Annotated in this window: 104 protein-coding genes, 2 tRNA genes, 1 pseudogene and 1 riboswitch (2 of these 108 cut by a window edge); of the genes and pseudogenes, 77 read left to right on the forward strand and 30 right to left on the reverse strand. The window is 63.1% G+C overall.

Going from position 1 to position 112,499, the window contains the following annotated elements:
- Positions 1–399: the end of a glutamate--tRNA ligase gene (gene gltX, locus ACGYLO_RS07620; RefSeq protein ID WP_271688959.1), read on the forward strand. Its footprint begins 939 nt before the window's first position; only the last 399 of its 1,338 coding nucleotides appear in the window; its start codon lies beyond the left edge, outside the window; it ends in the stop codon at positions 397–399.
- A gap of 107 nt (positions 400–506) precedes the next feature.
- On the opposite strand, the gene ACGYLO_RS07625 is transcribed toward gltX, so the two are convergent.
- Positions 507–1,097: a gamma-glutamylcyclotransferase family protein gene (locus tag ACGYLO_RS07625; protein ID WP_271688960.1), complete on the reverse strand. Its 591-nt coding sequence runs from the start codon at positions 1,095–1,097 to the stop codon at positions 507–509.
- 101 nt (positions 1,098–1,198) lie between these two features.
- A riboswitch (glycine riboswitch) is annotated at positions 1,199–1,285 on the forward strand.
- 149 nt (positions 1,286–1,434) lie between these two features.
- On the opposite strand from ACGYLO_RS07625, the gene gcvT reads away from it, so the two are divergent.
- The 3 genes from gcvT (at position 1,435) to gcvP (ending at position 5,903) form a co-directional block, all read left to right on the forward strand.
- Positions 1,435–2,568: a glycine cleavage system aminomethyltransferase GcvT gene (gene gcvT / locus ACGYLO_RS07630; protein ID WP_271688962.1), complete on the forward strand. Its 1,134-nt coding sequence runs from the start codon at positions 1,435–1,437 to the stop codon at positions 2,566–2,568.
- Between the two features lie 21 nt (positions 2,569–2,589).
- Positions 2,590–2,949 carry a glycine cleavage system protein GcvH gene (gene gcvH, locus ACGYLO_RS07635; RefSeq protein WP_271688963.1) on the forward strand — a complete coding sequence of 120 codons (360 nt, stop codon included), beginning with the start codon at positions 2,590–2,592 and terminating at the stop codon, positions 2,947–2,949.
- A 107-nt stretch (positions 2,950–3,056) separates the two neighbouring features.
- The gene (gcvP, locus tag ACGYLO_RS07640; RefSeq protein ID WP_271688964.1) at positions 3,057–5,903 is read left to right on the forward strand and encodes an aminomethyl-transferring glycine dehydrogenase; all 2,847 of its coding nucleotides are present in this window, start codon (positions 3,057–3,059) and stop codon (positions 5,901–5,903) included.
- Positions 5,904–5,937: 34 nt separating this feature from the next.
- Here gcvP and ACGYLO_RS07645 read toward each other — a convergent pair whose 3' ends face one another.
- Positions 5,938–8,469: an ABC transporter permease gene (locus tag ACGYLO_RS07645; protein WP_271688965.1), complete on the reverse strand. Its 2,532-nt coding sequence runs from the start codon at positions 8,467–8,469 to the stop codon at positions 5,938–5,940.
- A complete protein-coding gene (locus ACGYLO_RS07650) occupies positions 8,466–9,134 on the reverse strand; it encodes an ABC transporter ATP-binding protein (protein WP_271688966.1) in 669 nt (222 codons plus the stop codon). The genes ACGYLO_RS07645 and ACGYLO_RS07650 overlap by 4 nt, the downstream gene beginning before the upstream one ends.
- A 50-nt stretch (positions 9,135–9,184) precedes the next feature.
- On the opposite strand from ACGYLO_RS07650, the gene ACGYLO_RS07655 reads away from it, so the two are divergent.
- Positions 9,185–9,841 carry an arylesterase gene (locus tag ACGYLO_RS07655; protein ID WP_271688967.1) on the forward strand — a complete coding sequence of 219 codons (657 nt, stop codon included), beginning with the start codon at positions 9,185–9,187 and terminating at the stop codon, positions 9,839–9,841.
- A 50-nt stretch (positions 9,842–9,891) separates the two neighbouring features.
- On the opposite strand, the gene ACGYLO_RS07660 is transcribed toward ACGYLO_RS07655, so the two are convergent.
- On the reverse strand, positions 9,892–10,098 hold the full coding sequence (locus ACGYLO_RS07660; RefSeq protein WP_209217039.1) for a cold-shock protein: 207 nt from the start codon (positions 10,096–10,098) through the stop codon (positions 9,892–9,894).
- A 331-nt stretch (positions 10,099–10,429) separates the two neighbouring features.
- Between ACGYLO_RS07660 and ACGYLO_RS07665 the strand changes: the two genes are divergently transcribed.
- Together ACGYLO_RS07665 and preA are read left to right on the forward strand one after the other, a co-directional pair.
- On the forward strand, positions 10,430–11,761 hold the full coding sequence (locus ACGYLO_RS07665) for an NAD(P)-dependent oxidoreductase (protein ID WP_271688968.1): 1,332 nt from the start codon (positions 10,430–10,432) through the stop codon (positions 11,759–11,761).
- A 25-nt stretch (positions 11,762–11,786) separates the two neighbouring features.
- Positions 11,787–13,100: an NAD-dependent dihydropyrimidine dehydrogenase subunit PreA gene (gene preA / locus ACGYLO_RS07670; RefSeq protein ID WP_271688969.1), complete on the forward strand. Its 1,314-nt coding sequence runs from the start codon at positions 11,787–11,789 to the stop codon at positions 13,098–13,100.
- A 24-nt stretch (positions 13,101–13,124) separates the two neighbouring features.
- Here the strand turns inward: preA and ACGYLO_RS07675 are convergent, their stop codons facing one another.
- Positions 13,125–13,337, reverse strand: a complete 213-nt coding sequence (locus ACGYLO_RS07675) for a hypothetical protein (protein WP_271688970.1) — start codon at positions 13,335–13,337, stop codon at positions 13,125–13,127.
- 99 nt (positions 13,338–13,436) lie between these two features.
- Entirely contained in the window at positions 13,437–14,075 is a 639-nt protein-coding gene (locus tag ACGYLO_RS07680) for a TetR family transcriptional regulator C-terminal domain-containing protein (RefSeq protein WP_271688972.1), read from the reverse strand.
- Between the two features lie 156 nt (positions 14,076–14,231).
- Between ACGYLO_RS07680 and ACGYLO_RS07685 the strand changes: the two genes are divergently transcribed.
- The 6 genes from ACGYLO_RS07685 to ACGYLO_RS07710 all read left to right on the forward strand — a co-directional run bounded on the left by ACGYLO_RS07685 (position 14,232) and on the right by ACGYLO_RS07710 (position 20,582).
- Positions 14,232–15,482, forward strand: a complete 1,251-nt coding sequence (locus ACGYLO_RS07685) for a Zn-dependent hydrolase (RefSeq protein WP_271688973.1) — start codon at positions 14,232–14,234, stop codon at positions 15,480–15,482.
- Between the two features lie 72 nt (positions 15,483–15,554).
- Positions 15,555–17,015 carry a dihydropyrimidinase gene (gene hydA, locus ACGYLO_RS07690; protein WP_271688974.1) on the forward strand — a complete coding sequence of 487 codons (1,461 nt, stop codon included), beginning with the start codon at positions 15,555–15,557 and terminating at the stop codon, positions 17,013–17,015.
- Between the two features lie 74 nt (positions 17,016–17,089).
- Positions 17,090–17,875, forward strand: coding sequence for an ABC transporter ATP-binding protein (locus ACGYLO_RS07695; protein ID WP_209217046.1), 786 nt, complete (start codon positions 17,090–17,092; stop codon positions 17,873–17,875).
- The gene (locus ACGYLO_RS07700; protein ID WP_209217047.1) at positions 17,875–18,735 is read left to right on the forward strand and encodes an ABC transporter permease; all 861 of its coding nucleotides are present in this window, start codon (positions 17,875–17,877) and stop codon (positions 18,733–18,735) included. The genes ACGYLO_RS07695 and ACGYLO_RS07700 overlap by 1 nt, the downstream gene beginning before the upstream one ends.
- Positions 18,735–19,574: an ABC transporter permease gene (locus tag ACGYLO_RS07705; RefSeq protein ID WP_271689920.1), complete on the forward strand. Its 840-nt coding sequence runs from the start codon at positions 18,735–18,737 to the stop codon at positions 19,572–19,574. The genes ACGYLO_RS07700 and ACGYLO_RS07705 overlap by 1 nt, the downstream gene beginning before the upstream one ends.
- A gap of 27 nt (positions 19,575–19,601) precedes the next feature.
- Complete coding sequence (locus ACGYLO_RS07710; RefSeq protein WP_271688977.1) at positions 19,602–20,582, forward strand: ABC transporter substrate-binding protein; 981 nt, start codon at positions 19,602–19,604, stop codon at positions 20,580–20,582.
- A gap of 243 nt (positions 20,583–20,825) precedes the next feature.
- Here the strand turns inward: ACGYLO_RS07710 and ACGYLO_RS07715 are convergent, their stop codons facing one another.
- Positions 20,826–21,377 carry a L,D-transpeptidase gene (locus ACGYLO_RS07715; protein WP_067265327.1) on the reverse strand — a complete coding sequence of 184 codons (552 nt, stop codon included), beginning with the start codon at positions 21,375–21,377 and terminating at the stop codon, positions 20,826–20,828.
- 141 nt (positions 21,378–21,518) lie between these two features.
- Entirely contained in the window at positions 21,519–21,725 is a 207-nt protein-coding gene (locus tag ACGYLO_RS07720; protein WP_067265226.1) for a cold-shock protein, read from the reverse strand.
- Between the two features lie 374 nt (positions 21,726–22,099).
- On the opposite strand from ACGYLO_RS07720, the gene ACGYLO_RS07725 reads away from it, so the two are divergent.
- Positions 22,100–23,077 carry a response regulator gene (locus ACGYLO_RS07725; protein ID WP_271688979.1) on the forward strand — a complete coding sequence of 326 codons (978 nt, stop codon included), beginning with the start codon at positions 22,100–22,102 and terminating at the stop codon, positions 23,075–23,077.
- A 287-nt stretch (positions 23,078–23,364) separates the two neighbouring features.
- Here ACGYLO_RS07725 and ettA read toward each other — a convergent pair whose 3' ends face one another.
- Positions 23,365–25,020 carry an energy-dependent translational throttle protein EttA gene (ettA, locus tag ACGYLO_RS07730; protein ID WP_271688980.1) on the reverse strand — a complete coding sequence of 552 codons (1,656 nt, stop codon included), beginning with the start codon at positions 25,018–25,020 and terminating at the stop codon, positions 23,365–23,367.
- A 353-nt stretch (positions 25,021–25,373) separates the two neighbouring features.
- On the opposite strand from ettA, the gene ACGYLO_RS07735 reads away from it, so the two are divergent.
- The 3 genes from ACGYLO_RS07735 (at position 25,374) to ACGYLO_RS07745 (ending at position 28,046) form a co-directional block, all read left to right on the forward strand.
- Positions 25,374–25,811, forward strand: a complete 438-nt coding sequence (locus tag ACGYLO_RS07735) for a universal stress protein (protein WP_168612985.1) — start codon at positions 25,374–25,376, stop codon at positions 25,809–25,811.
- A gap of 11 nt (positions 25,812–25,822) precedes the next feature.
- Positions 25,823–27,370, forward strand: a complete 1,548-nt coding sequence (locus tag ACGYLO_RS07740) for a sodium:alanine symporter family protein (RefSeq protein ID WP_271688981.1) — start codon at positions 25,823–25,825, stop codon at positions 27,368–27,370.
- Positions 27,371–27,452: 82 nt separating this feature from the next.
- A complete protein-coding gene (locus ACGYLO_RS07745; RefSeq protein ID WP_271689921.1) occupies positions 27,453–28,046 on the forward strand; it encodes a nicotinate-nucleotide adenylyltransferase in 594 nt (197 codons plus the stop codon).
- Here the strand turns inward: ACGYLO_RS07745 and ACGYLO_RS07750 are convergent.
- Positions 28,038–28,871 (reverse strand): DMT family transporter, encoded by an 834-nt coding sequence (locus tag ACGYLO_RS07750; RefSeq protein ID WP_271688982.1) that lies wholly within the window; start codon positions 28,869–28,871, stop codon positions 28,038–28,040. The two genes, ACGYLO_RS07745 and ACGYLO_RS07750, sit on opposite strands and share 9 nt — an antisense overlap.
- 100 nt (positions 28,872–28,971) lie before the next feature.
- Here ACGYLO_RS07750 and dacB point away from each other — a divergent pair, with 100 nt between their 5' ends.
- Positions 28,972–30,585 (forward strand): D-alanyl-D-alanine carboxypeptidase/D-alanyl-D-alanine-endopeptidase, encoded by a 1,614-nt coding sequence (gene dacB / locus ACGYLO_RS07755; protein ID WP_271688983.1) that lies wholly within the window; start codon positions 28,972–28,974, stop codon positions 30,583–30,585.
- A 7-nt stretch (positions 30,586–30,592) separates the two neighbouring features.
- On the opposite strand, the gene ACGYLO_RS07760 is transcribed toward dacB, so the two are convergent.
- Positions 30,593–31,015 (reverse strand): tellurite resistance TerB family protein, encoded by a 423-nt coding sequence (locus ACGYLO_RS07760; protein WP_067268129.1) that lies wholly within the window; start codon positions 31,013–31,015, stop codon positions 30,593–30,595.
- Between the two features lie 122 nt (positions 31,016–31,137).
- Between ACGYLO_RS07760 and ACGYLO_RS07765 the strand changes: the two genes are divergently transcribed.
- The 3 genes from ACGYLO_RS07765 (at position 31,138) to ACGYLO_RS07775 (ending at position 35,629) form a co-directional block, all read left to right on the forward strand.
- Positions 31,138–32,718, forward strand: coding sequence for a lysine--tRNA ligase (locus ACGYLO_RS07765; RefSeq protein ID WP_271688985.1), 1,581 nt, complete (start codon positions 31,138–31,140; stop codon positions 32,716–32,718).
- A 60-nt stretch (positions 32,719–32,778) separates the two neighbouring features.
- Positions 32,779–33,192 (forward strand): DUF4864 domain-containing protein, encoded by a 414-nt coding sequence (locus tag ACGYLO_RS07770; protein ID WP_271688986.1) that lies wholly within the window; start codon positions 32,779–32,781, stop codon positions 33,190–33,192.
- A gap of 148 nt (positions 33,193–33,340) precedes the next feature.
- Positions 33,341–35,629, forward strand: coding sequence for a glycosyl hydrolase family 28-related protein (locus ACGYLO_RS07775; protein WP_271688987.1), 2,289 nt, complete (start codon positions 33,341–33,343; stop codon positions 35,627–35,629).
- A 59-nt stretch (positions 35,630–35,688) separates the two neighbouring features.
- Here ACGYLO_RS07775 and ACGYLO_RS07780 read toward each other — a convergent pair whose 3' ends face one another.
- Entirely contained in the window at positions 35,689–36,360 is a 672-nt protein-coding gene (locus ACGYLO_RS07780; protein WP_271688988.1) for a hypothetical protein, read from the reverse strand.
- Between the two features lie 128 nt (positions 36,361–36,488).
- Complete coding sequence (locus ACGYLO_RS07785) at positions 36,489–36,674, reverse strand: PLDc N-terminal domain-containing protein (protein WP_067268122.1); 186 nt, start codon at positions 36,672–36,674, stop codon at positions 36,489–36,491.
- Positions 36,675–36,855: 181 nt separating this feature from the next.
- On the opposite strand from ACGYLO_RS07785, the gene ACGYLO_RS07790 reads away from it, so the two are divergent.
- Both ACGYLO_RS07790 and ACGYLO_RS07795 read left to right on the forward strand, forming a co-directional pair.
- Entirely contained in the window at positions 36,856–37,212 is a 357-nt protein-coding gene (locus ACGYLO_RS07790; protein WP_067268120.1) for a PRC-barrel domain-containing protein, read from the forward strand.
- Between the two features lie 232 nt (positions 37,213–37,444).
- Complete coding sequence (locus ACGYLO_RS07795) at positions 37,445–37,714, forward strand: GlsB/YeaQ/YmgE family stress response membrane protein (RefSeq protein WP_271688989.1); 270 nt, start codon at positions 37,445–37,447, stop codon at positions 37,712–37,714.
- A 60-nt stretch (positions 37,715–37,774) separates the two neighbouring features.
- Here ACGYLO_RS07795 and uvrB read toward each other — a convergent pair whose 3' ends face one another.
- Both uvrB and ACGYLO_RS07805 read right to left on the reverse strand, forming a co-directional pair.
- Positions 37,775–39,979, reverse strand: coding sequence for an excinuclease ABC subunit UvrB (gene uvrB, locus ACGYLO_RS07800; protein ID WP_271688990.1), 2,205 nt, complete (start codon positions 39,977–39,979; stop codon positions 37,775–37,777).
- 87 nt (positions 39,980–40,066) lie between these two features.
- Entirely contained in the window at positions 40,067–40,351 is a 285-nt protein-coding gene (locus tag ACGYLO_RS07805) for an antifreeze protein (RefSeq protein WP_271688991.1), read from the reverse strand.
- A gap of 141 nt (positions 40,352–40,492) precedes the next feature.
- Here ACGYLO_RS07805 and ACGYLO_RS07810 point away from each other — a divergent pair, with 141 nt between their 5' ends.
- Together ACGYLO_RS07810 and ACGYLO_RS07815 are read left to right on the forward strand one after the other, a co-directional pair.
- The gene (locus tag ACGYLO_RS07810; RefSeq protein WP_067268114.1) at positions 40,493–40,804 is read left to right on the forward strand and encodes an ETC complex I subunit; all 312 of its coding nucleotides are present in this window, start codon (positions 40,493–40,495) and stop codon (positions 40,802–40,804) included.
- 240 nt (positions 40,805–41,044) lie between these two features.
- Positions 41,045–42,499, forward strand: coding sequence for an alanine/glycine:cation symporter family protein (locus tag ACGYLO_RS07815; protein ID WP_394376372.1), 1,455 nt, complete (start codon positions 41,045–41,047; stop codon positions 42,497–42,499).
- 58 nt (positions 42,500–42,557) lie between these two features.
- On the opposite strand, the gene ACGYLO_RS07820 is transcribed toward ACGYLO_RS07815, so the two are convergent.
- Positions 42,558–43,940: an amidohydrolase family protein gene (locus ACGYLO_RS07820; protein ID WP_394376373.1), complete on the reverse strand. Its 1,383-nt coding sequence runs from the start codon at positions 43,938–43,940 to the stop codon at positions 42,558–42,560.
- On the reverse strand, positions 43,940–44,635 hold the full coding sequence (locus ACGYLO_RS07825) for a GntR family transcriptional regulator (protein ID WP_271688994.1): 696 nt from the start codon (positions 44,633–44,635) through the stop codon (positions 43,940–43,942). The genes ACGYLO_RS07820 and ACGYLO_RS07825 overlap by 1 nt, the downstream gene beginning before the upstream one ends.
- A gap of 200 nt (positions 44,636–44,835) precedes the next feature.
- Between ACGYLO_RS07825 and ACGYLO_RS07830 the strand changes: the two genes are divergently transcribed.
- The 9 genes from ACGYLO_RS07830 (at position 44,836) to ACGYLO_RS07870 (ending at position 54,458) form a co-directional block, all read left to right on the forward strand.
- Positions 44,836–46,401, forward strand: coding sequence for an ABC transporter substrate-binding protein (locus ACGYLO_RS07830; protein ID WP_271688995.1), 1,566 nt, complete (start codon positions 44,836–44,838; stop codon positions 46,399–46,401).
- 66 nt (positions 46,402–46,467) lie between these two features.
- A complete protein-coding gene (locus ACGYLO_RS07835) occupies positions 46,468–47,454 on the forward strand; it encodes an ABC transporter permease (protein ID WP_168613039.1) in 987 nt (328 codons plus the stop codon).
- 12 nt (positions 47,455–47,466) lie between these two features.
- Entirely contained in the window at positions 47,467–48,390 is a 924-nt protein-coding gene (locus ACGYLO_RS07840; RefSeq protein ID WP_168613040.1) for an ABC transporter permease, read from the forward strand.
- A 9-nt stretch (positions 48,391–48,399) separates the two neighbouring features.
- Complete coding sequence (locus ACGYLO_RS07845; RefSeq protein ID WP_271688996.1) at positions 48,400–49,365, forward strand: ABC transporter ATP-binding protein; 966 nt, start codon at positions 48,400–48,402, stop codon at positions 49,363–49,365.
- Positions 49,362–50,399 carry an ABC transporter ATP-binding protein gene (locus tag ACGYLO_RS07850; protein WP_271688997.1) on the forward strand — a complete coding sequence of 346 codons (1,038 nt, stop codon included), beginning with the start codon at positions 49,362–49,364 and terminating at the stop codon, positions 50,397–50,399. Before ACGYLO_RS07845 ends, ACGYLO_RS07850 begins: the two co-directional genes overlap by 4 nt.
- Positions 50,400–50,404: 5 nt before the next feature.
- Complete coding sequence (locus ACGYLO_RS07855; RefSeq protein WP_271688998.1) at positions 50,405–51,037, forward strand: flavin reductase family protein; 633 nt, start codon at positions 50,405–50,407, stop codon at positions 51,035–51,037.
- Positions 51,037–51,777, forward strand: a complete 741-nt coding sequence (locus tag ACGYLO_RS07860; RefSeq protein ID WP_209217105.1) for an aspartate/glutamate racemase family protein — start codon at positions 51,037–51,039, stop codon at positions 51,775–51,777. The genes ACGYLO_RS07855 and ACGYLO_RS07860 overlap by 1 nt, the downstream gene beginning before the upstream one ends.
- A gap of 12 nt (positions 51,778–51,789) precedes the next feature.
- On the forward strand, positions 51,790–52,995 hold the full coding sequence (locus tag ACGYLO_RS07865) for an amidohydrolase family protein (RefSeq protein WP_271688999.1): 1,206 nt from the start codon (positions 51,790–51,792) through the stop codon (positions 52,993–52,995).
- Positions 52,980–54,458, forward strand: coding sequence for a chlorohydrolase family protein (locus ACGYLO_RS07870; protein ID WP_271689000.1), 1,479 nt, complete (start codon positions 52,980–52,982; stop codon positions 54,456–54,458). Before ACGYLO_RS07865 ends, ACGYLO_RS07870 begins: the two co-directional genes overlap by 16 nt.
- 97 nt (positions 54,459–54,555) lie before the next feature.
- On the opposite strand, the gene ACGYLO_RS07875 is transcribed toward ACGYLO_RS07870, so the two are convergent.
- Positions 54,556–55,974 carry an amidase family protein gene (locus ACGYLO_RS07875; RefSeq protein WP_271689001.1) on the reverse strand — a complete coding sequence of 473 codons (1,419 nt, stop codon included), beginning with the start codon at positions 55,972–55,974 and terminating at the stop codon, positions 54,556–54,558.
- 146 nt (positions 55,975–56,120) lie between these two features.
- Complete coding sequence (locus ACGYLO_RS07880; protein ID WP_271689002.1) at positions 56,121–56,927, reverse strand: IclR family transcriptional regulator; 807 nt, start codon at positions 56,925–56,927, stop codon at positions 56,121–56,123.
- 147 nt (positions 56,928–57,074) lie between these two features.
- Between ACGYLO_RS07880 and ACGYLO_RS07885 the strand changes: the two genes are divergently transcribed.
- The 7 genes from ACGYLO_RS07885 to ACGYLO_RS07915 all read left to right on the forward strand — a co-directional run bounded on the left by ACGYLO_RS07885 (position 57,075) and on the right by ACGYLO_RS07915 (position 66,285).
- The gene (locus ACGYLO_RS07885; RefSeq protein ID WP_271689003.1) at positions 57,075–58,631 is read left to right on the forward strand and encodes a M81 family metallopeptidase; all 1,557 of its coding nucleotides are present in this window, start codon (positions 57,075–57,077) and stop codon (positions 58,629–58,631) included.
- A 33-nt stretch (positions 58,632–58,664) separates the two neighbouring features.
- A complete protein-coding gene (locus ACGYLO_RS07890) occupies positions 58,665–60,275 on the forward strand; it encodes an ABC transporter substrate-binding protein (protein ID WP_271689005.1) in 1,611 nt (536 codons plus the stop codon).
- A 112-nt stretch (positions 60,276–60,387) separates the two neighbouring features.
- Positions 60,388–61,329 carry an ABC transporter permease gene (locus ACGYLO_RS07895; RefSeq protein WP_067266948.1) on the forward strand — a complete coding sequence of 314 codons (942 nt, stop codon included), beginning with the start codon at positions 60,388–60,390 and terminating at the stop codon, positions 61,327–61,329.
- Position 61,330: 1 nt separating this feature from the next.
- A complete protein-coding gene (locus ACGYLO_RS07900; protein WP_271689006.1) occupies positions 61,331–62,218 on the forward strand; it encodes an ABC transporter permease in 888 nt (295 codons plus the stop codon).
- A gap of 3 nt (positions 62,219–62,221) precedes the next feature.
- Positions 62,222–63,907: an ABC transporter ATP-binding protein gene (locus ACGYLO_RS07905; RefSeq protein WP_271689007.1), complete on the forward strand. Its 1,686-nt coding sequence runs from the start codon at positions 62,222–62,224 to the stop codon at positions 63,905–63,907.
- Positions 63,904–65,076: a M20 aminoacylase family protein gene (locus ACGYLO_RS07910; RefSeq protein WP_271689008.1), complete on the forward strand. Its 1,173-nt coding sequence runs from the start codon at positions 63,904–63,906 to the stop codon at positions 65,074–65,076. The genes ACGYLO_RS07905 and ACGYLO_RS07910 overlap by 4 nt, the downstream gene beginning before the upstream one ends.
- A 69-nt stretch (positions 65,077–65,145) precedes the next feature.
- Entirely contained in the window at positions 65,146–66,285 is a 1,140-nt protein-coding gene (locus ACGYLO_RS07915) for a M20/M25/M40 family metallo-hydrolase (protein WP_271689009.1), read from the forward strand.
- A gap of 31 nt (positions 66,286–66,316) precedes the next feature.
- Here ACGYLO_RS07915 and ACGYLO_RS07920 read toward each other — a convergent pair whose 3' ends face one another.
- Complete coding sequence (locus ACGYLO_RS07920) at positions 66,317–67,210, reverse strand: AraC family transcriptional regulator (protein ID WP_271689010.1); 894 nt, start codon at positions 67,208–67,210, stop codon at positions 66,317–66,319.
- 154 nt (positions 67,211–67,364) lie between these two features.
- Between ACGYLO_RS07920 and ACGYLO_RS07925 the strand changes: the two genes are divergently transcribed.
- The 7 genes from ACGYLO_RS07925 (at position 67,365) to ACGYLO_RS07955 (ending at position 74,232) form a co-directional block, all read left to right on the forward strand.
- The gene (locus ACGYLO_RS07925; RefSeq protein ID WP_271689011.1) at positions 67,365–68,312 is read left to right on the forward strand and encodes an SDR family oxidoreductase; all 948 of its coding nucleotides are present in this window, start codon (positions 67,365–67,367) and stop codon (positions 68,310–68,312) included.
- A 234-nt stretch (positions 68,313–68,546) separates the two neighbouring features.
- Positions 68,547–69,677 (forward strand): TRAP transporter substrate-binding protein, encoded by a 1,131-nt coding sequence (locus ACGYLO_RS07930; RefSeq protein WP_067266961.1) that lies wholly within the window; start codon positions 68,547–68,549, stop codon positions 69,675–69,677.
- 75 nt (positions 69,678–69,752) lie between these two features.
- The gene (locus tag ACGYLO_RS07935; RefSeq protein ID WP_093928097.1) at positions 69,753–70,337 is read left to right on the forward strand and encodes a TRAP transporter small permease subunit; all 585 of its coding nucleotides are present in this window, start codon (positions 69,753–69,755) and stop codon (positions 70,335–70,337) included.
- Positions 70,334–71,752, forward strand: a complete 1,419-nt coding sequence (locus ACGYLO_RS07940) for a TRAP transporter large permease subunit (protein WP_067266963.1) — start codon at positions 70,334–70,336, stop codon at positions 71,750–71,752. Before ACGYLO_RS07935 ends, ACGYLO_RS07940 begins: the two co-directional genes overlap by 4 nt.
- Entirely contained in the window at positions 71,742–73,097 is a 1,356-nt protein-coding gene (locus tag ACGYLO_RS07945) for an amidase (protein WP_271689012.1), read from the forward strand. Before ACGYLO_RS07940 ends, ACGYLO_RS07945 begins: the two co-directional genes overlap by 11 nt.
- A 10-nt stretch (positions 73,098–73,107) precedes the next feature.
- Positions 73,108–73,269 carry a hypothetical protein gene (locus ACGYLO_RS07950; RefSeq protein ID WP_169306085.1) on the forward strand — a complete coding sequence of 54 codons (162 nt, stop codon included), beginning with the start codon at positions 73,108–73,110 and terminating at the stop codon, positions 73,267–73,269.
- 3 nt (positions 73,270–73,272) lie between these two features.
- A complete protein-coding gene (locus tag ACGYLO_RS07955; RefSeq protein ID WP_271689014.1) occupies positions 73,273–74,232 on the forward strand; it encodes a D-glycerate dehydrogenase in 960 nt (319 codons plus the stop codon).
- 13 nt (positions 74,233–74,245) lie between these two features.
- On the opposite strand, the gene ACGYLO_RS07960 is transcribed toward ACGYLO_RS07955, so the two are convergent.
- Both ACGYLO_RS07960 and ACGYLO_RS07965 read right to left on the reverse strand, forming a co-directional pair.
- Positions 74,246–75,181, reverse strand: coding sequence for a DMT family transporter (locus ACGYLO_RS07960; RefSeq protein ID WP_271689015.1), 936 nt, complete (start codon positions 75,179–75,181; stop codon positions 74,246–74,248).
- Positions 75,182–75,199: 18 nt separating this feature from the next.
- Complete coding sequence (locus ACGYLO_RS07965) at positions 75,200–75,733, reverse strand: TetR/AcrR family transcriptional regulator (RefSeq protein WP_271689016.1); 534 nt, start codon at positions 75,731–75,733, stop codon at positions 75,200–75,202.
- A gap of 88 nt (positions 75,734–75,821) precedes the next feature.
- Between ACGYLO_RS07965 and ACGYLO_RS07970 the strand changes: the two genes are divergently transcribed.
- The 12 genes from ACGYLO_RS07970 to ACGYLO_RS08025 all read left to right on the forward strand — a co-directional run bounded on the left by ACGYLO_RS07970 (position 75,822) and on the right by ACGYLO_RS08025 (position 90,248).
- Positions 75,822–76,892, forward strand: a complete 1,071-nt coding sequence (locus ACGYLO_RS07970) for an alcohol dehydrogenase family protein (protein ID WP_271689017.1) — start codon at positions 75,822–75,824, stop codon at positions 76,890–76,892.
- 197 nt (positions 76,893–77,089) lie between these two features.
- Positions 77,090–78,217: an ROK family transcriptional regulator gene (locus tag ACGYLO_RS07975; protein WP_271689922.1), complete on the forward strand. Its 1,128-nt coding sequence runs from the start codon at positions 77,090–77,092 to the stop codon at positions 78,215–78,217.
- Between the two features lie 3 nt (positions 78,218–78,220).
- Entirely contained in the window at positions 78,221–79,147 is a 927-nt protein-coding gene (locus ACGYLO_RS07980; protein WP_271689018.1) for a carbohydrate kinase, read from the forward strand.
- Between the two features lie 149 nt (positions 79,148–79,296).
- Positions 79,297–80,760 carry a glucose-6-phosphate dehydrogenase gene (zwf, locus tag ACGYLO_RS07985; protein ID WP_271689019.1) on the forward strand — a complete coding sequence of 488 codons (1,464 nt, stop codon included), beginning with the start codon at positions 79,297–79,299 and terminating at the stop codon, positions 80,758–80,760.
- A complete protein-coding gene (gene edd / locus ACGYLO_RS07990; protein WP_271689020.1) occupies positions 80,757–82,565 on the forward strand; it encodes a phosphogluconate dehydratase in 1,809 nt (602 codons plus the stop codon). Before zwf ends, edd begins: the two co-directional genes overlap by 4 nt.
- A 3-nt stretch (positions 82,566–82,568) precedes the next feature.
- The gene (gene eda / locus ACGYLO_RS07995) at positions 82,569–83,222 is read left to right on the forward strand and encodes a bifunctional 4-hydroxy-2-oxoglutarate aldolase/2-dehydro-3-deoxy-phosphogluconate aldolase (protein WP_271689021.1); all 654 of its coding nucleotides are present in this window, start codon (positions 82,569–82,571) and stop codon (positions 83,220–83,222) included.
- A gap of 148 nt (positions 83,223–83,370) precedes the next feature.
- A complete protein-coding gene (locus tag ACGYLO_RS08000) occupies positions 83,371–84,402 on the forward strand; it encodes a LacI family DNA-binding transcriptional regulator (protein WP_271689022.1) in 1,032 nt (343 codons plus the stop codon).
- 115 nt (positions 84,403–84,517) lie between these two features.
- Positions 84,518–85,822, forward strand: coding sequence for a sugar ABC transporter substrate-binding protein (locus ACGYLO_RS08005; protein WP_136720473.1), 1,305 nt, complete (start codon positions 84,518–84,520; stop codon positions 85,820–85,822).
- 118 nt (positions 85,823–85,940) lie between these two features.
- Positions 85,941–86,807, forward strand: a complete 867-nt coding sequence (locus ACGYLO_RS08010) for a carbohydrate ABC transporter permease (protein WP_136720472.1) — start codon at positions 85,941–85,943, stop codon at positions 86,805–86,807.
- A gap of 12 nt (positions 86,808–86,819) precedes the next feature.
- Positions 86,820–87,650: a carbohydrate ABC transporter permease gene (locus ACGYLO_RS08015; protein ID WP_136720471.1), complete on the forward strand. Its 831-nt coding sequence runs from the start codon at positions 86,820–86,822 to the stop codon at positions 87,648–87,650.
- Positions 87,651–87,665: 15 nt separating this feature from the next.
- On the forward strand, positions 87,666–88,670 hold the full coding sequence (locus ACGYLO_RS08020; RefSeq protein WP_271689023.1) for an ABC transporter ATP-binding protein: 1,005 nt from the start codon (positions 87,666–87,668) through the stop codon (positions 88,668–88,670).
- A gap of 72 nt (positions 88,671–88,742) precedes the next feature.
- Positions 88,743–90,248: a mannitol dehydrogenase family protein gene (locus tag ACGYLO_RS08025; RefSeq protein WP_394376374.1), complete on the forward strand. Its 1,506-nt coding sequence runs from the start codon at positions 88,743–88,745 to the stop codon at positions 90,246–90,248.
- A 3-nt stretch (positions 90,249–90,251) separates the two neighbouring features.
- Here ACGYLO_RS08025 and arsJ read toward each other — a convergent pair whose 3' ends face one another.
- The 3 genes and pseudogenes from arsJ to ACGYLO_RS08040 all read right to left on the reverse strand — a co-directional run bounded on the left by arsJ (position 90,252) and on the right by ACGYLO_RS08040 (position 93,348).
- Positions 90,252–91,514 carry an organoarsenical effux MFS transporter ArsJ gene (gene arsJ / locus ACGYLO_RS08030; RefSeq protein WP_271689025.1) on the reverse strand — a complete coding sequence of 421 codons (1,263 nt, stop codon included), beginning with the start codon at positions 91,512–91,514 and terminating at the stop codon, positions 90,252–90,254.
- Positions 91,511–92,509: an ArsJ-associated glyceraldehyde-3-phosphate dehydrogenase gene (locus ACGYLO_RS08035; protein ID WP_271689027.1), complete on the reverse strand. Its 999-nt coding sequence runs from the start codon at positions 92,507–92,509 to the stop codon at positions 91,511–91,513. The genes arsJ and ACGYLO_RS08035 overlap by 4 nt, the downstream gene beginning before the upstream one ends.
- Positions 92,506–93,348, reverse strand: a pseudogene (locus ACGYLO_RS08040) (helix-turn-helix domain-containing protein). Before ACGYLO_RS08040 ends, ACGYLO_RS08035 begins: the two are co-directional and overlap by 4 nt.
- Before the next feature lie 621 nt (positions 93,349–93,969).
- Between ACGYLO_RS08040 and ACGYLO_RS08045 the strand changes: the two are divergent.
- Both ACGYLO_RS08045 and ACGYLO_RS08050 read left to right on the forward strand, forming a co-directional pair.
- Positions 93,970–94,689, forward strand: a complete 720-nt coding sequence (locus tag ACGYLO_RS08045) for a LuxR family transcriptional regulator (RefSeq protein WP_271689028.1) — start codon at positions 93,970–93,972, stop codon at positions 94,687–94,689.
- Between the two features lie 66 nt (positions 94,690–94,755).
- Positions 94,756–95,463, forward strand: coding sequence for an SDR family oxidoreductase (locus ACGYLO_RS08050; RefSeq protein ID WP_271689029.1), 708 nt, complete (start codon positions 94,756–94,758; stop codon positions 95,461–95,463).
- Between the two features lie 15 nt (positions 95,464–95,478).
- Here ACGYLO_RS08050 and ACGYLO_RS08055 read toward each other — a convergent pair whose 3' ends face one another.
- Positions 95,479–97,284 (reverse strand): histidine kinase N-terminal 7TM domain-containing protein, encoded by a 1,806-nt coding sequence (locus ACGYLO_RS08055; protein ID WP_271689030.1) that lies wholly within the window; start codon positions 97,282–97,284, stop codon positions 95,479–95,481.
- Positions 97,285–97,721: 437 nt separating this feature from the next.
- On the opposite strand from ACGYLO_RS08055, the gene ACGYLO_RS08060 reads away from it, so the two are divergent.
- The 3 genes from ACGYLO_RS08060 (at position 97,722) to ACGYLO_RS08070 (ending at position 101,359) form a co-directional block, all read left to right on the forward strand.
- Entirely contained in the window at positions 97,722–99,221 is a 1,500-nt protein-coding gene (locus ACGYLO_RS08060; protein WP_271689031.1) for an MHYT domain-containing protein, read from the forward strand.
- A gap of 323 nt (positions 99,222–99,544) precedes the next feature.
- Positions 99,545–100,993: a sensor histidine kinase gene (locus ACGYLO_RS08065; protein WP_271689033.1), complete on the forward strand. Its 1,449-nt coding sequence runs from the start codon at positions 99,545–99,547 to the stop codon at positions 100,991–100,993.
- A 6-nt stretch (positions 100,994–100,999) separates the two neighbouring features.
- A complete protein-coding gene (locus ACGYLO_RS08070) occupies positions 101,000–101,359 on the forward strand; it encodes a response regulator (RefSeq protein WP_271689034.1) in 360 nt (119 codons plus the stop codon).
- 28 nt (positions 101,360–101,387) lie between these two features.
- Here ACGYLO_RS08070 and ACGYLO_RS08075 read toward each other — a convergent pair.
- Positions 101,388–101,464, reverse strand: a tRNA-Arg gene (locus ACGYLO_RS08075).
- 104 nt (positions 101,465–101,568) lie between these two features.
- Between ACGYLO_RS08075 and ACGYLO_RS08080 the strand changes: the two genes are divergently transcribed.
- Positions 101,569–102,090: a superoxide dismutase family protein gene (locus tag ACGYLO_RS08080; RefSeq protein ID WP_271689035.1), complete on the forward strand. Its 522-nt coding sequence runs from the start codon at positions 101,569–101,571 to the stop codon at positions 102,088–102,090.
- A gap of 130 nt (positions 102,091–102,220) precedes the next feature.
- Here the strand turns inward: ACGYLO_RS08080 and ACGYLO_RS08085 are convergent.
- Positions 102,221–102,295, reverse strand: a tRNA-Thr gene (locus tag ACGYLO_RS08085).
- Positions 102,296–102,380: 85 nt separating this feature from the next.
- Here ACGYLO_RS08085 and ACGYLO_RS08090 point away from each other — a divergent pair.
- The 7 genes from ACGYLO_RS08090 to ACGYLO_RS08120 all read left to right on the forward strand — a co-directional run bounded on the left by ACGYLO_RS08090 (position 102,381) and on the right by ACGYLO_RS08120 (position 107,125).
- A complete protein-coding gene (locus ACGYLO_RS08090) occupies positions 102,381–102,557 on the forward strand; it encodes a hypothetical protein (protein ID WP_168612795.1) in 177 nt (58 codons plus the stop codon).
- A 3-nt stretch (positions 102,558–102,560) separates the two neighbouring features.
- A complete protein-coding gene (gene murA / locus ACGYLO_RS08095; RefSeq protein WP_067266613.1) occupies positions 102,561–103,832 on the forward strand; it encodes a UDP-N-acetylglucosamine 1-carboxyvinyltransferase in 1,272 nt (423 codons plus the stop codon).
- Positions 103,829–104,299 (forward strand): DUF2948 family protein, encoded by a 471-nt coding sequence (locus tag ACGYLO_RS08100; RefSeq protein ID WP_067266611.1) that lies wholly within the window; start codon positions 103,829–103,831, stop codon positions 104,297–104,299. The genes murA and ACGYLO_RS08100 overlap by 4 nt, the downstream gene beginning before the upstream one ends.
- 30 nt (positions 104,300–104,329) lie before the next feature.
- Entirely contained in the window at positions 104,330–104,659 is a 330-nt protein-coding gene (locus ACGYLO_RS08105; RefSeq protein WP_271689037.1) for a hypothetical protein, read from the forward strand.
- 50 nt (positions 104,660–104,709) lie between these two features.
- On the forward strand, positions 104,710–106,011 hold the full coding sequence (hisD, locus tag ACGYLO_RS08110) for a histidinol dehydrogenase (RefSeq protein ID WP_271689038.1): 1,302 nt from the start codon (positions 104,710–104,712) through the stop codon (positions 106,009–106,011).
- Between the two features lie 148 nt (positions 106,012–106,159).
- Positions 106,160–106,663, forward strand: a complete 504-nt coding sequence (locus ACGYLO_RS08115) for a UPF0262 family protein (RefSeq protein WP_269451601.1) — start codon at positions 106,160–106,162, stop codon at positions 106,661–106,663.
- Positions 106,664–107,125 carry a low molecular weight phosphatase family protein gene (locus ACGYLO_RS08120; protein ID WP_271689039.1) on the forward strand — a complete coding sequence of 154 codons (462 nt, stop codon included), beginning with the start codon at positions 106,664–106,666 and terminating at the stop codon, positions 107,123–107,125.
- Positions 107,126–107,129: 4 nt separating this feature from the next.
- On the opposite strand, the gene ACGYLO_RS08125 is transcribed toward ACGYLO_RS08120, so the two are convergent.
- Positions 107,130–107,492 (reverse strand): hypothetical protein, encoded by a 363-nt coding sequence (locus ACGYLO_RS08125; RefSeq protein ID WP_271689040.1) that lies wholly within the window; start codon positions 107,490–107,492, stop codon positions 107,130–107,132.
- 214 nt (positions 107,493–107,706) lie between these two features.
- Here ACGYLO_RS08125 and lepA point away from each other — a divergent pair, with 214 nt between their 5' ends.
- Complete coding sequence (gene lepA, locus ACGYLO_RS08130) at positions 107,707–109,509, forward strand: translation elongation factor 4 (protein ID WP_067266602.1); 1,803 nt, start codon at positions 107,707–107,709, stop codon at positions 109,507–109,509.
- Between the two features lie 147 nt (positions 109,510–109,656).
- Here the strand turns inward: lepA and ACGYLO_RS08135 are convergent, their stop codons facing one another.
- Positions 109,657–110,124 (reverse strand): transposase, encoded by a 468-nt coding sequence (locus ACGYLO_RS08135; RefSeq protein WP_271689041.1) that lies wholly within the window; start codon positions 110,122–110,124, stop codon positions 109,657–109,659.
- Between the two features lie 147 nt (positions 110,125–110,271).
- On the opposite strand from ACGYLO_RS08135, the gene ACGYLO_RS08140 reads away from it, so the two are divergent.
- The 3 genes from ACGYLO_RS08140 to ACGYLO_RS08150 form a co-directional block, all read left to right on the forward strand.
- Positions 110,272–111,102: a 3-keto-5-aminohexanoate cleavage protein gene (locus ACGYLO_RS08140; protein ID WP_271689042.1), complete on the forward strand. Its 831-nt coding sequence runs from the start codon at positions 110,272–110,274 to the stop codon at positions 111,100–111,102.
- Between the two features lie 80 nt (positions 111,103–111,182).
- Positions 111,183–111,953: an MBL fold metallo-hydrolase gene (locus ACGYLO_RS08145; RefSeq protein WP_271689043.1), complete on the forward strand. Its 771-nt coding sequence runs from the start codon at positions 111,183–111,185 to the stop codon at positions 111,951–111,953.
- A gap of 267 nt (positions 111,954–112,220) precedes the next feature.
- Positions 112,221–112,499: the start of a C4-dicarboxylate TRAP transporter substrate-binding protein gene (locus tag ACGYLO_RS08150; protein WP_271689044.1), read on the forward strand. It continues 777 nt past the right edge of the window; the window shows 279 of its 1,056 coding nt (coding positions 1–279); the start codon lies at positions 112,221–112,223; the stop codon falls past the right edge of the window.

A 112,499-nucleotide genomic window follows, 5' to 3' on the forward strand; every position in this document is an offset into this window, starting at 1 on the left:
GGGCGCTACTTGCAGCAATTGCCGCTGGAAGCCGTGAAAGACGACATCACCGCCCTCGGCGTGCCCGAGGACAAGGCCGCGCAATTCTGGGCCGTGACGCGCGAGAATATCTCGACCCTGAAAGACCTCGGCCCCTGGTGGGCCATGTTCCGCGACGGGGCGGAGCCGGTGATCGCCGAGGAAGACCGCGAATTCGTGGCGCAGGCCATGCTGCTGCTGCCCGAAATGCCCTTCGATGAGACCACTTGGTCCAACTGGACCGCAGCGGTCAAGGAAGCCACGGGCCGCAAGGGGCGCGGGCTGTTCCGGCCTTTGCGTCTGGCGCTGACGGGGCAGGAGCATGGGCCGGAGATGGCGCAGGTGATGCCGCTGTTGCAGGTGGTGAAGGCGCGCGGCTGATTGGCGGGCTTGGGGGCTTGAGGCAGCCTCCCGGGGGCGCTGCCCCCGGACCCCCGAGGGTATTTGAGAAAGGATGAAGGAAGTTTTGGGGGGCGTGTTTTCGGCCCTTAGAAGTTCCTTGCGGCGAAGGTTGTTTCGGCGCGTTCTTTGATCTGCACTGACAGGCGATCCATGTGCTGGTCGACCACGGCGGTTTCGGCTTCCGTCAGTGTTTGGTGGCGCGGGTAGAGGGGGGCTGCGCGGTCGTCGAGGATGGGCGTGTCCCAACCGTCGGTCGTGTCGAAGAAACGTGCCGCGCCCTCGGTGCCGAATTCGCGCAGGAAGCCTTGGACCACCACATCGAGGTAGCTGAGCAGGATGACGTGATCGCCGTGGGTCACCGCGATGTCGGCGGGGATGGCGTAATGAGCGATGTCGGGGGCGGGGGTCAGGTCATGCACCACCGCGCCGCCTGAGGCGTGGCGTTCGTAGCTGTATTCGCGTTTGTCCAGCGCTGCCCAATCCGCGCCCGGCACGGCGGCGATCAGCCCGTCGATCCGGGTGGCGGGGTGCTGCACTACGGAAAGATAGACGATATCGCGGCCTTCGGTGCGGACCCATTGGCGGCGCCAACCGTCGAGCTGCGCCGTGCGGGCATCGGGGTAGCTATGGGTGTTGCGGTTCACGAGGCTGCCGTAGCCAAAGAAATAGGGGGTCATGCGGGGTGCTTTCCATCTGCCGTGTTGCCGGTAAGAAAACATGTGTCGCATCCGCTCACAAGCATGCTTGACGCGGAGGTATGCCCCAGCATACGAAAGGCCCAATCGTCACGGGAGAATCGGTTAACACCGATGCCGAAGGAGCAACCGCCCCGGAAACTCTCAGGCCCCAGGACCGTGATGTGACCAAGACTCTGGAGAGGGGCGCGGATGCGCACGCCGAAGGGATAACGATCTCAGGCGGAAGGACAGAGGGGGCATCAGGCGCAGCATTTGCGGCGCCAAGGTGCCGGCATGGTCAAAAGGTCATCCGGAAGCGACAGGAAAGGCGAACCGGATGAGCGATCTCAAGCAGACGGCATTGCATGATTTGCATGTGGAACTGGGGGCCAAGATGGTGCCCTTTGCGGGCTATTCCATGCCCGTGCAATACCCTCTTGGCGTGATGAAGGAACATCTGCACACCCGTGCCGCCGCCGGGTTGTTCGATGTGGGCCACATGGGGCAGGTCGTCGTTCGCGCGAAGTCTGGCAGCTATGAGGATGCGGCCTTGGCGATGGAGCGGCTTGTGCCGGTCGATGTGCTGGGCCTTGGTGAGATGCGCCAGCGCTATGCCATGTTTACCGATCCCAATGGCGGTATTCTGGATGACCTGATGTTGGCCAATCTGGGCGACCATCTGTTTGTCGTGGTGAATGCCGGGTGCAAGGATGATGACATCGCCTTGATGCGGGAGGCCCTGTCGGACAGTTGCGAGATCGAGGTGCTGGACGACCGCGCGCTGCTGGCGTTGCAGGGGCCGCAGGCCGAGGCTGCCTTGGCGCGGTTGCAGCCCTCGGTGGCGGATATGAAATTCATGGATGTGGCGCGGGACGTCGATCTTGATGGGATCACCGTCACCCTGTCGCGCTCGGGCTACACCGGGGAGGATGGCTACGAGATTTCCGTGGCGAATGGTGACGCGGTGGCGCTGGCGCAGAAGCTGTTGGCGATTGAGGAGGTCGAACCGATCGGCCTTGGGGCGCGGGACAGTCTGAGGCTGGAAGGCGGGCTTTGCCTTTACGGCCATGACATCGACACCACCACCACGCCGGTCGAGGCGGCGCTGAACTGGGCCATCCAGAAGGTGCGGCGCGAGGATGGCGACCGCGCAGGCGGCTTCCCGGGCGCGGGGGTGATCTTGCAACAACTGGCCGACGGCGCGCCGCGCAAGCGCGTGGGGTTGCTGCCCGAGGGGCGCGCGCCGATGCGCGAGGGGGTCGCCATTTATGATGCCGCCGAGGGTGGCAATGAGGTTGGCCGCGTGACCTCGGGCGGCTTTGGTCCGACGGTTGGCGGCCCGGTTGCCATGGGATATGTCAGCGCCGAGCATGCGAAGGTCGACACGCCGCTTTGGGGCGAGGTGCGCGGCAAGCGCTTGCCACTGACTGTCACGAAAATGCCGTTCGTTGCGGCGAACTTTAAACGCTGAATCTACACAGGGAACTCCATTATGAAATTTACCGAAGAGCATGAATGGCTGCGCGTCGAGGGTGACGAAGTGGTCGTGGGCATCACCACGCACGCCGCGGAGCAGTTGGGCGATGTCGTTTTCGTGGAACTGCCCGACGAAGGCACCACCGTCAGCAAGGATGACGAGGTCGTGGTCATCGAATCCGTGAAGGCGGCGTCGGACATCCTTGTGCCCATCGACGGTGAGATCACGGAAGTGAACGGCGCGCTGACCGACAACCCCAGCATGGTCAACGACGACCCGCAGGGCGAGGCGTGGTTCTTCAAGATGAAGGTCTCTGACGCCAGCCAGATGGACGACTTCATGGACGAAGCCGCCTATCAGAAATTCATCGGCTAAACCGCCGCGCGCGCCGGGGCTCCGGCGATGCTGATCACCTGCGTCGCCCCATGGGCGGCGCGCCACAAACAGGGGGCGCCCTGCCGCGCCGTGACGAGGAACCCGACATGAGCTTCAAGCCCACCGATTATCTGCCCTATGATTTCGCCAACCGGCGTCACATTGGCCCGTCCCCTTCCGAGATGTCGCAGATGCTCGACACCGTGGGCGCCGAAAGCCTTGATGCGCTGATCGACGACACGCTGCCCAAGGCGATCCGGGCGAAACAGCCGCTGGATTTCGGCAAGGCGATGAGCGAGCGTGAAGTGCTTGAGCACATGCGCCGCGTGGCGGGCAAGAACAAGGTGCTCACCAGCCTGATCGGCCAAGGCTACCATGGCACCGTCACGCCCCCGGCGATCCAGCGCAATATCCTCGAGAACCCGGCGTGGTACACCGCCTACACCCCCTATCAGCCCGAGATTTCGCAGGGCCGTCTCGAAGCGCTGCTGAACTTCCAGACCATGGTGAGCGACCTCACCGGGCTGGAGATCGCCAATGCCTCGCTGCTCGACGAGGCCACGGCCTGTGCCGAGGCAATGACCATGGCGCAGCGCAGTTCGAAATCGAAGGCCAAGGGTTTCTTCATCGACGTGAACTGCCACCCGCAGAACATCGCGGTGATGAAGACCCGCGCTGAGCCTCTGGGCATCGAGGTCATCGTCGGCGAACCCGAGGAGATGGAGGCCGAGAAGGTCTTTGGCGCAATCTTCCAGTATCCCGGCACCTATGGCCGTGTGCGCGACTTCACCGACCACATGGCGGCGCTGCACGAGGTCAAGGCCGTGGGCATCGTCACCGCCGACCCGCTGTCGCTGACCCTGCTGAAAGAACCGGGCGCCATGGGCGCCGACATCGCCGTGGGCAGCACCCAGCGGTTCGGCGTGCCCGAGGGCTACGGCGGCCCGCATGCCGCCTATATGGCTTGTAAGGATTCCATGAAGCGTGCCATGCCCGGCCGGATCGTCGGTGTCTCCATCGACGCCCATGGCAACCGCGCCTACCGTCTTTCCTTGCAGACCCGCGAGCAGCACATCCGGCGTGAGAAGGCCACGTCGAACGTCTGCACCGCGCAGGCGCTGCTGGCCGTCATGGCCTCGATGTATGCCGTGTTCCACGGGCCGGAAGGCTTGAAAGCCATCGCGCAGCGCATCCACCGCAAGACCGTGCGTCTGGCCAAGGGGCTGGAGGCCGCGGGCTTCGACGTGCAGCCCGATGCCTATTTCGACACGATCACCGTCGAGGTTGGCCCGCTGCAGGCCGCGGTGATGAAATCCGCCGTGGACGAGGGCATTAACCTGCGCCGCGTGGGCGAGACCCGCGTCGGCATCACGTTTGACGAGCGCACCCGCCCTGACACGATCGAGGCGGTCTGGCGCGCCTTCGGCATCCGTCAGGCGGATGACGACTTCACGCCCGAGTACCGTCTGCCCGAGGGTCTGCTGCGGACAAGCGATTACCTCACGCACCCGATCTTCCACATGAACCGGGCCGAGACCGAGATGATGCGCTACATGCGTCGTCTCGCGGACCGTGATCTGGCGCTCGACCGGGCGATGATTCCGCTCGGCTCCTGCACCATGAAACTGAACTCGGCTGCCGAGATGATGCCGGTGACATGGCGCGAGTTCTCGCTCATCCACCCCTTCGTGCCCGCCGATCAGGCGCTTGGCTACCGCGAGATGATCGACGATCTCTCGGACAAACTCTGCGAAATCACCGGCTATGACGCGATTTCCATGCAGCCGAACTCCGGCGCGCAGGGCGAATACGCAGGTCTTCTGACCATCGCTGCCTATCACCGCGCCAAGGGCGAGGGGCACCGCAACATCTGCCTCATCCCGATGAGTGCGCATGGCACCAACCCGGCCTCGGCCCAGATGGTCGGCTGGAAGGTGGTGGTGATCAAGACCGCCTCTAACGGTGACATCGACCTCGATGATTTCCGCGCCAAGGCCGAGCAGCACAGCGAGAACCTCGCCGGCTGCATGATCACCTATCCCTCGACCCATGGTGTGTTCGAGGAGACCGTGCATGAGGTGACCAAGATCACCCATGACCACGGCGGGCAGGTCTATATCGACGGGGCCAACATGAACGCCATGGTGGGCCTGTCCCGCCCCGGCGATCTGGGCGGTGACGTCAGCCACCTGAACCTACACAAGACCTTCTGCATCCCGCATGGCGGCGGCGGCCCCGGCATGGGACCCATTGGCGTCAAGTCGCATCTGATCGCGCATCTGCCGGGCCACCCGAACGAGGAAGGCGCCGCTGTGTCCGCCGCACCCTACGGTTCGCCCTCGCTGCTGCCGATTTCCTGGTCCTACTGCCTGATGATGGGCGGGGACGGTCTGACGCAGGCGACCCGGGCGGCGATCCTCAACGCCAACTACATCGCCAAGCGGCTCGAAGGGGCTTACGACGTGCTCTACAAAGGCCCCTCTGGCCGGGTGGCGCATGAATGCATCATCGACGTGCGCCCCTATGAGGAAACGGCGGGCATCACCAACGAAGATGTTGCCAAGCGCCTCGTCGATTGCGGCTTCCACGCGCCGACCATGTCTTGGCCGGTGGCGGGCACGCTGATGGTGGAGCCGACGGAGTCCGAGACCAAGGCTGAACTGGACCGTTTCTGCGATGCCATGCTGGCGATCCGCGAGGAGATCCGCGAGATTGAGGAGGGCCGCATGGACCGCGCCAACAACCCGCTCAAGAACGCGCCGCACACGGTGGAGGATTTGGTGGTGGAATGGGGCGACCGGCCCTACAGCCGTGAGCAGGGCTGCTTCCCGCCCGGTGCCTTCCGCGTCGACAAATACTGGCCGCCGGTCAACCGCGTCGACAACGTGCATGGCGACCGCAACCTGATCTGCACCTGCCCGCCGCTGGAGGACTACGCCGAAGCGGCGGAGTAAGGTTCAGACCCAGACAACACCTAAGGGCGCGGGATCATTCCTGCGCCCTTAGCATATCCGCGGGCCGGGCGTTCAGCGCCTTCAGCGCAAAGCCCAGACCAGCCAGCACCGTGGCCAAGACGCCGCCCGTGATGATCAGCAGCGCATTGGGCCAGACCACGGCGAAATCAGTCTCCATAACAAAATGGCTCACTGCCCAGCCACCGGTGATCCCGGCCAGCAGCGCCACCGTCCCGGCAAAGAGACCGAGCAGCGCGGCGCGAAGCACAAAGCTGGTGGCGATGGCGCGGCGCGAGGCCCCCATGGTTTTCAGCAGCGCCGCCTCATAGCTGCGCGCGCCGGTGCCTGCGGCGGCGGCCCCGATCAGCACCATGAACCCCGTCGCCAGCGTGGCCAAGGCGCCAAAGGAAATGGCAGAGGCGAGCCCAGCCAGCACCGCGGCGACCCGGTCGATCGCATCGCGCACGCGGATGGCGGTGATGTTGGGGTATTCGCTGGCAAGATCGCGCAGGATCGCGGCCTCCGCCTCGGGTTCGGCATAGACGGTCGAGATGAAACTATGCGGCGCGCCTGCAAGGGCGGCGGGGTTCATCGTCAGCACGAAACCGATCCCGGCGGTCGAGAAATCGACCTCGCGAAAGCTGGTGATCGTGCCGGTGATGTCGCGGCCAAGGATGTTGACGCTGAGCGTGTCGCCCAGCTCCAGCCCGATCTCTTCGGCCTCTTCGGCGGCAAAGCTGATCTGCGGATCGCCACTGTAATCCTGCGCCCACCATTCCCCCGCAGTGATCCGCGTGTCTTCGCCCGGCTGCGCGGCATAGGTCACCCCGCGGTCGCCGCGCACGACCCAGTGATCGCCCGCGACCTCACGCGCGGGGCGTCCGTTGATCTGGGTGATCACGCCGCGCAGCATCGGGGCGCTTTCGATGCGCGACACGGCCGGATCGCCCTCAAGCCGCGCGGTATAGCCGGGCATCTGGTCTTTCTGAATATCGACGAAAAAGTAGGAGGGTGCGACGTCGGGCAGGTTGCCGGAAATCGCGCGGCGCAGGTTGCCGTCGATCTGACCCACGGCAGCCAGCACCGAGAGGCCGAGGCCAAGCGCCAGCACCACCGCCGTCGCCCCTTCGCCGGGGCCGCCGATGGCCGCCAGCGCCCACCGCAGGCGCGGATGGCCCCGCGCCCGGCGGGCCGTCGCACGGGCCAGCAGACGCAAGAGCGCCGCCGCCAGCGCGAGCACGGCGAGCGTCGCGGCCAATCCGCCCAGTGTCCAAAGCGTGAGCGACCACGAGCCGTTGAACCAACCCGCCAGCGCAAGCAGAGCGGCCAGCAGCAGCGCCATCGCGACGAGGTAGGGCGCGGCGGGCCAAGGTGATTGCCGTTGCCAATCGTCGCGGAACAGGGTCGCGGCGCGGACATCAGCGCTGCGCGCGAGCGGCCAGAGGGTGAAGAGAGCGGCGGTTAGCAGCCCGTAGAGTGCGGCCTCAATCAGTGGGGCGGGGTAGATGGTGAAACGCGCGGGCAGGGGCAGACTTGCTTCGATCAGCGGCGACAGCAGCAGCGGCAGGCCTGCGCCGATCAGCAGACCAAGAGCGACGCCAGCCATGGCCAGAATGCCGACTTGTATGAAATAGGTCTGAAAGATCGTCGCTCTCGACGCCCCCATGGCGCGGAAAGTGGCGATGACGGCGGTCTTGCGTTGCAGATAGGCCCGCACCGCTGCCGCCACGCCGACCCCGCCGACGGCAAGGCCCGAGAGCCCGACGAGCACCAGAAAGGCGCTCAGGCGTTCGACGAAACGCGCCACGCCTGGCGCGCCGTTGCGCGCGTCGGTCCAGCGCATCCCGGCATCGGCAAAACGCGCTTTGGCCTCGTCTTCGAGCGAGGCGAGGGCGGTGCCCTGGGGCAATTCGAGACGGTATTTGCTATTGAAAAGCGTGCCGGGGGCAAGCAGGCCTGAGCCTTCGAGCGCCGCGCGTTTGACCAGTGTGCGGGGCCCAAGGGAAAAGCCGCTGGCGGCGGAATCCGGTTCGCGTTTGATCAGCGCGGTCAGGGTGAACTCCGCCTCGCCAAGTGCGAAAGTGTCACCGGGGGAGAGGGCCAGCCGATCCGCCAGTGCCCGTTCCATCACCGCGCCGGGCAGGGCGGTGGCCTCGGGCGAAAGGGCATCTTCCAACGGCAGGGCGGGGTCCAAGACCATCTCGCCGATCAGCGGATAGAGGTCATCGACCGCCTTGACCTGCGTGAGCGCGCGTTCTGAGGTCTCGCCCGCGCCGGTGACGGCCATGGAACGGAACTCGACAATCTCGGAGACGCGCGTGGCGCGTTCGGCCATCCAGTCGCGCTCTTCGGGGGTGGCGAAACGGTAGGTGAAATCCAGCTCGGCATCGCCGCCAAGAAGGGCCGCGCCCTCGGCCTCCAACCCGGCTTCGATCGCCGCGCGGACAGTCCCGACAGCGGCCAGCGCGGCCACGCCAAGCGCAAGACAGGCCAGCAGCAGGCGAAAGCCGCGCAGGCCGCCGCGCATTTCCCGACGGGCGAAACGGGCGGCAAGGCGCAGGCTCATGCGAGGCGCCCGTCGCGGAGTTCCACCACCCGGTCGCAGCGCTGCGCCAGATCATCGGCGTGGGTGACCAACACCAGCGTCGCGCCATGGCGGTCGCGCAGTTCAAACAACAGGTCCATGATCGCGGCCCCATTGCGGCTGTCGAGACTGCCCGTCGGCTCATCCGCCAAGAGGATCGCGGGGCGGGGTGCTGCGGCGCGCGCGAGTGCCACGCGCTGTTGCTCGCCGCCCGACATCTGCGCGGGGTACTGGTTGATCCGGTGGCCCAGCCCCACGGCCTCAAGCTCGGCCCGGGCGCGGTCAAAGGCGTCATCGGCGCCGGAAAGCTCCAGCGGGGTGGCGACATTCTCAAGCGCGGTCATGGTGGGGATGAGGTGGAAAGACTGAAAAACAATCCCCATGCGCCCCTGCCGGAACTGTGCCAACCCGTCTTCGCGCAGCGCGCTCAGGTCATGGCCGAGGGCGGTGACCTTGCCGCCGGTGGCGCGCTCCAGCCCGCCCATGACCATCAGGAGCGAGGATTTGCCCGACCCGGAAGCGCCGGTCAGCGCGATGCTCTCCCCTTGCTGGACCTGCAACGAAATGCCGCGCAGAATATCGACGGGGCCGGCATTGCCCTTGAGGCTCAGCGTGACATCTTGAAGGTCATAGACAGGGTCGCTCATCGGGTCGCCTTTGGCTTGGGATACGTGATGGATATGGAGGTCCGCGAAGGATGCGCAAGGTATTGATCTGTTTTGCCTTTATTTTAGGCAGCGCGGCGCGGGCCGAGGAGGTGGTGATCGCCGCCCTCGGCGACAGCCTGACCCAAGGCTACGGGCTGCCCGCCGAGGAGGGGTTCGTGCCGCAATTGCAAGGCTGGCTGGATGCCGAGGGGGTCGAGGCCAAGATCCTCAACGCGGGCGTGTCGGGCGATACCACCGCTGGCGGGCTGGCGCGGGTCGACTGGACCCTGACGCCCGAGGTGGACGCGATGATCGTGACGCTGGGGGGCAACGACCTGCTGCGCGGGCTGGACCCGGCGCAGGCGCGCGGCAACATGGACGGCATCCTTTCGGCTGCAAAGAAGGCGGAGGTTGAGGTGCTCTTGGTCGGCATGAGCGCGCCGGGCAACTACGGGGCGGGCTATAAGGCAGAGTTCGAAGGGCTCTACCCCGATCTGGCCGAGGCTTACGGCACGCTGTTCTACCCGGACTTCTTTACCGGCCTGCTGGCCGAGGAAAAGAAAGCCGCCAGCGCGCGGAGCGAGACGGTGCAGCGCTATTTCCAAGGCGACGGCATCCACCCCAATGCCGAAGGCGTGGCCCTGATTGTGGAAGACATCGGCCCGGCGGTAGCCGAGCTGGCAGCGCGGGCTGCTGACAGCCGCTAACAAAAAACGGACGCCGCAGCGTCCGTTTCGATCATCATGATGTGGCCCGTTCAGGCCAGTGCGATGTTGCTCGCGCTTTCGCGGCCATCGCGGCCCGCTTCGACGTCAAAAGTGACCTTTTGGTTGTCGGCAAGCCCGGTCAGCCCGGCGCGTTCCACGGCGGAAATATGGACAAAGATGTCTTTGCCGCCCGCATCCGGTGCGATGAAGCCGTAGCCTTTTGTCGTGTTGAACCATTTTACGGTGCCAGTAGCCATGCCCCGTGTCTCCCTTTCTTTGATCTGCCCGCAACATGCGGCAGCGCGGCTCGGTCGAATTCGTGATCGCTGGAGCCTTAGGGCAGCCGGGTCGAAAAGTCTTCGCGTCGCAGTTGTGATATTGGAATCTCTATTTTTAAAATCAAGGATTTTTACGGGGCGAGGGGCCGCAAGCAAGGAAGCGCCCATGAAATATAACCTGCCTGTTACAAAACTGGCAGGCATCTCGGGATTTTTCGGAAGGCGCGTTTTTCAAAAATTTACCAGTTGATAAAAAAATGATTCCATGAGAGCGTTTTCAAAACACCAAGAAAACGACAGGGATTTTGATATGGCACGAGATGTGTTTGAGCCGGGGATCGTTCCGGGGCGGTTAGAACCGCAGAGCTATGCCGAGGGGTTTTCGGATCTTCATCCGCCCTTGGATGAACATGAGGCGCTGGTCGCGGCGGACCGCTGTTACTTTTGCCACGACGCGCCCTGCATGACGGCCTGTCCGACCGACATCGACATTCCGCTGTTCATTCGGCAGATCGCCACTGGCACGCCCGATGCGGCGGCCAAGACGATCCTGAGCCAGAACATCCTCGGCGGCATGTGCGCCCGGGTCTGCCCAACAGAGACGCTTTGCGAAGAGGTTTGTGTGCGCGAGGTGGCCGAGGGCAAGCCGGTGTTGATCGGCCAGTTGCAGCGCTATGCGACGGATCATTTGATGGCGCAGGGCGTGCATCCCTTCGAGCGGGCCGCAGCCACGGGCAAGCGCATCGCAGTGGTGGGCGCGGGGCCGGCGGGTCTGTCCTGCGCGCACCGTCTGGCGATGCTGGGCCATGATGTTGAGATCATCGACGCGCGGCCCAAGCCCGGCGGGCTGAACGAATATGGCATCGCGGCCTATAAGACCCCGAACGGCTTCGCGCAGGCCGAGGTGGATTGGCTGATGCAGATCGGCGGGATCACCTTCCGGCATGAGGTTGCCGTGGGCCGGGATGTCACTCTCGATGAACTGAAGGCCGATTACGACGCGGTTTTCCTCGGGATGGGGCTGGTCGGCGTTAATGCCCTTGGGGCCGAGGGCGAGGATAAGGCAGGGGTTGCCAATGCGGTCGATTTCATCGCCGAACTGCGGCAGGCCAGCGATATCTCCGGCGTGCCGATTGGCCGCGATGTGGTGGTGATCGGCGGCGGGATGACGGCGGTGGACGCGGCGGTGCAGGCGAAACTGCTGGGCGCGCTCAATGTGACGCTGGTCTATCGCCGCGGGCGCGACCGGATGAACGCAAGTGTGTTTGAGCAAGACCTCGCCGCCTCCAAGGGCGTGCGGATCGTGACCCATGCGGTGCCGATTGCCGTGCATGGCAACGGGTCGGTGCGCGAGATCGAGTTCGAATATGTCGATGAAGCGATGAAGGGCACCGGCCAAACCCTGCGCCTGCAAGCGGATCAGGTGTTCAAGGCCATCGGTCAGACGCTGTTGGGCGAGGGCCTGCCCGAACTCGACGGGCGCAAGATCAAGGTCGACGGCACCGGACGTACCAGTCTGGAAGGCGTTTGGGCCGGGGGCGATTGCGCCAGCGGTGGTGATGACCTCACTGTGACCGCCGTGGCCGAGGGCCGCGATGCGGCGATGGACATTCACACCACATTGATGGGGGCGGCGGGCTGAGGCCGCGCCGAGAGGGAGACATAACATGGCTGATCTGAGAAGCGACTTCATCGGGATCAAATCCCCCAATCCGTTCTGGCTGGCCTCCGCCCCGCCGACGGACAAGGAATACAATGTGCGCCGCGCCTATGAGGCGGGCTGGGGCGGGGTGGTATGGAAGACCCTCGGCTCCGAAGGGCCGCCGGTGGTCAACGTCAACGGCCCACGCTACGGCGCGATCTGGGGCGCGGATCGGCGGCTGTTGGGGCTCAACAACATCGAGTTGATCACCGACCGCCCGCTAGAGGTGAACCTGCGCGAGATGAAGTCGGTGAAGCGCGACTACCCCGACCGCGCGCTCATCGCCTCGATCATGGTGCCTTGTGAGGAGGAGGCGTGGAAAGCCATTCTGCCGCATGTGGAGGAGACCGGCGCCGACGGGATCGAGCTGAACTTCGGCTGCCCGCATGGCATGGCCGAGCGGGGCATGGGCTCTGCCGTGGGGCAGGTGCCGGAATACATCGAGATGGTCACCCGCTGGTGCAAGATGTACACCCGCATGCCGGTGATCGTGAAGCTGACGCCGAACATTACCAACGTGGTTTACCCTGCCGAGGCCGCCAAGCGCGGCGGCGCGGATGCGGTGAGCCTGATCAACACGATCAACTCGATCACCTCGGTCGATCTCGACCTCTTCGCGCCTGAGCCCACGATCGACGGCAAGGGCACCCACGGCGGCTATTGCGGCCCGGCGGTCAAACCCATCGCGCTCAACATGGTGGCCGAGATCGCCCGCAACCCCGAGACCCACGGTCTGCCGATCAGCGGCATCGGCGGCGTCACCACATGGCGCGACGCGGCGGAGTTTCTCGCCCTTGGCGCGGGCAATGTGCAGGTCTGTACGGCGGCGATGACCTATGGCTTCAAGGTTGTCCAAGAGATGATCTCGGGCCTGTCGGAATATATGGACGAGAAGGGGCTGACCTCGGTCGACCAACTGGTGGGGCGCGCGGTGCCGAATGTCACTGACTGGAACCAGTTGAACCTGAACTACGTCGCCAAGGCGAAGATCGACCAAGACCTGTGCATCTCCTGTGGGCGTTGCTTTGCGGCTTGCGAGGACACCAGCCACCAAGCCATCGCCATGTCCGAAGACCGCACCTTTACCGTGATCGAAGAGGAATGCGTCGCCTGCAACCTCTGCGTCAATGTCTGTCCGGTCGAAGACTGCATCTCGATGGAGGAACTGGCAGCGGGCACCACCGACCTGCGCACGGGCAAGACGGTGACGCCGGACTATGCCAATTGGACCACGCACCCCAATAACCCCTCCGTCCACGCGGTCGAACCGGCGGAGTAAGACAAGTGCCACCGCGCCCCGGGTTCAGGACTTTCTGCGGGGCGGGGTGGCGGTATCGGCAGCGGGGGGCGGTATCTCTGACATCTCCCGCCGCGCCACGATCAGCGCCATTGCCGCATCCCGGGCCATCTCTTCGCGGGTGACGGGCGGTGCGCCCGCTGGTTCATCGGACGCTTTCGGATTTGCGCCCTTCGCATCCCGCGCAGCCCCTGCGCCCTTTATATCGCCTACATTCATCACTGCCCCTTTACCTTGGAAGGAGCCCGCACCCGCCAGTCAGACTGGGTGTCATGTGTTAACGGGGGATTAAACGCTGGGCGCCACTGGCCGTTATGGTTAACCGTTTGGCGTTGGCGCGGGCTGGTCCAAAAGCGCGCCGAACATCGCCTGAAGATGGGCCTGCGCGCGGGGGCGGGGGTCGGTCTCGGGACCGAGCAGGATCTGCGCCTGCGCCTCGAAATCCGCGTAGTGCTGGGTCGTCGCCCAGATTGAGAAGATCAGGTGCTGCGGGTCCAGCGCGGGCAGTTTTCCCGCCGCCACCCAGCCCGCGATCACGGCGCATTTCTCATCGAACAGGGGTTTGAGATGGCTATGCAATTCCGGCTCGATCCGCGGGGCACCTTGCAGGATTTCATTGGCAAAAAGGCGGCTCTCGCGCGGCAATTCGCGCGACATGGTCAACTTGCGTTCGACATAGTCCAAAATCTCGCGCCGGGGGTCGCCGTCGGGGTCTAGCTCCACCAACGGGTCGAGCCATGTTTCCATCAGTTGCGACAGCAAAGTGACATGAATGTCTTCTTTGCCATTGAAGTAATAGAGAATATTCGGTTTGCTCAGCCCAGCTTCGGCGGCGATCTGATCCAGCGTGGCGCCCCGGTAGCCGTGTTTGGAAAAGACTTCGAGCGCGGCATCCAGAATCACCCGGCGGTTGCGCTGCTGGATGCGGCTGGGTTTCTTGGCGGTGCTTTCGGGCAAGGCAATGATCCTTGGTGCTGCTAAAAAAGGCGTTTGCCGGATCGGCGGCGGGTTGTTTCAAACCAGTTCTTGACAGAGCCTAACCTAATCGCAATCGTGGATTTACCAAATGGTAAAAAAACAACACGGCCCAAGCCGATGACAGAGGAGTGACCTATGCCCGCGCCCGGAGAGAACCTCAAGATTGATCCCGACCGTCTGTGGGATTCCTTGATGGAAATGGCCAAGATCGGCCCCGGCGTGGCGGGGGGCAACAACCGCCAGACGCTGACGGACGAAGACGCCGAGGGCCGCGCGCTGTTCCAAAAGTGGTGCGAAGCGGCGGGCTGTACCATGGGGCTCGACCAGATGGGCAATATGTTCGCCCAGCGGGAGGGCACCGACCCCGATGCGCTGCCGGTCTATGTAGGCAGCCACCTCGACACCCAGCCGACGGGCGGGAAATACGATGGCATCCTTGGCGTGCTCGGCGGGTTGGAGATCATCCGCACGATGAACGATCTGGGCATCAAGACCAAACACCCGATCGTTGTGACCAACTTCACCAACGAAGAAGGCACCCGTTACGCCCCCGCGATGCTGTCGTCGGGGGTTTTTGCTGGCATCCACACCCAAGACTGGGCTTATGCGCGCACCGATGCTGAGGGCAAAAGCTTTGGCGACGAATTGCAGCGCATCGGCTGGAAGGGCGACGAGGAAGTCGGCGCGCGCAAGATGCATGCCTTCTTCGAGTTGCACATTGAACAGGGCCCGATCCTCGAGGCCGAGGGCAAGGACATCGGCGTCGTGACCCACGGGCAGGGGCTGAGCTGGACGCAGGTGACGATCACCGGCAAGGACAGCCACACAGGCTCCACCCCCATGCCGATGCGCCGGGACGCGGGGCTGGGCATGGCGCGGGTATTGGAGAAGGTGAACGAGATCGCGCTCAGCCACGCGCCCCATGCGGTCGGCGCGGCGGGCCATATCGAGGTCTATCCGAACTCGCGCAATGTGATCCCCGGCAAGACGGTCTTTACCGTCGATTTCCGGTCGCCCGAACTGTCGGTCATCGAGGATATGGAGGCCCGTCTGCGCGAAGAGGGTCAAAAGATCGCCGACGATATGGATGTGCAGATCGAATTTGAAAAGGTCGGCGGCTTTGATCCCGTGGCCTTTGACGAGGGTTGCGTGACGGCTGTGCGCAACGCTGCCGAACGGCTGGGCTACAGCCATATGAACCTGATCTCTGGCGCGGGCCATGATGCCTGCTGGATCAACCGCGTGGCCCCCACGGCGATGGTGATGTGCCCCTGCGTCGATGGTCTGAGCCATAACGAGGCCGAGGAGATCACCAAGGATTGGGCCAAGGCGGGGGCGGATGTGCTGCTCCATGCGGTGCTGGAGACAGCGGAAATAGAGGGCTGAACACTCGGGCGGAGGTCGGGGGTGCTGCCCCGGCCCCCCGATGTAAACAGCCAGAAAGATGGGGAGAGAAAGATGAGCAAGGTAATCAAGGGTGGCATGGTCTGCACGGCGGACCGGACGTGGAAGGCCGACGTGCTGATCGAGGGAGAGAAGATCAAGCGCATCGGCGAGGACCTCACGGGTGACGAATACATCGACGCGGAAGGCGCCTATGTGATCCCCGGCGGGATCGATCCGCATACGCATCTGGAGATGCCCTTCATGGGCACCACTGCGGCAGAGACTTTTGAGTCCGGCACATGGGCCGCGGCGGTGGGCGGCACCACGATGGTGGTCGACTTCTGCCTGCCCGGCGCCGATGGCAGTATCAAGAACGCGATCAACGAATGGCACCGCAAGTCGGCGCCGCAGATTTGTTCGGACATCGGCTATCACATGGCCGTCACCGGCTGGGACGAGACCGTCTTTAACGAGATGAAGGACGCGGTCGACATGGGGGTGAACAGCTTCAAGCACTTCATGGCCTACAAAGGCGCCTTGATGATCGAGGACGACGAGATGTTCGCCTCCTTCAAGCGCTGTGCCGAGTTAGGCGCGCTGCCGATGGTCCATGCCGAGAACGGCGATCTGGTGGCGGAGTTGCAGCAGAAATATTTCGATCAAGGCATCACCGGGCCGGAGGGCCACGCCTATTCCCGCCCGCCCGAGCTTGAGGGCGAGGCCGCGAACCGCGCCATCACCATCGCCGACACGGCGGGCGTGCCGCTTTATATCGTGCATGTCTCTTGCGAACAGACCCACGAGGCGATCCGGCGTGCGCGGCAAAAGGGGATGCGGGTTTATGGCGAGCCGTTGATCCAGTTCCTGACGCTGGACGAGTCTGAGTATTTCAACAAGGATTGGGACCATGCCGCGCGCCGCGTCATGTCGCCGCCCTTCCGCTCGAAGGACCATCAGGACAGCCTTTGGGCCGGCCTGCAATCGGGCAGCCTACAGGTGGTGGCGACCGACCACGCCGCCTTCTCGACCGAGCAGAAACGCGCGGGCCGCGATGATTTCCGGATCATTCCCAACGGCTCGAACGGGCTGGAGGAGCGTCTGGCGGTGCTCTGGACCGAAGGGGTGGAGACGGGCCGCCTGACACCAAACGAGTTCGTCGCCGCGACCTCGACCAATATCGCCAAGATCCTCAACATCTACCCGCAGAAGGGCGCGATCGTTGAAGGGGCGGACGCCGATATCGTGGTATGGGATCCGAAGATCACCAAGACGATCAGCCCCGCGAACCACCATTCGGTGCTGGATTACAACGTCTTCGAGGGCTTCGAGGTCAAGGCGCAGAGCCGCTATACCCTGAGCCGCGGCGAGGTGATTTGGGCCTGGGGTCAGAACAGCCAGCCGCAGCCCGGCCGGGGCCGTTTCGTGCCGCGCCCGGCCTTCCCGAGCGCCAATGTCGCCCTCAGCAAATGGAAGGAACTCAACAGCCCCAAGATGATCAAGCGCGACCCGCTGAACATCCCGGCGGGGATCTGAGCCATGTAGAGCCGCCACGACAACCAGGTAAAGTGCCGCGCTAAAAGCGGCCGACCAACAGGGAAGTAAAATACGTGAATGACAGCCAGAGCGTGATCAGCGCCAGCAATCTTGACCTGACCTTTCAAACCAATGACGGGCCGGTCCATGCGTTGAAAGACGTGAACCTCGAGATCCACAAAGGGGATTTCGTCAGCTTCATCGGCCCCTCGGGCTGCGGCAAGACGACCTTTCTGAGGGTCATGGCCGACCTTGAGCAGCCCACGGGCGGCAGCGTGACCATCAACGGCGTCTCGCCCGAGGAGGCGCGTAAATCGCGGGCCTATGGCTATGTTTTCCAGGCGGCGGGACTGTATCCGTGGCGCACCATCGGCGGCAACATCCGCTTGCCGCTGGAGATCATGGGCGTGCCCCGGGCCGAGCAGGCCGAGCGGGTGAAACGGGTGCTCGACCTCGTGGAGCTATCGGGGTTCGAGAAGAAGTTTCCCTGGCAATTGTCGGGCGGGATGCAGCAGCGCGCCTCCATCGCGCGGGCGCTGTCCTTCGATGCCGACATCCTGCTGATGGACGAACCCTTCGGCGCGCTCGACGAGATCGTGCGTGACCACCTCAACGAGCAGCTCTTGAAGCTCTGGGCGCGCACCGAAAAGACCATTGCCTTCGTCACCCATTCGATCCCCGAGGCGGTGTATCTTTCCACCAAGATCGTGGTGATGAGCCCGCGCCCTGGACGGATCGCCGACGTGATCGAAAGTCCGCTGCCGCGCGAACGGCCTTTGGAGATTCGCGAGACGCCGGAATTCCTCGAGATCGCACACCGGGTGCGCGAGGGGCTGCGCGCCGGGCATGGGGACGATTGATGCGTAACATTATCCCCGTTCTCACGGTCGTGGGTCTGTTGATCGTCGTCTGGTATGGCGCGGCTGTCGCGCTCAACGCGCAATGGGCGCGGGATGTGGCGGCACGGGCCGACAAAACGCTGACATTCTCGGAATTGGTGGCCGACACCTGGTCGCAGGAGAAACCGAAACTTCCCGCGCCGCATCAGGTCGGCGCGGAACTGTGGAAGACCACGGTGGAGAAGAAGGTCACCTCGAAACGCTCGCTGATTTATCACACATGGGTCACCTTCAGCGCGACCTTTTTGGGCTTCGTCATGGGCACCGCGCTCGGCACGCTTCTCGCCGTCGGCATCGTGTTCAACCGCACGATGGACATGAGCGTGATGCCTTGGGTGATCGCCAGCCAGACGATTCCGATCCTCGCCATCGCACCGATGATCATCGTGGTCTTGAATGCCGTGGGCCTGTCGGGCCTGCTGCCCAAGGCGATCATCAGCATGTATCTGTCGTTCTTCCCGGTGGTCGTGGGCATGGTGAAGGGGCTGCGCAGCCCCGACCAGATGCAGCTTGACCAGATGCGGACATGGAACGCGAGCGGCTGGCAGACCTTCTGGAAACTGCGGCTGCCGTCCTCGATGCCCTATTTCTTCACCTCGCTGAAGGTCGGCGTCGCGGCCTCGCTGGTGGGGGCCATCGTGGGCGAGATGCCGACGGGGGCTGTCGCGGGCCTCGGCGCGCGCTTGCTGGCGGGCAGCTACTACGGCCAGACCGTTCAGATCTGGAGCGCGCTTCTGATGGCGGCGGCGCTTGCGGCGGCCATGGTGGGGCTTATCGGGTTGGTGCAGCGGCTGACCTTGAAACGGATGGGGATGGCATGATGGGCTGGGTTCTTTTTGCCATCGTCGCATGGGTCGCGGGCCTGTCGCTCAACGTCTGGCTGGCGCGGCAGCGGCCCTCGCGGGGGGCGTCACTGGCGGCACCGCTGGTCTTCGGAGTCACGCTCATTGCCGTTTGGGAAGGCGTGGTGCGCGGGTTCGAGATTAACCAAGTGCTTCTGCCCGCGCCTTCGGTGATCGCGGCGCGCATGGCCACGTCGCTCGATATCCTGTGGATCGACTTTGTGCAGACCGTCATCAAGGGGGCGCTGAGCGGCTACATCATCGGCTGCGGCGCGGCCTTCCTGACGGCGCTGGCGATTGACCGCTTTCCCTTCTTGCAACGCGGCCTTTTGCCGGTGGGCAACTTCGTGGCCGCGCTGCCGATCATCGGCATGGCGCCGATCATGGTGATGTGGTTCGGCTTCGGCTGGCAGTCCAAGGCGGCGATTGTCGTGGTCATGGTGTTCTTCCCGATGCTGGTGAACACGGTGCAGGGGCTGCAGGCCAGCGACGCGATGCAGCGCGACCTGATGCGCACCTATGCGGCGGGTTACTGGCGCACGCTTCTGAAGCTGCGGCTGCCCGCGGCGATGCCCTTTGTCTTCAACGGGTTGAAGATCGGCACCACCCTTGCCCTCATTGGCGCCATCGTTGCTGAATTCTTCGGCTCTCCGGTGCTGGGGATGGGCTTTCGCATCTCCACCTCGGTGGGTCAGCTTGCGCTTGATCTGGTCTGGGCCGAGATTGTTGTCGCGGCAATAGCCGGATCGGCGTTCTATGGTATCATGGCCCTTATCGAAGGACGGGTGACCTTCTGGCACCCCAGCCAAAGGAACTAGAGACGACCAACCAACAGGGAGATAAAAATGAAAACCATCACGAAGATCGCTGCCGGGGCGGCCTTGGCCCTCTGGGGGGGCGTGGCGCAGGCCGCCGACGACCTGACGCTACAACTCAAATGGGTCACGCAGGCCCAGTTCGCGGGCTATTACGTGGCCAAGGACAAGGGGTTCTACGAAGAAGAGGGGCTGGATGTCACGATCAAGCCCGGCGGGCCGGATATCGCGCCGGTGCAGGTGCTTTTGGGCGGTGGGGCCGACGTGATGGTGGACTGGTTGCCTTCGGCGCTGGCTGCGCGCGAGAAGGGTGCGCCGATCGTGAACATCGCACAGCCTTTCGCGAAATCCGGCCTGATGCTGACCTGCCTCAAGGAACATGGCATCGAAAGCCCCGAGGATTTCCCCGGCAACACGCTGGGCACATGGTTCTTCGGCAATGAGATCCCGCTAATGAGTTGGATGGGCAAGCTGGGCTATCCCACCGATGGCTCCGACGGTGGGGTGACGATCCAGAAGATCAACTTCAACGTCGACCCCTTGCTGCAAAAGCAGGTCGAATGCGCCACCACCATGACCTACAACGAATATTGGCAGGTGATTGACGCAGGGCTGACGCCCGAGGATCTGGTGGTCTTCAAATATGAGGATGAGGGCATCTCCACGCTGGAGGACGGTCTTTATACCACCGAGGAGAACCTCGAAGACCCCGAGATGGTCGACAAGCTGGCGCGTTTCGTCCGGGCCTCCATGAAAGGCTGGAAATACGCCGAGGAGAACGTCGAAGAAGCCGCTGAGATCGTGCTGGAAAATGACCAGACCGGCGCCCAGACCGAGAAGCACCAGACCCGCATGATGGGCGAGATCGCCAAGCTGACCGAGGGCAGCGACGGGCGGCTGGACGAGGCGGCCTTTGATCGCAGTGCGGCGATCACCATGGAAGGTGGCATGATCACCAAGGCGCCTGAGGGCGCTTGGACACATGATGTGACGGATAAGGCGCTTCAATAAGCTTTGGCGTATATGATGAGGGGAGGGGCCGGCGCTGCGCTGGCCCTTTTTCTTGGTGGGAAGGGTCAGCGCCTGCACGCGGGTCGGCGATACGACGGAGCCTCGTGCCACTTTATGGTTCAGCCGTGATGCGCCTTCGCAATGGCGCACCCGAATTCACTAAATCGCCTACCCGTCCGGGCGGGCAGGCGATGGCCCGGCGCCTGCGGCTTGATTCCGGGCTGGGTGTTGTCGAAAGGGGCCTTAGAGCACCGTGACCTTTGTCCCAATCGGCACCCGCTGGTACAGGTCGATCACATGCTCGTTCAGCATCCGGATACAGCCGTTCGACACGGACCGCCCGATGGAGTTCGGCTGCGTGGTGCCGTGGATGCGGAAATAAGTGTCCCGCCCGTTCTGGAACAGGTAGAGCGCCCGCGCGCCCAAGGGGTTGCCGGGGCCGCCGGGCTGGGCGTCGGTGTTGCCGATGAAACGTTTGTAGGCCTGCGGATCGCGTTCGATCATCTCATTGGTTGGCCGCCACGTGGGCCATTCCTTTTTCACGTCGATGGTCGCGGTGCCGGTGAACTCCAGCCCCGCTTTGCCGACGCCCACGCCATAACGCATCGCTTGGCCCGGCGACGTCACGAAATAGAGGTAATGGCTCCGCGGCAGGATCAGCAATTGCCCGGGCGCATATTGCGCCTTGACCGGGACCATCTGCGGGGCGGGGTCATAGGCGGCGGTGCGCGCCTGCGCCATCAAGGGAAGGGCGGCTGCGGCCACGGTGCTGGTCAAAAAGGTACGGCGGCGCATGGCAGGCTCCATCAAAATAATGCGTTTCGCCCGCATTTTGCCATGGGAGGCCATTTTAGCAAGGCTGGACATAAAAAAACCGACCTGCCGGTGTCAGCAGGTCGGTTCGAATTCTTGCATCAGGGCCGAAGCCCCCGGGCCTTAGGCCAGCGCGAGGTTGGTCGCGGATTCACGGCCGTCACGGCCAGCTTCGATGTCGAAGGTCACTTTCTGGTTGTCGGCCAGGCCGGTCAGGCCAGCGCGCTCAACAGCGGAAATGTGCACGAAAACGTCTTTGCTGCCGCCGTCGGGTGCGATGAAGCCGAAGCCTTTAGTTGTGTTGAACCATTTTACGGTGCCAGTGGCCATATCCGTAGTCTCCATATTGATGCCATCCGCGTTGGTGCGATGGCCCGGCGTGGTTGGTCTGGATCGATAGACTGAGCGCCGTATGAGGGAGACAGTGGGTCGAAAAAGATAACGTCTGCACCGTCTATATTGCACTCGGGGGGGATTCGTTCAAGGGGCATCGCATTTTGGCGGGTTTCGGCGGGTCCGGCAGCGCGAATTTCGGCAAATTCCCGCCACGAAGTTTCGTGATCCCCATATTTTACGGGAAACGCGCCAAATTTCACCGTCCCGAGTTTGCCGCAAACCGGTCTCATTACTGCCCGGCGTAGGTGGTTTTTTGCCAGAAAGCCCCAAGTGCGCCTGCCAGCGCCCCCCATGTGGAGTAACGAGACATGATGCGTATCCTTGCCGTAGACGATGACCCGGTCATCCTTGATCTGCTCACAGGTTGCCTGACCGAGAATGACAATTACGAGCTGACCTGCTGCGAAAGCTCGGAAGAAGCGCTGGAGATCATGCAGGAGTCGAACCGGCCCTTCGATTCCTTCCTGCTTGATATCATGATGCCGGGCATCAATGGGATCAGCCTGTGTGAGATGATCCGCGATGTGCCGTTTTACCGCGCCGTGCCGATCATCATGATCACCGCCAGCAAAGAGCCTGCGATGATGCAGCGGGCCTTTGACGCGGGTGCCACGGATTTCCTTTGCAAACCGTTGGATGGTGTCGAACTCAGCGCGCGGATCAATGCCGCCAGCATGCTCAACGCGTCATTGCTGCGTGAGCGTGAGGCGCAGCATACGCTGGCCGAGTTGACGCAGATGATGCAGATCCGCTTTGACGAGGATTTCGACCTCGATGTCTCGGCCTGTAGCAATGTCTCCGCGCTTGAGAATTACCTGCTGCGCCTGCCGAGCGGCTGTTTCTCGATGAGCCTGTTTTCGATCTCGGTCGAGGGGGCGCGCGGCATCTACCGCGCGGTCAAGGCGCCGGCCTTCCGCCGCCAGATGGAGCAGGTGGCCCGCGCTTCGGTACATTCGCTGGAGGGCATGCGTTTTCATCTGGCCTATGCGGGCAGCGGGCGTTTCATCGGCGTGGTGATGAGTCGCGCGCGGTTGAACACCGCCTCTATGGCCGAGCGGATGCGCGAGCATCTGGAGAAGAACTGGGATGGCAAGGGCATGAACGGCGGGCTGCCCCCGTCCTTGCAGGTGCATTCGGTGACCGAACAGCGCCTCTGGTCGGGTCTGTCGGCAAGCAATAAGCTGCGCGAATATCTGCAAAGCTGGGATCCGCTGCATGGTTTGGTGCGGCATGATGAGGATAACCTCTTTGCCCAGCTGGAAACGGCGATCGACGACGAACGCTGAGGGCAGGAGCCTTTGAAGGGATAGACCCGTCCGCATTGCGGGCGGGTTTTTGCGTTGAAGGTAAGCGGTAAGGGCATCGCCCTCCCTGGGGGGCGATCCGCTACCGCGCTGTTTGGCAGGGCGCTGCAAGATGTGGAGGTCTGGCAAGCTGTTGTAGCGTTGCAAAATCGTCCTCCGGGGGGAGGGAGGGCGATGCCCGGTGTGTCACCGGGCGGCCCAGTGGCAAAGTAGCGCACGAAAAAGGGCGCCGGAAATCCGACGCCCTCCAAATTGCTAAGTCGCAAGGGTTACCGCGCGAACTTCTTGTGCTTCAGGCGCTTGGGCTCCAGCGCATCGGCACCCAGACGGCGCTTCTTGTCTTCTTCGTAGTCCTCGAAGTTGCCCTCGAACCATTCCACATGCGCTTCGCCCTCGAAGGCGAGGATGTGGGTACAGATACGGTCAAGGAAGAAACGATCGTGCGAGATGACCACGGCGCAGCCAGCGAAATCTACCAGCGCATCTTCGAGCGCGCGGAGGGTTTCGACATCCAGATCGTTGGTCGGCTCGTCGAGCAGCAGCACGTTGCCGCCCTCTTTCAGCAGCCGCGCCATGTGCACGCGGTTGCGCTCACCGCCCGACAGGAGGCCCACTTTTTTCTGCTGGTCGCCGCCCTTGAAGTTGAAGGACGAGCAATAGGCGCGGGAATTCACCTCGGCGTCGCCGAGCTTGATCAGTTCCGCCCCGCCTGAGATCGCCTGCCAGACGGTGTCTTCGGGGTTCAGGTCGTCGCGGCTCTGGTCGACGTAGGACAGCTCAACCGTGTCGCCGTATTCGATGGTGCCCTCGTCGGGTTTCTCATGGCCGGTGAGCATCTTGAACAGCGTCGATTTACCGGCGCCGTTGGGGCCGATCACGCCGACGATGCCACCGGGCGGCAGGGAGAAGTCGAGCCCGTCGATCAGCTGCTTGTCGCCCATGTGCTTCTTCAGACCTTCGACCTCGATCACCTTGTTGCCGAGGCGCGGACCGTTGGGGATGACGATCTGGGCGCGGGAAAGCTTTTCGCGTTCGGATTGTTCGGCCATCTCGTTATAGGCCGCGATACGGGCCTTGGATTTCGCCTGACGTGCCTTGGCGCCTTGGCGCATCCATTCAAGCTCGCGCTCCAGCGTCTTTTGCTTGGACTTGTCCTCGCGCGCTTCCTGCGCCAGCCGCTTGGCCTTCTGCTCCAGCCAGTCGGAGTAGTTGCCCTCGTAGGGAATACCGCGGCCACGGTCGAGTTCGAGGATCCAGCCGGTGATGTCGTCGAGGAAGTAGCGGTCATGGGTGACGCAGAGGATGGTGCCCTTGTAGTCGATCAGGTGCTGCTGCAGCCAAGCGATGGTCTCGGCGTCGAGGTGGTTGGTCGGCTCATCGAGCAGCAGCATGTCGGGTGCTTCGAGAAGCAGCTTACAGAGCGCCACGCGGCGCGCCTCACCGCCCGAGAGGTTTTCCGGCATCGCGTCGTCCGGCGGGCAGCGCAGCGCTTCCATCGAGACGTCGATCTGGCTGTCGAGGTCCCAGAGGTTCTGCGCGTCGATGTCGTCTTGCAGCTTGGCCATCTCCTCGGCGGTCTCATCCGAGTAGTTCATCGCCAGTTCGTTGTAGCGGTCGAGGATCGCCTTCTTCTCGGCCACACCTTCCATGACGTTTTCGCGCACGGTCTTGGTCGGGTCGAGCTTGGGTTCCTGCGGCAGGTAGCCGACCTTGGCACCCTCGGCAGCCCATGCCTCGCCCGAGAAATCCTTGTCGAGCCCGGCCATGATCTTGAGCAGGGTGGACTTACCCGCGCCGTTGACGCCGACAACACCGATCTTCACGCCGGGCAGGAAGTTTAGGTGGATGTTTTCGAATGTCTTTTTGCCCCCGGGATAGGTCTTGGAGACGCCGGACATGTGATAGACGTATTGATAGGCGGCCATTGGAGAATCCTTGCAACGCGTTTTGGGGTTTGCAGTGCAATATCGCCCGGACGGCGCAATATCAAACACTCTGTACCGCACAGGCACCTTGCCCGGCGGCGGTTTGCGTGGCGCGCCCGTGGCGCGCGCAGGCGGCATGGCTGGGCAGGCTATTGGATGGTTTTGCAAGGGTTTGGCAGGCGATCCGCGTAGTCGATCAGTGAAATTCGGTCGACTTTTCTGCCGTTTTCGCGCTAGAATTTATTCAATCTGCGGTTGGACGGTAAAAACCGCCTACCGCAGAGTAGGGAGGTTGAAGGCGGTTCTCACCGTTCGCGGTGCGCCGGTTTCAGCGCAACAACAGGGAAATACTCATGACAAAATCCACCATCGTTGTGGGTCTGGACGGGTCGGAGGCCGGCGCGCGAGCCTTGGCGTTTGCCCAGTCACAGGCCAAACAGATCGGGGATTGTTCGATCACGGTTTGCTTTGTGATCGAATGGTCGCCTTTCACCTTTCAGACCAAGGAAGAGAACGAGCAGCGTCACAAACGGCGCGAGCAGGAGTTGCAGCGCGCCCATGACGTGGTGCTCGACCCTGCCGTGGCCGAGGCAAAGGCTGCCGGTGTCGAGGTTGAGGGGATCGTGCGACACGGCGACGTGGCCGATATCCTCGAAGCGGTGGCCAAGAAGCGCGGCGCGGTTCAGATCGTCGTCGGGCGGGTTGGAGAGCGGGGCCTCAAGCGGCTCTTTGGAGGGGTGACGGGCCGGTTGGTCGCGGGCTCCAGCGTGCCGGTCACGATCATTCCCTGAAAGGAAACGCCATGAACAAGTTACTGACCTTTGCGATGGCGGCCTTTGCGTCATTGCTGCCGAGCCTTGCCGCCGCGCAAGAGGCTGCGGGCATCGACCAACGTATCAACCAGATCTTTGCCGATTACACCGGCTGGTATGTGTCATTCATCTTTGCCCCGCTGCCGGGGACGAATTTCTCTTGGATCGCGCTTTGGCTGGTCGTAGGGGCCGTGGTCTTCACCGTCTATTTCGGGGCCATCCAGCTCAAAGGGTTCTGGCATTCGATCCAGCTTGTGAAGGGGGATTACTCCGATCCCGACGACGCGGGCGAGGTGAGCCATTTTCAGGCGCTGGCGACGGCGCTGTCGGGCACTGTGGGTCTGGGCAACATCGCGGGCGTCGCGGTGGCGGTCAGCATCGGCGGGCCGGGGGCGACCTTCTGGATGGTGATCGCGGGCCTGTTCGGCATGGCGACCAAGTTCACCGAATGTACGCTCGGGGTGAAATACCGTAACGAATTCCCCGACGGCCATGTCTCGGGCGGGCCGATGTATTACATCGTCAAAGGCTTTTCCGAGAGGGGCTTGCCACTGGGTGGCTTCATGGCGGTGCTCTTTTCGATCTTCACCATCCTCGGCGCGCTTGGCGGCGGCAATATGTTCCAAGCCAACCAAGCCCATGCCCAGCTTGCCGGTGTCTTGGGTGACTATCCGGGCTGGATCACCGGGGTTGTCCTTGCGGGCGTGACCTTTGCGGTGATCGCGGGCGGTTTGAAATCCATCGCGCGGGTGACTGAAAAGATCGTGCCTTTCATGGGCATCTTCTATGTGCTGGTCTCGATCCTGATCCTGATCATTAACTGGGATATGATCGGCTGGGCCTTTGGCCAGATCTTCATGGGCGCCTTTACCGGCCTTGGCGTGGTCGGCGGCTTTACCGGCGCGCTGATCCAAGGTTTCCGCCGCGCGGCGTTTTCCAACGAAGCGGGCATCGGTTCGGCGGCCATCGCCCACTCGGCGGTGCGCACCAAGGAGCCGGTGACCGAAGGTTACGTGGCCCTTTTGGAGCCCTTCATCGACACGGTGGTGATCTGCACCATGACCGCGCTGGTCATCGTAATCAGCGGTGTACTCAACCAAGACCCTGAAACCGGTCTCTACATCTGGAACGCCGAGGCGGGCCGGATCGCGACCGAGGGCGACGTGAGCGGCGTGGCGCTGACCTCGGCGGCCTATGCGCGGGCCTTCTCGTGGTTCCCGGTGCTCTTGATGGTGGCGGTGGTGCTCTTTGCCTTCTCGACCATGATCAGCTGGTCCTACTATGGCCTCAAGGCATGGACCTATCTCTTTGGCGAGGGGGCGGCGAAGGAGCTGACCTTCAAGGTGATCTTCTGCCTCTTCATCGTGATCGGCGCGGCGGCGAGCCTTGGGCCGGTGATCGACTTCAGCGATGCGATGCTCTTCTCCATGGCGATCGTGAACATCATCGCGCTCTACTTCCTGATGCCGATCGTGAAGCGCGAGTTGAACAGCTATGTCGCGCGGCTGCGTTCGGGCGAGATCGTGAAGCACAAGTAAGGGCTTCGCATTGACAAAGGGCTGCAATGCCCCTCCTTTGGCCCCTGATTTCGGATCGGGGGCCATTTTCTTGCGTAATACCATGCCATTCGCCACCAAAGGGCAGGTCGTGGGCCTGTTGGGCGGGTCGTTTGACCCGGCGCATGAGGGGCATGCGCATATCACCCGTGAGGCGTTGAAACGGTTCGGGCTGGATCGGGTCTGGTGGCTTCTGAGCCCCGGCAATCCGTTGAAAAAGCATGGCCCGGCCCCCATGGCGCAGCGCATGGCGCGGGCGCGGGCGGTGATGGATCACCCGCGGGTCGAGATCACGGGGATCGAAGCACAGTTAGGCACCCGTTACACAGCTGAGACGCTGGCCGCGCTGCGGCGGCACTATCCCGGGGTGCGGTTCGTCTGGCTGATGGGGGCCGACAACCTTGCGCAGTTCCACCTCTGGCAAGACTGGCGGCAGATCATGGAGACGGTGCCGGTGGGCGTGCTGGCGCGGCCTGGGCAGCGTATCTCGGCCCGGATGAGCCGGGCGGCGGCGCTTTATGCGCCCTACCGGATCGCGGGGCGGAACAGCCAGTTGCTGGGCCGGGCCATGGCGCCGGCGTGGTGTTTCGTCAATGTGCCGATGGTCGATGTCTCTTCCACCGCATTGCGGGCCGCGGGCGGCTGGCGCTCAGCGTAGCCGGGCCGAGGTGATGCCCGCCGTGATGATTACTGCCAGCCCCGCCCATGTCAGCGCATCGGGCAGGGTGCTGAACAAGAACAGCCCCAGCAGCACCGCCGCGATCAGTTGGAAATAGACCAACGGCGCCAGCCGCGTGGCGGGGGCTCGGCGGTAGGCATAGAGTAGCAGCAGATTGCCCAGCATCGAAAACAGCGCGCTCGCGGTGGCCAGCCCCGCGACGGGCAGGGTGGCTTCGGGCAGGTTCATCAACCCCAAAGGCAGCAGCATCATCGCGCTCATCGCCAGTTGGGTGAAAGTCAGCGCCAGCGGCGGGGCGAGGTCAGACAGCCAGCGCGACATGGTGAGAAAGACGCCGTAGAACAGCCCCGCGGCCACGGCAAAGAGCAGCCCCGGCCCGCCCGTGCCACCGCCCAGCCCCGGGCGCACCACCAGCAGCACGCCGCAAAAACCCAGCAGGATCAACGCGCTGCGCAGCAGGCTGATGCGCTCGCGCAGAAAGATCGCGGCCAGCAGGTAGCTGATCATTGGCCCGATAAAGAAGGCGGCGAAGACATTGGCGATCGCCTCGGTCCTGAGCGCGGTTTGAATGCAGGTGATCCCCAAGGCCAAGGTGCCGGCCCGCAGCCAGAGCCGCCAATCGCGCATCAGCCCCCATGTGCCACGGGGCAGGAACGGCAGCACCATCAGCGCCCCGATGGCAAAGCGCGACCATGCTACAAAGACCGGTGCCACCCCCATGCCAGAGGTCAGGATTTTACCCGCGCTGTCCCCTGCGGGGATCAGTGACATGGCGATGAACATGATCGGAATAGCGCGTTGCATGACGTTGGGCTAGCAGGTCGGCGGTTTTGTGCAACCGCGAAAGCTCCACCCTTGTCAGACCGGTTGTGGCCGAACGCCGCTTGGGGTTTATATCAAGCCCATGAGCCAGAGTTTTTCACGACGTTTCACACGCCGCATTTTCCTTGGGACGGCTGCCGCTGCGCTGGCGGCGGCCTCTGCTTGGGCCGAGCCGCCGACCACTTCGTTGCGCCCCGTGGGGCGCGATGCCGACCTGTATAAACAGGCCATTCCCAATGTGTCCGAGATCATCGCCGACAGCGGGATCACCGGCACGGTGGCCTTTGCCGTGGTCGACGTCGACACCGGCATCTGGCTGGAGGCGTCCAACGCCACCGATGGCATCCCGCCCGCCAGCAGCATCAAGGCGATCACCGCGCTTTATGCGCTGGATCAACTGGGGCCGGATCATGTGTTCGAGACGCGCCTTTTGGCGACCGGCGGTGTCGTCGATGGTGAGGTGCAGGGCGATCTGATCCTCGTCGGTGGGGGGGATCCGACCCTCGACAGTGACAATCTGGGGCAGATGGCCGAAGACCTGAAAGAAGCGGGCATCATCGGCGTGAAGGGCGGTTTCAAGGTCTATGAGGGCGCGCTGCCCGCGACCTTTGCGATTGACCCCGAACAGCCTGACCATGTCGGCTACAACCCCGGCGTCTCAGGCATCGCGCTGAACTACAACCGCGTGCATTTCGAGTGGAAGCGCAGCGGCGACGGCTATGACGTGACGATGGAGGGCCGCGCGGCGCGCTATGCCCCCGCCGTGCGCGTCGCCACGATGGAAGTCGTGGACCGTAGTGGGCCGGTTTATACCTACGAAAACCGGCCTGAGCGCGATGTTTGGACGGTCGCGGAAGGGGCCTTGGGCTCTGGCGGGGCGCGTTGGCTGCCGATCCGGCGGCCCGGTGTCTATGCGGGCGATATCTTTGCCACCATCGCCCGGAGCCATGGCATCAAACTGGGCGATGCGGAGCTGATCGAGACGCTGCCAGAGGGCGAGACCCTCGTTACCCACCGCAGCACCAAGCTGCGGCCCATCCTCAAGGACATGCTGAAATACTCCACCAACCTCACCGCCGAGATGGTCGGCATGGCCGCCAGCGCCAAACGGTTGGGCGCGGTGCCCAGCCTGCGCGCCTCTGCTGCCGAGATGAACAAATGGGCGATTGAGGAACTGGGCATGGAAAACCCGGCGATGATCGACCATTCCGGCCTTGGCGATGACAGCAAGATGACCGTGCATGACATGGCCGGGGGGCTGGCGCGCATCCACGGCACGGGGCTGCGGCCTATTCTCAAACCGGTCTATCTGCGCGATGATCGCGGTCGTCCTGAACGGGATAATCCGATTGAGATCGACGCGAAGACCGGCACGCTGAACTTCGTCTCGGCGCTGGCCGGGTTCCTGACCACACCCGAGGACCGGGTGCTGGCCTTTACGATCCTGACCGCGAATATCGAGGAACGGGCCAAGATCAGTCGGGCCGAGCGAGAGCGTCCGCCGGGGGCGCGGGCTTGGAACGCGCGGGCCAAACGTGTGCAACGTGGGCTGCTGGAGCGGTGGGGCCTGTTGTATAACGTCGCCGTGAAGCCCGAGCCGGAGGGCGAAGCCGCGCCTAAGACGCCAGCTGCGCCCGACCCTGATGCCGAAGCCGAGGTCGGGGCCGAGCCGGCAGTCGCGCTGGAAGAGTCCTAACCCGCGCTCAGGTCAGGTGCCGCGCCCGCGCGCCGCGTTCGATCGCGGCGGCGTGGAGCCGGTCGATGTTAAGCTCATAACGGATTTCTTCGAGCAGGCGCAGCTCGGCCTCGTCCAGCGTGCCATCGGCGGCGGCCACATCGCAGGCCAGCGCATAGGCCGTTTCATGCAAACGCTCCGGCAGGGCCTCGCGGATCAAGCCAAAGAGGGCATCCAATCCGTCCTCCTGTTCGAACAGGTCAAAGACCGTTTTGCCAATCGTCGAGACGCGATCATTGTCATAGCCCGAGAAGACCGGCAGCAGGTTCAGCGCGGATTCGATTTTGACCAGTTCGGCGGTGCGGATGTCCTCATCCGAGGCCGAGACCGCGATCATCAGCGCGACAAGGCTGTCTTGGGCGCTGAGCGAGAGGGAAGATGTGTCGGGCATCGCGGTATCCTTTGCACAGGTATGTTGCGGTGCAGAATATTGACCCTCAGGAAGTGAAGCAATAGGAACGGGCGACCCCGTGCGCATTGGGCGCAGGGACGCCAAAAGATGGATGATCTGACATGTCCGAGACCCGAGCCGCGGCACTCAGCAGCAAAGCATGGCCCTTTGAAGAAGCGCGCCGGGTGCTCAAACGCTATGCCAAGAAGCCGCCAGAGAAGGGTTACGTCCTGTTCGAGACGGGCTATGGCCCCTCGGGCCTGCCGCATATCGGCACCTTCGGCGAAGTGCTGCGCACCACGATGATCAAGCGCGCCTTTGAAGAGATCAGCGACATCCCGACCAAGCTGGTGTGTTTCTCGGATGACCTTGACGGTATGCGCAAGGTGCCGGGCAACGTGCCGCAGCAAGAGATGCTGGCCGAGCATATGCACAAGCCGCTGACCTCCGTGCCAGACCCTTTCGGCACGCATGAGAGCTTTGGCCATCACAACAACGCCATGCTGCGCCGCTTCCTCGACACCTTCGGTTTTGAGTACGAGTTCTATTCCGCGCGCGAATTCTACCGCTCGGGCCAGTTCGACGAGGTGCTGCTGCGCGCTTGCGAGAAGTACGACGAAATCATGGCGGTGATGCTGAAGTCCCTGCGCGAAGACCGCGCGCAAACCTATTCGATCTTCCTGCCGATCCACCCCGAGACGGGGCGCGTGATGTATGTGCCGATGAAGGAGGTCAACGCCAAGGACGGCACGATCACCTTTGACGACGAGGACGGCAACGAAATGACGCTGCCGGTCACCGGTGGCAACGTGAAGCTGCAGTGGAAGCCTGACTTCGGCGCCCGCTGGGCCGCGCTCGACGTGGATTTCGAGATGTACGGCAAGGAGCACGCCACCAACACGGCGATCTACGACCGCATCTGCGAGATCTTGGGTGGCAAGAAGCCCGAGCATTTCAGCTATGAGTTGTTCCTCGACGAGAACGGGCAGAAAATCTCCAAATCCTCGGGCAATGGCATTTCGATCGACCAGTGGCTGACCTATGCCAGCACCGAGAGCCTGTCGTATTTCATGTTCCTCAAGCCGAAGACGGCCAAGCGCATGTATTTCGACGTGATCCCCAAGGCGGTCGACGAGTATCACCAGCAGCTGCGTGCCTATGAGACGCAGGACGTGAAGGCGCGGCTGAATAACCCCGTCTGGCACATCCATGGCGGTGATGTGCCGAAGTCGGACATGGTGGTGCCCTTCTCGATGCTCTTGAACCTCGCCTCCGTGTCGAGCGCCGAGGACAAGTCGCAGCTTTGGGGTTTCATCCAGCGCTACGCGCCCGAGGCCACGCCCGAGACCAACCCGGGCATGGATGCCGCGGCGGGCCACGCGGTGCGCTATTTCAACGACTTCGTGAAGCCCACGAAGGTGTTCCGCGCGCCCACCGAGCTTGAGCGCGAGGCGCTGGAAGACCTGCGCGACCGGCTCAAGGTTTGGGACGGCGGGCTGGATGCCGAGGCGCTGCAAAGCATGGTCTTTGCCGTCGGCAAGGAGCGTTTCGACCCGCTGCGCGACTGGTTCAAGGCGCTGTACCAAGTGCTTCTGGGCGCCGATCAGGGGCCGCGGTTTGGCGGCTTCATCGCGCTTTATGGCGTGGAAGAGACCGTCGCGCTGATCGACGATGCGCTGGCGGGCAAGCTGACCAGCGCGTGAAACTTTTGCCTCTGCCCTTGCGTGACTTAGATCATTCAGCAAGGGCAAGGGGGAAAGGCAATGCGCAAAGGGATGTTCACGTTTTTCGGAGGGCTGGTGTTATCGGCCCTCCTGAGCTTTGGCGCGATGGCGCAGCAGGCTGAGATCGAAGAGACGATCAACCGCCAGTTCGACGCTTTTCGCGCGAATGATTTCGCCGCCGCATTAGAATTCGCCACGCCGAATTTGCAGCGCTATTTCCAGACCCCTGAGAACTTTCGCAGCATGGTGAGCAATGGCTACCCGATGGTGCAGAACCCGGCGGAGGTGCGGTTCCTCGACCGGCGCGCGGATGGGGCGCGTTTTTATCAGGTGGTGCAGGTGGTCGATCCTCAGGGGTTCACGCATTTGCTGGGCTATCTGATGGAACGGACAGAGGCAGGCTGGCGCATCGGCGGGGTGCAAATCCTCGACGCGCCGGGGGCCAATGTCTGACCATTGTTGCGCCGCCTCCGCGCGGCGGGCCAAGTGTGGGTTAATGCATCGTTGATACTTCCCTGACCTCGCGGTTCGGCCCTCGCCGAGCCTGAGCAGTTGAGCGGCGCGCCCCGGTGGGAGGTGCGGACCGGGGAAAGGAAAAGCGATGAACAAGGCGATTACCGATGGCGTGGTGTTGATGCCCACCCCCTTTGCGGCGGGGCTAAATGTCTGGTCGAGCGGCGACGGCACGCCGGGGTCGGACACCTATGAGAACGCGGCCAATGCCGCCTTTGTCCCCGCGGATCAGGATTTTGGCGGGGCGCTGGAACTGCTAAAGACGCAGGCCACGCAGCGGCTGCGCTACATGGGGCAGACCCCGCTGCTGCCGGGCTGCTATCTGCGGGTCACGGCGCGGGTGAAGGCGGTGAGTGGCAACCTGCCGACGGTGCGGATCGCAGGCTATCCGGCGCAGGCGGGCGGGGGCCGGGTGAGCGGCGTGACAGAGGCCGGGCCGGCGGTCACGCTGACGGCCTATGGCGAGGTGGTCGAGGTCAGCGCGATCATCGGCAGCGGCGACCGCGGCGGGGTCGATATGGTCTGGGGCACCGGGGCCGTCTATGGGCATTTCGGGCTGGACCTGACCGGGCCGACGGGCGGCGTGGTGCGGATCGACGATATCGTGATCGAGGATGTCACCTCGGTCTTTCTGCGGGACATGCTGGCGCAGGTCGATGTGCGCGACTTTGGTGCGGTGGGCAACGGGGTGAGCGACGATACCGCCGCCTTCGAGGCGGCAAATGCCGCCGCGGCGGGGCGCACGGTGCTGGTGCCTGCGGGGAACTACCTGCTGAACGGGGATGTGACCTTTGACACGCCGGTCAAATTCGAGGGCCATGTGACCATGCCGGTGGGGGCGGTGCTATTGCTGCGCCGCAATTTCGATCTGCCTAGCTATATCGAAGCCTTCGAGAATGAAGAGACCGCTTTTCTGAAAGCCTTTCAGGCGCTTTTGAACAACGCGGATCACGACTCGCTCGATATGGGGGGGCGCAAGGTGAATGTGACCGGGCCGCTCGACATGCAGGCGGCGGTGCCGGACAAGACCAGCTATGCCACCCGTCGGGTGATCCGCAACGGCCAGCTTGAGGCCGCGTCGAGCAGCGCTTGGGACACGGTGGTGGTGACCTCGCAGGCGCGCTATGCGGCCGCGGACGCGCGCAAGCTGACCAATGTGACCAATATCGCCAATGTGCCGGTGGGCGCACTGGTTGAAGGGGCCGGGGTGGGGCGCGAGATTTATGTGCGGTCCAAGAATGTCGCCACGCAGGAGATCACGCTCAACGCGCCGCTTTACGACGCGGAAGGGACGCAGAATTTCACCTTCCGCAAGTTCCAATACATGGTGGATTTCAGCGGCTTCGCCTCGCTGTCGAAATTCGTGCTCGATGATATCGAGTTCCAGTGCAACAACCGGTGCAGTGCGATCAACCTCGCGCCCTCGGGGCTGATCTTTCACCTGCGGGACTGTTTTGTCAGCCGCCCGAAAGACCGTGGCGTCACCTCGATCGGGGGCGGCTGTCAGGGCATGTTGATTGACCGCTGCCAGTTCCTGTCGGCGGAGGATGCGCTGACGGTGCCGAACCGGACCTCCATCGCGCTTAACACCAACGCCAACGACGTGAAGCTGCGCGACTGCCGCGCCACCAAGTTCCGTCATTTCGCGCTGCTGGCGGGGGGCAACAGCATCGTGACGGGCAATCACTTCTTTCAGGGGGATGCGGTCGACAACGGTGTGCGCTCGGCGGGGCTGATCCTTGCTTCGGCCCATACCAGCGCGGTGGTGACTGGCAATTACGTCGATAACTGCTTTATCGAATGGACGAATGAGCAGGACCCGACCCCGGCCTTCACCACGGGCTATTCGTTCAGCGCGCTCAGCATCAGCGACAATATCTTTCTGTCCGGGGAGGTGGCCCCGTGGTTCAGCTATATCGTGGTTAAACCGCATGGTGCGGGGCATTTCCTGAGCGGGGTGACCATCACCGGCAACCGGTTCCGCAGCCTTAACGGCAGCATCGACCGGGCCGAGCGGGTGGATACGACCTTTGCCGATCTTAACCTGTCGCGGTGCAAGAACGTGGTGATGAAGGGCAATTCCTTCCATGCGGTGACCACGCAGGTTGAGAATATGGCCGAGATCGAGTTCACCCAGTCGACCCCGTCAGAGACTTGGGTGATTGATACCGCTGGGCATCTGCCGTTCGAGGGGCAAGCGCTCAACAGCGATGCGGTGGTGGCCCATGGGGCGATCCGCAACGGCAACAACGTGGCGCAGTTCGACATGCCTTATGTGAAACACGCGGAAGGGCCAGACCGGGATCAGTTGCACGTGGTTTGGCCGACGCCGGTGAAGGGCAAGGTCTCTGTCATGGTGCGGATGGACAACCGCTGACCGTGGCGCTGCGCTGAGGTGTGAAGAGGCCCTGCCGGAGATCGGCGGGGCCATTTGTTTTAGAACTCCCGCCAGAGGCTGAGGGTGAGGGCCGAATTCTCTGGCGCGTCGAAGGGGATTTCGCTGCCCAATTGCAGACGGTATTTGGTGAAGCTGGGCGACAGGACGATGGAGGGGGCGAATTTGGCATAGGTCTCACCCCCGGTGTAGGTGAGAAAGACCTGCGCCATTCCGGTGGTCACGGGGGTGAAGTCGAGCCCCACGGTGCTGTCGATCTTAATGACCTCTTGCGAAAAGCCGAACTCCCACCTTGCGGAGGCATCGACGGTAAGCCAGCCATTCCGTTCGCCCAAGGTGAAGCCGCGGCCCCAAGACAGCCCGGCCCTGAGGTGGGGCGAGATGAACTCCCCCGACCAGCTTGCCCCGGCGCCAATGTCATAGGCCCAGCGGCCCGTGTCACTCGGCTCTCCCAAGGGGAAGCGCAGGAAGACGGTGGCATGGCCGCTTTGCAGGCCAAAACGGCTTTGTGCGGTGTTGAGGTCGAAGCCGAGTGTGAGCCGCTCGCGCAGCCCGTATTCGATATAGGTGCTTTGGGAGAGGTCGTAGAAGTAAGTCGCCGAGAAGGAGCTTGAGATGAAGGTCGTGCCTTCCTCGCGCAGCCACGGCCCGGCGTGGGCGGCGGTGGGGCTGAACTGGCAGGCCAGCAGGGTAAGGCAAAGGGCAGATCGCATGGCAGGCTCCTGCTGCGATCTTGGTTAATAGCGGTTAACAAATCGTTGCTTGCCGGGAGGAAGGTGAAAACCCGGCGCCGAGGGCACCGGGTTTCGCAGTTGCTATGTCAGGGTCGCCCGGCGTGGGCTCAGACGTGGGCCTTGTTGCCGCGGGGGCCTGCGATGAGCCAGACGATGAAGCCCAGCACCGGCAGGATGATGATGCCCAAGACCCATGCGATCTTGGCCGCGCCCGAGGCGCTGGAGGTGACGACCTGATAGATGGCGTAGATGTCGGCGATGAGGATGATGAGCCCTAAAAGTCCATATTCCATTGTTTGATCCCTCTCGAATGGGTGCGTGTCTATTGAGTGATCAACCCAAGCGCGCGCCCAATTGTTCCCGGACCGCGCCGCGCTGGGCCTAAGCCGATCCCCGCCGGTCTGCCCGTATTGCGGGAACCGGTGCCGCCTGCCTTGGGTTTTGTTGGTACAGCAATCATGAGAGGAACAAGCCATGACTGACACGACAGCACCCGCATCGCTGGTTTCTTCGGACAACGTGAACGGCACCGCCGTTTTCGGCGCAGATGGGACCGAAATCGGCCATATCGACCACCTGATGATCGACAAGAAATCCGGCAAGGTCGCCTATGCCGTTATGGGCTTCGGCGGCTTTCTGGGGCTCGGGGAAGAGCATTATCCGGTGCCGTGGAACGCGCTGAACTATGACCCCTCGCGCGATGGTTTCATGACCAACATCGACGAGGCCACAGTCAAAGGCGCGCCGGAGCGGACCGAGCAGTGGCACAGCGACCGCGCGTGGCAAGAGCGGACGTTCGATCACTACGGCGTGCCTTATTACTGGATTTGATAGGCGCTCTAGATGGTTAAGGGAGGCGATGACGCCTCCCTTTAGCTGTGGCGATAGTCTGCGCAGCCCATTGTTTTCGCGCAGCGGATCGGGTCTGATGAGAGTGCGGCTGGTTTGGCCGTGATTGGAAAGGAACCCCGATGCGCCGAATGATCGCTCTCGGCCTGCTGCTGACCCTTGGAGCATGCGGCGTGCCATTCGTACCCTTCATTTGATTTAGGAGAACCCTTCGATGGAAGCCTTTCTTGATACGCTTGGCGCGGTGGCGCTGATCGCGCTCGTGGTGGTCGGGCTTGCCGCCGGGGCCATTGCCGGGGCCGTGGCGGGCCGGAACCGAGTTCTTTACCTTGGTCTGGGGGTCGTCGGCGCCGTGGCGCTGCCCTTCATCCTTGCCGCGCTGGGCGTGACAGTGGTGGCCGCGGGGGGCTTGCTGTTGCTGCTGGTCGTCGCCGCAATCGGTGCGGCGCTGGTGTTGGCCTTGGTGGCGGCGCTGCGACGGTAGCTGCGGCGTTTCGGTGCTGGATTGTGTAGGGGCCACCCTGAGCAGGGCGGCCCTTTTTCTTTAGCGTTTACGGCGTTTTACATTGCCGCCGCGCATCCCGCCGCGGCCTGAGGTGCTGCGGCCCGAGGCTTGCTGCGCGGCATCGACGGCGCGGTCGACTGCCTGCTGGCGCGCCATCGGATCGTCGGCGACGGCAAGGTCCACAGCCTCCAGCCGTTTGACCTCGTCACGCAGGCGCGCAGCCTCTTCGAACTCTAGGTTCTCGGCGGCCTTGCGCATATCGGCGCGCAGCCCGTCGAGCACGGCTTGCAGGTTGCCGCCCGCCATCGGCTTGTCGACCTTGGCGGTGACGCGGTTCATGTCCACGTCGCCCTTGTAGAGCCCGGCGAGGATGTCCTCGACGTTCTTTTTCACCGTGGCGGGGGTGATGCCGTGTTCCTCGTTATAGGCGATCTGCTTGGCGCGGCGGCGCTCGGTCTCGCCCATTGCGCGCTCCATCGAGCCGGTGATGCGGTCGGCATACATGATCACCCGGCCTTCGGCGTTGCGCGCGGCGCGGCCGATGGTCTGGATCAGCGAGGTCTCCGAGCGCAGGAAGCCTTCCTTGTCCGCGTCCAGAATGGCGACCAACCCGCATTCGGGGATGTCGAGCCCCTCGCGCAGCAGGTTGATCCCGATCAGCACGTCGAAGGCGCCTAGCCGCAAGTCGCGCAGGATCTCGATCCGCTCGATTGTGTCGATGTCGGAGTGCATGTAGCGCACGCGGATGCCCTGTTCGTGCATATATTCGGTGAGGTCTTCGGCCATGCGCTTGGTCAGCACGGTGCAGAGCGTGCGGTAACCGTCGGCGGCCACTTTGCGCACCTCATCGAGCAGATCGTCGACCTGCATCTCCACGGGCCGGATCTCGACCTTGGGATCCAAGAGGCCGGTGGGACGGATGACCTGTTCGGTGAAGACGCCGCCCGATTGCTCGATCTCCCATGCCGCCGGGGTGGCGGAGACAAAGACCGATTGCGGGCGCATGGCGTCCCATTCCTCGAACTTGAGGGGTCGGTTGTCCATGCAGGAGGGCAGGCGGAAGCCGTGTTCGGCCAGCGTGAACTTGCGCCGGTAGTCGCCCTTGTACATGCCGCCGATCTGCGGGACCGAGACGTGGCTTTCATCCGCGAAGACAATAGCGTTGTCGGGGATGAACTCGAAGAGAGTGGGGGGCGGCTCGCCCGGGGCGCGCCCCGTCAGATAGCGCGAGTAGTTCTCGATCCCGTTGCAGACGCCGGTGGCCTCCAGCATCTCGATGTCGAAGTTGGTGCGCTGCTCCAGCCGCTGCGCCTCCAGCAGCTTGCCGTCGGCGACAAGCTGGTCAAGCCGGGTGCGCAGCTCTTTCTTGATGCCCTGAATGGCCTGCTGCATCGTCGGCTTCGGCGTCACATAGTGGCTGTTGGCGTAGACGCGGATCTGGTCGAATGTGTCGGTCTTCTCGCCGGTGAGCGGGTCGAACTCGGTGATGCTCTCCAACTCCTCGCCAAAGAACGACAGCCGCCAAGCGCGGTCATCAAGGTGGGCGGGGAAGATCTCCAGACTGTCGCCGCGCACTCGGAAAGAGCCGCGCTGAAAGGCCGCGTCGTTGCGCTTGTACTGCTGGGCCACCAGATCGGCGATGACCTTGCGCTGGTCGTACATGCTGCCCGCTTTCAGGTCTTGGGTCATCGCGCCATAGGTCTCGACGCTACCGATGCCGTAGATGCAGGAGACCGAGGCCACGATAATCACGTCGTCACGCTCCAAAAGCGCGCGGGTGGCGGAGTGGCGCATCCGGTCGATCTGCTCGTTGATCTGGCTCTCCTTCTCGATGAAGGTGTCGGAGCGCGCGACATAGGCCTCTGGCTGGTAGTAGTCGTAGTAAGAGACGAAATATTCCACGGCGTTGTCCGGGAAGAAGCCCTTGAACTCGCCGTAAAGCTGCGCCGCCAGCGTCTTGTTGGGGGCAAGGATGATGGCGGGGCGCTGCGTCTCTTCGATGACCTTGGCCATGGTGAAGGTCTTGCCCGTCCCGGTGGCGCCCAGAAGCACCTGATCGCGCTCGCCCGAGTTCACCCCTTCGGTCAGTTCCTTGATCGCCGTGGGCTGGTCGCCCGCCGGGTCGAATTCGGTGACCAGTTTGAACTTATGGCCGCCCTCCAGTTTGGGGCGGTTGCGCACGTCTGGGGCGGGGTTTGCCAGCATCGGCATCCCCTCGGTCTTGTCGGAATGGGCATAGGGCATCGCGGGTATCCTTCGTCAAGCTTCCCATAGGTGCCCTCTTTCACGCGGGGTTCAAGGGGCAGGGGGCCGCGAAGGGCGCATTTGCCGCTACTTCATCAGCCGTTTGCGATTCTGTCGCACCTTGCGGGCTAGAGGGGCGAGCGAGGCGTCCATGATCTGATCGGGGCGTTTGCCCAGCATCATGGCCTGCGTCCCGGCGGTGAAGGCTTTGAATATGGCCGGGCCTTTCTCGGCCACCATGCGGTTGTTCTCACCGGGGCGGGCGGGCAGCGCGCCTGCCATGCCCAAGAGGCGCAGCGACATTACGATCTGGGTTTCCACCGCAAGGGCGGCGATCTGGCTTTGCAGGGCGAAGAGGGCGAAGGGGGTCATATGGAATACTCCAACGGGGTGGTCCTGATGTAGTCTCTGCACCGCAGCATGGTAGGGTTTATTTGCGCGGGCCTGCATTCCCTTGCCCCTTGGCACGGAATATTAGATAAAGCCCGAGGTTATTGAAGCGAGAGTCCCGAAATGCGCGCACGTATCTATCAACCCGCCCGTACAGCGATGTCCTCCGGCACGGCCAAGACCCGTGTCTGGCTGCTTGAGTTTTCGCCCGCGGAAGCGCGCAGGGTCGATCCGCTGATGGGCTGGACATCTTCCGATGATACGCAAAGCCAAGTGCGCTTGCAGTTCGACACCCGCGAAGCCGCCGAAGAATACGCCCGCGATCATGGCATCGACGCGCAGGTGCAACTGCCCAACAAGCGCAAGCCCAACGTCCGCCCCGGCGGCTATGGCGAGAATTTCGCGACCGGCCGCCGTGGGGCGTGGACGCACTGAGGGTGTGAAGACTGGGGGTGTGAAGGTGGTCGCTTGCTTGCGCGGGCCATGCGCCCGCCCTTCGGCCCGCGCCAGTATTCATCTGACCGCGTAGCAGGTAGCACCACATTTTCGCGCGGTGGCGTGCAGCCCTGCGGCGATCGATACTGACGCCCGCCGGGCGTTTTCATTTCGGTTTAAAGCTTTCCCTTGTCTGCCGACGCGTTAGTTGTTGAACATGCAAACGAGGGGGACAAGAATATGACCGCAATCGTCGATTTCCTGAACACCGTCTTATGGGGCTACGTCCTCGTATATGGCCTGCTGGCTGTCGGGCTTTACTTCACCTGGCGCACTGGTTTCTTGCAATTCCGGCATTTCGCCGAATTCTTTCGCGTGGTCAGATCCTCGCGTGACACTTCCGCCGCGGGCATTTCACCATTTCAGGCGCTGACGATCTCTCTCGCCAGCCGGGTCGGTACGGGCAACCTCGCCGGGGTGGCCGTGGCGATCTATCTCGGCGGGCCGGGGGCTGTGTTCTGGATGTGGGTTGTGGCGTTCGTCGGCATGGCGACGGCCTATGCGGAATCGACCTTGGCGCAGCTTTACAAGGTTCGGAACGCGGATGGGCAATACCGTGGCGGGCCGGCCTTCTACATGTCCCGGGGCATCGGGTCGAACGCCATGGGCTATGTCTTTTCGGTCTGCCTCATCATCAGCTTCGGCCTGATCTTCTCGGCGGTGCAGGCAAACTCGATCTCCGTCGCGATGGAGGAAGCCTTTGCCATTCCCAAACTCGTCACCGGCCTTGTCGTCGGCGGTTTTGCGGGCATCGTCATCTTCGGCGGGATCAAATCCATCGCGCGGGTCGCGGAAAAGATCGTTCCCGCTATGGCCGGGCTCTATATCGTCGTGGCGTTGCTCGTCGTGGTTCTGAACATCGCCGATGTGCCCGCCATGCTGGCCCTGATCGTCAAATCGGCCTTTGGTTTCGAAGCGGCGGCAGGCGGCTTTACGGGGGGCTTCATGGTGGCCCTGCTCAACGGTGTGAAGCGCGGTCTGTTCTCGAATGAGGCGGGCATGGGCTCGGCCCCGAACATCGCCGCCGTCGCGGTGCCCGATCCGCACCATCCGTCCAGTCAAGGGCTGGTGCAGGGGCTTGGCGTCTTTATAGATACGCTGGTGATCTGCACGGCCACAGCGCTGATGATCCTGCTCTCGGGCGTGGTCGACCATTCCGAAGGTGCGGCGACCGGCATGGCGCTGACCCAGATCGCTCTGGAGCAGCATATCGGCGCATTCGGCCCGATCTTCATCGGGATCGCCATCTTGTTCTTCGCCTTTACCTCGATCATCGGGAATTATTCCTATGCCGAGAACGCGATGGAGTTCCTTGGGATGGGCAAGCGGATCCCGCTTCTCGTGCTGAAGGCGCTGGTGATCGCGATGGTGGTCTGGGGCTCGTTGCAGGCGGTCACGACCGTGTTTAACTTCGCCGATGCCTCCATGGCGCTGATGGCGACGGTCAACCTGATCGCTATCCTGATCCTGTCCAAGACCGTTGCCAAACTCACGCGGGATTATTTCGCGCAGCGCAAGGCGGGGAAGGAGCCGATGTTCAGGATCGCCGAATATGCCGAGCTTGGCGATGGCGTCGACCATACGATCTGGAACAGCAATGTTGCCCGTGAAACGGAAGGCGCCAAGCCCGACTGAACGCAAGGGAAGGCGAGGGGGTGACCCCTCGCCTTTCCCCTTTCGCGCGTGATTTCCGTTATTCTGTGAAAAGATGCGACAGGTCGCAGCGGGCGAGGGCCGCGTTCAGTTCCCCCGCAGCGGCATCGAGTATGCCGGCTTCGTCCAGTGCCGTTTTGCGGTCTCTCATGCGGACTTCCCCATTGACGATGACCGTATGTACATCCGCGGCATTGGCGAATTGCGCGACCGTGGTCAGGGGCATCATCGGCGGGTAGAGATGCGGTTTGCGGCGGTCGAGCATGACGATATCCGCCTTCTTGCCCGGTTCGAGTGAGCCGAGGTCCGCATCCATCCCAATCGCCTTGGCGGCGTCGATGGTGCACATTTCCAGCACGTCACGCGGCATCATCACCTCCGGGTCGCGGAAGTGGCGGCGGTGGTAGTGCAGGCATTGGGCCATGTGGCGGAACATGTCATAGCCCCGGTCCGGCGCTGCGGCGTCCGAGCCGAGGGCGACGTTCACCCCCATCTCGCGCAGTTCGGGCGCGGGGCAGCGGCCCAGAACCGACATGATGGCCGAGGGGTTGTGAACGATCGACGCGCCGCTGCGTTTGGCCGCGTCCATATCCTCGGGGGTGAGGTCGACCGAATGGGACAGATAGGCCCATGGGCCGAGGATGCCGAGGTCTTCGGCCAGCGCGATGGAGCCGGACCGGTGCCCATCCTGAGTGAACAGCAGCCCATGTTTTTCACGCAGGTCCATCGCGGCGCGGCACATCGCGCGGATGTCCTCCGGGGCCTGCGCAAAGTCCTCGGGCGAATAGACCGGCATGATGAGGCAGACCCCCGCGCCATCGTTCAAGAAATCCCCGTTGGTTTGCGCGAGTTCACCGCAGACCTCTAACTGATCCTCGAAGGACAGGCTGACCTCCCGGTCAAGGTCCAGACTGCGGTAGGGCTTGGGGAAGGGGCGGCGGTTCAGGCCCGCGGCCAGCATCGTTCGGATGCCGATCTCACGCGTGGCATCGCAATGCAGATTGCCCGCTTCGGCCGTATCGGTGCGGTAATGATCCGCCCCGCCGCCGAGCAGCATCGTGCAGGTGGTGATCCCCGCCTTCAGCCGCTCAAGCCCCGAAAGCCGGGCTTCGGCCTGCCAGAACGCGGGGGTGGAGCCGCGGGTGTAGATCGTCTCGCAGGCCTGAAACCACGCATCGCCATCGCCGCTGCCCAGGTTGCGCGTCAGCCCGTGGCCCGCATGGGCATGGCTGTCGATCAGCCCCGGAAGGGTGATCATATCGCGCCCGTCGATCACCTCGGCGGTCTCGGGGAGGGGCACATCGCCCGCGGGGCCGACGGCGGTGATACGGTCGTTTTCGAACAGCACGGTGGCATCGTCGATGATACGTCGCTCCGCGTCCATCGTGATCGCGGTGGTGTGGATGATCGCATGGCTGGTCATTACAGGTCCTCGCTCAACGCGGCCCCGAGGACATCGTCCTGCGCCGCAGCGCCGTCTTGCGAGGCTTCAAGTTTCAAAGTGCGCTCCGCTTCCAGAAGGTGGGCTTCCATCTCCATCATCGCGGTTTCGAAATCCCCTGCTGCGAGGGCCGCGACAATGGCGGCATGTTCGTCCGGGCCGCATTGCGTATCGCATTTCGGTTTGAACACAGCCGTGACCAAGGTGCTTTTTGAAACGAGGTCGCGCAGGATATCGGCCAAGAGGGGAGAGGCGGCGAGTTCGGCCAGCAGCATATGAAAGGCGCCCGAGAGCCGGATGATGCGCGCCGTGTCTCCTGCTGCCAGCGCTTCGCGTTCTTCGGCGATATGGGCTTCCAAGGCGGCCAGTTTCTCTTGCGCGCCGTGTTTCTTCAGCGCTTCGATCACGCCGCGTTCCACGACGCGGCGGGTGAAAAAGACATCGCGGGCTTCGTCGACCGATGGTGTGGTGACAAAGGCGCCGCGGTTCGGGATGTGGCTGACCAACCCGTCATGGGTCAGTTGGTCCAATGCCCGGCGAATGCGCGGACGGCTGGCGCCAAAGATTTCGCACAGCCGTTCCTCTTTCAATCGCGTGCCGGGCGGCAGGCGACGTTCGGCGATGGATTTCCAGATCCGTTCATAGATCTGCTTCTCCGTGAGCTTTGCTCCTGTCACCTATCGGCCCCCCTCAAATCTTTATTTACTGAATTTGCCTCAATAGTCGTCGAAACGCCCGATAAAGTGCAAGCAATTTATGTCAGCACAGATTGTTAACAATAATTGTAGACAGAAAAATGGAATCGTGCCAGCCTAGCTTTAGTCGCTGTGATGCAGGTCCGCTGTGCTCGCAGGGCGGCACGAACAGGGAGATAACAATGACACCGCGCAAATTTCTATTCACCTCGGCTCTGGCGCTCAGCTGTGCCAGCATGGCGCAGGGCGAGACCTTCCGTCTTGGCACCAATGGCGACCTTTACGGTCTCGACCCGCATTCGATGACCGACAGTTTCACCGTCTCATTCTTGAACCACGTCTATGAGGCGCTGGTCCGCTACGACGCCGATCTCAAGATCGAACCGGCGCTCGCCACCAGTTGGGAACAGATCGACGAGACCACGGTGCGCTACAAACTGCGCGAGGGGATCAAGTTCCACGACGGGCAGGATTTCTCAGCCGAAGACGTGGTGGCATCGGTCAAACGGGCCGCACATGAAGATTCCCCCATTCGCGGCAATATCGCCGGTCTGGTCGATGCCAAGATGGTCGATGAGATGACTGTCGATCTGATGCTCGACGGCCCGAACCCGCTTTTGAACAACTTCCTGACCAATGTGCTGATCTTCGACAGCGGCTGGCTTGAAGAACATGACGCGCTTGACCCGATCGACGCGCAGAAAGGCGAAGAGGGCTACACCACCTCCAACGCCAATGGCACCGGCCCCTTCCGCTTTGAATCCCGTACCCCGGACGCGCAGACCGTGCTGACCGTGAACGACGATTGGTGGGACGAGCCGCAGCACAATCTGACCCGGATCGAGCTGAACCCGATCAATTCGGACGCGACCCGTGTCGCGGCAATGCTCTCGGGGGAGCTGGACATGATCGTGCCCTCGCCCTTGCAAGACGCCAAGCGGATCGAGGCCACCGAGGGCATGCATGTGCTCGAAGCGCCGGGCCTGCGCGCGATCATGATGGGCATCAATATGTCCGACACGTCGAACAACCCCAACCAAGACGACAACCCGCTGCAAAAGGTCGAGGTTCGTCAGGCGCTGGTTCATGCGATCAGCTATGACCTGCTGCGCGAGAAGATCATGCGCGGCAAATCCCGCAACCTCGGCGGTTTGCTGGCCCCGCAGGTGCCGGGCTTTGACGAAGGGGTCGATGAAATCCCCGCCTATGATCCCGAAAAGGCCAAGCAGATGCTGGCCGATGCCGGATACCCCGAAGGCTTCAGCCTGAACATGAACTGCCCCAATGATCGCTACGTCAACGACGCGGCGATCTGTCAGGCGCTGGCGGCGATGTTTGCCCGCGTCGGCGTCAAGGCAGACCTCACGGCAGAGACCAAGGCGATCCATTTCGAGCGCGCCCGCGCCAATGAGACCGACATGTTCATGCTGGGCTGGGCCACGCTGCCGATGCTCGACGGCTTCTCGGTGCTCTCGGCGATGCTGCACACGCCCGAAGGGCAGATGGGCACATGGAACCCCGGCGGCTACTCCAACCCCGAGGTTGACCGTCTGACCAAGGCCGTGGCGACCGAGCTGGATGCCGAAAAGCGGATGGAGATGATGGTCGAAGCCTTCCGCATCGCCGATCAAGAGGTGGCATGGTTGCCGCTGCACGCCCAGCCCCTGTCCTGGGCCGCGCGCGATGCCGTGAAGATCCCTCAGACCGCAGACGACAAGCCGCGCCTCTGGCTTGCCCGGATCGAGTAACCTGCCCCCGGGCGGGCGCCCCTCCTCACGCCCGCCCACCGATAACCTTGCCAGCCGGAGGCCAGCATGTTCGCCTTTCTTATCCGCCGCATCATACAGGCCGCGCTGGTGATGCTCGTCGTCGCCTCGATCGCCTTTCTGATGTTCCGCTTTCTGGGTGACCCGATTTCCAACCTTCTGCCCGAAGATGCCACCGTGCAGGACCGCGCCGAAATGCGCGAGAAGCTGGGGCTCAACGACCCCGTTCTGGTGCAATACGGGCGTTTCATCGCAGATGCGGCGCAGGGCGACTTTGGTCAGTCCTATCGCAACAACCGCCCCGTCTCGGACCTTCTGGCCGAACGCTTTCCCGCCACCGCCGAACTGGTCTTGGTCGCCGCCGGTCTGGCGCTGGCACTTGGGGTGCCCTTGGGCATCTATACCGCCCTCAACCCGCGCGGCTGGCTGAGCCAAGGGTTGCAGGTGATCTCGCTCCTGGGGATCTCGGTGCCGACCTTCGTCACCGGCATTCTGCTGATCCTCGTCTTCTCGGTCTCGCTGGGATGGCTGCCAAGCTTCGGGCGCGGCAAGGTGGTCGATCTCGGCTGGTGGACCACGGGATTCCTGACGGTATCGGGCCTCAAGGCGCTGATCCTGCCCGCGATCATGCTGGCGCTGTTCCAGATGACGCTGATCATGCGGCTGGTGCGGGCCGAGATGCTGGAGGTGCTGCGCGCGGATTACATCAAGTTCGCCAAGGCCCGCGGCATCCCGAACCGCATGCTGCATTTCAAATATGCGCTGAAGAACACGCTCATCCCGGTGATGACGATCTTTGGTCTGCAACTGGGGGGGCTCATCGCCTTTGCCATCATCACCGAGACGGTCTTTCAATGGCCGGGGATGGGCTTCTTGTTCATTCAGGCGGTGAACTTCACCGATGTCCCCGTGATGGCCGCCTATCTGGTGCTGGTGTCCTTCATCTTCGTCGTCATCAACACGCTGGTCGACCTTTTGTACAATGTCGCCGACCCGCGCCTGCGGGCCGAAAGAACGCCCGCGCGCGGCGTCTGAGGAGGTTTCCCTATGTCAAACTTCATGCCCATGCTCTATGCCTTCTGGGACAGCGATATCACCTACAGCTTCCGCAAGTCGCGCGTGGCGGTGATCTCGGCGCTGGTGCTGCTGGCGATGTTCCTCACGGCGATCTTCGCCCCCAGCCTTGCCCCGCAGGACCCGTTCAACATCGCCGAGCTGGACCTCTTCGACAGTGAGTTGCCCCCGGCCTGGGCCGAGGGCGGCAGCGCCGCCTACCTGCTTGGCACCGACACGCAGGCCCGCGATGTGCTCTCGTCGATCATGTACGGGATGCGGATTTCCCTGCTGGTCGGTTTCGCCAGCGTGATCCTTGCCGCCGTGATGGGCGTGGCGCTTGGCCTTTTGGGCGGCTTTCTCGGCGGGATCGTCGATGCGGTGCTGATGCGGATCGCCGATGTGCTGCTAAGCTTTCCGCCGATCCTCGTGGCGCTTTTGATCAACGGCATTCTGCGCGGTGCGCTGCCCAGTTCGGCGCAGGCCGAGTCGGCGCTCATTGTGCTGATCCTGTCGATCGGGCTGACCAACTGGGTGCAATACGCCCGCACCGTGCGCGGCTCGACCATGGTGGAGCGCCGGAAGGAGTATATCGAGGCGGCGCGCACCTTGGGCACCGGCAAGCTGGCAATCATGATCAAACATATCCTGCCCAATGTGCTCGGCCCCGTGCTGGTCATCGCGACGATCAACCTCGGCATGGCGGTGCTGACCGAGGCGACGCTGAGCTTTCTCGGTGTCGGCATGCCGCCCACCCAGCCCTCGCTCGGCACGCTGATCCAGATCGGCAACGAATTTCTGTTCTCGGGCATCTGGTGGGTCGTCGTCTTTCCCGCCGCGGCGCTGGCGATCCTTGTGCTGGCGGTCAACTTGCTGGGCGACTGGCTGCGCGATGCGCTCAACCCCAAACTGCGCTGAGGTAATCCCATGTCACTTCTCGAACTGGACAACATCGTTGTCGAATTCCCCACCCGGCGCGGCCCGCTGGAGGCCGTCAAGGGGCTGAGCCTCGACCTCGACGAAGGCGAGATCCTTGGGCTGGTGGGTGAATCCGGCGCTGGCAAGTCGATCACGGGGGCCGCGATCACCGGGTTGATCGAACCGCCCGGCCTGATCCGCTCGGGCGAGGTGCGGCTGCGCGGCGCGCGGATCGACAATCTGCCCGCCGACAAGATGCGCCGCATTCGCGGTAAGGAGATCGGCGCGATCTTTCAAGACCCGCTGACCAGCCTGAACCCGGTCTATACCGTGGGCGAGCAACTTGTCGACACGATGCGCGTGCATCTCGGCCTCGACCAGAAGACCGCCCGCCAGCGGGCCATTGACTGGCTGGCCGAAGTCGGCATCCCGGCCCCCGAGGCGCGGCTTGACCAATATCCGCACCAGTTCTCGGGCGGGATGCGGCAGCGGGTGGTGATCGCGCTGGCGCTCTGCGCCGAGCCCAAGCTGATCATCGCGGATGAGCCGACCACGGCGCTCGACGTCAGCGTGCAGGCGCAGATCCTTTCCCTGCTGAAGCGGCTCTGCCGCGAGAACGGCACGGCGGTGGTGCTGGTGACCCACGACATGGGCGTGATCGCCGAGACGGCGGACCGCGTCGCGGTGATGTATGCCGGGCGGCTGGTCGAGATCGGCGATGTGAAACAGGTCATCGAAGAGCCGCTGCACCCCTATACCCGCGGCCTCATGGCCTCTATCCCGCAGATCGGCATTCGCGACCGGCGCCTCACGCAGATCGAAGGCGCCATGCCCGGGTTGCGCAACCCCGCGCCCGGCTGCGCCTTTGCACCGCGCTGCCCCCGGGCGATGGACCACTGCCACAGCATCCGCCCCGCGCCGCAGGACGCCGGCACCGGCCAAGTCGCCTGTCACCTTTACGGAGAGACGTCATGACCCCGCAGATCACCCCCGACGACATCCTCAGCGTGCAGAACATCTCGAAACGCTTCGACGTGTCCGAACCCTTCCTCAACCGGCTGCTGGAACGCCGCCCGCGCCGTATCCTGACGGCGGTGAACGACATCAGCTTTGAGGTGCCGCGCGGCAAGACCTTTGCCGTGGTGGGCGAGTCGGGCTGCGGCAAATCCACCGTGGCGCGGCTGTTGATGGGATTGCACAGCCCGAGCGGCGGCACGATCCGCTTTGAGGGGGACGACATCACCCATATGCCTCCCGGCAAACCCGCCGCCCTGCGCCGTCGAATGCAGATGATCTTTCAAGATCCCTATGCCTCGCTCAACCCGCGCTGGCGGGTGCGCGACATCATCGGCGAGCCGCTTAAGAACTTCGGCATCTGCAAGACCCGGGCCGAGGTCACCCGCGAGGTCGAGAAACTGCTGAGCCAGGTCGGTCTGAACCCCGCCGATGCCAAGAAATTCCCGCATGAGTTCTCCGGCGGCCAACGCCAGCGCCTGTCCATCGCGCGGGCGCTTACGACACGCCCCGAACTGCTGATCTGCGACGAGCCGACCTCGGCGTTGGATGTGAGTGTGCAAAGCCAGATCCTCAACCTGATGAAGGACCTGCAAGACGAGTTCAACATGAGCTACATCTTCATCAGCCACGATCTCGCGGTCGTCTGGTACATGGCGGATGTGCTGGCGGTGATGTATCTGGGCAAGATCGTAGAGGTCGGCCCGAAAGAGGAGATCTTCGGCAACCCGCAGCATCCCTACACGCGCCTGCTGATGGAGACGGTGCCCAAGCTGACCGTGGGCGGCGCCGAACGCGCGCCCGTGGCAGGGGAGGTGCCGAACCCGATCTCGCCGCCGCCCGGTTGCGCCTTTCACCCGCGTTGCCCGATGGCGAATGATACCTGCCGGAGCGTGGCCCCCGCGCTCAACCTGCGCGAGGGCGGGCAGAAGTCGGCTTGTCACGCGGCGGACGAGGGGCGGCTGAAGCCGTGGCTTCGTTTGGCGGCGGAGTAGGGGGGATGGAGTTCGATTTCACCACCCTGCCAGAACGCGACCGCTACCGGCTGCTGTCGAGCTTCGTGGCGCCGCGCCCCATCGCGCTGGTCACCACGTTGAGCGCCGATGGTGTGCCCAATGCCGCGCCGATGAGCTTTTTCAACGTCTTCTCGCAGGAGCCGCCGATCGTGATTCTCGGCATCCAGTGCCGTCCCGATGGCAGCATCAAAGACACGGTCACCAACATCGACCGGCGTCAGAGCTTCTGCGTCAATATGGTCGACATGGCGCTGGCCGAGGCGATGATTACCTGCGGGATCAGCTATGAGCCGGACGTGGATGAGATCGCGACCGCCGGGCTGACCATGACCCCCGCCAGCCAGATCGACGGTGGCTGGATCGCGGAAAGCCCCTGCGCAATGGAATGCGTGGTCGAAGAGACCATCCGCTATGCCCGGCGCGAGATCATTCTGGGCCGTGTCGTGCAGATGCATGTGCGCGACAACTGCCTTGACGAGGCGGGCCGCTATGTCCGGCCCGAAAATTATCAGCCCATCGCGCGGCTGCATGCCGACAATTACATCACCTCCGACCGGCAGTTCGAACTCAAGGTTCCCGAGACGCCGCCGGTTGGCGTGACACAGAAAGCCAATTGATGAAAATTCACCTGATCAATCCAAACTCGACCGCGGGCATGACCGAGGCCATCGCCCGCACCGCCCGCGCCCAAGCCGGGCCGGGGGTCGAGGTTGTTGCCGCCACCGCGCGGGCGACACCGCCCAGCATCGAAGGCTATGCCGATGAGGCGCGCGCCGTGCCCGCCATGCTCGACGCCATTCTTGAGGCCGAAGCGGCAGGGGCTGCGGCCCATGTGATCGCCTGTTTCGATGATCCCGGTCTTGATGCTGCCCGGGCCGTGGCCAAGGGGCCGGTGATTGGTCTGTGCGAAGCCGCGCTCATTGCAGCCGGGCGGATCGCCAAACGCTTTTCGGTCGTCACCACCTTGCCCCGGGCCGTGCCGATCATCGAAGACCTTGGCGACCGTTACGGCTGTGGCCGTGCGCTTTGCGCCGTACATGCCGCCGACATCCCGGTGCTCGACCTCGAATATGCGCCGGTGCAGACCCTGCCGCTGATCGCCCGCAAGATCCGCCAGACGGTCGAGGAAGACCGGGCCGAGGCCGTGGTGCTGGGCTGCGCGGGCATGAGCGCGCATTTGGAGCAATTGGGCCGCGACGCGGGCGTGCCGGTGATCGACGGTGTGGGCTTTGCCATCCGCATGGCCGCTGGCCTTGCCGCGACCGGGCTGGTGACCGCCAAGACCGGCGCCTATGCCCTCCCGCGGGTCAAGCAAGTCGCCGCACCGCAAGCGCGTGTCGCCCCTCTGACACGATAGACAGGACAAGACATGACCAAGCCTTTGCTGCTCAAGAACCTCCGCCTCATGGGGGCGGATGCCGCCGATGTGCTAATCGAAGGCGGGCGCATCGCGCAGATCGCGCCTAAGATCACGCCGACCGGGGAGGTCTCCGTTGAGGATTGCGGCGGCGCGCTGGCGCTGCCGGGCCTCGTCGATGCGCATGCACATCTCGACAAGACGCTCTGGGGCATGCCCTGGCATCCGCATCAGCAGGGCAAAAGCCTGCAACAGATGATCGACACCGAGCGCAAGCTGCGTCACGAGTTGGACATGGACGCAGAGCGGCAATCGGCACGGCAGGTGGCGCTGGCGCTATCCAAGGGCACCACGGCGATCCGCAGCCATGTCGATATCGACACCGAACATGGGTTGAGCCTGCACCGGGGCGTGGCCGCCACCCGGGCGCGCTATGCGGATGTCATGCAGATCGAGACGGTCGCCTTTCCGCAATCGGGCCTGATGATCCGCCCCGGCACGCTGGAATTGATGGACGAAGCCCTGCGCGAGGGCGCCGATATCGTCGGCGGGCTCGACCCCTGCGGCATTGACCGTGACCCCAAGGGGCAGCTCGACGCGGTCTTCGGGCTGGCAGAGAGACACGGCAAGCCGATCGACATTCATCTGCATGAGCCGGGGGAGATGGGGGCGTTTAGCCTTGAGATGATCCTCGATCGGACCGAGGCGCTGGCGATGCAGGGCAGGGTGACGGTCAGCCACGCCTTCTGCCTCGGCATGGGGGATCAGGCGCGGGTGGCGGGGCTGCTCGACCGGATCGCGGCGCTGGAGGTCTCGCTGGCCACCACTGCCCCCGCTGCGCGCCCGGTGCCCTCGGTCGCCGCCTGCCGCGAGCGCGGCATCGCGATCTGCGCGGGCAACGACGGCATCCGCGACACTTGGACCCCATACGGCAACGCCTGCATGTTAGAGCGTGCCATGCTCGTCGGCCTGCGCAACAATTTTCGCGCGGATGTTGAGGTTGGCTGGGCGCTCGACACCTGCACCACCGAAGGCGCGAAGGTGATGGGGCTTGAGGGCTACGGCCTCGCCGAAGGCTGCCGCGCGGATCTGGTGTTGGTCGATGTCGAGGCGGTCTCGGAGGCCATCACCCTACGCCCGCCGCGCCGCTTGGTCCTGTCGGGCGGCCAGATCGTGGCCCGCAATGGCGAGACGGAGGCGACATGGCAGAGCGCTTGAAACGCAGCGCCCTGACCGCCGCTTGGGTCGTGGGGCATGAGGACGGGCAACACTGCCTCTACCGCAATGGCACCGTGGTCGTGGAAGGCGAAAAGGTGCTGCACGTCGGCCATGACTTCGCGGGCGACGTGGCCGAGACAATCGACTTTGGCGAGGCGCTGATCGGGCCGGGGTTCATCGACCTCGACGCGCTGGCCGATCTCGACACCACTGTACTTGGCTATGACAACCATCCGCCTGAGTTAAAGGGCCGGGTTTGGCCCGAGAGTTACATGGCCGCTGGCCCGCGTGAGATGTACACGCCCGAGGAACTGGCCTTTCAGAAACGCTATGCCTTCACTCGGCTGATCCGCAACGGCATCACCACGGCGCTGCCCATTGCCTCGCTCTTCTACCGCGCTTGGGGCGAGACGACAGAGGAATTCGATGCCGCAGCAGAGGCGGCGGCGGACCTCGGGCTGCGGGTCTACCTTGGCCCCGCCTATCGCAGCGGCAATCTGGTGGTGAATGAAGATCGGCAAATCGGTTTTCACTATGATGAACCGCGCGGCTTTGCGGGGCTGGCCGAGGCCGAAGCCTTTATCGCGCGGCACGAAAACACCCACGGCGGGCTGATCCGCACCATGCTGGCCCCCGACCGGATCGAGACTTGCACCCCCGAGCTTCTGCGCCGCAGCGGTGCGGCTGCCCGCGCCCTCGGCGTGCCGATCCGCCTGCATTGCTGCCAGTCGCGGCTGGAATATGATCTGGTGCTGCAACAGCATGGCAAAAGCCCGTTGGAACTGCTGCGCGATACCGGTTTTTTTGCTCCGTCCACAATCCTGCCGCATGGGCTGTTCCTGTCGGGCCTCAACGGCATCACCCATGCCGCGCCCGATCTCGAAATCCTGAGGGCCTCCGGTGCCGCCCTTGCCCATTGCCCGCTGGTGATGGCCCGGAGTGGCAAGATCATGCAGTCCTTCGCACGGTTTCGCGACCTTGGCGTCCCCATCGGTATGGGCACCGACACGCATCCCGCCGATATGATCCAGAACATGGCCCTGGGTGTGATGACCGCCCGTATCGCGGAGGGTGATCCGACCACCGTCCGCGCCGCCGATTTCTACGATGCCGCCACCCTCGGCGGCGCAGCGGCCCTGAACCGTCCGGATCTGGGCCGGCTGGCCCCGGGAGCCGCTGCCGACCTGAACGTCATCCGGCTGGACAGCCCCGACATCGGGCAGCGCATCGACCCCATTCAGACGATCCTGCTTAACGGCTCAGGCCGCGACGTATCGGATGTGATGATCGCGGGGCGGTTCGTCATGCGCGATGGTGTCATCCCCGGCGTCGACGACATGGCCTATCACGCCAAAGCGCAGGCGCAGTTCGACCGGATGGTCGCGCAATATCCTGACAGGACGTTGTTCCATCCCCCGGTGGAGGAAATTTTCACGGGCAGCTACGGGGTCAAAGGCCCATAGCCGCTGTGGACGAAGCCTGCGACCGCCTGAGTTACCGCTAGCCGTTGGCCCGCCTCACAGTAGATGCGGGCCATCGGCGTCACGCTTTGAGGCTACTTCACGCCCCCCACAACCGCGTGCAAACCGGGGCAATCTCACCTTCGATCGCGGCCATCGCGTCAACGATCAGGTCCTCGCGCCAGCGGCGGCCTGCGATTTGCACGCCGATGGGCTGCGGGCCTTGGGGCAGTTCCGCGATATGCGTGGGGATGTTGCCCGCGGGCAGGCCGGTGAAGTTCATGACGAAGGACCAAAGCCCCTTCCCCAAGACTTCGCGCACGCCCTCCGGGCCTTCGGTGTCGCGCCCGGCGGTGAAGAAGGGGGCGAACATGAAGGGGGTCAGCACGAGGGGGTAGTCCTCAAGAAACAGCGACCATTCGCGCGCGTAATGGGTGCGTTTGGCCAGCATGGCAAGCTGTTCGGTGCCTTTGAAGGGCGGGTATTCGGCGTAGTAATCCTCAAAAATCGCCTTCAGATCGTCGGAGCCGTGGGTTCGGATGTCCTCGCCCATCAGCGCTTCGACTTCGCCCATCAGGGCGCGATAGCCGTTTTTGCCGGCTTCATAGGCAAGGGGCGGTTCCACCTCTTCGACGGCGTAGCCTGCGTTGGACAGGGCAGAGGCGGCTTTGTCGAGTGCGGTGGCCACATCCGGATGCAGGCCAAAGCCGAAATCATCGCGGGTGAAGGCCACGCGGATCGGGCCTTCGATCGGCGCGCCGCGCCAGGGCAGAGGCACATGGAAGGGGTCGCGCGCATCTGCGGCGATCAGGCTTGGCATCGATAGATGCAGGTCAGCCGCCTTGCGCACGATCAGCCCCTGCACCGACATGGATTGCGCCAAGAGACCGCGCTCGGCCTTTTGGCTGGGGTTGTAGGCGGGCACCCGGCCTAGGCCCGGCTTGACCGTCACCGCGCCATTGGCCGAGGCGGGGAAACGCAAGGAGCCGCCGATGTCGTTGCCATGAGCCAGCGCGCCGATCCCGGCCATGACAGCCGCGCCCGCGCCGCCGGAGGAGCCGCCTGCCGACAGATGCCGCCCCCAAGGGTTGTAGGTGCGCCCATAAAGCGGGTTGTCGGTATCGGCGCGAAAGGAAAACTCCGGCGTGTTGGTGCGCCCGATGACGATGGCACCCGCCTGTTTGAGGTTGCGCACCACCGGCGCATCCTCGGGCGCGATGATGTCTTTGAAGGCGGGGACGCCGTTGCTTGTGGCATGGCCCTTTTGGTCGACGTTGATCTTGATCGTGACCGGAACACCATGCAGCGGCCCTTTGGGCGCGTCGCTTTTGTCGAGGGCGGCAGCCTTGGCGCGGGCCTCATCGGCGAGGGTCTCGACCACCGCGTTCAAAGCCGGATTGACCTCCTCCATGCGGGCAATCGCCGCCTCGGTCGCTTCAACCGCCGAGAGTTTTCCTGCGCGGGTCGCGCTTGCGATTTCCTGCGCGTCCCATTGCCAAAGCGGTTTACTGTCGGTCATTCCGGTTCCTTTCGTTCAGTCGTTTTCAAAGCGGCATCCGCACCCTGATGGCGCGAACTTCGGAGAAAGAATTTAGCAACGCAAGTAAATTCGCGGCGAAATGCGTTGTCGGCGGTGCGGCTGGCTACATTCGAGGCTTTCAGCGATCACCCGGCCATGATGGCGCTGGCGGCCTCTATGGCGAGGGGGGCAGCCTTGGCGACAAATTCCTCCGGCGTGTATTCCGAAAGGGAGCCTGCGAGATGTATCGCGCTGAGCGGCGCGCCGTTCCGGTCGGTGATGGCGACGCCCACCGCGACCTCGCCCAAGGCATATTCATCACAGACCACGGCAAAGCGGTTTTCGCGGGCGATGCTAAGCTCGGCTATGATCGCTTCGGGGTCGGTCTTGGTGCTGGCGGTGAAGGGGTGCAAGGGCGCGCGGGTGAGGATTTCGCGCGCCGCGTCATCGGGAAGCTGCGCCAGCGCGGCACGCCCGCCAGCGGTGCAGAAGGTCGGCACGCTATGGCCCACGAGGGTGGCGAAAAAGGTCTCGCGTTTGCTTTGCATGCGCAGGGCATAGATCAGGCGCGTTTCGTCATAGAGGCTGAGATCGACCCGCTCGCGCAGGGATTTGCGCAGTTCCAGCAGGACTGGCGTGGCTTTCTGCACCACGGGGTCGAGCCGCAGCAGATCAAGCGTGTGATCCAACAGTCGGATGCCGGGCAGGTATCCGCGATCATCCCCGCTACGCCGTATATACCCGCTCTTCGTGAGCGTATGCACAAGCCGTTGGGCTGCGGATCGGTCGATGCCTGCGGTCTTGGCGATGTCGGAAAGGGTCATCGGCCCGGTCGCGTTGTGAAAGGCGCCCAGCACCTGCATTGCGCGATCTGCCGCCCGGACGAACAAACGGTCGTCCTCTGCCTGATTCTGCGCCGCCTGCGGGGCATCTTCACGGAAAAATCTACTCATAAATGTCCTGTAGTTGACGAATCGTTAAAGCGCCGCTTACGCTTGCTGTGCACTATAGCTGTATTGCAATGCGATACACAATGGGCGTGGCCCGCGGATGACGGGGCCGAGAAGGCGAAGGAGACGGGTTTGGAAAGTGGTTCTGGAATGCGCGTGGCTGTTGCGGGCTTTCTGCACGAGACGAACACATTCGCCCCCAATCCGGCGGATATGCAGGCTTTCCAACTGGGCGGTGGCTATGTCCCCATGGTGCGCGGCGCGGCGATGTTGCCCGCCTTCGAAGAGGTCAACCTCGGCATGGCGGGCGCGCTGCGGGTGGGCCAAGGGCAGGGCTGGGACATCGTGCCGATCCTCTGGGCGGGGGCGATCCCTTCGGCCCATGTCAGCCGCGACGCCTATGAGACGATTGCGGGTGAGATCATCGAAGGCATTCAGGACGCCGGGCCGCTCGACGGGGTCTTTCTGGACCTGCACGGCGCCATGGTGGCGGAGCATCTCGATGACGGGGAAGGGGAGCTTGTCCGCCGTCTGCGTGCGGTCGTGGGGCCGGAGGTGCCCATCGCCACGGCGCTGGATCTGCACGGCAATATCTCTGAAGATTTCGTTGCGAATGTCGATGTGCTTGTCGGATTTCGCACCTATCCGCATGTGGACATGGCCGATACCGGCGCTGCCGCGGCCCGCCAGCTCGACCGGATCATGACCACCGGCCAGCGCCCGGCCAAAGCCTTCCGCCAGATGTCATATCTGGTGCCGATCCCGTTTCAATCGACCGAAATGTCGCCGGGGCGTGAGCTTTATGAAGGGGTCGCCGCCTGTGAAGCCGCGGGGGCGCTCTCGGCCAGCCTGTTCATGGGCTTCCCGGCGACGGATATTCCCGATTGCGGCCCCGTGGCTGTGGCCTATGGCGAGACGCAGACCGCAGCAGACGCCGCCGCCGACAGGCTTGCCGCGGCCTATGAGGCGGCCGCGCCCGCCTTCTTGGAAAATGAGGCCTATGATCCCGACAGGGCGGTGGCCGAAGCGCTGTCGCGTGCCGCCGGGCCGGGGCGTGGGCCTGTGGTCATCGCCGACACCCAAGACAACCCCGGCGCGGGCGGCGTTTCGGCCACCACGGGCATGTTGCGCGCGCTCGTCAAGGCCGAGGCCCAGAACGCGGCCATCGGGTTGATCGTTGACCCCGCCGCCGCCGAGGCGGCGCATCAAGCCGGGGTCGGAGCCGAGGTTAACCTGCGCCTTGGCGGCCATGCCGACATCGCGGATGACGCGCCATTTGAAACGGCGGCGACCGTGCAGCATCTGTCTGACGGAACGCTGCGCGCGACCGGCCCCTATTACGGCGGCACGGCGCTGGACCTCGGCCCTTCGGCCTGTCTGCGCATCGGCGGGGTCCATGTCGTCGTGACCAGCCGCATCGCCCAGATGGCCGACCGCGAGATGTTCCGCTTTGTCGGCATCCAACCTGAAGAGATGGATCTTTTGGTGGTCAAAAGCTCCACCCATTTCCGGGCAGACTTTGCCCCCATCGCGCGCGACATCCTTGTCGCCTGTGCGCCGGGGCCGATGCCCCTCAATCCAGCCGATTTGCCCTTCACGCGCCTGCGCGCAGGACTTCGGCTGTCTCCGAATGGCCCCCGTTTCGGGGCCAAGGGTGCCCAAAGCGCACCACCCGACCAGGGCGGCAAGACCGCCTTGGCCCAATAAAAACCAAAAGATCACTCAACAAGGGAAAACCACATGATACCTCTACGATCGGCACTGAAACAGTCGCGCGGGCTTGCCGCCGCCTTTGCCGCGACCACGGCGCTTTTGGCACCCGGCTCTCTGGCGGCGCAGGATGGCGAAACGACCATCACCGCGGTCATGCACTCGGGCCTGCGGGTTCTCGATCCGGTCATCACCACCGCGCATATCACCCGCAACCACGGTTATATGGTCTATGACGTCCTGACTGCCGTGGACGAAAACTTTGAGCCGCAGCCCCAGATGGCCAGCTGGGAGGTCTCGGATGACGGGCTCGTCTATACTTTCACCCTGCGCGATGGGCTGATGTTCCATGACGGCGCGCCGGTGACTGGCGAAGATGTCGTGGCCTCGCTTAAGCGCTGGGGCAAGCGTGACGGCGGCGGGCAGTTGATCTTTGACGTGACCGAGAGCCTTGAGGCCAGCGACGAAAAGACCGTCGTCTGGACCCTGACCGAGCCTTTCGGCCCGCTTTTGTCGGTGATCTCCAAACAATCGGCCGTGCCGCCTTTCATCATGCCCAAGCGCGTGGCCGAAACTTCGGCGGATGAGACGATCACGGAATATATCGGCTCCGGCCCCTTCGTCTTTAACCAAGATGAATACGAACCCGGCGTGAACGTCACCTACGAGAAGTTCGACGACTACGTCCCGCGCGACGAGGAAGCCTCGTGGATGGCGGGTGGCAAGGTGGTCAATGTCGACCGTGTGGTCTGGACCACGATGCCCGACGCGCTGACCGCGATCAACGCGCTTTCGGCAGGCGAGATCGACTACCTAGAGCAGGTGCAAATTGACCTGCTGCCGATCCTCGACGCCAGCCCCGAGGTCACGGTCGAGACCCGCGATGACCTTGGCTATGTCACCATCGGTCGGCCCAACCACCTGCACCCGCCCTTTGACAACAAGCTCGTGCGTCAGGCGGCGATGGCGGCGCTGGACCAAGAATCCATGCTGCAAACGATGCAGGGCGACCCGGCCTATTACAATGTCTGCGGCGCGATCTTTGGCTGTTCGACCCCTCTGGGCGACGAAGCGGATGCTGAGATCGTGACCGGCGGCGCGGATCCGGAAAAGGCGAAGGCCTTGCTCGAAGAGGCGGGATATGACGGCACGCCCATCGTGCTGATGGCGCCAACGGATGTGATCAGCCTGATCAACCAGCCGGTGGTGGCGGCCCAAGCCCTGCGCGAGGCGGGTTTCGAAGTCGACATGCAGTCGATGGACTGGCAGTCGGTCGTGCAGCGCCGCGCCCAGCAAAGCCCGGTCTCTGAGGGCGGCTGGAACATGTTCTTCACCAACTGGATGGTGCCCGAGATTTCGGACCCGCTGACCAATGTGATGGTCAGTGGCCGTGGCGACGAGGCGTGGTTCGGCTGGCCCGATGACCCCAAGGTCGAAGAACTGCGCGCGAAGTTCATGAAGGCCGAAGGGCCCGAGGCGCAAAAGGAAGTGGCCGTCGAGATCCAGAAACACGTCATGGATAACGTCAACTACATCATGATGGGTGAATATCTGATCCCGCAGGCGCGTCGCAACACGATCCAGAACATGCTGCCATCGCCCGTGCCGGTGTTTTGGAACATAACCAAAGAGGCGGAGTAATCCAGCCTTTCGGAGGGCGCGGCCGCCGCGCTCTCCACCGTCATCTCTGCCCGCAGGCAGCGCCCCCGCTTCCGGGCCTGCCTTCTTTCCGCCGAAAGGGACCTTCCGGAAAATGCTCGTCTATATCCTGAAGCGCGTCTTGGCCACGATCCCGGTCATGCTGATCGTCGCCATCTTCGTCTTCCTCCTGCTGCGTCTCACCCCCGGTGATCCGGCAGCCATTCTCGCCGGCGATGCCGCCACCCCCGCACAGCTTGAACGGATTCGTGACCGTCTGGGTCTGAACGATCCGCTGCTGACACAGTTCTTCACATGGATTGGGCAATTGCTGCGCGGCGATCTGGGCGTATCGCTTTTGTCGAACACCTCAGTGGCGGGCATGTTGGGCGACCGGCTGGGGCCGACCATCAACATCGCGCTGATGACCATCACCATCTCTGTCCTGCTGGCTGTGCCGATGGGCGTGATCGCCGCATGGCGTCACCGCACATGGGTCGACTTTCTGGTGATGTCCTTCTCGGTGCTGGGCTTTTCGGTGCCGGTCTTCGTGATCGGCTATATCCTGATCCAAATCTTCGCCATCGAACTGCGTTGGGTGCCGGTGCAGGGCTACAAGGCGCCTTCGGAGGGCATCGGGCCGTTCTTCTCGCGCGCCATTCTGCCCTCGCTCACGCTGGCCACCATCTATGTGGCGCTCATCGCGCGGATGACGCGGGCCTCCATGCTCGAAGTGCTGGGCGAAGATTACATCCGCACCGCGCGGGCCAAGGGCGTGCGCGAGAATGTCGTGCTGTTTCGCCATGCGCTGCGCAATGCCGCCGTGCCGATCCTGACCATCATCGGCACCGGTTTCGCGCTGCTGATCTCGGGCGTGGTGGTGACGGAAAGCGTCTTTAACATCCCCGGCATCGGGCGGCTTACGGTCGATGCAATCCTCGCGCGCGACTACCCCGTCATTCAGGCGATGATCCTGCTGACGGCGGGCATCTACGTCTTCGTGAACCTCTTGGTTGACGTCTCCTATTCATTCTTCGACCCAAGGATCCGGTACTGACATGATCGAGCAACACCAATCCCGTCACAGCGCCTTTCAGGTGCTGACCGGACTGCTTTCCCTGCCTGCGGGCGCAAGGGTCGGTATCGGCCCGCTGCTGGCGGCGCTTATCCTCCTGGCCATCGTGCTGGCGTCGATCTTGGCACCGCTTTACGTGCCATATGACCCGCTGGCGATGAACTCTGCCGCGCGGCTCAAGCCGCCTTCCGAAGAGTATCTTTTGGGCACCGACCCCTATGGCCGCGACACGTTTTCGCGGGTGATGACCGGCGGGCGCGTGTCGCTGCTGATCGGGGTTGGGGCGGCCTTGGTCAGCGTCGCCATCGGCTTGGCCATCGGCCTTGTCGCCGGTTTCTTTCGGGTGGCGGATGGCATCATCATGCGGATCATGGACAGCCTGATGGCGATCCCCGCGATCCTGCTGGCGATTGCGCTGGTGGCGCTGAACGGGCCATCGCTCGGCTCGGTTATCATCGCAATCACGGTGCCGGAGGTGCCCCGCGTGGTGCGGCTGGTGCGCTCGGTCGTGCTGTCGGCACGGGAGGAACCCTATGTGGAGGCAGCCATCGCGCTCGGCTCGTCGATGCCCAAGATCCTGATCCAGCACCTGATGCCCAATACCATGGCGCCGCTTATCGTCCAAGGCACTTATATCTGCGCCTCGGCGATCCTGATCGAGGCGATCCTGAGCTTCCTCGGCGCGGGCGTCAGCACGGAGATCCCCACATGGGGCAATATCATGGCCGAGGGGCGGACTTATTTCCAGATCAAGCCGGGGCTGATCTTCTGGCCGGGGCTGCTGCTGTCGCTTTGCATCCTGTCGATCAACCTTTTGGGCGATACCGCGCGCGATCTGCTCGACCCGCGCATGAAGAAACGGGAGGGCTGAGAGATGCAGTTCAAGACCAAAGACTTCTCGGAGGCGCGTGAGGTGCTCAAAGTGCGCGATCTGCGCATCGGGTTGAGCGGGCGTCCACAGGCCAAACCGGTGATTGACGGCATCGACCTGACCATCCGCGCGGGCGAGACGCATTGCTTGGTGGGTGAATCTGGCTCAGGCAAATCCGTGACCTCGCTGGCGGCTATGGGGCTTCTGCCGAAATCGGCGCTGGAGGTGCAAAGCGGCAGCATCACGCTGGACGATTTCGAGATCACCAGCGCCAGCCACGCGCAAATGCGCCAGCTGCGCGCGCGGCGGATCGCGATGATCTTCCAAGAGCCGATGACCGCGCTGAACCCGGTGCTGCGGGTGGGCGAGCAGATCATGGAAGTGCTCAACATGCACAGCGATCTGAGCCAATCCGAGGCCAAGAAACGCACGCTCGACATGATGGATCAGGTGCATCTGCCGGATGTGAACCGCATCTTCAGCGCCTTCCCGCACCAGCTTTCCGGCGGGCAGCGCCAGCGCATCATGATCGCCATGGCGCTGATCCTCGACCCCGATCTGCTGATTGCGGATGAGCCGACGACGGCGCTCGATGTGACCACGCAGTTGCAGATCCTCAAGCTCATCGCCGAGATGCAAGAGCGCCACGGCACCGCCGTGCTCTTCATCACCCATGACATGGGCGTGGTGGCCGAGATCGCGGATACCGTGACGGTGATGCAGCAGGGCAAGATCGTCGAACGCGCGCCGATTGAAAAGCTGCTGACCAAGCCGGAGAAGGAATATACCCGCACCCTGCTGACCGCCGTGCCCAACCTCACCCCGCGCCCCGCAAGGGCGGCGGCATCGCAAAGCGAAGTGGTGCGTGTGGCCGGGCTCGACATGACCTATGGCGGCGGCGGTTTCCTGCGCCGCAGCGAGGGTGTGAAAGCCGCGCAGGATGTCAGCTTTACCATCAAACCGGGGCGGACGCTGGGCATCGTTGGGGAGTCCGGTTCGGGCAAATCCACCGTGGCGCGGGCCATCATGCGGCTGATCGACCCGACAGCGGGGAGCGTGAATGTCGCGGGGACCGAGATCGCCAAACTCTCGCGCCGTCAGCTGCGCGATCACCGCAAACATCTGCAAATCGTGTTCCAAGACCCTTACCGCTCGCTCAACCCGCGTTGGACCGTGGCGCGCAGCCTTTGCGAAGGGCCGATCAACTTCGGCACCCCGCGCGAAGAGGCGATGCGCCATGCCGCTGAGCTGATGGAGCTGGTGGACCTGCCGCGCGACGCACTCGACCGCTACCCTCATCAATTCTCAGGCGGGCAACGCCAGCGTATCGCCATCGCGCGGGCGGTGGCGATGAAGCCCGATCTGCTGGTCGCGGATGAGGCTGTCTCGGCCCTTGATGTGAGCGTGCAGGCGCAGGTGCTCGATCTTTTGGATGACATTCAAGAGAAGTTCGGCGTGGCCATGCTGTTCATCACCCATGACCTGCGCGTCGCCGCGCAGATTTGTGACGAGGTCTTGGTCATGCAGCGCGGGCAGGTCGTCGAATACGGCCCCGCGGGCGATGTGTTGGCCAACCCGCATCACGACTACACACGCAACCTGATCGAAGCGGCGCCGGGCCGCCATTGGGATTTTGCCAACTACCGCGCGCTCGGCAGCGCCACCATGACGACAGGAGCCACCGCATGACCGTCCTTCCCAAGATCGAAGCCTTCGCCGCCGATCTCACCGCCATCCGTCAAGACATCCACGCCCATCCCGAACTGGGGTTCGAAGAGGTCCGCACCGCGGGCATCGTGGCCGAAAAGCTCCGCGCCTACGGTGTGGATGAGGTGCACGAAGGGCTGGGTGGCACCGGGGTTGTCGGCATCATCAAGGGCGCGGGCGGTGGCAACCGCCGTGTCGGGCTGCGCGCAGATATGGACGCGCTGCCGATTGTGGAGGATTCCGGCGTGCCCTATGCCTCGACCAACCCCGGGCGGATGCATGCCTGCGGTCATGACGGCCACACCACCATGCTTTTGGGGGCTGCACGCTATCTGGCGGAGACGCGCGATTTCGACGGCACCGTGGTGCTGATCTTTCAACCTGCCGAGGAAGGTTTGGGCGGCGCGCGCCGGATGCTGGAAGAGGGGCTCTTCGAGAAATTCCCCTGCGACGAGATTTACGGCATGCACAACGATCCAAACTCCGAGCCGGGCGTGGTCAATGTCACCCCCGGTGCGGCCATGGCCGGGGCGGCCTTCTTTGACATCACCGTCAAAGGCACTGGCAGCCACGCCGCCATGCCGCATCAGTCGCGCGATCCCATCGTCATCGGCACGGCGCTGGTGCAGCAGTTGCAATCCGTCGTCAGCCGCAACACGCCGCCGACCAAGCCGATCGTGCTGTCGGTCACCAAATTCAACGCAGGCTCGGCCTATAACGTGGTGCCGGATGCGGCCAGTATTGCGGGCACAATCCGTTATTTCCATGAGGATGTGATCGAAATGGCCGAGGCCCGGATGCGCGAACTCTGCGCCGGTATGGCCAGCGCCTATGGGATCGAGATCGAAGTCGACATCCGTAACGTCTTTGACGTGTTGATGAACGACCCCGAACTGACCACCGCCTATGTCGAAGCGGCGGCCAGCGTGGTGGGGGGCGAGAATGCCCATGTCTCGACCGAACAGGCCAGCGGGTCCGAGGATTTCGCCGATATGCTGAAGGTGGTGCCGGGGGCCTATTGCCGCGTGGGCCATGCGGGCAGCGTGCCTTTGCACAACCCCGGCTTCGTGCTGGACGACGCCATTCTGCCTGTCGGTGCCTCGATCTATGCGCGGATTGTCGAGACGCGCCTGCCAAAGGTCGGCGGCTAGGCCCTTGCGCCATTCTTTTAATTTAAGCCAACCGCCCGCTGTCGCGCGGCGGAGGAAAGGATATTGAACATGCCCAACCCGCTCGATCTGCCTTTTGATACCGAAGAGATGCTCACCGGGCTGCGCCCATGGATCGAAACCGAAAGCCCCACATTCGACGGGGCGGCGGTGAACCGGATGATGGATGTGGCGCAGCACGATCTGGCGGTCTTGGGCGCGCGGACAGAGCGTATTCCAAGCCCGATGGGGCTGGGCGACAGCCTGCGCGCTGAGATGCCCCATCCCCGCGCGGGCGAGGGGGGCATTCTGCTTTTGGGTCATATGGACACGGTTCACCCGCTCGGCACCTTGGCGAGCCTGCCTTACAAACGCGAAGGCGATATCTGCTACGGCCCCGGTCTGATGGACATGAAGGGCGGCAACTACGTCTACCTCGATGCGCTGCGCAAGCTACAGGCCGCCGGGGTCGAGACGCCGCTGCCGGTGACGGTGCTTTTCACCCCGGATGAGGAGATCGGCACCCCCGCCACACGCCGTCTGATCGAAGAGGAGGCGAAGCGCCACAAATACATCCTCGTCCCCGAACCTGCCCGCCCCGACGGCGGCGCGGTGATCGGGCGCTACGCCATCGCGCGGTTCAACCTCCAGACCCGGGGGCGCCCCAGCCACGCGGGCTGGGCGCTCGCCGAAGGCCGCTCGGCCATCGCGGAGATGGCCAAGGCCGTGGGCACGATCGAGGGCATGACCACCGAGGATTGCACCTTCTCGCTCGGGGTCTTTCACGCGGGCCAATGGGTCAACTGCGTGTCCTCGGTCTGCGATGCCGAAGTGCTCACCATGGCAAAAACGCAAGAGCAGCTCGACGCAGGCGTGGAAAAGATGATGGCGCTGAACTCGGACGAAGGCGACGTGATCATGGAAATCCGCCGCGGCGTCACCCGCCCGGTTTGGGAGCCCGACCAGCCCGGCACGATGGCGATGCTGAAGCTCGCGCAGGAGATTGGGGGCGAACTGGGGATCGAGATCACCGGAAGCTCTGCCGGGGGCGGATCGGACGGCAATTTCACCGGCTTTCTTGGCCTGCCGACGCTGGATTCCATCGGCGTGCGCGGCAAGGGTCTGCATACGTTGCAGGAGCATATCTATGTCGACAGCCTCACCGAACGCGCCAAGCTGGCGGCGGGGTTGTTCTGTCGGCTGACGGCTTAAGGGGGGGGGGGGGGAGGGGCGGAGACCCCCTCTAAATCACCCCCGCTGCTATCTGCTGCGCGTCGCCCCATTCGCGGGGGGATTGGCCGTACATGCGTTTGAACTCTCGGCTGAATTGCGAGGCACTGACATAGCCCACCGCCATTGCCGCTTCGCCGACCGTGGCGCCGCCTGCGATTTTGACGGCGGCATTGTTCAGGCGCATGGATTTGACGAATTGTATCGGCGACATCGTCGTGACCTGTTTGAACTTGCGGTGAAATACCGCGCGGCTCATGCCCGCGCGTTGGGCCATCGCGTCGATAGAGATGGGCGCGTCGAGATGGGCCGCGACATGCGAGATGGCCCGCGCCACGGCATTGCCTGCCCCGAAGGCCCGCCGCGCGAAGAGCCCTGCCTCTCCTTTCAGGATGGCGTAGTAAAGTTCGCGCAGGCGCGCTTCGGCCAGCACGGCGCGGTCGGTTTCGCTTTCGCTCAATTGCAGCAGACGCAGCAGTGCGTCGGAGAAGGCCCCGTCCCATGCCGCGAGTTTGATCCCCTCGGCGCGCAGGTCGGCGGGGGCAGGGGGCAGCAGGCTCCCCGCGCTTTCCATTTCAAGCGAAAGCTCCGCCATAAGTCGCGCGTCCAGAGCGATGTAGACGCCGAATAGAGGGGTCTGGGGCGAGGCGCTTGGCGTGCCCGCTTTGACCGGCATCGACATGGGGCAGCACATATAGCGGCTGTCGTCATAGACATAGCGCTGACCGTCGAGCACGGCCTCTTTCGCGCCGCTGACGATGGCGATGACAGAGGGTTCATAGACCGCGGGCGCGCATGGGATCGCGCTGGTCGCCCGGAAATACTGAACGCCCTTGATGCCGGTCTCGGTCAGCCCGTCGGTATGGCTGTGCCGTTCGATGATATGGCGGATTTGGTCTTTGCTCATGCGTGCAGATTAGGACCGCATGAGTGTTTCATGCAATGGCTGTGAGAGGATCAGGCAAGTAATCGCGACGATCCGGTCTATTTCCGTAGGGGGCTGAGATTTATCTGCAGGGTCAACGGGGCGCGATGCCTCAGCAAAGCTAAGGAACGAGACCATGACAGATAAGACTTTCGGCGCGCACGGCTGGACCCCTGAGCAGATTGACGGGGTAGAGGGGAAGACCTTTGTGATCACCGGGGCCAATGCCGGGGCCGGGTTTCAGGCAGCGCGGACCTTGCTGAGTAAAGGTGCCGCGGTGGTGATGCTGAACCGCAGCGCGGAACGGTCGGCAGAGGCGGTGGCCAAGCTGAAAGACGAATTTGGCGCAGCGGCGCAGGTGCGTTTCATGCAGATGGACCTCGCCGATTTGCAGTCGGTGCGCCGCGCGGCGGCAGAGGTTCTGCGCGACATTCCCCGCATTGATGCGCTGATCTGCAACGCCGCCATCGCGCAGGTGCCAAACCGCCAGTTGACCAAGGCCGGCCACGAAAGCCAGCTCGGCACCAATCACTACGGCCACTTCCTGCTCTGCGGTTTGCTCTTCGACCGGATCGACGAAAGCAATGGGCGGATCGTGGTGGTGGCCAGCCTTGGCTACAAGATGGGCCTGCGCACCATCCAGTTCGACGACATGAACTGGGACAAGAATTACCGCGCCAACCCGGCCTATAGCCAAAGCAAGCTGGCGCAGATGATGTTTGCCTATGAGTTGCAGGACCGCGTCGCGCGGGCGGGGAGGAACGTGGCGGTCTATGTCTGCCATCCCGGCGCCTCGGCCACCTCTTTGATCAGCACCAGTGGCGGGCTGATGACCCGGTTCACTTGGTGGCTGATGTCGAAATTGCCGATCGTTCAAACGGCGGAGCGCGGCGCCTATCCCGAGGTCATGTGCGCCACCGAGGATGGGCTAGAGCAGCGCGCGCTTTACGGCCCCACAGGCCGGATGGAGATGGTCGGCCCCGTTGGGCGCGGCAGGTTGGAACCCTATGCCTATGACAAGGAGACGATGGTCAGCCTCTGGGAGCGGTCCGAGGTGGAAACAGGCTTTCGATGGGCGGTTTGAGGGGCGGGCGGGGCCTGTCTCCGCCCTGCTCAGAACGCGCGATATCCGCAGGCCATCCGCGCCGAAGGAGAGTGTCGATTTTTGCAGCTTTTGCACAATAAAGTTGCACTTGAAGAGTCCCTTGCGGACAATTCTTGCCAAATGAGATCATTTGGTTAGTCTCTGATCTCGGGTCGCCCGACCAATAGCGTATTTCAAGTAAGCAAAGGGGCGGCTACTCTGGGAGGAGGAAACATGACTGAGACTAAAAAGTTCAATCGACGTTCGTTCCTGACGAAGTCCGCACTTGCTGGGGGGGCGGCGACGGGGAGCATGCTGGCCGCACCGGCGGTGCTGGCTCAAGCGCCGATCGTCATCAAGATGCAGACGTCGTGGAACGACGCGAACATCTGGCAAGACTTTGCCCGCGACTACGCGACACGGGTCGAGGAGATGTCGGGCGGGCGTCTGAAGGTCGACGTGCTGCCCGCGGGCGCGGTCGTCGCGGCGTTTCAGGTGCTCGATGCGGTGAACGACGGTCTGATCGACGCGGCGCATTCGGTGCCCGTCTATTGGTACGGCAAGAACAAGGCCGCATCGCTCTTTGGCACCGGCCCGGTTTTCGGCGGCTCTGCCACCACGATGCTGTCGTGGTTCTATCAGGGCGGCGGTCAGGAACTCTATAACGAGCTGACGCAGGATATCATGGGCCTCGACGTTGTGGGCTACATGGGCTTCCCGATGTTCGCCCAGCCCTTCGGCTGGTTCAAGAATGAGGTCAATACCGTCGACGACCTGCAAGGCTTCAAATACCGCACCGTGGGTCTGGCCGCCGATCTGATGGCCAAGCTGGGCATGTCGGTGGCGCAATTGCCGGGCGGGGAGATCGTGCCCGCGATGGAGCGCGGCGTGATCGACGCCTTCGAGTTCAACAACCCTTCGTCGGACAAGGATTTCGGCGCGCAGGACGTGGCCAAGAACTACTACCTGTCGTCCTATCACCAAGCCTCCGAGAGCTTTGAGTTCCTGTTCTCCAAGATGTTCCTCGAAGACCTCGACCCCGATCTTCAGGCAATCTTGAAATACGCGGTCGAGGCGGCCTCGACCGCGAACACGGCCAAGGCGATGGACCGCTATTCGGCGGACCTTCAGTTCCTGCAAAACGAGGCTGGCGTGACCGTGCGGCGCACGTCCAAGGAAATCTTGGATGCGCAGCTTAAAGCATGGGATGAACTGATCCCCGAGCTGGAATCCGATCCCTTCATGAAAAAGACCCTCGACAGCCAGCGCGAATGGGTCGACCGCGTGGCCTATTACGAGTTGATGAACTCGCCGGATTACGGGCTTGCCTATGAGCATTACTTCCCCGGCAAGATCAAACTCTGATCCCGCAAACCCATAACATCACCGCGAACTCCGGCGCATGGCGTGCCGGGGTTCGTGCGAGATACCGAGGGCATCATGATATCTTTCATTCGGTTCGCCGATAACCTTTCCGCATGGTTCGGCAAGGCTTTTGCGTGGCTCATTTTGCTGATGTCCATCGGCACGGGCTACGAAGTTTTTGTGCGCTATGTGCTGAACAATCCCACGGCTTGGGCGCTGGATGTGTCCTTCATCATGTATGGCACGCTCTTTATGATGGGCGGGGCCTATACGCTGTCGCGGGGCGGCCATGTGCGGGGGGATTTCCTCTACCGGCTGTTCCAGCCGCGCACCCAAGGCATGATCGACCTCGTGCTCTATATCATCTTCTTTTTCCCCGGCGTCACCGCGCTGATCCTCGCGGGGTGGAAATACGCCGCACGGTCGTGGTCATATGGCGAAGTGTCGGTCAACAGCCCGGCGGGGGTTCCGATCTATCAATTCAAGGCGATCATCGTGGCGGCGGGGATACTGCTGTTCATCCAAGGCATCGCGCAGGTCTGCCGCTGTCTCATCGCCATACGTTCCAACTACTGGCTCGAAGCCGAGGAAGACGTCTTTGAGACCGAAGACCTCATGATGCGCGAAGCCAACAAGGCCGAAAAGGGCCATCTCACATGACCGATCCGCAAATCGCCCTGATGATGCTTGGGCTGTTCATCGTCTTTGTTTTCCTGGGCTTTCCGATTGCTTTCACGCTGATGGCGATGGGCATCGGCTTTGGCTATTACGCCTATTTCGACGCGCGCCGCATGTGGCGCAGTTTCGACCGGCTGGACGAGGGGGCCGGCCAATGGGAGCAATGGTCGACCTGGCTCGACGGGTTCTTCAACAACCGAATATTCGACCTTTTCGTGAACCAGACCTTCACGGTGATGTCGAACGAAGTGCTGACGGCGGTGCCGCTGTTCCTCTTCATGGGCTATATCGTGGAGCGGTCGAATATCGTCGACCGGCTGTTCACTACGCTCAACATCGCTTCCAAGAACATCCCCGGCTCCATGGGCGTGGCCGCGCTGATCACCTGCGCGCTGTTCGCCACCGCCACGGGCATCGTCGGCGCGGTGGTGACGCTGATGGGGCTGCTAGCGCTGCCCGCGATGCTGAAGGCGCGCTACAACCCGTCCTTTGCGGCAGGCATCATCTGCGCCGGCGGCACCTTGGGCATCCTGATCCCGCCCTCGATCATGCTGATCGTCTATGCGGCGGCGACGAATGTCTCCATCGTGCGGCTTTACGCGGCCGCACTGCTGCCGGGGCTGACGCTGGTGGGGCTCTACCTGATCTACATCATCGGGCGCTCGCTGTTGCAGCCCTCCTCGGCCCCGCGCCCCACGGCGGATGAGGTGCCAGACATGCCGATGGGCAAGCTGTTGCTGATGATCGCCACCTCCTTCCTGCCGCTGGCCTTCCTCATTTTCGCGGTGCTGGGCTCAATCCTCTTCGGCCTCGCCACCCCGACGGAGGCGGCCTCGATCGGGGCGCTCGGCGGCATCTTCCTCGCCTTCATTTACCGTGCGATGACATGGCAGCGGATGCGCGAGAGCGTGTATCTCACGGTGCGCACCACGGCGATGGTCTGCTGGCTTTTCGTCGGCTCCTACACCTTCTCGGCGGTGTTCTCCTACCTCGGCGGGGAGCATGTGATCTCGGAGTTCGTGCAGTCGCTGAACCTGTCGCCGATTATGTTCCTGATCCTCGCGCAGCTCATCATCTTCCTGCTCGGCTGGCCGCTGGAATGGTCCGAGATCATCATCATCTTCGTGCCGATCTTCCTGCCGCTGCTGGCCGTCTTCGAGATCGACCCGCTGTTCTTCGGCATCCTCGTGGCGCTGAACCTGCAGACCTCGTTCCTGACGCCACCGATGGCGATGTCGGCCTATTACCTCAAGGGAATCGCCCCGCCCGAACTGCGCCTGACGCAGATCTTCGCGGGTGTCATGCCCTTCCTGTTCTGCGTGATCCTGTCGATGATCTTGATGTATGTCTTCCCGCAGATCGTCTTCTACCTGCCGGAGGTGTTCTATGGGCGCTGAGGCACGGATGACCGCCCCGGCAGCCCTTGGCGTGGTCGAACTGCGGGACCGTTTGGCGACCGGCGCATTGGATGCGCTGGCGCTGGTGGAAAGCTACATCGCGCGGATCGAAGCGCGCGAGGAGGTGGTGGGCGCTTGGGCGTGGTTCGACCCCGAGTTTGCCCGCGCGCAGACCCGAACGCTCGACAATCATCGCCGGGCGGGCAGGCCGCTGGGGCGGCTGCACGGGCTGCCGGTGGGGCTGAAAGACGTGATCGACACGCGCAGCATTCCCACCGAAAACGGCGCGGCGCAGGACAAGGGGCGCGTGCCGCTGCGCGATGCTTTCATCGTGGAGCGGCTCAAGGCCGAAGGCGCGATCATCATGGGCAAGACGGTCACGACCGAACTGGCCTTCATGCATCCGAACAAGACCACCAATCCGCATAATCCGGCGCATAGCCCCGGCGGCTCGTCCCAAGGGTCGGCGGCGGCGGTGGCAGACGGGATGGTGCCCTTGGCCATCGGCACGCAGACCGGCGGGTCGGTGATCCGGCCTGCGTCCTTTTGCGGGGTTACCGGGTTCAAACCAACCTTCGGCGCGATCCCACGCCGGGGGGTGCTGACGCAATCGCCCTCGCTCGACACCATTGGCGTCTTTGCCAGCGATCCCGCTGGGGCCGCGCTGCTGGCCGAGGTGCTGTTTGGCCATGATCCCGAAGACAGCGCGACCGAGCTTGCCCCAACCCCCGCGCTCTTGGCCGAGGCGACCAGCGCGCCGCCGATCCCGCCGGTTTTCGGCTTTGTCCGCCCGCCGGGATGGGAGGATGCCGATCCGCAGTTGCACGCCGCTTTCGAGGAATTGGTCGCGGCCCTTGGCGATCAGGCTTTTGAGATGCCCCTGCCGCCGGTCTTTAACGAGGCTGCCGAGGCGCGCAAACGCATCAACTTTGCCGAGATGGCCTATCATTTCTACCCCTATCTGCGCGACGGGGCCGAGCTGCTCTCACCCGTGGCACGGGAGGCGATGGAGGCGGGCAATAAGGTGCTGGCCCGCGATTACCAATCGGCCCGCGACCTGCCCAAGGTGCTGACCGCCGCGCTGGAAGAACTGCTGACCCGTTGCGACGTGCTGCTCTGCCCCGCAGCCACCGGCCCCGCGCCGCGTGGGTTGGAGACCACCGGCGATCCGATTTTCAACGGTCTTTGGACGCTCTGCGGCAGCCCCTGTGTGTCGCTGCCGTTGATGACCTCGGAAGAGGGCTTGCCGATGGGGGTGCAACTGGTCGGCGGTCACGGTCAAGACGGGCGTTTGATGCGCAGCGCCCAGTGGCTTTTCGACTGGGCCGATGGTGCAACTGAATGAGGATGAGACCATGAACCGCCTACTTGCCCTGCTCGCCTTTGCCGCGATTGCGGTGTTTTTGCTGATCCTCGCCGTGGAGGTGCCCAGCATCGACCTGATCATCATCGTCGCGGTGACGCTGGCTTTTGTGGCCTATGACTTTTTCACCTCCAGTCGGAAAGATCGGGACTGAGCCATGGGCAAACCTGTCATTTGGATCACCCGGCAGCTCTCTGACGCCACACTCGACCGCGCGAGGCGGGATTACGAGGTGATCTGGGACCCCGCCGACAAGCCCGGCAGCGCTGAGGACATCATCGCGATGAGCGCGCGGGTCGATGGGATGATCCCCTGTCATTCCGAACATTTCAGCGCCGAGGTTGTGGCCCGGCTCGACCCTCGGCTCAAGATCATCGCGAACCATTCCGTGGGCGTCGATCACTGCGATCTGCCCAGCCTCAAGGCGCGGGGGATCGTGGTGACGAACACGCCCGGTGTTCTGTCGGATGCCACGGCGGAACTGGCGCTGATGTTGATGCTGGGGGCGGCCCGTCACGCGGTTGCCGGGGACCGGCTGGTGCGCAGCGGGCAGTGGCAGTCGTGGTCGCCTGCGATGCTTGTGGGCAAACAGCTTTCCGGCGCGCGGCTTGGCATCATCGGGATGGGTGGCGTGGGCCGGGCCTTTGCCCGCAAGGCGCGGGGGCTGGATATGGAAGTGCATTACCACAACCGCCGCCGTCTGGACCCGGAAGCGGAGGCGGGGGCGACTTATCACGCCGAATTGGACGACCTGCTGGCGGTCTCGGACTTCCTCTCGCTTCACTGCCCTGCCACGCCCGAGACGGTGGGCCTCATGAACGCCGCGCGTTTGGCGCGGCTGCCCAAGGGCTGCGTGATCGTGAACACCGCGCGGGGGAATCTGGTGGAGGAGGCGGCGCTGCTCGACGCGCTCACCTCGGGCCATGTCGGGGCGGCGGGGTTGGATTGCTTCGTGACCGAGCCGGGCGGCAACCCGGCCTTTGCGGCCCATGATAACGTGATGATGATGCCCCATGTCGGCAGCGCCACCGTGGCGACCCGTGATGCGATGGGCTTCAAGGCGCTGGACAATCTCGACCATTTCTTCCGGGGCGAGACGCCGCCGGATCAGCTTTAGCGGCAGCGGCCCTCTAGGTGGCGGGTGGCGGCGGAGCAGGGGTGTGCCGCCGCAGCCGTCGCGGGGCGGGCAGGGTGATGATGGCCAAACAGCCGATCACCAGCGCGACGCCGACCCAGCCCTGCGGGGGCAGGCGTTCGTCCACGATGACCACGGCCAGCACCGCCGCGACGACCGGCTCGAACAAGGTGATCACGGTGGCCGTGCTCGCCTCCACCCGGGCAAGGCCGTAGCCGAAGGCGATATAGCCCAGAAACATCGGCACAGCGGCCATGTAGAGCCCCACCCCGGCGTTGGTCCAAGAGGCCAGAAACGCCCCGCCCGAGACCGCCAGCACCGGCATCAGCAACAGCCCGCCCAGCCCAAAGGTCGCCCCCATGGCCACGGCAGAGCGGGTGCCTTGCAGCATCATCCGGCGCGCGCTCCACGAATAAAGTGCGTAGGTGAAGCCGCCGATCAGCCCCAGCAAAACGCCCAAAGGGACGGAAGGCGCGCTTGCCGCGCTGCCATGGGCATCGCCTTCGGCTAGGCAAATCAACCCCATGCCGATCAGCCCCACCGCCGCGCCAAAGGACCAGCGCAGGGTCAGGCGGCGGCCATCCAACAGGTATTCGATCAGCGCCGAGAGCAGCGGGGCGGAGCCGATGGTGATGACCGTCCCCACCGTCACCCCCGCCAGCCGCATCGCGCCGTAAAAGGCCAGCGGATAGACCGCCACGGCCAGCGCGCCGATGATCAGCAGGCGGCGCTGTTGCCAGAGCCGCGCGCGCTGGTTCAGAATGCCCCGACCGGCCCAGAGGGCCTGCGCGATCCCGCCTAGCCCCATGGCAGCGGCACCGATGGCGGCGGCGCTGACCTCGGGGGCGAAGGTGGCGGCGGTGCCGGTCGTGCCCCAGACCACGGCAGCGAAAAGGATGGCGATCACGCCCCATCGGTGGCCCTGCATCATGAAAACGTCCCTAGCATGTCATTGGTGCTGGCGCGCATCGCGCAGCAGCGTTTGGGCCAAATGCTGCGCGGCGGTCACCGCCTGCGCCCCGTGCAGCGGCCAAGTCTGTGTGAGCCCTTCGAGGATCAACAGCAACTCGGTCTCCGCACCCGGCAGATCGGCGGCTGCGGCGGCTTTGGCCGCGACCTCGGCCTTATGGCGTGAGAGCAAGGCGTGCAGTTTTTCGCTGCCGGGGTCGGCGGCGACGGCGGCGTGGAACAGGCAGCCGTGAGAGGTTTCCGTCGCCATCCACTGCCCGACGCGGGTCAGAATTGCCTCAAGCGCCTCGGTCGGGGTCTCGGGCAGATCGCCGAAGACCAGCGCCAGATAGCGTTGCTGCCGGTTCTCCAGCGCGGCCAGTACCATTTCGGCGCGGGAGGGGGTGTATTTGTAGAGCGTGCGCAGGCTCACCCCGGCCGCATCGCGCAGGTCTTCGACGCTGGGGTCGGCAAAGCCGCGGGTGGCAAAGGCACGTTCCAGCCCGGCGGCGATCTTGCTTTTGGTATCTGTCATGCTTGACGATGTAGAGGGGGCGCTCTACCTACGCAAGTAGAGTAATCATTCTACACTTTGCCATTCTGCCGCTGAAGGAGCCCGAGCGATGACCCTACCGAAGACCATGAAAGCGATGCTGCTGACCGGCCATGGCGGCTTGGACAAGCTGGAGTGGCGCGAGGATGTCGCGCTGCCAAAGCCCGCCGCCGGTGAGGTTCTGGTTCGCGTCGGCGCGGCGGCGGTGAACAACACGGATGTGAACACGCGCACGGGCTGGTATTCCAAAGCGGTGCGCGGCGACACCGGCTCGGCGGCGAGCGAGGGCTACGGCGGCGCGTCGGACGCCGATGGCGGATGGTCTGGCGCACTGAGTTTTCCGCGCATCCAAGGGGCCGATTGCTGCGGAGAGGTCGTGGCCGTGGGCGCGGGTGTCGATCAAGGCCGCATCGGCGAGAGGGTTTTGATCCGGCCCATGTACAGCCCTGCGGCCGCGGGGCCGGATGATCTCGTCACCTTCGGATCGGAGCGGGACGGCGGTTTTGCGGAATATGCCACCGCCGAGGCCAGCAATGCGCTGCGGGTCGATAGCGCGCTCACGGATGTTGAACTCGCCTCCTTTCCCTGCGCCTTTTCGACGGCCGAGGGGATGATCCAGCGGGCCGCCTTGGGGGCCGAACGTGTGTTGATCACCGGCGCCTCGGGCGGGGTCGGCTCGGCGGCGGTGCAACTGGCGAAACGGCGCGGCGCGCATGTGACGGCGGTGACCAGCCCCGGCAAGATGGAGGCGCTGAGGGCGCTTGGCGCGGATGAGACCTTCGACCGGGATGCGGCCCTGCCGGAGGACAGCTATGACGTGGTGCTCGACCTCGTCGGCGGGGCGGGTTGGCCCAAATTGCTTGACGCGCTGGTGACGCGTGGGCGCTATGTGACCTCGGGCGCGATTGCCGGGCCGATCGTGGAGTTGGACCTGCGCACGCTCTACCTCAAGGACCTGACCCTGATGGGCAGCACCCGGCAAGAGCCAAGCGTTTTTGCCGATCTGGTGGGCTATATCGAACGCGGGGAAATTCGGCCTGTCGTGGCGGAAAGCTATGCGCTGCGCGATCTGAAACAGGCGCAGGAAGCCTTTCTTGAGAAATCTCATATGGGGAAAATCGGCATTGCGGTGGTCGGTTAAACGCGAAGAAGGGCCGCTCATATCAGGATGAGCGGCCTTTCATCGCCAATAAGTAAATTAGATTGATTTAGTCGTTGACTTAACCCCTCCCATTTGGGATTTGTCCGTTGAAGTGCGGATGAACCGGAGGGGAGGCCAGTTTGCAGCAGCTACAGACTATCGCCGACCGGGCCGCGCGCGGGTCGAACCAAAGCGGGATGCGGGCCTATAACGAACGGCTCGTCCTGTCGCTGATCCGCCGCAGTGGCCCCACTTCGAAGGCCGAGATTGCCCGGCTTACGGGCCTTTCGGCGCAGACCGTATCCGTCATCATGCGCGCCCTCGAAGCCGAAGGTCTGCTGAAAAAGGGCGCGCGGGTGCGGGGCCGTGTGGGCCAGCCATCAGTGCCGATCAGCCTGAACGCGGAGGGCGCGTTTTTTCTGGGCCTGAAGGTCGGGCGCCGCAGTGTGGAATTGATCCTCACCGATTTCGAGGGGCAAGTGACCCGGCATAGCAGTGAGACCTATGCCCATCCCACGCCCGATGCGGTGATGACCTTTGCCGCGCGTGCTTTGCAAGATGCACTTGCCTCGCTTTCCGCCGAGCAGCAGGCGCGGATGGCCGGTCTGGGGGTCGCCCTGCCGTTCGGCATGTGGGAATGGGAGGTCGCCGGCGGCGATCTAAGCGCGTGGCAAACTTTTGATATCGAAGCCGCTTTGGCGGAGATGGTCGATCTGCCGATCTATATCTGCAATGACACCTCTGCCGCTTGTGGGGCGGAACTGGTCTTTGGCGCGCAGGACAAGCCGCGCGATTTCCTCTATTTCTACATCGGCTATTTCGTCGGCGGCGGGCTGGTGCTGGACAGCAAGCTCTACACCGGCAAAAGCGGCAATGCCGGGGCGCTCGGCTCTATGCCGTTGGCCGGGGATGCGGCGCGGCAATTGGTCGATGTGGCCTCTTTGGCGACTTTGGAAGGCGCATTGCAAAAGGCCGGAGAGACCCGCCGCGCCCCGTGGAGCGATCCGGCGGCCTGGGGCTTTGGCGGCGACATTTTGCACCCATGGCTCGACAGCACGACCGAGGCCTTGGCGCAGGCGATCCGCGCCGCGACATGTTTGATTGATTTCGACGCGGTGATGATCGACGGGTCGGTACCCGCAGAGGTTCGCGCCGAATTGGTCACCCGCACCCGCCGCCACCTCGCCGCCCGGCCCTTGCCGGGCGTCACCCTTCCCGAATTGCGCGAAGGCACCGTCGGCAGCGATGCCCGTGCGCTCGGCGCGGCGAGCCTGCCGCTTTCGGACCGTTTCCTCGTCGACCGTGACGCATTCTTGAAAGGCTGACAGATGATCCTTTGCTGCGGAGAAGCCCTGATCGATATGATCCCGACCCCGACCAAGGCAGGCCCCGATGGCTTTGTGCCCCATGCGGGCGGGGCGGTGTTCAACACGGCCATCGCATTGGGGCGGCTCGGCGCGCAGGTGGGGATGCTCTCGGGCCTGTCGTCGGACATGTTCGGGCGGCAGTTGGTCGACGGGTTGAAGGCAAGCCATGTGGATGTGTCGCATGTTGTCCTGTCCGACCGTCCGACGACGCTGGCCTTCGTGCGGCTGGTGGGCGGCCATGCGACCTATGATTTCTATGACGAAAACTCCGCCGGGCGGATGATCACGCCCGAGGATATGCCCGCCTTGTCCAGCGAGGTTTCGGCGCTTTATTTTGGCGGGATCAGTCTGGCCTGCGAGCCGGGGGCGGATGCCTATGCCGAGCTATTGGCGCGCAACGCCGAGGGGCGCGCGGTAATGATCGACCCCAACATCCGCCCCGGTTTTATCAAGGATATCGAACGCTATCGCCAAAGGCTCGACCGGATGCTGGCGCTGTCTGATATCGTGAAGGTGTCGGATGAGGATCTGAACTGGATCAACCCCGCGCCGCTGTCGCTGCGCGACAAGGTGGCCGAGTTGCTAAAGAAGGGCCCATCGGTTGTCATCCTGACCCGCGGGGGCGAGGGGGCGACCGGCTATCTGGCGAATGGCGAAGAGGTGCAAGTGCCCGCCGTGAAAGCCGAAATCGTCGATACGGTCGGCGCGGGCGACACGTTCAATGCAGGCGTTCTGGCCAAGATGTCGGAGCTTGGGCAGTTGCATAAATCTGCGCTTGTCACCCTCGCGCCAGAGGTGCTGTCCGAAGCGCTGGCCTATGGCGCGCGGGTTGCCGCCGTGACCGTTTCGCGGGCCGGGGCGAACCCGCCTTGGGTCGAGGAAATATGAAATGTTGAAGAACCGCTTATCTTTTTCGCTCAAATATGTTAGCGCTACCAGTAGCCGCCCGGAGGAGGGCGCGAAGGGGGTGGTGATGGCTTTGGGCAATCGAAAACAGGGTGCCATAGCGCACCTGCGCAGGCAGGAGGGCTGACCCCATGGTATCGCGCGTAATCCCCGTTGATCCTTTCGACCTCGTCATTTTCGGCGCGACCGGCGATCTTGCCCGGCGCAAGATTCTGCCCGGTCTGTTTCACCGCTTTACCGTCGGCCAGATGCCGGAGGCCGCGCGGATCGTCGGCGCGGCCCGTTCCGAGCTTGACGCCGAGGCCTTTCGCAAGATGATCCGCGACAGCCTGCTGGAGTTCGCCCCCAAGCTGGCCCAAGAGAGTGCCGCCTTGGAGCGGTTCCTTGTCATGGTGCATTACGTGCGCGTGGATGCCTCTGGCGATGCGGGCTGGGCGGATCTCAAAGACGTGATGCGCGATGATGTCGTGCGGGCCTTCTACCTCTCGGTTTCGCCGTCGCTGTTCGGCACGATTGGTGGCAAACTGCATGATCACGGCATCGCCACAGCCGAGAGCCGCATCGTCGTCGAAAAGCCCTTTGGCCATGATTTGGAAACCGCGCAGGCGCTGAACGCCGACTTGCGTGCCAACTTCGACGAAAGCCAGATTTACCGGATCGACCATTACCTTGGCAAAGAGACGGTGCAGAACCTCATGGCGCTGCGTTTCGCCAATGCGCTTTGGGAGCCGCTGTGGAATTCCACCCATATCGACCATGTGCAGATCACCGTGTCCGAAAGCCTCGGTGTCGAAGGGCGGGGCGAATACTACGATAAATCGGGCGCCATGCGCGACATGGTGCAGAACCACCTGATGCAGCTTTTGTGTCTGACGGCGATGGAGCCGCCTTCGCGCTTTGACCCCAACGCGGTGCGGGATGAGAAGGTGAAGGTGATCGAGGCGCTTGAGCCTGTGGCACAGAAGGACATCGCCCGCGGCCAGTACCGCGCCGCCAATGGCGCGGGCAGCTACCGCGACCATGCGGGCGACCCCGACAGCCGCACCGAAAGCTTTGTCGCGATGAAGGTCAAGATCGCCAATTGGCGATGGGCGGGCACGCCGTTCTACCTGCGCACGGGCAAAAAGCTGCGCGGGCGCAGTTCCGAGATCGCGGTGATCTTCCGCGACCCGCCGCATATGATCTTCCCCGCGATGGAGGGCCATAAGGGCAATGCGCTGATCATCCGGTTGCAACCGGATGAGGGCATCACCCTGCGCAACACCATCAAAGACCCCGGCCCCGGCGGCATGCGTCTGGCCGAAGTGGCGCTGGATATGACCTTTGCCGATGCCTTGGGCGAGCAGGGCACCCCGCAGGACGCCTATGAGCGGCTGATCATGGATGTGATCCGCGGCGATCAAACGCTCTTCATGCGCGGGGACGAGGTCGAAGCCGCTTGGGCTTGGGCCGATCCGATCATTCATGGCTGGGAAGAGACCCGGCAACCTCCGTATCCCTATGACCCCGGCAGCTCCGGCCCCGAAGAGGCGCTGATGCTGATGCACCGCGACGGCCGCCGCTGGCGCGAGATCACACGAAAGGACGAGACATGACCCTGCATTCCACGATTGACCGCGTCACCGACCGTATCATCGCCCGCAGCGAGGCGACCCGGCGGCCCTACCTCGACCGGATGGAGACCGCCCGCGCCAAGGGACCGGCCCGCGCGCATCTGTCTTGTAGCGGGCAGGCCCATGCCTATGCCGCCTCTGGCGCGGATAAGGACCGGCTGGCGACCACCAGCGCGGGCAACCTCGGGATCGTGACGACCTATAACGACATGCTTTCGGCGCATCAGCCGTTTGAGCGCTACCCCGATCTGATCCGCGAGGCCGTGCGTGCGGCGGGGGGCACCGCGCAGGTCGCGGGCGGGGTGCCCGCCATGTGTGATGGCGTTACTCAAGGCGAAGCGGGGATGGAACTGTCGCTTTTCTCGCGCGATGTGATCGCCTTGGCGGCCTCCGTGGCGCTCAGCCACAACACCTTTGACGCGGCGGTCTTTCTTGGGGTCTGTGACAAGATCGTGCCCGGGCTGGTGATCGCGGCGCAGGCTTTCGGCCATCTGCCCGCCGTCTTCCTGCCTGCCGGGCCGATGGAAAGCGGGCTGTCGAATGATGAGAAGGCCAAGGTACGCCAGCAGTTCGCCGCGGGCGAAGTCGGGCGCGACGCGCTGATGGCCGCCGAGATGGCAGCCTATCACGGGCCGGGCACCTGCACCTTCTACGGCACCGCCAACACCAATCAGATGCTGATGGAGTTCATGGGACTGCACCTGCCGGGGGCGAGTTTTGTGCCGCCGAACGGGTCTTTGCGCGATGCGCTGACCCAAGAAGGCGCGAAACGCGCGCTAGCGCTGAGCGCTTTGGGCAATGATTATACCCCCCTCGCCTCGGTTCTGGATGAAAAGGCCTTCGTGAACGGGATCGTTGGGCTCAATGCTACGGGTGGGTCGACCAACCTGCTGATCCACCTCATCGCCATGGCGCGGGCCGGGGGGATCATTCTGGATTGGGAGGATTTCTCGGATATTTCCGACGTCACGCCACTGCTGGCGCGGGTCTATCCCAACGGTCTGGCGGATGTGAACCATTTCCACGCCGCCGGGGGCTTGGGCTATATGATCGGCGAATTGCTCAACTCCGGCCATCTGCACCCCGACACCCATACCGTCGCGGGGCAGGGGCTGGAGCATTACACCGCCGAGCCGAAGCTGAAGGCCGAGGGTCTGGTCTGGGAGAAGGGCGCGGGCGAGAGCCTGAACGAGAAAATCCTGCGCCCTGCCAGCGATCCTTTCCAGCCCACCGGCGGGCTGCGCCGCATGGCCGGATCACTCGGCACCGCCTGTATGAAGGTCTCTGCCGTGGCACCCGAACACCACATCATCGAAGCCCCGGCGCGGGTCTTTGCAGATCAGAACGAGGTGAAGGCCGCTTTCAAGGCAGGCGAGCTGACCGACGACGTGATCGTCGTGGTCCGCTTCCAAGGGCCAAAGGCCAATGGCATGCCTGAGTTGCACAGCCTGACGCCGCTTCTGTCGATCCTTCAGGGGCGCGGGCAGAAGGTGGCGCTGGTCACCGATGGGCGCATGTCGGGCGCGTCGGGCAAGGTGCCTGCGGCGATCCACGTCAGCCCCGAGGCGGTCGACGGCGGCCCCATCGCGCGGGTGCAGGATGGCGATTTGCTGCGGGTTGATGCCGTGGCAGGGACGCTCGACGTGCTGGCCGAAGGATTCGACGACCGTCCCAACGTCACCGTTGATCTTTCTGCTTATCATGCCGGGACGGGGCGCGAGTTGTTCGCTATGTTCCGCGACACAGTCGGTTCTGCTACCACCGGCGCAACGATTTTTGGAGGCTGATCCATGACCCTTACTGCAAAAGACGCCAGCCGTCGCACCCGCGAAATCTGCGCGCTTGCCCCGATCGTGCCCGTGCTGGTGATCGAAGATGTCGCCGACGCCCGGCCCTTGGCCGAAGCACTGATCGCCGGGGGGCTTCCTGCTTTGGAGGTGACCCTGCGCACGCCTGCCGCACTCGACGCGATTGCCGCCATGGCGGAGGTCGCGGGCGGACATGTGGGGGCGGGCACGCTGGTCACCCCCGAAGACGTCCGCGCGGCGAAACGGGCGGGGGCGACCTTTGGTGTCTCGCCCGGTGCCACCGACGCGCTGATCGCGGCCTGCGAGGAGGAAGAGCTTCCCCTGTTGGCCGGTGCCGCCACGGCGAGCGAGGCGATGCGGCTGTTGGAGCGCGGCTATGACATGCTGAAGTTCTTCCCCGCCGAAGCCTCGGGTGGCGCGCCCGCGCTCAAGGCCATCGGCGCGCCCCTGCCGCAGATCACCTTCTGCCCGACGGGCGGTGTCAGCCCCGACAATGCGGAAAGCTACCTAAGCCTGCCAAATGTGCTTTGCGCGGGCGGCAGCTGGGTCGCGCCGAAAAAGCTGATCGATGCCGGGGACTGGGCCGGGATCGAAGCGCTGGCCCGCGCCGCGGCACAATTGGGCAAGGCCGGCTAACCCCGAAAGAAGGCCGGGCGCGGGCTTTCCGTTGCCCCCCGAAGGGCCGCGGAAAGCCTGACGCCACCAGACCCTTGCTGGCCGGCCGAACTCATCTCTATATTGACTTTAGTTTACGCGCGCAGCGTTTCGTCAAGGGAGGGTTAAGATGGGCCAGCAGAAGATCCGCAATATGGAGGAGTTTGCCGCCGTGAGCGGCATTTCGCGGCCCACTCTGTCGAAATACTTTAACGATGCCGACAGCGTGCGGCGCTCGACCCGGGAGCGGATCGAAGCGGCGCTGAGCCAGTATGACTATCGCCCGAACGTCTATGCGGTGAACCAGAACCGCCGCAAAACCCGCAACATCGGCGTGGTCGTGCCCAACCTTGCCGACCCGTTCTTTTCCGAGATTGGCCGCGAGGTGGAACTGGCCTGTCTGGCCGAGGGCTATAGCCCGATCTTGCTCAGCTCTCACGGCAATCCGGCGCAGGAGCGGGCCAATCTCGACTCGCTTCGGGCGCTGAAACCGGCGGGCGTGCTGCTGGCGCCCTTCGGCAAAGCCTCGGACCGCGACGAGATCGCGCGCTTTTGCAAGGACGTGCCAGTGGTGGCCTTTGACGCCAATGTCGAAGGGGTTTGCGAGGCTTTCGTCGGCACGGACAACTTCCAAAGCGTTGATTTGATCGTCGAATACCTTTGTCGCAGCGGTGAGCCGCCCTGTTTTTTCGAGATGAAGACCCCCAGCAACCCCAACGCCAACAAGCGCCGCCAAGCCTATCTGGAAGCGATGGAGCGGCACGGCTTTGCGCCGCATATCCATCAGGTGCCGGGTGAGGGGTGGAACTTTGAAGAGATCGGGGCGACCGAGGGCGGGAAGCTGATTTCGGCAGGGGCGTTTGAGACGGATACAGTGCTGTGCTCAAACGACCGTCTGGCCATCGGGATGCTATCGGCGGCTTATGAGCTGGGTCTGCGGGTAGGCCACGGCAAGGATTGCGCCATGCGGATCGCGGGGCAGGATGACCACCCGTTCTCGCGCTACACCTGCCCACCGCTGACCACCATCGCGCAGGATTACGGGGCCATCGCGAATCGTGCCGCCAGTACCCTGTTTCGCATCATCGAAAGCGAAACCCGGCTGGCCGAGCGCGAAGAGACGCTATTTGACGGCAAGCTGGTGATGCGTGCCTCTGCCTAAGCCATTGAGTTCGCAAGTTGCTCAGAAAATAGTTATCGCGCGTAAAATTTAATTTGACTGCGCGTTGCGTGGGTCGTTAGTCTCGGTGCATCATCTATAGAGGGAGGAACTATCGATGTTCTGCGATAAATCACTTTACGCCGCGACGGCCTTGGGCCTGATCATGGCGGGCGGCGCGGTTGCCGAGACGATCACCATCGCCACCGTCAACAACGGCGACATGATCCGCATGCAAGGCTACACCGACAAATTCACCGAAGAGACCGGCCACGAAGTGGAGTGGGTCACCTTGGAAGAGAACGTCCTGCGCCAGCGCGTCACCACCGACATCTCGACCAAGGGTGGCTCTTTCGACATCATGACCATCGGCATGTATGAGACGCCGATCTGGGGCGCGAACGGCTGGCTGGTGCCGCTGGATGACCTCAGCGAAGAATACGACGCAGACGATATCCTGCCCGCCATGGCCGGTGGCCTGAGCCACGACGGCACGCTTTATGCGGCACCGTTCTACGGCGAAAGCTCCATGATCATGTACCGCACTGATCTGATGGAAAAAGCCGGCATGGAAATGCCGAAAGACCCGACATGGGAATTCATCCGCGAAGCCGCCGCCGCGATGACCGATCGTGAAAACGACATCAACGGCATCTGCCTGCGCGGCAAGGCCGGTTGGGGCGAGGGCGGTGCGCTGATCACGGCGATGTCCAACTCCTTTGGCGCGCGCTGGTTCGATGAAGACTGGAATGCCCAGTTCGACACCGAGGCATGGGCCAACACGATCAACTTCTACAAAGACCTGATGGATGAAAGCGGCCCGGCGGGCTATGCCTCCAACGGCTTCAACGAGAACCTCTCGCTGTTCCAGCAAGGCAAATGCGGCATGTGGATCGACGCCACCGTGGCGGCCTCCTTCGTGACCAACCCCGAGGATTCCACGGTGGCCGACAAGGTTGGCTTTGCGCTGGCACCGGACACGGGCCTTGGCAAACGCTCCAACTGGCTCTGGGCATGGGCGCTGGCAATCCCGGCGGGCACTCAGAAAGAAGATGCCGCGAAAGAGTTCATCGAATGGGCCACCTCGAAAGACTATATCGAGATGGTTGCCGAGAACGAAGGCTGGGCAAACGTTCCTCCCGGCGCGCGCAAGTCGCTTTACGAGAACCCCGAGTACCAGAAAGTGCCCTTCGCGCAGATGACGCTCGACTCGATCCTCTCGGCCGATCCTGAGAACTCCACCGTCGATCCGACTCCTTACGTCGGTGTGCAATTCGCCGCGATCCCCGAGTTTGCAGGCATCGCGACCGACGTGAGCCAAGAGTTCTCTGCCGCCTATGCCGGTCAGCAGACCGTCGAAGAGGCACTTGAGAAGGCACAGGACCTGACCAACGACGCAATGGAAGCTGCTGGCTACCGTTAAGCCGCCGCTTCCACGGCTCAAAGGGCGGCGAACACCGCCGCCCTTTTCCGCCCCACCACCCGATATGATACCCTTCACCTAACAGCGGCATCCGCCGCCGGCAGAGGAGATGTGCCCGATGGCTACCCAACATTCCCGATCAGCGGCACGCCTGATGATGGCCCCGGCGGTGGTCTTGCTGCTTGGATGGATGCTCATCCCGCTGACCATGACGCTCTACTTCTCTTTCAAGAAATACCTGCCGATGCGCGGCGGTGATCTGGGTTGGGTCGGCTTCGACAACTATGTGCGCTTCGTCACCTCCAGCTCTTTCTGGCCCTCGGTGATGACCACGCTGATCATCGTCGGCGGTGTGCTGGCGATCACGGTCTGCCTTGGCATCCTACTTGCCCTTCTGTTGAACCAGCCGATGTGGGGGCAGGGCTTTGTCCGCATCCTTGTCATCGCGCCCTTCTTCGTCATGCCCACCGTGTCGGCGCTGGTGTGGAAGAACATGTTCATGGACCCGAACTATGGTCTCTTCGCGCATCTGTGGGAGTTCTTTGGCGCCACCCCGGTGCAATGGATGAGCCAAGCCTCGCTGTCGTCGATCATCATCATCGTATCCTGGCAATGGCTGCCCTTCGCGACGCTGATCCTGCTCACCGCGATCCAGTCGCTTGACCGCGAGCAGCTGGACGCCGCCGAGATGGACGGCGCGCCGGTGACCAAACGTTTCGCCTATATCACCCTGCCGCATCTGGGCCGCGCGATCACCGTGGTGATCCTGATCCAGACGATCTTTCTCTTGTCGATTTTCGCGGAGATTTTCGTGACCACGGGCGGGGCCTTTGGAACCAAAACACTGACCTATCTCATCTTCCAGCGCGTGCTGGAGAGCCAGAACATCGGCCTCGGATCGGCGGGCGGTGTCTATGCAATCATTCTCGCCAATATCGTCGCCATCTTCCTGATGCGCATCGTCGGCAAGAACCTGGACGCCTGAGGAGGAGACATCATGGCACGCGCAGTCACAAGGCAACGCAAGATCGTCAACACGGCCCTCGCTTGGGGCATTGGTTTCCTGATCTTCTTCCCCATCCTTTGGACCATCCTTACCAGCTTCAAGACCGAAGCACAGGCCATCGCCGATCCGCCGATCTTCCTCGGCTTCGATTGGACACTGGCGAATTACGAGGCGGTTCTGGAACGGTCGAACTACGGGCGCTTCCTGTGGAACTCCATCGTCATCGCGGGTGGCTCGACCATCCTTGGCATCATGATCGCGGTGCCTGCCGCATGGTCGATGGCCTTCGTCCCCGGCAAGCGGACTAAGGATATCCTGCTCTGGATGCTCTCGACCAAGATGCTCCCCGCGGTGGGCGTGCTCTACCCGATCTATCTGCTCTGCATCCAGTTCGGCGTGCTCGACAGCAAGATCGCCTTGGTCATCATCCTGATGCTCATCAACCTGCCGATCATCGTCTGGATGCTCTACACCTACTTCCGCGAAATCCCCGGTGAGATTTTGGAAGCGGCACGGATGGACGGGGCAAGCCTGCGCGAAGAGGTGCTTTACGTCCTCACCCCCATGGCGGTGCCGGGCATTGCCTCCACCCTGCTGTTGAACTTCATCCTCGCATGGAACGAAGCCTTCTGGACGCTCAACCTCACCGCGGCCAAGGCCGCACCGCTCACCGCCTTCATCGCGAGCTATTCCAGCCCCGAGGGCCTCTTCTACGCCAAGCTCAGCGCGGCCTCCACCATGGCCATCGCGCCAATCCTCATCCTCGGCTGGTTCAGCCAGAAACAACTCGTCAGCGGCCTGACTTTCGGCGCGGTCAAGTAAGCAAGGGACAGTCACATGGGACAAATCAAACTCAATCAGGTTTCCAAAAGCTTCGGCGATGTGGAAGTCATTCCGCCCCTTGATCTGACCATCGAAGATGGCGAGTTCACGGTCTTCGTCGGCCCTTCGGGCTGCGGTAAATCAACCCTGTTGCGGCTGATCGCGGGCCTGGAGGACATCACCTCGGGCCATATCGAGATCGACGGCACCGATGCGACCCATGTGCCGCCCGCGAAACGGGGTCTGGCGATGGTGTTCCAATCCTACGCGCTTTATCCGCATATGTCGGTGCGCAAAAACATCGCCTTTCCGATGAAGATGGCCGGGCTGCCCGTGGATGAGCAGAACCGCCGGATTGAAGCGGCTGCCAAAGCGCTGAACCTGACCGACTACCTTGACCGGCGTCCGGGCCAACTCTCGGGCGGTCAGCGCCAGCGGGTTGCCATTGGCCGTGCCATCGTGCGCGAACCTTCGGCTTTCCTTTTCGACGAGCCGCTGTCGAACCTCGACGCCGCGCTGCGGGTGGGTATGCGTCTTGAGATCAGCGAGCTGCACAAGCGGCTGGCCACGACGATGATCTACGTCACCCACGATCAGGTCGAAGCGATGACCATGGCCGACAAGATCGTCGTGCTGCGGGCGGGCCATATCGAACAGGTCGGCTCCCCGCTTGAGCTTTACTACAAGCCGCGCAACGAATTTGTCGCGGGCTTCATCGGCTCGCCCAAGATGAACCTGATCAAGGGCGCCGAAGCCGAAGCGCGCGGCGCGCCGACCATCGGCATCCGGCCCGAGCATTTCGACGTCTCCACCACCGAAGGCGCATGGGAGGGTACCATCGGCGTGGCCGAGCATCTGGGCTCCGACACCTTCTTGCACGTCCATGGCGTAGCGGGCTGCGACCCGATGACCGTGCGCGTGGATGGCGAATTATCGGTCCGACATGGAGACCGGATTTTCCTGACCCCACAGGCGGACAAGCTGCACCGGTTCGACGCGCAGGGCCTTCGGGTCGAGTAATGCAAGCGGCAGGAATGACAGGCCGACCCCCGCACCCTTTCCCCGGTGCGCGGCCCTTTAAGGATGTGGATCATGGATAAACTGGTAGACCTCTCGAACGCGACGCTGGGTGATCTCGACATCGCCCACCCCAGCTATGACCGCAGCGCCCTGACCCCCGGCATCGTGCATATCGGCGTGGGCAATTTCCACCGCGCGCATCAGGCGTGGTATCTGCATCGTTTGATGCAGAACGGCCAAGCGCATGACTGGGCGATCCTCGGCGCGGGCGTGCGCCCCTATGATGCGGCCATGCGCGAGAAGCTCTTGGCGCAGGATTGTCTGACAACGCTGATCGAACTCGACCCCGCGCAGACCTCGGCCGAGGTTGTGGGCTCGATGATCGACTACTTGCCAATCGAAGAGGGCAACGGTGCCCTGATCCGCGCCATGGCCGATCCGGCCATTCGCATCGTCGGGCTGACCGTTACCGAGAGCGGCTATTACATCGACCCGGTGAGCAAGGGGTTCGACGCGACCCATGCCGATATCGTCCATGACGCGGCGAACCCTGACACTCCGCGCACCGCCTTTGGGGCCATGGTCGCGGCCCTGCGGCTGCGCCGTGATGCGGGGCAGGGGCCGTTCACCGGGCTGAGCTGTGATAACCTGCAAGGCAATGGCGATATCCTGCGCCAAGCGGTCGTGTCGCTGGCGCGCATGTCCGACCCGGCGCTGGCCGATTGGATCGAGGCAAACGCCAGTTTCCCCAACTCCATGGTCGATTGCATCGCCCCGGCCACCGGCCCCGCCGAGATCGCACAGGCGCGGGAGTTCGGCGTGAACGACGCCGCCCCCGTCACCCATGAAGCCTTCCGCCAATGGGTGATCGAAGACGATTTCTGCGCGGGCCGCCCGGATTGGGATCAGGTGGGGGCCACCTTCTCGGACGAGGTGTACGCCTATGAGAAGATGAAGATCCGCATCCTCAACGCGGGCCATCAGGTCTTGGCCAATGTCGGTGAGGTGCTGGGGATCAAGACGATTTCCGGCACCATGGCGCATCCGGCGATCCGTGCGATGTTCCACCGCGTGCAGGCCGAAGAGATCACCCAGACGGTCGCCCCGGTGCCCGGCATGACACCGCTGGCCTATCTCGATCTGATCGAACAGCGGTTCTCGAACCCGCGCATCGTCGACACCACCCGCCGCGTGGCCTTTGACGGTTCGGCCCGGCACACCGGCTTTGTCCTGCCGATTTTGCGGGATCAACTGGCGGCGGGGCGTTCGGTCAGCGGTCTGGCCTTGGTCGAAGCGCTCTGGGCCCGGATGTGTGCGGGCACGCGCGAAGATGGTAGCGAAATCGTGGCCAACGATCCGATCTGGGACGCGCTGAAAGCCGTGGCGCAGGCCGCGCGGGAACGGCCCGAAGCCTGGCTTGAGCAAGAGCGCCTCTACGGTGATCTGGCGCAGGCCGAGGCGTTCCGCGATGCCTTTGTCGCTTGGCTCTCGCTCATCTGGAACGCAGGCGCAGTCGCGGCGATGAACGTCTATACGCAGGCCGATGAAAGCAACGGTCGCGCCAGCAAGGTGGGCTGAGGGCTAACTCTGGTCGGGTTTCAAGAACCCGACCAGCAGCGCCGACAGGGCCACCATGATCGCCGCCGCGCCCAGCATCAGGGGCAGGCCGCCGATCTGATAGCTCAGCCCCGACATCAGCGTGCCCAAGAGCCGCCCGGCGGCATTGGCCATGTAGTAAAACCCCACATCCATCGTCACCCGCTCAGCTTTGGTGAAAGAGAGGATGAGGTAGGAATGCAGCGATGAGTTTATCGCAAAGACCGCGCCAAAGGCCAAGAGGCCGATCACAAGCGTCACGGTAAGCCAGCCCTGCGGCCCGTCGCTGAACAGCGCCGCCAGCGTGAGCGCCGCGGGCACGGCGGCCAGCGACCATGCCCAGCCCTTCGCGGCTGAGATCAGGTCTTCTGCAGGGCGGGATTTCGCGCGGAGCAGGCGTGGGGCGTAGATTTGCACCAGCCCGTAGAGGATCACCCAGACCGCCATAAAGGTGCCGATCATGAAAAAGGCCGCGCGGTTGCTTTCCTCCGTGCCATCCGAGAGGACCGCGTAGAAATAGATCGGGATGCCCACCACGAACCACACATCCCGCGCGCCGAAGAGAAACACCCGCGCCGCGCTGAGCCAGTTCACATTGGCGGATTTTGAGAAGACTTCCGAGAACTTCGCCCCCTTGCGGCCCTTGGGCAGGCCGGGCGGCATGGCGGTCAGCACGGCAATCAGGATCAGCGCAAGGATCGCGGCCATCCCGAGCACCGCCCAGACAAAGCCAAGCGTCGCCAGCAAAGCCGCGCCAAGCAGAAAGCCCAAGCCTTTGACCATGTTCTTGGACCCGGTCAGCAGCGCCACCCAGCGGAACAACCCGCCATCTTCAGCCGGGGCCAGCAGCTTCACGGCGGATTTCGACGACATTTTGGCCAAATCCTTGGCCACCCCGCTTGCACCCTGCACTAGCATGACGAACACCACCGAGGCACCAACCGCCCAGGTGGGGTCAAGCTGTGCCAGCGCCAGCAGCGCCACGATCTGCAACCCAAGCCCGGCATAGAGCGTCGAGGCCAGCCCGAAGCGCGCCGCGATCCAGCCCGCGCAGAGGTTGGTGACAACGCCCGCGATCTCATACAACACAAAGAGATAGGCCAGTTGCACCGGCGAAAAGCCAAGCCGGTGGAAATGCAGCAACACCAGCATGCGCAACGCGCCATCAGTCAGCATGAAGGCCCAATAGGCCGCCGTGACCGCGATATAGGCCGAAAGCCCCTCGGGGCGGGTCGCGCTCTGGCTCACAGGCTTGCCCCGACCATCAGCGCCACATCGACCAGACGGTGGGCATAGCCCATCTCATTGTCGTACCACGCATAGATTTTCACCTGCGTCCCGTTCACCACCATGGTGGAGGGCGCATCGACGATGCTGGACCGCGTATCATTGGTGTAATCGGTCGAGACCAGCGGGCGCTCCTCATAGCCAAGGATGTCTTTTAACTCTCCTTCGGCCGCGGCCTTGAACAGGGCGTTCACCTCTTCCACGGTCGTCTCCCGCTCCACCTCAAAGACACAGTCGGTCAGCGAGGCGTTCAGCAGCGGCACCCGCACCGCATGGCCGTTCAGCCGGCCTTTGAGTTCGGGGTAGATCAGGGTGATCGCCGTGGCGCTGCCCGTGGTCGTCGGGATCAGGGAGTTCAGGGCCGAACGGGCGCGGCGCAGGTCCTTGGCGGGGCGGTCGACGATGGTTTGTGTGTTGGTCACATCATGGATCGTGGTGATGGAGCCGTGTTTGATCCGCAGCGCCTCATGGATGACCTTCACCACCGGGGCGAGGCAGTTGGTCGTGCAGCTTGCCGCCGTGACGATCCGGTGCCGGGCGGGATCATAGACGCCGTCATTGACGCCATAGACGATATTGGCCGCATCCCCGTCTTTTACGGGGGCCGAGATCACCACCTTCTTCACCCCGGCTTCGAAATAGGGGGCGAGTTTCGCCTCGGTCTTGAAGACGCCGGTGCAATCGATCACCACATCCACCCCGTCAAGCGGCAGCGCGCTGAGGTCACGCGTGCCGATGAAGGGCAGGCGGGTGCCGTTGATCGTCACGCTGTCGGCGTCATGGGCGAAATCGGCCTGCCAGCGCCCGTGCACCGTGTCGAATTCCAGCAGATGCGCGTGCATTTCCGGGTCATCCACCGCATCGTTGATCCATGCAATCTCGGCCCCTTGGTCCAGCAGCGGTTTCAGGGCGAGCTTGCCAATACGGCCAAGGCCGTTGATCGCGTAGGTGGTCATGCGGGAGATCCTTCTTTGTCGGTTTGGCCAGCGTCATCCAGCGCCTTTTGCAGCGAGATACGGTCGAGCGAGGTAAGCGGCAGGCTGGTAAAACCCAGCATCCGGTTGCGCAGGGTGCCATAGGCCTGCTGGAAAGCGAGGCTCTTTTCTGCGTCGGAGCCTTCGACCTTGACCGGGTCGGGCAGCCCCCAATGGGCGGTGATCGGCTGGCCCGGCCATGTGGGGCATTCCTCATTGGCGGCCTGATTTCAGACGGTAAAGACGAAGTCGAAGGCCGGCGCATCCGCGGCCTGAAACTCAGAGATATGTTTTGACCTGAGGTGGGTCACGTCATGGCCCTTTTGCTTGAGCACTTCGACGGCGAAAGGGTTCAGCTTAGACTGTGGCCGGGTGCCTGCGGAGTAGACGTTGAACCGGTCCCCTGCGAGGTCGCGCAGGATGCTTTCGGCAAAGATCGACCGGGCGGAGTTGCCGGTGCAGATGAACAGGACGTCGAACTTGTCATCGGTCATGGGTGCGTTTCCATCTGAAGAGGTGAGGGGGAGGCAAATTTCGGGCCGGCCACGGCAGCAGTCGTTCAGCAGGTAGCCGATGGTGTCCCGCGCCGCCTCGATATCGATCGCATAGCGCAGGGATGTGCCCTGCCGTTCTTGGCTCACCAACCCCGCCTGCATCAGCGCGCCGATATAGGTCGACAGGGTGTTGGGCTTGAGGCCGAGCGCCTGCGCCAGTTCGGTCGCGGGAACCCTGTCTGGGTAGCGGCGCATGAGCAGCCGAAACAGCGCGAGGCGCTGCGGATGGCCGAGGGTGGCAAGGCGGTTGGGGATCACTTGTTCCATAATTCATGAATTGCAGAATTAATGAGCTTTGCGCCAGTGAAGTTTTTGTAACAGCGTCAAATCGCCTGCGCCCGTATCGCCCCTATCCACCGCGATTCATCGAAACCTATAAATATTACCAGCTTTACAGATGCGCCCCGGCGCGCGCAGTCAAGATGCGCCGGAAATTTAATCAAACTATAACAAATGCTTGAAGAACGACGGGGCGAATCTTGCTATCCGAGTTTGCGGCTGTGCTGAATGGCCGTCAGACATAAGATGCGCGCTCAGGCTGACGCGACCTTTTGACAGGGCCTGCCATTTGGCTCTGTTTCGGTCCCCGCTTTCGGAAGCTGCGCCCCTGTCCGCTGTGTTGGACGACCGTGTTTTTGTAAGGGGCGCATTGGTTTTCGGGCGGGGGCCGCTTTATGCTCTGCACCGCTTCGCGGGCAGGCGGACGTGCCGACCTTTCGTCGGGCGGCTCTTTCGCTTGACCCTTGGTCATCGGGGCAAAATTGCAACGTTTTGGCCGGTTTCCCTTATTCCGAGAAATCATTCGACGGCGGGCATGTTCCCTCACTGGTTGAGGTGCCCTAACTGAATGCTCAGTTTTTAATCACATGAGCTTTTGAACGCCGCCCTATGGTGACACCGCTTTCCGACCGCTACCTCCTATTGAAAGAACAACGCCCCGACATCAAACCCGCCGAGATGTTGCAGGTCTTGGCGCAGGATATGGGGCTGAACAACCTGTCCTATCTGGGATTTCACAAGACCGGCGCCAGCGGCAGCGATCCGGTCATTCACTCGACCTATGATCCCGCTTGGCTGAAACGCTACCAAGAGGAAAACTACCATCTGATCGACCCGGCGGTCGACAAATCCCTCGAAGGCACCCTGCCGGTGGATTGGAGCGAGCTGCCCAAGGTCGACCGGACCACGCGCAATTTCTTTGGCGAGGCGATGGAGTTCGGCGTGCGCCAGAACGGTGTGTCGATCCCCATTCGGGACCACGCGCATGGCAAGGCGGTGCTGACGCTGAACTCTGACCTGCGCATTCACGAATGGCGCAAGTACAAGCGCGGGATCATCGCCGATGCGATCTATCTGGGCTGTCTGATCCAAAGCGATATGGTAGCGGATATCGCCCCCGCCGCGCCGGGGCCACGGCTGAGCAACCGTGAAAAGGAAGTGCTGAAATGGGCCGCGGTGGGCAAAACGGCATGGGAGACGGCGCAGATCATGACGGTGGCGGCCAGCACGGTGAACCATCATCTGTATAATGCCTGTGCCAAGCTGGACGTGACCAACAAGACCCATGCGGTGGCCAAGGCGATCCGGGCGCAGATCATCACGATCTGATCGGGCGGGCAGGGCTTGGCGGCGGCTTCGCCGCGCGGTAAGCCGCCTGCAACATAGGAGAGCGATATGGAACTGCGCGACAAACGTATTTTGGTCACCGGCGGCAGCGACGGGATCGGGCGCCACATCTGTTTGAAATTGGCGGAGGCGGGTGCGCGGCTGGCCATTCTGGGCCGGGATGAGACACGTCTTCAGGCCGTGGCCGAAGCCTGCCGAGCCGCTGGCGCGGCAGAGGCGGTGGGGCTGACCTGCGATCTGCAAGACTCTTCGGCAATCGACCAGACCGCCGCGCACGTGGTGGAACGCTTTGGTGGCTTGGATATCCTGATCAACAACGCAGGGATTTGGCACAAGGCAGGGCCGCTCGACACGATCGCGCCTGAGATGGTGCAGGCTACGGTGCAGACCAATCTGACCGGCCTGATGCAGATGACACAGGCCACGCTGCCCGCGCTGCGCGACAATGACGAGGCGATCATCCTCAATGTCGTCTCAAAATCCGGTGTCGTGGCGCAGGCGGGGCAGTCGGTCTATACGGCCACGAAGTACGGCGTGCGCGGCTTTACGGAGGTGCTGAAGGCGGATGAGGAGAGCACCGGCGTGCGGGTTGGCGGGCTGTATCAGTCTGGCACCAACACCGGCATGTTCGCCAAGGCCGGAGAGGACGTGCCGAACCATATTTTCACCGAGCCGGATGATCTGGCCGATGTGGTGGTCTTTGTCCTGTCCCGCCCGCCGAAGCTATGGATTCACGATATCCGTATCGAACTTTAAGCGCGGGCGCGGCGCTCAGTCGGTGCTTTGCAACGCGCTTGGGGCGGCTTGCGGGGTGGTCTCTGCCCCGGCGCCGATGCCGAACTCGACATGGAAGGTCGATCCGACGCCGACTTCGCTTTCGTAAAACAGATCCCCCGCCATCTGCCGCGCCAGTTGGCGGGAGATATGCAGGCCGAGGCCGGAGCCTTGGGTCGATTTCTGCCCATCGTCGTCAAGCTGCCCGAAACGGCCAAAGACCTTTTCCTCCATCCCCTCAGGAATGCCGCGCCCATGATCGCGGATCGAGACCCGCACGCGGCCGTTGTTGGTGGTCAGCGTGCCCTCCACAGTATCCCCCACATTCGAGAATTTCACCGCGTTCGAAATGAGGTTGTCGACCACCTGCCGGATGGCAAAGGCATCGCCCAAGACCACGGCGGGCTGGCCCACGCTGCCGATATCCAGCCGCACGCCGCGCTCATGGGCATACATGCGGTTTTCCTCGATGCTTTCGCGCAGCAGGGCGGGCAGGTCGACCGGCAGCCATTCGAGCGAGAGCGCCTGCACCTCAAGCTTTTGCACCAGCAGGATATTATCGACCAACCGCGACAGGCGCACCCCGTTGCGATGGGCAATGTCGAGCGAGGAGCGCAGCGGGCCTTTGATCTCACCCAGCTTACCGCTGAGAGCCAGAGCCAGGCCGCCTTTCAATGAGGTCAGCGGCGTGCGCAGCTCATGGCTGACGACCGAGATGAATTCATCCTTGGCGCGGTTCGCCTCATCCGCCTCTCTCAGCGCCCGCTCTAGGGCCGTGGTGGTGGCGATCCGCTCGGTGACATCGACGAAAGTAACGCTCCATCCGATGGCGGGGCCAGCGGGGGCGAGGGGGTTTTCGATGGGTTGAACGCGCGGCTCATAAAGCCGTTCGTTACAGGTGATATGGGCCGAGCCGTTCTGCGCCATTTGTGCTTCGATCCCCGCGATCAGATCGTGGCTCAATGTTGGATCGGACAGAAGCCCGCTGCGCTTGGCCGCGGCGTTCGAGCGGATGACGCGGCGCCGCGCGTCCAAAAGGATCAGCGGTTCGCTCATCGTGTCAAACAGGGTCGATTGCCCGACCGAGGGCATGTCCATCGTCTTGTTCGTGACCAGCAACCACGAAAAGGCGAAGATGCCCAAGGTGAACATGAAGGCGGTCGGATCAAGGCCGACGACAGTAAACCCAAGCAGCGCATAGGCCGCGTTCGCGCCCAAGGGGATCAGCGTGATCACCACCAGCATCGTCAGCAGCGGCCAAGCGGCCCGTTTCGCGCGAAAGAACGCCCGGCCCAGCCAGATGAGCGTCGCCATCACGAAGCAATAGAGCCCGGCAAGAACGAGGAAATACCCCGGCCCATGTTCAAAGGTGATCTGATCGTCGCCCGGCTGAAGCGCGGTCTCGGCGGTATAGATCAGGTGGTGCCAATCGTTCGTCGCGGCAAGGCCGAAGGCTGCAAGCGGCACGGCGATCAGGGCCAGAAGGCTCACCCACCCGCGCGACCGGCTGGAGGGACCGACATATTCGAAGATAAAGAAGGACCACGCCACCGGCACCATCCCATGCCCCAGCCACGCAAGCTGCGCCTGTTGCATCTGGCAGGCGTAGGCGGGCGTTGCAGCTTCGGCCCCGACCATCATCAGGGTCCAGATCATCCCCAAGAAGGTGAGCGCATAGTAAATTTTGCCATGGAACTCTTGGAACTTGAGCGTCCAAAAGGCGACAGCTGCGGCGATCGTGCTGACGGCGAGCACGGTCCAATAGACCGGGTCGAGCATCAGCCCTTGGAAACACGTTAGCATGGCGGAAATACCTATGAACCAAAATGAATGTGCGCAGACCAGCATTAAAATGCGGCGCAAGTTTGGCGCTGTAGTGGCGTATTATGGCCAGCAAGTGCAACCCTTGGATGTGATTTGGGGCCGCAAGTACCGTTCGTCATGCGTGCAGGCGGGCCGGTTGCCTCTGCGAAAGAGGGGGCGAAGGGCGCTGAGAACGGGGTTCAAGGTACAGTCGAAGGCAGCAGCGCGTAGCGGCATTTCGCCGGATGCTTGTTCAAAGACGGTATGGGGGGCATCCGGCGCAATCAGGCCCCGCCCGCGGTTTTGCCAGATGGAATTACCGCCAAAAAGAACGCACTCGAACAATGTTTCGACGCAATCCTTGCGCAACACTGGCCTCATTATCTTGAGGTTTAAAAATGCTGACTGTGGCTCATTCTATGCACTCGGACCACGATATGACGCTGGTCTTGCTTGCCGCGCTTTTGTGCGCATTCGGCAGCTGGGTGATCGCAAACCTTTACCGGCACGCGCTTAAACAAACGCCGCGACAGGCGTTGTTGTGGTATTTTCTGACCGCCGTGACCTCGGGCATCGCCATCTGGTGCACGCATTTCATCGCCATGCTGGCCTATCAGCCCGACGCGCCGGTCAGCTTTGATTTCGGGCTGACCTTCGCCTCGCTACTGATCGCGATTATCGGGTCTACGGTGGGCATTCTGATCGCCGGGATGTTCCGCAGGCGGGTCACCACCGTGATTGGCGGGGTGATCTTGGGGCTGTCGATCTCGGCCATGCATTACACCGGGATGGTCGCCTATCGGATCGAGGGGGTCATCTTTTGGGACAAGACCTATCTCGTCGCCTCGGTTCTGCTGGCCATGGTGTTGTCGACCGTGGCTTTGTTCTTTGGCGCGCAAAACGGGAAATACGCCACGGGCAAGATGACGGCCAGCTTTGCGCTGGCGATTATCGGGCTGCATTTCACCGGCATGGCCGCCTTTCATGTAACGCCGACCTGTTTGACCGGCCATAGCAACCCGGATGAATTCAGATTGCTGGCGATGGTCATCGCCGGGACGGCTGCGATGATCGTGCTGGGCGGGCTTTTCACCTATTTCATCGAAAACCGCACTCGGATGGAGAACATCGTGGAGCTGCGCCAAGCGCGGGATGAGGCTCGCGATGCCAGCCGCGCCAAGTCGGAGTTCATGAGCGTTCTGAGCCATGAGCTGCGCACGCCGCTGACCATCATCAACGGCTACGCCAGCTTCCTGACCAACCTCAAAGGCCATACCATGGCCAAGCTGAAACCGAACGAGCCGATCTCAAAGGTGCATTTCGATGAGTTGGGCGACCAGACAGAGCGCTACGGCGGGCGTATCAAATCGGCGGGCGACCATCTGCTGACCATCATTAATGAGCTGCTTGACTATACGAGCATTGAATTGAATTCCGTGAAGCTCAACAGAACCTCTTTCGCGGCGGGCGATTTGCTGGCCGAATTGGCAGAGCAATTTCAGGGGCTGGCCAAGGAAAAACAGGCGATGCTGGAAATCGAATATGATGAATTCGACGTTTTCGCCGACCGCGGGCGCTGCAAACAGATCCTGATCAATCTCTTGGGCAACGCGCTGAAGTTCTCTTCGGCCTCCAGCATTCGCATGCGCGCCAAGCAGGTCGGCGATACATGCCGACTTGAGGTCGAAGACAACGGTTGCGGGATGCCGGCAGAGGATTTGCAGCGGATTTTCCAAGCCTTCATTCAAGCGGAAACAGCCAGCAAAAGCGCTGATGGCGGCACTGGTCTTGGCCTTGCGATCAGCAAAAAACTCGCCGCTGCACATGAGGGGGACATCAGGGTAGAGAGCACCGTTGGCATTGGGACGAAGTTCACCGTCGATCTGCCCCTCTGCGCCTCGGAGATCGCGGCAGAGGAAGCGCTTGTGGCCGCGTGATCGGCCCTTTCCCAATTCGGGGCGGGGCCTCTGAATACGCCCGTCGAGTAAGCGAATGCGCGCAGTCTTAATTCAATTGGCACGCCTCAGGGTGCTGCGGCTTGAATAGAGGCGCAAAAGCGCCAATCGTAAAAAGACGCGCCATTTATGCGCGTCATTCATTACCTGAGTTCTTAGCTTGCCGAATAATTGAGCGGGTCATCATTTGCTGCGGCGCGCCGCCATATCGCTGCTTAACTTATATCAAGGAGGCTGAGCTTTTCTGTTCAAAGTTAGGGGGATATGGTGGCCAGAGAGATTGAAGGAAGTTTATAGGGAAGAATATGGGTGGTGAAAGATCGGCGAACGGTAGCGTGTCGAGATCTGCAATTTTTGCGGCATCCCCCCACGGGTATCTCGTTCTAGATACCGATTTGAAGATTATCGACGTGAATGACCGGTACCTATTCATCACCGGGTCAGAAGCGGAGGACCTCGTAGGGAAACATCTGTTCGACGCTTTCCCGGATGACCCTTCCGACGCGACGGCAGATGGCACCAATAATCTGGGCAAGTCGCTTGAGATCGTCGCCGCCACGGGAAAACAGCACCGCATGGCCGTGCAGAAGTACAATATTCCCATTCGCGACAGCGCCGACGGAGCCTTTGAAGAGAAATATTGGCAACCGTTGAACACGCCCGTGTTCGAAGATGGCAAGCTGGTCGCGCTGATCCACCATGTCGAGGATGTCACCTCGGAATTTATCGGTCGCCGTGATCAGGCGATACGGCTCAATCTGGCCAAGCAGGTGTCGGGGATCGGCTATGGCGAGTTGGACCTTCAGACGGGGACCGCGAATATCTCGCAGGAATTGGCCAATCTGTTCGGCTATGCCGATACCGAGGGGACAATCCCCATGGCCAAGCTGTTCCGGCGTATCCATCCCGATGATCTGGCGCATGTGAACCAAAGCTTGGGCGAAACGATGGCCAATGATGCCACGGTGAACGCCGATTATCGGATCGTCTTGCCCAATGGGGAAACCCGGTGGCTGAACACGCGTGGTGAAGTTCTTTTCGAACATGACAAGCCCGCGCGGTTCATCGGTGCCACCCTCGATCTGACCCATTCCAAGAAGCGCGAAGAGGTCTTGCAGAAGACCCTGACCGAGCGTGACAAGCTTCTTGAGCAGAAGGAAACACTGCTTGGCGACGTGAACCACCGGATCAAGAACAGCTTGCATCTGGTGTCGAGCATTCTGCGTCTCGAAGCCGCGTCGGTGGATGATGCGTCTGTCAAACACAGCCTGCAACAGGCCTCGCTTCGGGTGCATGCGGTAAGCTCCGTCCATGAACTTATCTATAAATCTCATAACGTTACCCATGTGGATGTCGGTGAATACATCCCGCAGCTTGTCGATTTCCTTTCAGCCAGCACCGAGACCGACAGCAAGCAGATCGACACAATCGTCGACGCGCCGTCGGTCACCGTGCCGACCGATTTGGCCATCAACCTTGCGCTGCTGATCAATGAGCTTGTGACCAACGCGCATAAACATGCCTTCGTCGCGCGGGAACAGGGCAGGGTTGATGTTCGTTTGCATCAAGAGGGAGACCTTTTGACGTTAACGGTGTCGGACGATGGGATCGGCAACGCGGAGAGTGTAGGTAGGGTCGGTCTCGGTTCGAAGATCGTGGCGGGCATTGTCGGCCAGCTTGGGGCGGCGATGGATAAGAGGACAACAGAGCATGGTTATTGCGTTGAGATTGAGGTTCCCATGCCCGCCGGGTGATGCCCGGTGAATATTCTGATTGTCGAAGACGAATTTTTGATTGCCTTGGACCTTCAGATGCAGCTCGAACAGCTTCAACATTCCGTCCTTGGCCCGGTCAAGGATTTCGCGACCTGCCGGGAGGTGGTGACGCAGACCCGGCCCGATCTGGCCTTCATGGACCTGCGGCTCGCCAATGGCGATTCCGGTGAAGAGGTGGCGCAGTGGCTGCTGGCAGAACACAACATCCGCTGCGTCTTCATGAGCGGCAATCTGGACGATCTCACCCAGCAACGGCTAAGCGCGCTTGAGCCTGTCGCCATGCTTGGCAAACCGACCTTCCCGCACCTAATCGCCGCGGCGATCGAGGATTTTTCGCGCGCGTAGGTGTAGAGGGCCCAAGTGTGGAGGAAAGTGGCGCTCCCTGAAGGATTCGAACCCTCGGCCTGCCGATTAGAAGTCGGCTGCTCTATCCAGCTGAGCTAAGGGAGCACTCGGCCGCTTATAGGGGCAAGCCTCGCCCTGCATCAAGAGGAACCCGACGCGGTCCGGGTGGGTTGAGCCGTCATCGGACATATAACCCAAAGGAGGAAGCCATGTATCTGCGCAATATCCTACTCGGGGCCGCTTTGGCCACAACAGGCGCCGTGGCGGCGCAGGCCGAAAGCCATATGCAAACGGCGGCGACGGCCCAGGTCGCGGGCAATTCGAACGGAATTTCGGGCAATGTTTCGCTGAACACGACCGCATCGGGCCGCACCTTGGTTCAGATCGACGTGACCGGCGTGCCTGCGGGTACCCACGGCGTGCACCTGCATGAGACCGGTGATTGTTCGGCCGAGGATTTCAAATCCGCCGGTGGCCATATCGCGGGGGACCGCAAGCACGGTGTGCTCGTCGAAGGTGGGCCGCATCCCGGTGATATGCCCAATATGGTCGTGGGTGAAGATGGGGTGCTGGAAGCCGAAGTCTTCCTCGACCTGCTCGATATTGAGACCATGATCAAAGATGATGATGGTGCGGCCTTCATCATCCACAGCGGCGCAGACGACTACGAATCGCAGCCATCGGGCGACGCGGGTTCGCGTATCGCTTGTGGCGTGTTTGAGGCGTCGTGATTTAATGTGAATTTTTGGCACCTCCGTCCCGGGTTGTCGGAGCGGGGGTGTCGATTCGATCTGTAAGGGTGCTTGAGGTGTCGAGGGACCATCGCTCTTGCGAGGCATAGTTGGAAACAAGGAAGATTAATGGTGCTGCTGGAGAGAATTGAACTCTCGACCTCTCCCTTACCAAGGGAGTGCTCTACCTCTGAGCTACAGCAGCGCCGTGGGCGGGTGATTAGCCGCAATCGAAAGGGGGCGCAACCCCTGATCTGGACCCTTCTTGCCCCCTGCGCTAGATAGGCGGCATGGCAAAGCAAAACGCCCCGGAAAAGAACGCGAAAACACCCTCTGCGCGGGAGGCGCGGCTGAAGGCTGCGCTCAAGGCAAATATGGCGCGGCGCAAGGCGCAGGCGCGCGCGCGGGCCGAGGATGTGGCGCAGGATACAGGCAATGGCCCCGAGGGGCCGGAAAAGGACAGCTGAACGATGGATTCCATTCTGGTCAGGGGCGGCGGTGCGCTCAACGGGCAAATTCCCATCGCGGGTGCTAAAAACGCCTGTCTGGCGCTGATGCCCGCCACATTGCTGAGCGAAGAGCCGCTGACGCTGACCAATGCGCCGCGTCTGAGCGATATTCGCACGATGACGCAGCTTTTGCAGTCTCTCGGCGCCGAAGTGGCCGCGATGCAGGACGGTAAGGTCATCACCATGGCAAGCCATGGGGAGATCAATACACGGGCCGAATATGACATCGTGCGCAAGATGCGCGCGTCGAATCTGGTCTTGGGGCCGCTTTTGGCGCGGGAAGGTCATGCCGAAGTTTCGCTCCCCGGCGGCTGCGCGATTGGTGCGCGCCCGATGGACATTCACACCGACGGTCTGGCCAAGATGGGCGCGGAGATCGACCTTCGCGACGGCTACCTTTACGCCAAGGCCGCGGGCGGTAAACTGAAGGGGGCGGTGATCGACTTCCCCTTTGCCTCTGTCGGGGCGACCGAGAATATCCTCATGGCAGCGACCCTTGCCAAGGGCACCACCGTCATCAACAACGCCGCGCGGGAGCCTGAGATCGTCGATCTGGCGGATTGTCTGCGGGCCATGGGCGCGCAGATCGAAGGCGATGGCACGTCCAGCATCACCATTCAGGGAGTCGACAGCCTGCATGGCGCCACCCATAAGGTCGTGACCGACCGGATCGAGCTTGGCACATATATGCTGGCCCCCGCCTTCTGCGGCGGTGAGGTTGAGCTTCTGGGCGGGCGAATCGATCTGCTGGAGGCGTTTTGCGAAAAGCTCGACGCGGCGGGCATCGACGTGAGTGAGACTGATGCGGGCCTCAAGGTCGCACGGCGCAACGGGCGGATTTCGGCAGTGGATGTCACCACCGAGCCGTTCCCCGGCTTCCCGACCGATCTTCAGGCGCAGATGATGGCGCTGCTCTGCACGGCTGAAGGCACATCGGTTCTGGAAGAGAAGATTTTCGAGAATCGCTTCATGCACGCGCCGGAGCTGATCCGCATGGGAGCGCGGATTGATGTGCAGGGTGGTACGGCCAAGGTCACCGGGGTCGAAAAGCTCAAAGGGGCGCCGGTTATGGCGACCGATCTGCGGGCGTCGATTTCGCTCATCCTCGCCGGGTTGGCCGCCACTGGAGAGACCACGGTCAGCCGGGTCTACCACCTTGATCGCGGCTATGAGCATGTGGTCTCCAAACTGCGCGGCGTTGGGGCGGATATCGAAAGGATCAGCGACAAATGACCGAAGATGCACGTTTCGAAGATGGCCGCGAAGCGCCGCTGAACCTTGGAGCATTGGATGCCGAGGATCTGACGGTGATCGCCTCGCTGACCCAAGACGCGGTCTTTCCCGCCTCCGAAATGCGCTGGCACCGCGCGGGCGCGCGCTTTGCGCTGCTGCTGAACCGTTTGCGGCATGAGGATACGGGGGCGGCGCGTCACGCGCCCGAGCGGGTGCAATCGGTGCTGATGTTCAACAACGTACAACGTGTCGCCAGCCAAGGTGTGCCGCAGGGCGATGCCGATACGATCCTGTCGCTGCTCGACATCGCGTTTGAAGAGGGCGACGCGCCCTCGGGCCATGTGACGCTGACATTGGCCGGAGACGGCGCGATCCGGCTAGAGGTCGAAGCGCTTGAGGTGACGCTCAAGGACGTGACCCGCCCCTATGTCGCCCCGTCCAAGAAACGGCCCGTTCACCCTGAGTGACGCCGCCGCATGGCGGGCAAGGATCGCAAGATGCCTGAACTGAAACAGAATAGATTTACCCGGGGCCGGATCACCGCGCTGCTGACCGAAGTGTCCGGTTGGGCGCTGATCCTCTTGGGCTGCGTCTTGGGCGCGGTGCAACTCATCGCGTCGCTCTCGGTCGCGACCTTGGTGGTGCCGCTCGCGCTGGTCTCTGGCGGTCTCTCCGCCATTTTGGTGGCGCAGGTGGCGCGTGCGATTTTCGACAATGCCCAAGACACCCGCGCCATGCGACTGGCGCAGCGCTCCGCCCCCGCTGCCACCTCTAAAACCGCGGGCCTGCGGGCCGAGCCCAGCCTGCGCCGCCCGCAGGCGTCTTAACTTTTTCGGGCCAGCCCTGCGCGGCGGCCCCTCTACGAAAGCTTGAACCCATGCCCGTCACGCTCGATGCCTCCGCCGCCGATTTCGAAGCGGCCTTTGACAAACTGCTGAACGCCAAGCGCGAGGACAGCCCCGATGTCGATGCCGTGGTGGCCGAGATCATCGCCGATGTGCGCGCCCGTGGCGATGCCGCCGTGATCGACCTGTCGCAGAAATTCGACCGCGTGACCCTGACCGCCGAAACCCTGCGCATCCGCGCGGAAGAGGTCGACGCCGCCGTGGCCGAAGTCTCTCCCGAAGACCGCAAGGCGCTGGAACTCGCCGCCGACCGCATCCGCGCCTATCACGCCCGGCAATTGCCCGAGGATGCGGAATGGACCGACCCCGATGGCGCCACGCTGGGCTGGCGCTGGACGCCGGTTTCCGCCGCGGGCCTCTATGTGCCCGGCGGATTGGCGAGCTACCCGTCCTCGGTGTTGATGAACGCGGTCCCGGCCAAAGTGGCGGGAGTGGCCCGTCTGGCCATGGTCGTACCGACGCCCGATGGCGTGCTGAACCCGCTTGTACTGCTGGCCGCCCGCATCGCCGGGGTGGATGAGATTTACCGCATCGGCGGCGCGCAGGCCGTGGCGGCGCTGGCCTATGGCACCGAAACGATCCCCCCGGTGGACAAGATCACCGGCCCCGGCAACGCTTTCGTCGCCGCCGCCAAACGCCGCGTTTTCGGCAAGGTCGGCATCGACATGATCGCGGGGCCATCCGAGATCCTTGTCATCGCTGATGGAGAGAACGATCCAGATTTCATCGCCCTTGATCTGCTCAGCCAAGCCGAACATGACGAGAGCGCGCAGAGCATTCTGATCACCACCGACCCTGCCTTTGCCCGCGCGGTGGAAGAGGCGGTTGAGAAACGTCTGCTCACCCTCGAACGCCGCGCCATCGCGGGCGCAAGCTGGCGCGACAATGGGGCGATCATCACCGTGCCGGACCTCGACGCCGCCGCCGCCCTCAGCAACCGCATCGCGCCGGAGCACCTTGAGCTTTGCGTGGCGGACCCGAAGGCGCTGTCGGACAAGATCACCCACGCCGGGGCGATCTTCCTTGGCCAATGGACGCCCGAGGCGATCGGCGATTACGTCGGCGGGCCGAACCACGTGCTGCCCACGGCGCGCTCGGCGCGTTTCTCCTCTGGCCTGTCTGTGCTGGATTTCATGAAGCGGACGACCCTGGCGCAGATGTCGCCCGAGGCGCTCAAGGCCATCGGCCCCGCGGCAGAGCGGCTGGCCCAGTCCGAAAGTCTTGAGGCGCATGGCCTGTCGGTCACCGCGCGTCTGCGCAAACTCAACGACTAGGGCAGGGGCAGCGCTGCCCCCGCCTGCGCGCTCTCGGTGTTGCCGATGCTTCTGACGTATCGTCAAATGCGCTGGCGGGGCGCAATCGCGGGCGCGCGTGTTCTCGCGCATTGCCCCCTCCCCACCGCTGCGCTATCCACGAAAGGGTATCGCCAGCAAAAAGGATGCGCCGATGACCCGCATCACCCATATCGCGCTTGATGACGCGAACATGCCGCCGCCCACGCCCGAGATCGATCAGGAGCGCAAGGTGGCCATGTTCGACCTGCTGGAAGAGAACAGTTTCATCCTGCCCGAACGCGAAAAGGGGCCGGTGCCCGAAGGGCCTTACCATCTGTCGCTCTCGATCCGCGACAAACGGCTGGTCTTTGACGTGCAGACCGAAGCGGCTGAAAAGGCAGCGGAATTTCACCTCTCCCTCGGCCCCTTCCGGCAGGTGGTGAAGGATTACTTCCAAATCTGCGAAAGCTATTTCGAAGCGGTCAAGAAGCTGCCCCCCAGCCAGATCGAGACGATCGACATGGCCCGGCGCGGCATCCACAACGAAGGCTCCCGCGTGCTGCAAGAGCGGCTCTCGGGCAAGGCTGAGATCGACACCGACACCGCCCGGCGGCTATTTACCCTGATTTGCGTTCTGCATTTCGGCGGATAAATGACGCAGCCGCTGCCTCAATCCGTTCTCTTCTGCTGCGATCACAACGCCGTCCGCTCCCCCATGGCCGAGGGGTTGATGAAGAAGTTCTACGGCACCGGCACCTATGTCCAATCCGTCGGCGTCAAGAACGATACGGAGATTGACGGCTTCTCCATCGCCGTCTGCAGAGAGTTGGATGTGGAACTCGACCGCCACCGCAGCCGCAGTTTCGACGAGATGGAGGAATGGGGCGACGATCTGGGGTCATTTGACCTTGTGATCGCGCTTAGCCCTGCCAGCCAGCGCCGGGCGCTGGAACTGACGCGGTTCTATCATCTCGACGTGGAATATTGGCCGATCCTTGACCCCACGGGGCTGGGCGAGGGGCGCGAGGCCAAGCTCACGCAGTTTCGCGCCGCCCGCGATCAAATCGTCGGACGGCTGATTAACCGTTTTGGCCAACCGCTCAGCCAAGACTGAGCAATCAGGTGTTGGAACAGGCCGCCGCGGCGCTTTGGCCAAAGGCTTTCCATGTGCTCCAGAAAGCATTGTCGCTTTTGTTGTCGGATTGGCGCATTTCCTGCAAACGGTGCGGGTCGCGGAAAATCTTGGCGCCTTGGCGCTGGTCCGAGCGCGACAGCGTCTGATCCGCCACCGCCTGCACACAGCCGCAGCGTGCATGACTGGAGCCGCGGCGCCCATCGGCCAGACAGGCCTTTTGGATCGGCCCCGTGGCGAAAAGAACCGGTGTGGGGGAGAAACGTCCGACGGCGGCATCGCTGGAATAACGTGTGCCGCCACAACCCGCCAAGATGGCGAGCGCCATCAAACTTGCAACTGTCCGCATTGATTTGCCCTATTGTTCTGGACCATGGGGTTTTCCCCTTGTCGGCCCGGTCTGCTCTGCCCGTCACTATGCCGCAAAACGGGGCTTCGCGCAATTCTCCTTTGGGGGGCTGCGCCCTTCGACCCGCGATAAAGCGCCGTGACGTGCGGGCAGGGGGCATGGGCGCGTTCATGGCCAATTGACGCAGGCGCGGCTCTGCGCCATATCCCCTTGCATGACACCGCTTGAAAACATCCGCAACTTCTCCATCGTGGCGCATATCGACCACGGCAAATCCACGCTGGCCGACCGGTTGATCCAACTCACCGGCACGGTCGCCGAACGCGACATGCAAAGCCAGCTTCTGGACAACATGGATATCGAGCGGGAGCGGGGCATCACCATCAAGGCGAACACCGTCCGCATCGAATACCCGGCCAAGGACGGCAAGACCTATGTGTTGAATCTGATCGACACGCCCGGACACGTCGATTTTGCCTATGAGGTCGCGCGCTCCATGCAGGCGGTCGAGGGCTCGCTGCTTGTCGTGGACGCCACGCAGGGTGTCGAGGCGCAGACGCTGGCCAATGTCTATACCGCCATCGACGCGGATCATGAGATCGTGCCGGTGCTGAACAAGGTCGACCTGCCCGCCTCCGACCCCGACCGCGTGCGCGAGCAGATCGAGGATGTGATCGGCATCGACGCCTCCGAGGCCTGCCTGATCTCGGCCAAAACCGGCGTCGGCATCCCGGACGTTCTGGAAGCCATCGTCAACAAGCTGCCCGCGCCCACGGGCGGCGACCCCGACGCGCCGCTCAAGGCGATGCTGGTAGACAGTAAATACGACCAATACCTTGGCGTCATTTGTATCGTGCGCATCGTGGAGGGCACCCTGAAGAAGGGCGACCGCATCCGCATGATGAAAACCGGCGGCACTTATGATGTGGACGACGTGGGGGTCTACCGGCCCAAGATGGTCGGCGTCGACAGTCTCGGCCCCGGCGAGATCGGCTATCTCAACGCCTCGATCAAACAGGTCCGCGACACCCGCGTCGGCGACACGATCACCCATGAGAAACGCAAATGCGAAACCGCGCTGCCGGGCTTCAAACCCTCGGTGCCGGTGGTCTTCTGCGGCCTCTTCCCGGTTGACGCTAATGATTTCGAGGACATGCGCGAGGCGATCGAGAAACTCGCCCTGAACGACGCCTCCTTCACCTATGAGATGGAGACTTCCGCCGCGCTTGGCTTCGGCTTCCGCTGCGGCTTCCTTGGCCTTTTGCACCTTGAGGTGATCCGCGACCGGCTTGAGCGCGAGTATGACATCGACCTCATCACCACCGCGCCTTCGGTGATCTACCACGTCCACATGAAGGACGGGGAGATGCAGGAGCTGCACAACCCCGCCGACATGCCCGACATGACGCTGGTCGATCACATGGAGGAGCCGCGGATCAAGGCCACGATCCTCGTGCCCGACGACTACCTCGGCGACGTGCTGAAGCTCTGCCAAGACCGCCGCGGCATTCAGGAAGACCTGACCTATGCCGGCTCCCGCGCCATGGTGGTCTATGACCTGCCGCTCAATGAGGTGGTGTTTGATTTCTACGACCGGCTGAAGTCGGTCACCAAGGGCTACGCCAGCTTCGACTACCAGATGATCGGCTACCGGCAGGACAATCTGGTCAAGATGCAGATCCTCGTGAACGACGAGCCGGTGGATGCGCTCTCAACCATGGTGCACCGCGACCGCGCCGAGATGCGCGGCCGGGCGATGGTTGAAAAGCTGAAAGACCTGATCCCGCGCCACATGTTTAAGATCCCGATCCAGGCGGCCATCGGCGGCAAGGTGATCGCGCGCGAGACGCTCTCGGCGATGCGCAAGGACGTGACGGCGAAGTGTTATGGCGGCGACGCCACGCGGAAGAAGAAGCTGCTGGAGAAGCAGAAGGCCGGTAAGAAGAAGATGCGCCAGTTCGGGAAAGTGGATATCCCGCAGGAAGCGTTTATTTCGGCGCTGAAGATGGACAGCTGAGGCTGTCCATTTTTCGGTGCGCGGCCCCCAAAACCACCCGTAGGGTGCGTGCTCCGCACGCACCTTTCAAACCATGTCACCGCCCGCAAAGAACACCGTCAACGCCCGCGCCGCCTCGCATACAAAGGTGCGTGGGGACCACGCACCCTACGGGGCCGCATTTCGGTGGATGGACGACAGAGGCCAATCTTCCGGGTTTTCGACGTACCCGTGCTTGACGGGATTGTTCCAACAATAGCCGACATGCGCGTCGAAGTCGCGTCGATCCCGAATGTGGTGCTCCCAGAAGCGGCGCTGCCAAAGGCCGCGTTCGCCGCGCCTGTCATGGCTCGACCGCGTTGCGCCTTTTGGCAAGACCCTTGAAAACCGCGCCTTGATCAATCGCCAGCGCAGCGAGTAATCGCAGTCGCCGGGAGGCAGGGTCCAAACGCAATGTAGATGATCCGGCAGCACCACGAAGGCGTCGATCCGGAACGGCCGTTCTGCCTTGGTTTGGCGTATCGCAGTGCGCAGAAAATCTACATGCCGGACCAGAATGTCCGACAGGCGGTCGGCTAAGTTGACGGTGGAGAAGATGGTCGCACCGGCGATGCGGGGACGGCGATAGGAGGACATCCGTGGAGGTTGCTGCGAGGTGGTAAAGGAATGGTAAACCTCGTGCCAAACCCCTGGGGATTTGGCTGCGCCTGAACCTTCCCAACCAGTGTACACCGCCCCCGCCATATGCGACCTTCTGCACCAAACACTACAGGACCCCCACCCATGACCACCCCCTGCATCCTCTGCGTCGCCATCACCGGCTCCGTCCCCACCAAGGCCGCCAACCCCGCCGTGCCGATCTCGATCGCCGAGCAGGTCGAGTCGACTCATGCGGCCTTCGAGGCCGGGGCCTCCATCTGCCACGCCCATGTGCGCAACGATGATGAAACTCCGTCCTCCGATCCCGAAAAATTCGCGCGACTGATGGAAGGCGTGCAAAAACATTGCCCCGGCATGATCATCCAGTTCTCCACCGGCGGGCGTTCGGGCGCGGGGCGGGAGCGGGGCGGGATGCTCTCGCTCAGGCCCGACATGGCCTCGCTCTCGGTCGGGTCCAACAACTTCCCGACGCGGGTTTACGAGAACCCGCCGGAATTGGTCGATTGGCTGGCCTCGGAGATGAAAGCCCATGAGATCAAGCCCGAGATCGAAGCCTTCGATCTCAGCCACATCCACAAGGCCGCCGAGATGAACCGTGACGGGCGCATCCCCGGCCAGCTCTATGTGCAATTCGTCATGGGCGTGAAAAACGCCATGCCGGTGGACCGTGAGACCTTTGATTTCTACATCCAGACGCTGAACCGCCTTGCGCCCAATGCGCAGTGGTGTGCCGCCGGGATCGGGCCGAACCAGATCGTGCTGAACGAATGGGCCATTGCGGCGGGTGGGCACACGCGGGCCGGGCTGGAGGACAACGTGCGGCTGGACCGCGAGACGCTGGCGCCCTCCAACGCGGCGCTGATCCAGCGCGCGGCGGATCTCTGCGCGAAATATGAGCGCCCCGTCGCCACGGCTGCACAAGCGCGTGAGATTCTCGGCCTGCGCCCCTCATAGGCTTGCCGCGAAACGGGTGCCGCGTTGAAATGCGGGGCGGGGCCGCTATGTCCCGTTCCAGCAACCAACAGGAGCCTGAAATGTCCCAGACCCGCCGCCATTTCCTTGCCACCTCCGCCGCTGCCGCTGGCGTCGTGACCCTGCTGCCCTTCGCCGCCCGCGCCGCCACGCAGAGCGGTGATACCTTCGACACCGACGCAGGGCCGATCACCGTGCACCCCGTCGATCACGCCTCCATCGTGTTGGAGACGCCAAAGGGCGTGATCTATGTCGATCCGGTAGGCGAGCCCGCGCAATACAGCGATTTCCCGGCGGCGGACCTAATCCTCATCACCCATGAGCACGGCGATCACTACAACACCGATACGCTTGCCGCGCTGGCGGGCGATGACGTGCAGATCATCACCAACCCCGCCGTTTTCGACATGCTGCCCGAAGCGCTTGCCGCCAAGGCCAACAAGATCGCCAATGGCGAGAATACCGAGTTCAACGGCCTGCCGATCAACGCGATCCCGGCCTATAACACCACCGAAGAGCGCAAGAAGTTCCACCCAGAGGGGCGCGACAACGGCTATATCCTCGGCTTCGACGGCTTCCGCGTCTATATCTCGGGCGATACCGAAGACACGCCCGAGATGCGCGGGCTGACCGATATCTCGCTGGCTTTCGTCTGCATGAACCTGCCCTTCACCATGGATTCCAACGCCGCCGCCTCGGCGGTGGCCGAGTTCAAGCCCGCTTACGTTTACCCCTATCACTTCCGGGGCAAAGACGGCGGCACCCAAGACCCGCAAGAGTTCGCCAAACGCGTCGGCACCGATGTCGAGGTCAAATTCGGCGACTGGTATTAAAATTCGGCGGCCACGTCCTAAGCGGGCGTGGCCGCCTTCTATACGGGCCGTTCGATCCGAACAGCCGATTCCGGGGTCTGGTGGGGCTGTTCCACGCCTGCACCAACCTTCGGGAAATTTTCCCTTAACAAATTCAATAGCCTAACCGATCCTCCTGCCGATGGCCGAAGTTTCGCTTGATCGCCTTCGGTCCGCGGACTAGCGTGACCTGCGACAAATGCGAAACAACGGTTCGCATTGCGAAACAAGTCTCTGGGAGGAGCCGACATGACAATTTTCAAACACCTGAGCTGCGCCGCAGCTCTGGCGCTGGCTGGTGGCGCGGTAAGCGCTGAGACCGTGTTGATTCATGGGGAAGCCGGGCCGAACCGCGGTGCGCGCGCGCAGGCATTGCAGTGGTTCGCCGATCAGGTCGCCGAACGGTCCGACGGCGATATGCGCCTCGACATCCAGTGGGGCGGGGCGCTGTTCAAAGCCAATGCCGCCGTGCAATCGCTGGCCGATGGCGTGGCCGACACCGGCTCGGTCATCGCGGTTTACTACCCG

The organism is Sulfitobacter sp. 1A13353 (genome assembly GCF_043557255.1).
Taxonomy (GTDB): Bacteria; Pseudomonadota; Alphaproteobacteria; order Rhodobacterales; family Rhodobacteraceae; genus Sulfitobacter; species Sulfitobacter faviae.

What these genes read in the sequence shown, in the direction of transcription:
- ACGYLO_RS07625 (WP_271688960.1), bottom strand. Translation starts at nt 1,097, where the DNA reads ATGACCCCCTATTTCTTTGGCTACGGCAGCCTCGTGAACCGCAACACC.
- gcvT (WP_271688962.1), top strand. Translation starts at nt 1,435, where the DNA reads ATGAGCGATCTCAAGCAGACGGCATTGCATGATTTGCATGTGGAACTG.
- gcvH (WP_271688963.1), top strand. Translation starts at nt 2,590, where the DNA reads ATGAAATTTACCGAAGAGCATGAATGGCTGCGCGTCGAGGGTGACGAA.
- gcvP (WP_271688964.1), top strand. Translation starts at nt 3,057, where the DNA reads ATGAGCTTCAAGCCCACCGATTATCTGCCCTATGATTTCGCCAACCGG.
- ACGYLO_RS07645 (WP_271688965.1), bottom strand. Translation starts at nt 8,469, where the DNA reads ATGAGCCTGCGCCTTGCCGCCCGTTTCGCCCGTCGGGAAATGCGCGGC.
- ACGYLO_RS07650 (WP_271688966.1), bottom strand. Translation starts at nt 9,134, where the DNA reads ATGAGCGACCCTGTCTATGACCTTCAAGATGTCACGCTGAGCCTCAAG.
- ACGYLO_RS07655 (WP_271688967.1), top strand. Translation starts at nt 9,185, where the DNA reads ATGCGCAAGGTATTGATCTGTTTTGCCTTTATTTTAGGCAGCGCGGCG.
- ACGYLO_RS07660 (WP_209217039.1), bottom strand. Translation starts at nt 10,098, where the DNA reads ATGGCTACTGGCACCGTAAAATGGTTCAACACGACAAAAGGCTACGGC.
- ACGYLO_RS07665 (WP_271688968.1), top strand. Translation starts at nt 10,430, where the DNA reads ATGGCACGAGATGTGTTTGAGCCGGGGATCGTTCCGGGGCGGTTAGAA.
- preA (WP_271688969.1), top strand. Translation starts at nt 11,787, where the DNA reads ATGGCTGATCTGAGAAGCGACTTCATCGGGATCAAATCCCCCAATCCG.
- ACGYLO_RS07675 (WP_271688970.1), bottom strand. Translation starts at nt 13,337, where the DNA reads ATGAATGTAGGCGATATAAAGGGCGCAGGGGCTGCGCGGGATGCGAAG.
- ACGYLO_RS07685 (WP_271688973.1), top strand. Translation starts at nt 14,232, where the DNA reads ATGCCCGCGCCCGGAGAGAACCTCAAGATTGATCCCGACCGTCTGTGG.
- hydA (WP_271688974.1), top strand. Translation starts at nt 15,555, where the DNA reads ATGAGCAAGGTAATCAAGGGTGGCATGGTCTGCACGGCGGACCGGACG.
- ACGYLO_RS07700 (WP_209217047.1), top strand. Translation starts at nt 17,875, where the DNA reads ATGCGTAACATTATCCCCGTTCTCACGGTCGTGGGTCTGTTGATCGTC.
- ACGYLO_RS07705 (WP_271689920.1), top strand. Translation starts at nt 18,735, where the DNA reads ATGGGCTGGGTTCTTTTTGCCATCGTCGCATGGGTCGCGGGCCTGTCG.
- ACGYLO_RS07710 (WP_271688977.1), top strand. Translation starts at nt 19,602, where the DNA reads ATGAAAACCATCACGAAGATCGCTGCCGGGGCGGCCTTGGCCCTCTGG.
- ACGYLO_RS07715 (WP_067265327.1), bottom strand. Translation starts at nt 21,377, where the DNA reads ATGCGCCGCCGTACCTTTTTGACCAGCACCGTGGCCGCAGCCGCCCTT.
- ACGYLO_RS07720 (WP_067265226.1), bottom strand. Translation starts at nt 21,725, where the DNA reads ATGGCCACTGGCACCGTAAAATGGTTCAACACAACTAAAGGCTTCGGC.
- ACGYLO_RS07725 (WP_271688979.1), top strand. Translation starts at nt 22,100, where the DNA reads ATGATGCGTATCCTTGCCGTAGACGATGACCCGGTCATCCTTGATCTG.
- ettA (WP_271688980.1), bottom strand. Translation starts at nt 25,020, where the DNA reads ATGGCCGCCTATCAATACGTCTATCACATGTCCGGCGTCTCCAAGACC.
- ACGYLO_RS07735 (WP_168612985.1), top strand. Translation starts at nt 25,374, where the DNA reads ATGACAAAATCCACCATCGTTGTGGGTCTGGACGGGTCGGAGGCCGGC.
- ACGYLO_RS07740 (WP_271688981.1), top strand. Translation starts at nt 25,823, where the DNA reads ATGAACAAGTTACTGACCTTTGCGATGGCGGCCTTTGCGTCATTGCTG.
- ACGYLO_RS07745 (WP_271689921.1), top strand. Translation starts at nt 27,453, where the DNA reads ATGCCATTCGCCACCAAAGGGCAGGTCGTGGGCCTGTTGGGCGGGTCG.
- ACGYLO_RS07750 (WP_271688982.1), bottom strand. Translation starts at nt 28,871, where the DNA reads ATGCAACGCGCTATTCCGATCATGTTCATCGCCATGTCACTGATCCCC.
- dacB (WP_271688983.1), top strand. Translation starts at nt 28,972, where the DNA reads ATGAGCCAGAGTTTTTCACGACGTTTCACACGCCGCATTTTCCTTGGG.
- ACGYLO_RS07760 (WP_067268129.1), bottom strand. Translation starts at nt 31,015, where the DNA reads ATGCCCGACACATCTTCCCTCTCGCTCAGCGCCCAAGACAGCCTTGTC.
- ACGYLO_RS07765 (WP_271688985.1), top strand. Translation starts at nt 31,138, where the DNA reads ATGTCCGAGACCCGAGCCGCGGCACTCAGCAGCAAAGCATGGCCCTTT.
- ACGYLO_RS07770 (WP_271688986.1), top strand. Translation starts at nt 32,779, where the DNA reads ATGCGCAAAGGGATGTTCACGTTTTTCGGAGGGCTGGTGTTATCGGCC.
- ACGYLO_RS07775 (WP_271688987.1), top strand. Translation starts at nt 33,341, where the DNA reads ATGAACAAGGCGATTACCGATGGCGTGGTGTTGATGCCCACCCCCTTT.
- ACGYLO_RS07780 (WP_271688988.1), bottom strand. Translation starts at nt 36,360, where the DNA reads ATGCGATCTGCCCTTTGCCTTACCCTGCTGGCCTGCCAGTTCAGCCCC.
- ACGYLO_RS07785 (WP_067268122.1), bottom strand. Translation starts at nt 36,674, where the DNA reads ATGGAATATGGACTTTTAGGGCTCATCATCCTCATCGCCGACATCTAC.
- ACGYLO_RS07790 (WP_067268120.1), top strand. Translation starts at nt 36,856, where the DNA reads ATGACTGACACGACAGCACCCGCATCGCTGGTTTCTTCGGACAACGTG.
- ACGYLO_RS07795 (WP_271688989.1), top strand. Translation starts at nt 37,445, where the DNA reads ATGGAAGCCTTTCTTGATACGCTTGGCGCGGTGGCGCTGATCGCGCTC.
- uvrB (WP_271688990.1), bottom strand. Translation starts at nt 39,979, where the DNA reads ATGCCCTATGCCCATTCCGACAAGACCGAGGGGATGCCGATGCTGGCA.
- ACGYLO_RS07805 (WP_271688991.1), bottom strand. Translation starts at nt 40,351, where the DNA reads ATGACCCCCTTCGCCCTCTTCGCCCTGCAAAGCCAGATCGCCGCCCTT.
- ACGYLO_RS07810 (WP_067268114.1), top strand. Translation starts at nt 40,493, where the DNA reads ATGCGCGCACGTATCTATCAACCCGCCCGTACAGCGATGTCCTCCGGC.
- ACGYLO_RS07815 (WP_394376372.1), top strand. Translation starts at nt 41,045, where the DNA reads ATGACCGCAATCGTCGATTTCCTGAACACCGTCTTATGGGGCTACGTC.
- ACGYLO_RS07820 (WP_394376373.1), bottom strand. Translation starts at nt 43,940, where the DNA reads ATGACCAGCCATGCGATCATCCACACCACCGCGATCACGATGGACGCG.
- ACGYLO_RS07830 (WP_271688995.1), top strand. Translation starts at nt 44,836, where the DNA reads ATGACACCGCGCAAATTTCTATTCACCTCGGCTCTGGCGCTCAGCTGT.
- ACGYLO_RS07835 (WP_168613039.1), top strand. Translation starts at nt 46,468, where the DNA reads ATGTTCGCCTTTCTTATCCGCCGCATCATACAGGCCGCGCTGGTGATG.
- ACGYLO_RS07840 (WP_168613040.1), top strand. Translation starts at nt 47,467, where the DNA reads ATGTCAAACTTCATGCCCATGCTCTATGCCTTCTGGGACAGCGATATC.
- ACGYLO_RS07845 (WP_271688996.1), top strand. Translation starts at nt 48,400, where the DNA reads ATGTCACTTCTCGAACTGGACAACATCGTTGTCGAATTCCCCACCCGG.
- ACGYLO_RS07850 (WP_271688997.1), top strand. Translation starts at nt 49,362, where the DNA reads ATGACCCCGCAGATCACCCCCGACGACATCCTCAGCGTGCAGAACATC.
- ACGYLO_RS07855 (WP_271688998.1), top strand. Translation starts at nt 50,405, where the DNA reads ATGGAGTTCGATTTCACCACCCTGCCAGAACGCGACCGCTACCGGCTG.
- ACGYLO_RS07860 (WP_209217105.1), top strand. Translation starts at nt 51,037, where the DNA reads ATGAAAATTCACCTGATCAATCCAAACTCGACCGCGGGCATGACCGAG.
- ACGYLO_RS07865 (WP_271688999.1), top strand. Translation starts at nt 51,790, where the DNA reads ATGACCAAGCCTTTGCTGCTCAAGAACCTCCGCCTCATGGGGGCGGAT.
- ACGYLO_RS07870 (WP_271689000.1), top strand. Translation starts at nt 52,980, where the DNA reads ATGGCAGAGCGCTTGAAACGCAGCGCCCTGACCGCCGCTTGGGTCGTG.
- ACGYLO_RS07875 (WP_271689001.1), bottom strand. Translation starts at nt 55,974, where the DNA reads ATGACCGACAGTAAACCGCTTTGGCAATGGGACGCGCAGGAAATCGCA.
- ACGYLO_RS07880 (WP_271689002.1), bottom strand. Translation starts at nt 56,927, where the DNA reads ATGAGTAGATTTTTCCGTGAAGATGCCCCGCAGGCGGCGCAGAATCAG.
- ACGYLO_RS07885 (WP_271689003.1), top strand. Translation starts at nt 57,075, where the DNA reads ATGCGCGTGGCTGTTGCGGGCTTTCTGCACGAGACGAACACATTCGCC.
- ACGYLO_RS07890 (WP_271689005.1), top strand. Translation starts at nt 58,665, where the DNA reads ATGATACCTCTACGATCGGCACTGAAACAGTCGCGCGGGCTTGCCGCC.
- ACGYLO_RS07895 (WP_067266948.1), top strand. Translation starts at nt 60,388, where the DNA reads ATGCTCGTCTATATCCTGAAGCGCGTCTTGGCCACGATCCCGGTCATG.
- ACGYLO_RS07900 (WP_271689006.1), top strand. Translation starts at nt 61,331, where the DNA reads ATGATCGAGCAACACCAATCCCGTCACAGCGCCTTTCAGGTGCTGACC.
- ACGYLO_RS07905 (WP_271689007.1), top strand. Translation starts at nt 62,222, where the DNA reads ATGCAGTTCAAGACCAAAGACTTCTCGGAGGCGCGTGAGGTGCTCAAA.
- ACGYLO_RS07910 (WP_271689008.1), top strand. Translation starts at nt 63,904, where the DNA reads ATGACCGTCCTTCCCAAGATCGAAGCCTTCGCCGCCGATCTCACCGCC.
- ACGYLO_RS07915 (WP_271689009.1), top strand. Translation starts at nt 65,146, where the DNA reads ATGCCCAACCCGCTCGATCTGCCTTTTGATACCGAAGAGATGCTCACC.
- ACGYLO_RS07920 (WP_271689010.1), bottom strand. Translation starts at nt 67,210, where the DNA reads ATGAGCAAAGACCAAATCCGCCATATCATCGAACGGCACAGCCATACC.
- ACGYLO_RS07925 (WP_271689011.1), top strand. Translation starts at nt 67,365, where the DNA reads ATGACAGATAAGACTTTCGGCGCGCACGGCTGGACCCCTGAGCAGATT.
- ACGYLO_RS07930 (WP_067266961.1), top strand. Translation starts at nt 68,547, where the DNA reads ATGACTGAGACTAAAAAGTTCAATCGACGTTCGTTCCTGACGAAGTCC.
- ACGYLO_RS07935 (WP_093928097.1), top strand. Translation starts at nt 69,753, where the DNA reads ATGATATCTTTCATTCGGTTCGCCGATAACCTTTCCGCATGGTTCGGC.
- ACGYLO_RS07940 (WP_067266963.1), top strand. Translation starts at nt 70,334, where the DNA reads ATGACCGATCCGCAAATCGCCCTGATGATGCTTGGGCTGTTCATCGTC.
- ACGYLO_RS07945 (WP_271689012.1), top strand. Translation starts at nt 71,742, where the DNA reads ATGGGCGCTGAGGCACGGATGACCGCCCCGGCAGCCCTTGGCGTGGTC.
- ACGYLO_RS07950 (WP_169306085.1), top strand. Translation starts at nt 73,108, where the DNA reads ATGAACCGCCTACTTGCCCTGCTCGCCTTTGCCGCGATTGCGGTGTTT.
- ACGYLO_RS07955 (WP_271689014.1), top strand. Translation starts at nt 73,273, where the DNA reads ATGGGCAAACCTGTCATTTGGATCACCCGGCAGCTCTCTGACGCCACA.
- ACGYLO_RS07960 (WP_271689015.1), bottom strand. Translation starts at nt 75,181, where the DNA reads ATGATGCAGGGCCACCGATGGGGCGTGATCGCCATCCTTTTCGCTGCC.
- ACGYLO_RS07965 (WP_271689016.1), bottom strand. Translation starts at nt 75,733, where the DNA reads ATGACAGATACCAAAAGCAAGATCGCCGCCGGGCTGGAACGTGCCTTT.
- ACGYLO_RS07970 (WP_271689017.1), top strand. Translation starts at nt 75,822, where the DNA reads ATGACCCTACCGAAGACCATGAAAGCGATGCTGCTGACCGGCCATGGC.
- ACGYLO_RS07975 (WP_271689922.1), top strand. Translation starts at nt 77,090, where the DNA reads ATGCGGGCCTATAACGAACGGCTCGTCCTGTCGCTGATCCGCCGCAGT.
- ACGYLO_RS07980 (WP_271689018.1), top strand. Translation starts at nt 78,221, where the DNA reads ATGATCCTTTGCTGCGGAGAAGCCCTGATCGATATGATCCCGACCCCG.
- zwf (WP_271689019.1), top strand. Translation starts at nt 79,297, where the DNA reads ATGGTATCGCGCGTAATCCCCGTTGATCCTTTCGACCTCGTCATTTTC.
- edd (WP_271689020.1), top strand. Translation starts at nt 80,757, where the DNA reads ATGACCCTGCATTCCACGATTGACCGCGTCACCGACCGTATCATCGCC.
- eda (WP_271689021.1), top strand. Translation starts at nt 82,569, where the DNA reads ATGACCCTTACTGCAAAAGACGCCAGCCGTCGCACCCGCGAAATCTGC.
- ACGYLO_RS08000 (WP_271689022.1), top strand. Translation starts at nt 83,371, where the DNA reads ATGGGCCAGCAGAAGATCCGCAATATGGAGGAGTTTGCCGCCGTGAGC.
- ACGYLO_RS08005 (WP_136720473.1), top strand. Translation starts at nt 84,518, where the DNA reads ATGTTCTGCGATAAATCACTTTACGCCGCGACGGCCTTGGGCCTGATC.
- ACGYLO_RS08010 (WP_136720472.1), top strand. Translation starts at nt 85,941, where the DNA reads ATGGCTACCCAACATTCCCGATCAGCGGCACGCCTGATGATGGCCCCG.
- ACGYLO_RS08015 (WP_136720471.1), top strand. Translation starts at nt 86,820, where the DNA reads ATGGCACGCGCAGTCACAAGGCAACGCAAGATCGTCAACACGGCCCTC.
- ACGYLO_RS08020 (WP_271689023.1), top strand. Translation starts at nt 87,666, where the DNA reads ATGGGACAAATCAAACTCAATCAGGTTTCCAAAAGCTTCGGCGATGTG.
- ACGYLO_RS08025 (WP_394376374.1), top strand. Translation starts at nt 88,743, where the DNA reads ATGGATAAACTGGTAGACCTCTCGAACGCGACGCTGGGTGATCTCGAC.
- ACGYLO_RS08035 (WP_271689027.1), bottom strand. Translation starts at nt 92,509, where the DNA reads ATGACCACCTACGCGATCAACGGCCTTGGCCGTATTGGCAAGCTCGCC.
- ACGYLO_RS08045 (WP_271689028.1), top strand. Translation starts at nt 93,970, where the DNA reads ATGGTGACACCGCTTTCCGACCGCTACCTCCTATTGAAAGAACAACGC.
- ACGYLO_RS08050 (WP_271689029.1), top strand. Translation starts at nt 94,756, where the DNA reads ATGGAACTGCGCGACAAACGTATTTTGGTCACCGGCGGCAGCGACGGG.
- ACGYLO_RS08055 (WP_271689030.1), bottom strand. Translation starts at nt 97,284, where the DNA reads ATGCTAACGTGTTTCCAAGGGCTGATGCTCGACCCGGTCTATTGGACC.
- ACGYLO_RS08060 (WP_271689031.1), top strand. Translation starts at nt 97,722, where the DNA reads ATGACGCTGGTCTTGCTTGCCGCGCTTTTGTGCGCATTCGGCAGCTGG.
- ACGYLO_RS08065 (WP_271689033.1), top strand. Translation starts at nt 99,545, where the DNA reads ATGGGTGGTGAAAGATCGGCGAACGGTAGCGTGTCGAGATCTGCAATT.
- ACGYLO_RS08080 (WP_271689035.1), top strand. Translation starts at nt 101,569, where the DNA reads ATGTATCTGCGCAATATCCTACTCGGGGCCGCTTTGGCCACAACAGGC.
- ACGYLO_RS08090 (WP_168612795.1), top strand. Translation starts at nt 102,381, where the DNA reads ATGGCAAAGCAAAACGCCCCGGAAAAGAACGCGAAAACACCCTCTGCG.
- murA (WP_067266613.1), top strand. Translation starts at nt 102,561, where the DNA reads ATGGATTCCATTCTGGTCAGGGGCGGCGGTGCGCTCAACGGGCAAATT.
- ACGYLO_RS08100 (WP_067266611.1), top strand. Translation starts at nt 103,829, where the DNA reads ATGACCGAAGATGCACGTTTCGAAGATGGCCGCGAAGCGCCGCTGAAC.
- ACGYLO_RS08105 (WP_271689037.1), top strand. Translation starts at nt 104,330, where the DNA reads ATGCCTGAACTGAAACAGAATAGATTTACCCGGGGCCGGATCACCGCG.
- hisD (WP_271689038.1), top strand. Translation starts at nt 104,710, where the DNA reads ATGCCCGTCACGCTCGATGCCTCCGCCGCCGATTTCGAAGCGGCCTTT.
- ACGYLO_RS08120 (WP_271689039.1), top strand. Translation starts at nt 106,664, where the DNA reads ATGACGCAGCCGCTGCCTCAATCCGTTCTCTTCTGCTGCGATCACAAC.
- ACGYLO_RS08125 (WP_271689040.1), bottom strand. Translation starts at nt 107,492, where the DNA reads ATGCGGACAGTTGCAAGTTTGATGGCGCTCGCCATCTTGGCGGGTTGT.
- lepA (WP_067266602.1), top strand. Translation starts at nt 107,707, where the DNA reads ATGACACCGCTTGAAAACATCCGCAACTTCTCCATCGTGGCGCATATC.
- ACGYLO_RS08135 (WP_271689041.1), bottom strand. Translation starts at nt 110,124, where the DNA reads ATGTCCTCCTATCGCCGTCCCCGCATCGCCGGTGCGACCATCTTCTCC.
- ACGYLO_RS08140 (WP_271689042.1), top strand. Translation starts at nt 110,272, where the DNA reads ATGACCACCCCCTGCATCCTCTGCGTCGCCATCACCGGCTCCGTCCCC.
- ACGYLO_RS08145 (WP_271689043.1), top strand. Translation starts at nt 111,183, where the DNA reads ATGTCCCAGACCCGCCGCCATTTCCTTGCCACCTCCGCCGCTGCCGCT.